The organism is Aeromonas bestiarum (assembly GCF_028751155.1).
GTDB classification, from domain to species: Bacteria; Pseudomonadota; Gammaproteobacteria; order Enterobacterales; family Aeromonadaceae; genus Aeromonas; species Aeromonas bestiarum.
The window spans coordinates 1-85,000 of the sequence record NZ_CP064746.1 but is presented as its reverse complement, the minus strand read 5'-3'; the positions used below and the strand labels follow the sequence as shown (position 1 = coordinate 85,000).

The 85,000-nt window shown below is 60.2% G+C and carries 69 protein-coding genes, 4 tRNA genes and 1 riboswitch (1 of these 74 cut by a window edge); of the genes, 41 read left to right on the top strand and 32 right to left on the bottom strand.

The genetic code is table 11. The features are described from left to right. The 5 genes from murI to IU367_RS00345 all read right to left on the bottom strand — a co-directional run. Positions 1 to 635, bottom strand: the 5' portion of a protein-coding gene (murI, locus tag IU367_RS00365) for a glutamate racemase (RefSeq protein ID WP_274453152.1). It extends 157 nt beyond the left edge of the window; 635 of the gene's 792 nt are visible here — the first part of the coding sequence; its start codon is at positions 633 to 635; its stop codon lies beyond the left edge, outside the window. A gap of 115 nt (positions 636 to 750) precedes the next feature. Further along, positions 751 to 2,586 carry a TonB-dependent receptor domain-containing protein gene (locus IU367_RS00360; RefSeq protein ID WP_274453151.1) on the bottom strand — a complete coding sequence of 612 codons (1,836 nt, stop codon included), beginning with the start codon at positions 2,584 to 2,586 and terminating at the stop codon, positions 751 to 753. A gap of 52 nt (positions 2,587 to 2,638) precedes the next feature. Beyond that, positions 2,639 to 2,816: riboswitch (cobalamin riboswitch) on the bottom strand. Positions 2,817 to 2,928: 112 nt separating this feature from the next. Further along, entirely contained in the window at positions 2,929 to 4,119 is a 1,191-nt protein-coding gene (locus tag IU367_RS00355) for an L-lactate MFS transporter (protein WP_043557384.1), read from the bottom strand. 109 nt (positions 4,120 to 4,228) lie between these two features. Beyond that, positions 4,229 to 4,972 carry a LytR/AlgR family response regulator transcription factor gene (locus IU367_RS00350; protein ID WP_043557383.1) on the bottom strand — a complete coding sequence of 248 codons (744 nt, stop codon included), beginning with the start codon at positions 4,970 to 4,972 and terminating at the stop codon, positions 4,229 to 4,231. A 76-nt stretch (positions 4,973 to 5,048) separates the two neighbouring features. After that, positions 5,049 to 6,722: a sensor histidine kinase gene (locus IU367_RS00345; protein WP_274453150.1), complete on the bottom strand. Its 1,674-nt coding sequence runs from the start codon at positions 6,720 to 6,722 to the stop codon at positions 5,049 to 5,051. Between the two features lie 172 nt (positions 6,723 to 6,894). On the opposite strand from IU367_RS00345, the gene IU367_RS00340 reads away from it, so the two are divergent. Beyond that, on the top strand, positions 6,895 to 7,335 hold the full coding sequence (locus tag IU367_RS00340) for a hypothetical protein (RefSeq protein WP_241280457.1): 441 nt from the start codon (positions 6,895 to 6,897) through the stop codon (positions 7,333 to 7,335). Between the two features lie 34 nt (positions 7,336 to 7,369). Here the strand turns inward: IU367_RS00340 and IU367_RS00335 are convergent, their stop codons facing one another. After that, entirely contained in the window at positions 7,370 to 10,966 is a 3,597-nt protein-coding gene (locus tag IU367_RS00335; RefSeq protein ID WP_274453149.1) for a transporter substrate-binding domain-containing protein, read from the bottom strand. A gap of 5 nt (positions 10,967 to 10,971) precedes the next feature. Continuing rightward, a complete protein-coding gene (locus tag IU367_RS00330; RefSeq protein WP_098981124.1) occupies positions 10,972 to 11,595 on the bottom strand; it encodes a response regulator transcription factor in 624 nt (207 codons plus the stop codon). 601 nt (positions 11,596 to 12,196) lie between these two features. Here IU367_RS00330 and ecpA point away from each other — a divergent pair. The 5 genes from ecpA to IU367_RS00305 all read left to right on the top strand — a co-directional run bounded on the left by ecpA (position 12,197) and on the right by IU367_RS00305 (position 18,359). After that, complete coding sequence (ecpA, locus tag IU367_RS00325; protein WP_274453148.1) at positions 12,197 to 12,769, top strand: common pilus major fimbrillin subunit EcpA; 573 nt, start codon at positions 12,197 to 12,199, stop codon at positions 12,767 to 12,769. Between the two features lie 59 nt (positions 12,770 to 12,828). Further along, positions 12,829 to 13,491, top strand: a complete 663-nt coding sequence (locus IU367_RS00320; RefSeq protein ID WP_098981129.1) for an EcpB family pilus assembly chaperone — start codon at positions 12,829 to 12,831, stop codon at positions 13,489 to 13,491. A gap of 80 nt (positions 13,492 to 13,571) precedes the next feature. Then, positions 13,572 to 16,016 carry a fimbrial biogenesis outer membrane usher protein gene (locus IU367_RS00315; protein ID WP_274453147.1) on the top strand — a complete coding sequence of 815 codons (2,445 nt, stop codon included), beginning with the start codon at positions 13,572 to 13,574 and terminating at the stop codon, positions 16,014 to 16,016. Between the two features lie 4 nt (positions 16,017 to 16,020). Next, complete coding sequence (locus tag IU367_RS00310; RefSeq protein WP_274453146.1) at positions 16,021 to 17,646, top strand: hypothetical protein; 1,626 nt, start codon at positions 16,021 to 16,023, stop codon at positions 17,644 to 17,646. Positions 17,647 to 17,672: 26 nt separating this feature from the next. Beyond that, positions 17,673 to 18,359 carry a fimbria/pilus periplasmic chaperone gene (locus tag IU367_RS00305; protein ID WP_274454408.1) on the top strand — a complete coding sequence of 229 codons (687 nt, stop codon included), beginning with the start codon at positions 17,673 to 17,675 and terminating at the stop codon, positions 18,357 to 18,359. Positions 18,360 to 18,402: 43 nt separating this feature from the next. Here IU367_RS00305 and leuE read toward each other — a convergent pair whose 3' ends face one another. Beyond that, the gene (gene leuE, locus IU367_RS00300; protein WP_098981134.1) at positions 18,403 to 19,041 is read right to left on the bottom strand and encodes a leucine efflux protein LeuE; all 639 of its coding nucleotides are present in this window, start codon (positions 19,039 to 19,041) and stop codon (positions 18,403 to 18,405) included. Positions 19,042 to 19,405: 364 nt separating this feature from the next. On the opposite strand from leuE, the gene IU367_RS00295 reads away from it, so the two are divergent. Next, on the top strand, positions 19,406 to 20,626 hold the full coding sequence (locus IU367_RS00295; protein WP_274453145.1) for an MFS transporter: 1,221 nt from the start codon (positions 19,406 to 19,408) through the stop codon (positions 20,624 to 20,626). Between the two features lie 117 nt (positions 20,627 to 20,743). Here the strand turns inward: IU367_RS00295 and IU367_RS00290 are convergent, their stop codons facing one another. Both IU367_RS00290 and ftnA read right to left on the bottom strand, forming a co-directional pair. Then, positions 20,744 to 21,928 carry a BaiN/RdsA family NAD(P)/FAD-dependent oxidoreductase gene (locus IU367_RS00290; RefSeq protein WP_274454407.1) on the bottom strand — a complete coding sequence of 395 codons (1,185 nt, stop codon included), beginning with the start codon at positions 21,926 to 21,928 and terminating at the stop codon, positions 20,744 to 20,746. A gap of 161 nt (positions 21,929 to 22,089) precedes the next feature. Beyond that, positions 22,090 to 22,614 (bottom strand): non-heme ferritin, encoded by a 525-nt coding sequence (gene ftnA / locus IU367_RS00285; RefSeq protein ID WP_043140307.1) that lies wholly within the window; start codon positions 22,612 to 22,614, stop codon positions 22,090 to 22,092. Between the two features lie 209 nt (positions 22,615 to 22,823). Here ftnA and IU367_RS00280 point away from each other — a divergent pair, with 209 nt between their 5' ends. After that, the gene (locus tag IU367_RS00280) at positions 22,824 to 24,611 is read left to right on the top strand and encodes a GGDEF domain-containing protein (protein WP_337999353.1); all 1,788 of its coding nucleotides are present in this window, start codon (positions 22,824 to 22,826) and stop codon (positions 24,609 to 24,611) included. A gap of 61 nt (positions 24,612 to 24,672) precedes the next feature. On the opposite strand, the gene fabV is transcribed toward IU367_RS00280, so the two are convergent. Beyond that, complete coding sequence (gene fabV, locus IU367_RS00275; protein ID WP_274453143.1) at positions 24,673 to 25,860, bottom strand: enoyl-ACP reductase FabV; 1,188 nt, start codon at positions 25,858 to 25,860, stop codon at positions 24,673 to 24,675. Between the two features lie 377 nt (positions 25,861 to 26,237). On the opposite strand from fabV, the gene IU367_RS00270 reads away from it, so the two are divergent. Next, the gene (locus IU367_RS00270; RefSeq protein ID WP_042873586.1) at positions 26,238 to 26,672 is read left to right on the top strand and encodes a universal stress protein; all 435 of its coding nucleotides are present in this window, start codon (positions 26,238 to 26,240) and stop codon (positions 26,670 to 26,672) included. Positions 26,673 to 26,863: 191 nt separating this feature from the next. Further along, entirely contained in the window at positions 26,864 to 27,877 is a 1,014-nt protein-coding gene (gene trpS, locus IU367_RS00265; RefSeq protein ID WP_103472802.1) for a tryptophan--tRNA ligase, read from the top strand. Here trpS and IU367_RS00260 read toward each other — a convergent pair. Next, the gene (locus tag IU367_RS00260; RefSeq protein WP_274453140.1) at positions 27,856 to 28,830 is read right to left on the bottom strand and encodes a LysR family transcriptional regulator; all 975 of its coding nucleotides are present in this window, start codon (positions 28,828 to 28,830) and stop codon (positions 27,856 to 27,858) included. The genes trpS and IU367_RS00260 overlap by 22 nt on opposite strands. Positions 28,831 to 28,921: 91 nt before the next feature. On the opposite strand from IU367_RS00260, the gene IU367_RS00255 reads away from it, so the two are divergent. Both IU367_RS00255 and IU367_RS00250 read left to right on the top strand, forming a co-directional pair. After that, entirely contained in the window at positions 28,922 to 29,821 is a 900-nt protein-coding gene (locus tag IU367_RS00255; protein WP_241280447.1) for a DMT family transporter, read from the top strand. Next, positions 29,806 to 29,967, top strand: coding sequence for a hypothetical protein (locus IU367_RS00250; RefSeq protein ID WP_098981153.1), 162 nt, complete (start codon positions 29,806 to 29,808; stop codon positions 29,965 to 29,967). Before IU367_RS00255 ends, IU367_RS00250 begins: the two co-directional genes overlap by 16 nt. A 154-nt stretch (positions 29,968 to 30,121) precedes the next feature. Here the strand turns inward: IU367_RS00250 and IU367_RS00245 are convergent, their stop codons facing one another. Continuing rightward, complete coding sequence (locus IU367_RS00245) at positions 30,122 to 30,580, bottom strand: DUF6314 family protein (RefSeq protein ID WP_274453139.1); 459 nt, start codon at positions 30,578 to 30,580, stop codon at positions 30,122 to 30,124. A 42-nt stretch (positions 30,581 to 30,622) separates the two neighbouring features. Between IU367_RS00245 and IU367_RS00240 the strand changes: the two genes are divergently transcribed. Further along, complete coding sequence (locus IU367_RS00240) at positions 30,623 to 31,477, top strand: carboxylate/amino acid/amine transporter (RefSeq protein WP_274453137.1); 855 nt, start codon at positions 30,623 to 30,625, stop codon at positions 31,475 to 31,477. On the opposite strand, the gene IU367_RS00235 is transcribed toward IU367_RS00240, so the two are convergent. Both IU367_RS00235 and IU367_RS00230 read right to left on the bottom strand, forming a co-directional pair. Continuing rightward, positions 31,474 to 32,337 (bottom strand): GGDEF domain-containing protein, encoded by an 864-nt coding sequence (locus tag IU367_RS00235; RefSeq protein ID WP_274453136.1) that lies wholly within the window; start codon positions 32,335 to 32,337, stop codon positions 31,474 to 31,476. The two genes, IU367_RS00240 and IU367_RS00235, sit on opposite strands and share 4 nt — an antisense overlap. A 70-nt stretch (positions 32,338 to 32,407) precedes the next feature. Beyond that, the gene (locus IU367_RS00230) at positions 32,408 to 33,121 is read right to left on the bottom strand and encodes a 3-deoxy-D-manno-octulosonic acid kinase (protein ID WP_043140289.1); all 714 of its coding nucleotides are present in this window, start codon (positions 33,119 to 33,121) and stop codon (positions 32,408 to 32,410) included. A gap of 173 nt (positions 33,122 to 33,294) precedes the next feature. On the opposite strand from IU367_RS00230, the gene IU367_RS00225 reads away from it, so the two are divergent. The 8 genes from IU367_RS00225 to IU367_RS00190 all read left to right on the top strand — a co-directional run bounded on the left by IU367_RS00225 (position 33,295) and on the right by IU367_RS00190 (position 41,380). Then, positions 33,295 to 34,362 carry a glycosyltransferase family 9 protein gene (locus tag IU367_RS00225; RefSeq protein WP_241280461.1) on the top strand — a complete coding sequence of 356 codons (1,068 nt, stop codon included), beginning with the start codon at positions 33,295 to 33,297 and terminating at the stop codon, positions 34,360 to 34,362. Between the two features lie 299 nt (positions 34,363 to 34,661). Then, positions 34,662 to 35,288 (top strand): guanylate kinase, encoded by a 627-nt coding sequence (gene gmk, locus IU367_RS00220; RefSeq protein ID WP_043557360.1) that lies wholly within the window; start codon positions 34,662 to 34,664, stop codon positions 35,286 to 35,288. Positions 35,289 to 35,367: 79 nt separating this feature from the next. Then, positions 35,368 to 35,643, top strand: coding sequence for a DNA-directed RNA polymerase subunit omega (gene rpoZ, locus IU367_RS00215; protein WP_005307060.1), 276 nt, complete (start codon positions 35,368 to 35,370; stop codon positions 35,641 to 35,643). A gap of 135 nt (positions 35,644 to 35,778) precedes the next feature. Further along, entirely contained in the window at positions 35,779 to 37,896 is a 2,118-nt protein-coding gene (spoT, locus tag IU367_RS00210) for a bifunctional GTP diphosphokinase/guanosine-3',5'-bis pyrophosphate 3'-pyrophosphohydrolase (RefSeq protein WP_043140283.1), read from the top strand. 147 nt (positions 37,897 to 38,043) lie between these two features. Continuing rightward, positions 38,044 to 38,775, top strand: coding sequence for a tRNA (guanosine(18)-2'-O)-methyltransferase TrmH (gene trmH / locus IU367_RS00205; RefSeq protein WP_274453135.1), 732 nt, complete (start codon positions 38,044 to 38,046; stop codon positions 38,773 to 38,775). Beyond that, positions 38,775 to 39,440 carry a CatB-related O-acetyltransferase gene (locus IU367_RS00200; RefSeq protein WP_274453134.1) on the top strand — a complete coding sequence of 222 codons (666 nt, stop codon included), beginning with the start codon at positions 38,775 to 38,777 and terminating at the stop codon, positions 39,438 to 39,440. Before trmH ends, IU367_RS00200 begins: the two co-directional genes overlap by 1 nt. Then, on the top strand, positions 39,437 to 40,477 hold the full coding sequence (locus IU367_RS00195) for an alpha/beta fold hydrolase (protein ID WP_274453133.1): 1,041 nt from the start codon (positions 39,437 to 39,439) through the stop codon (positions 40,475 to 40,477). The genes IU367_RS00200 and IU367_RS00195 overlap by 4 nt, the downstream gene beginning before the upstream one ends. Positions 40,478 to 40,567: 90 nt before the next feature. Next, the gene (locus IU367_RS00190) at positions 40,568 to 41,380 is read left to right on the top strand and encodes a Cof-type HAD-IIB family hydrolase (protein WP_274453132.1); all 813 of its coding nucleotides are present in this window, start codon (positions 40,568 to 40,570) and stop codon (positions 41,378 to 41,380) included. A 59-nt stretch (positions 41,381 to 41,439) separates the two neighbouring features. Here the strand turns inward: IU367_RS00190 and IU367_RS00185 are convergent, their stop codons facing one another. After that, positions 41,440 to 41,754, bottom strand: a complete 315-nt coding sequence (locus IU367_RS00185; protein WP_274453131.1) for a hypothetical protein — start codon at positions 41,752 to 41,754, stop codon at positions 41,440 to 41,442. A 209-nt stretch (positions 41,755 to 41,963) separates the two neighbouring features. Between IU367_RS00185 and IU367_RS00180 the strand changes: the two genes are divergently transcribed. Then, a complete protein-coding gene (locus IU367_RS00180; protein WP_274453130.1) occupies positions 41,964 to 43,607 on the top strand; it encodes a methyl-accepting chemotaxis protein in 1,644 nt (547 codons plus the stop codon). A gap of 4 nt (positions 43,608 to 43,611) precedes the next feature. Here the strand turns inward: IU367_RS00180 and IU367_RS00175 are convergent, their stop codons facing one another. Genes IU367_RS00175 through IU367_RS00165 form a run of 3 tightly spaced genes read right to left on the bottom strand, consistent with a single transcriptional unit; the run spans position 43,612 to position 48,537 of the window. Next, a complete protein-coding gene (locus IU367_RS00175; RefSeq protein ID WP_274453129.1) occupies positions 43,612 to 44,889 on the bottom strand; it encodes a sigma-54-dependent transcriptional regulator in 1,278 nt (425 codons plus the stop codon). Next, entirely contained in the window at positions 44,873 to 47,326 is a 2,454-nt protein-coding gene (locus IU367_RS00170; RefSeq protein ID WP_274453128.1) for an ATP-binding protein, read from the bottom strand. Before IU367_RS00170 ends, IU367_RS00175 begins: the two co-directional genes overlap by 17 nt. After that, a complete protein-coding gene (locus IU367_RS00165) occupies positions 47,323 to 48,537 on the bottom strand; it encodes an ABC transporter substrate-binding protein (RefSeq protein WP_274453127.1) in 1,215 nt (404 codons plus the stop codon). The genes IU367_RS00170 and IU367_RS00165 overlap by 4 nt, the downstream gene beginning before the upstream one ends. A 359-nt stretch (positions 48,538 to 48,896) precedes the next feature. On the opposite strand from IU367_RS00165, the gene IU367_RS00160 reads away from it, so the two are divergent. Both IU367_RS00160 and pyk read left to right on the top strand, forming a co-directional pair. After that, on the top strand, positions 48,897 to 50,234 hold the full coding sequence (locus IU367_RS00160) for an MFS transporter (RefSeq protein WP_098981175.1): 1,338 nt from the start codon (positions 48,897 to 48,899) through the stop codon (positions 50,232 to 50,234). Positions 50,235 to 50,301: 67 nt separating this feature from the next. After that, positions 50,302 to 51,780, top strand: a complete 1,479-nt coding sequence (gene pyk / locus IU367_RS00155) for a pyruvate kinase (RefSeq protein WP_274453126.1) — start codon at positions 50,302 to 50,304, stop codon at positions 51,778 to 51,780. A gap of 28 nt (positions 51,781 to 51,808) precedes the next feature. Here the strand turns inward: pyk and IU367_RS00150 are convergent, their stop codons facing one another. The 5 genes from IU367_RS00150 to IU367_RS00130 form a co-directional block, all read right to left on the bottom strand. Then, a complete protein-coding gene (locus IU367_RS00150; RefSeq protein WP_274453125.1) occupies positions 51,809 to 52,321 on the bottom strand; it encodes an RICIN domain-containing protein in 513 nt (170 codons plus the stop codon). 186 nt (positions 52,322 to 52,507) lie between these two features. Further along, positions 52,508 to 52,584 (bottom strand) — tRNA-Pro (locus IU367_RS00145). A gap of 74 nt (positions 52,585 to 52,658) precedes the next feature. After that, positions 52,659 to 52,744, bottom strand: a tRNA-Leu gene (locus IU367_RS00140). A gap of 20 nt (positions 52,745 to 52,764) precedes the next feature. Then, positions 52,765 to 52,840: transfer RNA gene (locus IU367_RS00135), tRNA-His, on the bottom strand. Between the two features lie 51 nt (positions 52,841 to 52,891). Continuing rightward, a tRNA-Arg gene (locus IU367_RS00130) sits at positions 52,892 to 52,968 on the bottom strand. 257 nt (positions 52,969 to 53,225) lie between these two features. Between IU367_RS00130 and IU367_RS00125 the strand changes: the two genes are divergently transcribed. The 10 genes from IU367_RS00125 (at position 53,226) to IU367_RS00080 (ending at position 69,742) form a co-directional block, all read left to right on the top strand. Continuing rightward, the gene (locus IU367_RS00125) at positions 53,226 to 53,816 is read left to right on the top strand and encodes a TetR/AcrR family transcriptional regulator (protein ID WP_274453123.1); all 591 of its coding nucleotides are present in this window, start codon (positions 53,226 to 53,228) and stop codon (positions 53,814 to 53,816) included. After that, positions 53,813 to 54,919, top strand: coding sequence for an efflux RND transporter periplasmic adaptor subunit (locus IU367_RS00120; protein ID WP_098981179.1), 1,107 nt, complete (start codon positions 53,813 to 53,815; stop codon positions 54,917 to 54,919). The genes IU367_RS00125 and IU367_RS00120 overlap by 4 nt, the downstream gene beginning before the upstream one ends. Positions 54,920 to 54,934: 15 nt before the next feature. After that, positions 54,935 to 58,015: a multidrug efflux RND transporter permease subunit gene (locus tag IU367_RS00115; protein ID WP_098981181.1), complete on the top strand. Its 3,081-nt coding sequence runs from the start codon at positions 54,935 to 54,937 to the stop codon at positions 58,013 to 58,015. Positions 58,016 to 58,136: 121 nt separating this feature from the next. Next, the gene (locus IU367_RS00110) at positions 58,137 to 60,104 is read left to right on the top strand and encodes an ATP-binding protein (RefSeq protein WP_181003715.1); all 1,968 of its coding nucleotides are present in this window, start codon (positions 58,137 to 58,139) and stop codon (positions 60,102 to 60,104) included. 76 nt (positions 60,105 to 60,180) lie between these two features. After that, a complete protein-coding gene (gorA, locus tag IU367_RS00105; RefSeq protein ID WP_274453122.1) occupies positions 60,181 to 61,530 on the top strand; it encodes a glutathione-disulfide reductase in 1,350 nt (449 codons plus the stop codon). A 348-nt stretch (positions 61,531 to 61,878) separates the two neighbouring features. Further along, positions 61,879 to 63,561, top strand: coding sequence for a potassium-transporting ATPase subunit KdpA (kdpA, locus tag IU367_RS00100; protein WP_274453121.1), 1,683 nt, complete (start codon positions 61,879 to 61,881; stop codon positions 63,559 to 63,561). Next, a complete protein-coding gene (kdpB, locus tag IU367_RS00095; RefSeq protein ID WP_241280434.1) occupies positions 63,561 to 65,618 on the top strand; it encodes a potassium-transporting ATPase subunit KdpB in 2,058 nt (685 codons plus the stop codon). The genes kdpA and kdpB overlap by 1 nt, the downstream gene beginning before the upstream one ends. Before the next feature lie 60 nt (positions 65,619 to 65,678). After that, complete coding sequence (locus IU367_RS00090; RefSeq protein ID WP_274453120.1) at positions 65,679 to 66,200, top strand: potassium-transporting ATPase subunit C; 522 nt, start codon at positions 65,679 to 65,681, stop codon at positions 66,198 to 66,200. A gap of 183 nt (positions 66,201 to 66,383) precedes the next feature. After that, positions 66,384 to 68,972, top strand: coding sequence for a sensor histidine kinase (locus IU367_RS00085; protein WP_103472789.1), 2,589 nt, complete (start codon positions 66,384 to 66,386; stop codon positions 68,970 to 68,972). 86 nt (positions 68,973 to 69,058) lie between these two features. Beyond that, positions 69,059 to 69,742 (top strand): response regulator, encoded by a 684-nt coding sequence (locus tag IU367_RS00080; RefSeq protein WP_043557347.1) that lies wholly within the window; start codon positions 69,059 to 69,061, stop codon positions 69,740 to 69,742. Positions 69,743 to 69,746: 4 nt separating this feature from the next. On the opposite strand, the gene IU367_RS00075 is transcribed toward IU367_RS00080, so the two are convergent. Then, positions 69,747 to 70,874 carry a multidrug effflux MFS transporter gene (locus tag IU367_RS00075; protein WP_274453118.1) on the bottom strand — a complete coding sequence of 376 codons (1,128 nt, stop codon included), beginning with the start codon at positions 70,872 to 70,874 and terminating at the stop codon, positions 69,747 to 69,749. Between the two features lie 92 nt (positions 70,875 to 70,966). Between IU367_RS00075 and IU367_RS00070 the strand changes: the two genes are divergently transcribed. Beyond that, positions 70,967 to 71,791 (top strand): AraC family transcriptional regulator, encoded by an 825-nt coding sequence (locus IU367_RS00070; RefSeq protein ID WP_274453117.1) that lies wholly within the window; start codon positions 70,967 to 70,969, stop codon positions 71,789 to 71,791. Here IU367_RS00070 and IU367_RS00065 read toward each other — a convergent pair. Further along, positions 71,721 to 71,954, bottom strand: a complete 234-nt coding sequence (locus IU367_RS00065) for a hypothetical protein (RefSeq protein ID WP_084214192.1) — start codon at positions 71,952 to 71,954, stop codon at positions 71,721 to 71,723. The two genes, IU367_RS00070 and IU367_RS00065, sit on opposite strands and share 71 nt — an antisense overlap. A gap of 282 nt (positions 71,955 to 72,236) precedes the next feature. Here IU367_RS00065 and IU367_RS00060 point away from each other — a divergent pair, with 282 nt between their 5' ends. Then, positions 72,237 to 73,490 carry a valine--pyruvate transaminase gene (locus IU367_RS00060; RefSeq protein ID WP_042873536.1) on the top strand — a complete coding sequence of 418 codons (1,254 nt, stop codon included), beginning with the start codon at positions 72,237 to 72,239 and terminating at the stop codon, positions 73,488 to 73,490. Between the two features lie 57 nt (positions 73,491 to 73,547). Here the strand turns inward: IU367_RS00060 and IU367_RS00055 are convergent, their stop codons facing one another. Next, positions 73,548 to 73,985 carry an Hsp20 family protein gene (locus tag IU367_RS00055; RefSeq protein WP_043557342.1) on the bottom strand — a complete coding sequence of 146 codons (438 nt, stop codon included), beginning with the start codon at positions 73,983 to 73,985 and terminating at the stop codon, positions 73,548 to 73,550. A 94-nt stretch (positions 73,986 to 74,079) separates the two neighbouring features. After that, a complete protein-coding gene (locus IU367_RS00050; protein WP_042873533.1) occupies positions 74,080 to 74,493 on the bottom strand; it encodes an Hsp20 family protein in 414 nt (137 codons plus the stop codon). A gap of 280 nt (positions 74,494 to 74,773) precedes the next feature. Here IU367_RS00050 and IU367_RS00045 point away from each other — a divergent pair, with 280 nt between their 5' ends. The 5 genes from IU367_RS00045 to IU367_RS00025 all read left to right on the top strand — a co-directional run bounded on the left by IU367_RS00045 (position 74,774) and on the right by IU367_RS00025 (position 78,754). After that, positions 74,774 to 75,544, top strand: coding sequence for an MBL fold metallo-hydrolase (locus tag IU367_RS00045; RefSeq protein WP_274453115.1), 771 nt, complete (start codon positions 74,774 to 74,776; stop codon positions 75,542 to 75,544). Between the two features lie 77 nt (positions 75,545 to 75,621). Then, a complete protein-coding gene (locus IU367_RS00040) occupies positions 75,622 to 76,581 on the top strand; it encodes a helix-turn-helix domain-containing protein (RefSeq protein WP_274453114.1) in 960 nt (319 codons plus the stop codon). Between the two features lie 71 nt (positions 76,582 to 76,652). Next, a complete protein-coding gene (locus tag IU367_RS00035; protein WP_274453113.1) occupies positions 76,653 to 77,357 on the top strand; it encodes a helix-turn-helix transcriptional regulator in 705 nt (234 codons plus the stop codon). Positions 77,358 to 77,423: 66 nt separating this feature from the next. After that, complete coding sequence (locus IU367_RS00030; protein ID WP_274453112.1) at positions 77,424 to 77,801, top strand: VOC family protein; 378 nt, start codon at positions 77,424 to 77,426, stop codon at positions 77,799 to 77,801. 188 nt (positions 77,802 to 77,989) lie between these two features. Next, the gene (locus IU367_RS00025; RefSeq protein WP_274453111.1) at positions 77,990 to 78,754 is read left to right on the top strand and encodes a GNAT family N-acetyltransferase; all 765 of its coding nucleotides are present in this window, start codon (positions 77,990 to 77,992) and stop codon (positions 78,752 to 78,754) included. Positions 78,755 to 78,825: 71 nt separating this feature from the next. Here IU367_RS00025 and gyrB read toward each other — a convergent pair whose 3' ends face one another. The 4 genes from gyrB to dnaA form a co-directional block, all read right to left on the bottom strand. Then, entirely contained in the window at positions 78,826 to 81,240 is a 2,415-nt protein-coding gene (gyrB, locus tag IU367_RS00020; protein WP_043135282.1) for a DNA topoisomerase (ATP-hydrolyzing) subunit B, read from the bottom strand. Beyond that, positions 81,237 to 82,340, bottom strand: a complete 1,104-nt coding sequence (recF, locus tag IU367_RS00015; RefSeq protein ID WP_103472781.1) for a DNA replication/repair protein RecF — start codon at positions 82,338 to 82,340, stop codon at positions 81,237 to 81,239. Before recF ends, gyrB begins: the two co-directional genes overlap by 4 nt. A 2-nt stretch (positions 82,341 to 82,342) precedes the next feature. Further along, complete coding sequence (dnaN, locus tag IU367_RS00010) at positions 82,343 to 83,446, bottom strand: DNA polymerase III subunit beta (protein WP_005319542.1); 1,104 nt, start codon at positions 83,444 to 83,446, stop codon at positions 82,343 to 82,345. 83 nt (positions 83,447 to 83,529) lie between these two features. Further along, the gene (dnaA, locus tag IU367_RS00005; protein WP_043135284.1) at positions 83,530 to 84,900 is read right to left on the bottom strand and encodes a chromosomal replication initiator protein DnaA; all 1,371 of its coding nucleotides are present in this window, start codon (positions 84,898 to 84,900) and stop codon (positions 83,530 to 83,532) included. Positions 84,901 to 85,000 lie beyond the last annotated feature (100 nt).

The window sequence follows — 85,000 nt, the reverse complement described above, 5'->3', positions numbered from 1 at the left end:
CTTGCCACCGCGTCCCCTGAATCCACCAGCTGACATCCTGGCATCAGTTGCCGGATCTCGTCATTGAACAACGGGAAATGGGTGCAGCCCAGCACCAGGGTATCCGGCCTTTCCTCTCCTTCCATCCAGTCCGCCAGTACCTCCTGCAGCAACGCCATGTTTACCGGTCGTCCCGCCAGCTTGTGCTCGGCTTCGATGACCAGCTCGGTCGCGCCCTTGAGCAACACCCGCTTGCCTGGCGCAAACTGGGCGATGAGCTCGTGAGTATATTCACGACTGACGGTACCCGGGGTTGCCAGCAAGCCGATGCAACCATTGCGGGTCAGGGCGGCCGCGGGCTTGATGGCGGGAACCACGCCGACTACGGGTATGGTCAGGGCGTCACGCAAGGATGGCAGGGCTATGGTGCTGGCCGTGTTGCAGGCAATCACCACCAGATCGATGGCATGCTCGGCCACCATATGGCTGACCAACCTAGTGCAGGCTTCGGTGAGAGCGGCTTCGCTCAGCTCACCATAGGGGAAGTTGGCATTGTCGAAACAATAGAAGTAGTTGTGTGCCGGCAGCGCACGGCGGATCTCGCGATAGATGGTCAAGCCACCCATACCGGAGTCGAACACTAGAATATTGGCCACCTGACCTCCCCTTTGGTGCAAGACGGCGATCATACTCCCGCCGACCGCCAATAGAAAAGGCCCTGCACATGGCAGGGCCTCGCTTTTTCTCTTCTATATATAGCAGCACTGGCGATCAGAGGCGGTAGTCCGCCGTCAGCTTGAACTCGGTCCCTGCCGACGCATAGCCATAGGCCGGGGCATAGTCGCGATCAAACAGGTTGTCGATGCGGCCACCCAGCGTGAACTGAGGCGTCACCCCGTAGCTGGCCCCCAGATTGATCAGGGTGTAGGAACCCAGCTCTACCCGCTCAGCCGGGAAGCTGCTGAAGTTCTTGTCATCCCGCTTGCCCACATAGAGCAGTTCGGTTGAGAGATCGACCGGGCCCAGCTGTACCTGGGTCAGCCAGCTGGCCTTCTGCTTGGCACGACGCAGCAGTTGCTGGTCACCATCGTTCTTGTCTTCGGCCTTGGTGTAATCGAAGCTCAGATCATGATGGAGCGGTCCGGTTTCCAGACCCAACGCCACTTCCACGCCGCGGATCTCTGCATCCGTGTTGTCCGGCTTGCAGGTGGAAAACGCACTCTGGCAGGCGATCAGGTTCTGGATCTGGTTGCGATACAGGTTCAGCGACCAGTCCCAACCGGTATAACGGCCGGTGAAGCCCAGCTCCAGGTTCTTGCTCTCTTCCGGTTTCAGATCCGGATTCTCATAACCGGGATAGTAGAGGTCGAGGAAGGTCGGCGCCTTGAAGCCGGTGCCATAACTCAACCGCACATTGTGGTTGTCATCTATGTCCAGCCCGCTGGCGGCGGACCAGGTGTTGTGACGGCCATACTGCTCGTTGTCATCGGTGCGGCCAGAAAGCTCCCACAGCAGGGCCTGCCAGCGGTAGCTGCCCACCGCGAACAGGCCCGTGTTGTCGCGATCGGGGGCATTGAACGCCTGACCAGAGCTGCGCGAGTCGGATTTCAACTGCTCCTGCTGCCAGTCAGCGCCACCGGTCAGGTTGAGCCCCTCGACGCCGCTCCAGCTGTTGATCCAGGAGAAACGGGTCAAGCCGGTGTGGATCGGCTGGGCGCTGGATTCTCCCTTGCTCTCCCACCAGCTCTTCAGCTTGTTCTCGCCATAACTGGCCTCCAGCCGGCTGGTCAGCGTCTCGCTCTGGAACTTGAGACCGCCATCATACTGGAAGGCCTGTACCCGACTCTGATCGGCCGACTGATAGGCATCATCCATCTCGGTCTGGTTGTCATAACCCTGGGCGTTGAAGTCCGCACTCCAGGCATCATTGAAGGCATGGTTCAGCCCGATCTGGCCGTTCAGACTGTCGAAGCCATCCCGATCCGGCTGCTGGGCATTGGCCACCACATCGAAACCATCGGTGCGCTCGTAGCCGATCATCATATTCATGTCGGTCTGTTGACCCAGGGCCTGCACGGTACGCACCTGACCCTGGCCGTAACCATTGCTGCCCACGCCACCCTTCAGATGAGTCTCGCTGCCATTCTTGGCGGATGTCTTGGTGATGAGGTTGATGACGCCACCGATGGCATCCGCGCCATAGACAGCAGCACGCGGGCCCCGGATGTACTCTATGCGCTCGATATTGCCCAGCGGGATCTGGCTGAGGTCTGGCGTGCCAGCCACCATGGCGGCGATGGGGCGCCCGTTCATCAGCACCAGCGAATGGTTGGAGTTGGTACCGCGAATGAACAGGCTGCTCATGTGCCCTCGCCCACCCAGTGTGGTGATCTGCACACCCGGCAGCGTCTTCAACAGCGCTGGCAGGCTCTGCACCTGACGGGATTCGATCTCGGCGCGATCGATCACCACAACAGGTGCCAGAACCGTGCTGATGGGTTGTTCCACCCGGTTGGCGGTGATCACCAGGGTAGGATTGACGGGGATGGTCGTCTGGGCGAAGGCCGCCGTTGGCAACAGGGCAGCCACCAATAATTTCTTGGACATGAGAGATCCTTAAGTTCGCGTAAGCATCTACTTCGTGGCCGGTTTCTCTCGGCCCGAAATACGAACTTTGGCAGGTCTTCGGGCTGGGGGGCTGATGGCCTACGGCGACGGCTTCCCACCTGACGGCAGTGCCCTGATGTCGCTTCGTTCCCCCTTACCGCTGCGCGCCAGCTCCGGATTTTCACCGGATTCCCTATTAAGCATGATGCGCCAAAGCGGGGGGATTATAGGAAAGGGCGGCACAAGAGTATAGATATTTAGCCATCTATACGTCTTTTGATGAAAGAAAAACCTGAGCCCATCGGGCTCAGGTTTCATGTCGTCATCGAGCGAGGCGAACCCTCAATCGGTGCAGAGCGGCTTGGGAGCCGGCAGACGTATGGTGAGAGAGAGCACCAGAGCCACCACCATCAGCACCAGGATCAGGTTGAAGGTCGCCATGAAGCCGCCGAACAGGGAGGCCACTATGGAGCCTATGATGCTGCCCAGACCAAAGCCCAGATAGATGACGCCGTAGTTCTTGGTCAGGTTGTTGAGACCGAAGAAGTCGCTCACCAGCGAGGGATAGACTGTGATGGTGCCACCGAAGCTGAAGGCCACGCAGGCTACCGCCACGAAGAAGAGGTTGGCATTGAGCGGCACGAACAGCAGCAACGCCATGCCACACAGGGTGATCAGCTGGGCTATGGTGATGACCCGGATGCGGGACATCTTGTCAGACAGTATGCCCAGCACCAGCCGACCACCCAGGTTGGCCATGGCGATGATGGCGACCGCATTGGCGGCAACCGCAGTCGACAGACCCACCATGTTCTCGCCGATGTCCTTGGCCACGCCGATGACATAAAGGCCGCTCATGCAGGCGGTGAGGAACATCAGCGCCAGCATCCAGTACTGCGGCTTGCGCATCGCCTCGGCCAGGGTGAAGTCACGGCTTTCGGTCTGCTGCACTGAGGCGGCCTGCTTGGGCGCATCCTTCATCAGCATGCCGCCCACCAGCACCATGGACATGGCGATCAGCCCCCACAGCTGGAAAGTCGCTTCCAGACCATTGTTGGAGAGCAGCAGCAGGTTGATGTATTTGAAGCCGAGGCTACCGAGACCATAGGCACCGATGGAGCAGGCGGAGATGAGCCCCTTGCGCTCCGGGAACCACTTCACGCAGTTGGAGAGGGTCATCAGGTAACCGGTCCCGTCGGCAAAGCCCACCAGTATCCCCGCGCAGAGGTAGAGCATGGCCAGGTTACTGGCGTGGGCGGTGAGGAAGAAGCCGATGCCGAGCAGCACGCCGGCCCCCAGGGTGACGTTGCGCACCCCGAACCGTTCCTGCAGCTTGCCCGCCATGGAAGAGGCCACCGCCAGCGACAGGCTGAGCAGACCGAAGGCAAACGCCACCTGACTGACCGGCTCGTCCAGCTTGTCGGAGAGCTGGGCGTTGAACAGGCTCCAGGTGTAGACGGAACCCAGCGCAAACTGGGTGATGATGGTACCTATCAGGGTCAGATAGCGGGTGCGATTCATCTCTTTGGTCATGATGCGTCTCGGTCGATGGCCTTAAGGAAATTGAGGCCACTATAGGCAAGACGCAGCTCGCGCCGACCGATTAAGGCATGAAATGCAGATCGGCGGGAATGAATGACAATCAGAGCCGCATCAGCTGACGGAACGCCTTGATGTTGCTGCGGCTGACCGGCACCTCGAACGGCAGGTCATGGAGCCGGATGAGATAGGTGCTGTTGAACCAGGGCACTATCTCGCGGATCTTGTTGATGTTGACGCAGTAGGAGCGATGGCAGCGGAAGAAGCCCTCCGCCGGCAGCCGGCTGACAAACTCGCTGATGGTCATGGTCATCACGTAGCGATCGGTGCGGGTATAGACATAGGTCAGCTTCTCGTCCGCTTCCGCGTAATAGATCTGCTCGCAGGGGGTGACTATGATGCGCTCCCCCTTCACCAGATTGACGGTGCGATTCTGCGGGCTGATCACGTCGCCGCTCGCCTCCCCCGTGCCGGCTGGCTGAGACTTGCCCGCATGCTCGAGCTTTTGCAGCAGATTGATGATGCGCGGCTCGTTGTAGGGCTTGAGGATATAGTCGAACGCCTCCAGCTCGAACGCCTCCACCGCAAACTCCTTGTAGGCGGTGACGAAGACGATGTGAGGCGGATGGCTCGACTTGTGCAGGTTCTTGGCCAGCAGCAGGCCATCGATGGAGGGGATCTGGATATCCAGAAACACCACGTCCACCTCGTGATCCTGCAGGTATTTGAAGGCCTCCAGCCCGTCCTCGAAGCTCGCCACTATCTCGATCTGGCTGTGCTGGCTCACCAGATAGATGAGTTCCTCACGGGCCAGATATTCATCTTCGACAATAATGGCTTTCAGCATTGCGTTGCCCCTAGCTGGGAAGAAGAGCAGGCCAGCACCTCTCGAGTCAGAAACTCGTCCTCAACAGTGATGTCTCTCAGCATGGCATGGCCTCCTGATCCGGCAGATAGAAACAGACTTCGGTACCCGGTTCCAGCCGCTTGAGCTGCAGGCCGTCACCGTACAACAGCTTGACCCGCTGATGAACGTTCATCAGGCCTATGCTGCGGCTCTCCACCCGACCGGCGGCCACGCCATCGATCACCGCCTGACTGATGCCGTAGCCAGTGTCGCGCACCGCCACCCGGATGCCACCCGCCAATTGCTTCACCTCGATAGTGACCCGGCCCGGCGCGCTGCGGGGCTGGATGCCGTGCAGGATGGCGTTTTCCACCAGCGGCTGCAACAGCAGGCTCGGCACCTGGATGTGGACGTCGTCCACTTCGAACACCACCTCCAGCTTGTCACCGAAGCGGGCCTGCTCGATGGCCACGTAGTCGCGCACCTGCTGCAGCTCCTCCTGAATGTCGATCAGCTCATCCCCCTTGTTGAGGTTGTAGCGCAGGTAGTCCGCCAGATTGGCAATGAGCTGGCGTGCCTGCTGGGGACGAATGCGGATCAGGGATGAGATGGCGTTGAGGGCATTGAACAGGAAGTGCGGGTTGATCTTGCTCTGCAGAGCGGTGAACTCCGCCTTGCGGGTCATCTCTTTCAACTGCTCGATGCGCGACACCTCCATCTGGGTGGAGATGAGTTGGGAGAGGCCCACCGCCATCTCCCGCAGCGAGCTGGTGATGCTGTGGGTGCGGCGGTAATAAATCTTGAGAGTGCCGCTGACGGCGCCGTTTTCCCGCAGCGGAATGATGATGACAGAGTGAAAATCTGACAGATGATACTGGCGCAGATCGTTGTTGATGATGATCTGGTCCAGCAGCACGGCCCGCTGGGTCATGTCGCTGATGGCGTGGTGTTCGTCCAGCTCGTAGTAATCCTTGCCTACCCCCACGTAGGCCAGCACGTCGCGGGTATCTGTGATGGCCACCGCATCGGCATGGATCTCGTTGCAGATGACGCCGCACACCTGGCCGAGGGAGTGGCGATCGACCTTCTGGAAGAAGGGCAGCGTCTTGTTGGCGATATCCAGCGCCAGCTTGGCCTGCTTGGCGGCAATCAGCTCTTTCTCGTCATCCAGATCCTGCACCAGCTTGATGATGAGCCCGATGCAGAGCGCGCCGGCGATCATCGGATAGGCGATGTGGCTGACGATCTCCACCCCCACCTCATGGGGTTCGGTCAGCAGCCAGATCAGCAACATGGTCAGCCCCTCGCACAACATGCCCGCCAGTATGCCGTAGAGCCAGAGTCGCGACTTGCGGCAGCGCAGGTGCAACCAGGTAGCGAGCAGACCGGCGATGATACTGGCGATGAGGCAAGGTATCGAGGTGTGGCCATCCATGTCGATGAGGTAACGGTGCAGGCCCGAGATGACCCCGGCCGGGATGCCAACCCAGGGGCCGAACAGGATGCCGCCCGAGATGATGGCGATGATCCGCACGTTGATCAGCGCCCCTTCCACCGGAATGCCGGTATAGGTACTGAAGACGGCGAATAGGCCGAAGATGGCCGCGACCAGCACCAGCTCGGCCGGGGTGTGATCCCGCTTCTGGAACAGCCGCTGGAACGGCCTGGTGCGGGTCAGGAAGAACAGGGTCATCAGCATCAGCGCCGCCCGTTCGAATACCGCCAACAACATCATCTGATTTTCGAGCAAGACAGGGATCCCGTATCAATGAAGAAGATATATACCAAGGCGCGGGATCATACCCCGTATTCCGTGTCAGCTCATTCCGAATCACGAGCGTCAAACTAAGCTTTCTGGCAGGTGAGTCGATAAACGGATGACCCCGACAACGGGGTAACCTCTAGATCCAGGAGATGACCATATGTCTCAGAAAGGAATGCTGGTGGCGTTACTGCTTGGGTGCTGTGGTGCAACCGCCCAGGCCGACACCCTGACCCGTCAACTCAATTGGCCAGCCACCGCCAGTAAAGACACCAGGATGGAAATAGCACTGACCCATCCCGGCCTCCAACCCGTCAATTCAAACCAGACGCAGTATCCCATTCACACCCTGGCGGCCAATATCAGCAGCCCGGATTTCAATACCACCTATCAACTGCAAGCCCGCAAACTGTATGGCACCCTGACACAACAGGCCGGCACTCCCATCAGTCTCACGCTCAATGGTCAACGGATCCCCTCCACACATCCTCTGACCCTGGCACAAGCCACCCGCTATTACCTCAGCTATCAGGCCCCTTCGAGCCGGCCCCACCAGACAGGTGAGGCCGCCTATGAGTTGATGGTGTATTGGCACGGTTGAGCAGTCATGAAGGCATGTCACCATGCCTTCATTCTCATCCAGGTTCTGCGCTCTGCAACCGCACTATGGCCAGCCTGGCAATGTGATAGACACGTTGCAGGCGCTGCAACGCCATGGGCAGGGTTTGTGCGTTCAGTTCCCCGGACTCTATCTCGCTGCAGGTGGCAACCAGCTGCATGGCCCCCATGATCCTGGCTCCGCCTTTCAGCCGATGAACATAATCCAGAAAGCGGGCCAGCTCCCCGGCAGTCGCCGCCTGTTGCAACGCCTGCAAGTCGTCGTCACTGGCACGAACAAATTCGACCAGCAGGGGCAACATCAGGGCTGACTGGTGGCCGGTCAGCGGCCCGAGACACTGCCTGATCTCCTGCATGCAAGCGGCGACATCGGCTTGCTCCTCACGCTGCATATGCCGACGCAGGCAATGATCGAGCGCCTCCAGCCCTACCGGCTTGAACAGACAATCATCCATGCCAGCCGCATGACCCTCGTTCACCTGCTCCTGACGCGCATCGGCCGTCAGGCCCAGGATCACACAACGGTGCCTGCCATTGAGGTGTTCCCGCACACGGCACTGCCGGGTCAGCTCGAACCCGTTCATGCCGGGCATGTTGAAGTCGGTGATGACGACATCGAAGGAGTATTCGGCGAAGAGCGCCAGCGCCTGCTCACCCGACTCGGCCGCCATGGCCTCATGCCCCAGATAGGCCAGTTGCTGACTGATAAGCAGCCGATTGGTGGGGTGATCATCCACTATCATCACTCGCAGCCTATCCCCGCGCGCCATCACTGAGTCAAGTTCGCCTGACAGGGGTTTCTCCACGGCCGTGGCAAGGGGCAGTTTCATCTCGACGCACACCCGGGTGCCACGACCCAACTCGCTCTCCAGCACCAGGGATCCCCCCATTGACTCGCAGAGGGAACGAGAGATCATCAGGCCGAGGCCCGTACCGGATTGCTGTATATGCTCGGGTTGGCTGGCCTGGCTGAAGGGCTGAAACAGCCTCGCCAGTTCCGCCGGGGCTATCCCTATCCCGGTATCCCTGACCACCAGTTGCAAGGTACACCAGCCGTCACTGCTCCATAGCTGCAGCTCGACCCGTACCGAGCCCAGCTCAGTGTATTTGATGGCATTGCTGATCAGGTTGGACAGGATCTGTTTGTAACAGAGGCCGTCTACCTGCACCCAATGGGTCGCTCCGATAACCAGTTCCAGTTGCAGATTCTTCTGTCTGGCCAGGGCATTGAACACCGTGACGACAGACTCAGTCAAGGCCGCTATGTCATGGGGTTCGGGGACCAGCTCGAGCCGCCCCGACTCTATCTTGGAGATATCCAGGATATCGCCGATCAGGGTCAGCAGATCCGTCGCCGAGCCATGGGCGATGGAGAGCGAGGCTTTATCCTCCTCATGTAGACGATCTCGTCGCAGGGTCAGCTCCAGCAGGCCTATGATGGCATTCATGGGGGTACGAATTTCGTGGCTCATGGTGGCCAGAAACGTCGATTTGGCGCGATTGGCCTCTTGTGCCTCCTGGCTGACCACCGCCAGATCATCCAGCAGGCGCAGGCGCTCGCTCACATCGATCCAACCGCCAATGCCCCCCTGCACCTTGCCATCCAGATCGTAATAGGGCTGGACCCAGTGATAGACATCCACAGCCCCGTTCACCATGACCAGACGATGATCCCCCTCCTGCGCCTGTCGCTCCTCGCGGGCAGCGGCAAGATCGGCAAACAAGGGGGCGAGAAAAGGCCAACGCTCACCATCAGCGACCAGGCCTGCGCCCAGCAAGCCGGCTTTCGGCTCACCAAAGAAGGCCGCATAGCTGCTGTTGCAGAGGATAAGCCGCCCATCCTGGTCTCTGGCGTAGATGGGATGGGGCGTGCCGTCCACCAGATCTTCAATGAACTTGAGCTGGGCACTCAGCGCCACTTCGGCAACCCGACGTTCGCGCATCTGTTTGCGCAGGGAGAGACTCCACAGGCTGACCAGGAGAGTCAACAGCAGGATCAGTGAAATAAAGATGCCAAACTCGCGTACCAGTTCCTGCCAGGTGATCGCCTCCTGCTGGGTACTGACCCGCCAGCGATTGGAGAGCCCTTCCAGCTCGTCCGGCGGCATGGTTGCGATCACCTTGTCCAGAATATTGCGCAGTACTGTGTTCTCTTGGGATACCGCGAACGCGGCACCAATCGGAATCGAATCGAATAATTCGCCCGTAATAAGCAAGCTGTCGGGAAATTTGCTGTTGACGTAATACTTGGCTACCCGCAGCGGCAGTACAGTCACATCACATACCTCGGTCGCGACACAACGCAGTGCATCTTCAATCTTGTCAAACGGGCGAGTCCTCAACCTGCCGTATACCTCCTCTATGGCCTGCGCCGAAATGAAATCCTTGACCACGGCCACAGTCCCGAATTTGAGCAGGGTGTCCGGTTCACTCGCTTCATGTTTCACACCAACCACGTAAGACAAGGGATCCAGCACGAAGGCCCGGCTGAACAGAAAACGACGCCTGCGCTCCACCGATGGGCTCATTACCACAGCATCCACTCTCCCCTCATTCAGCAGCTGGATCATGCGCTTGATCGTCTTGACCGGGACCGCCTCGATCTCCACTCCCAGCTTCGCCCTCAGCACCTGCAACAGATCGGCAGTCACGCCATGCAAGGTACCGTTCACGTCGAGGAAGCTCAGCGGCGGAATACCGCTGTTGACCGCAATCCGGAGCTTTCTCTGCTGGCCAAGCCATGCCCATTGACCACTGGTCAGCCCTATCCTCTTGGCATCGATGGAGAGTCCACCACCGCTCCAACGTTTGGCAATTTCCTCGCGCTTGCCTTCCAATACCTCATGCAATGCAATATCAATTATTTTCTTGAGGCGCCGATTCTGTTTTTCCAGCGCGAATGAGAAACCATGAGTATCCACATACAAGGGCCTTAGTAATTGAATGCTGTCCTGGTAAAATTTATTGACGATAAAATTACCAGAAATCATATCTACCATGACAGCGTCGACCTGACCATAAGCGACAGCCGACAAGGCACTATAGCGGGAGGAATATAACTTTACTTGAACGCCAGGCAGGTAACGCATCACATCAAGAGTTGGCAGATAATACTCTGGGACGGCCACCGTTTTTATATCACGCTCCTTTACGTGTATGCTTTTATATATGGCGGGGTCATCTTCCATATATTTATCAGTTAATAGCAACTGTTGTTCTTCCTCATAGGCATTTGAGGTACTCAACAGATCGATCTCTCCCTGCTTGAGCGCGGCTATAGCCGCCGCCCGCGACGGAAGCTTCTTCACCACTATCTCGACGTGCAACAAATAACTCAACATGCCGGCAATGTCGGCGGTAACCCCTTCATAGGCACCGGAACGCAGAGTAATGTCCATAGGGGGATTGTCCGGCATCGGCACCCCCAGGATCAGCCGTTCACGATTGCGCAACCATAGCCAGTCATCGGCACGCAGAGGCAGTGCCTGCTTGCCGAGATACTCGTTGTCATCCCGCGCATAGACATGCAGCAGGCTATCTTCCAGTTCATGGGCAGGGGCAAGAAACGAACTGAGCGAACTGAGGCTGACGAACAAGATCAGAAGTAATTTCATCTTGCTCACATCAATTCTTGCCGCTTGGCCAAACTGATCAGGTCAACCATGTTGGTTACATTGAGCTTTTGCATCAGGCGGGTCTTGTAGGTGCTGACCGTCTTCTCGCTGAGCAACATGCTTTCCGCTATCTGCTTGTTTGCATGGCCCTGGCATATCTGCAGCAGCACACTCATTTCACGATCCGAGAGTGCTGACAATAGATCTTCCCTGTCTACTGAATGAGCATTTTTGGCGCCTGCGATAATATCTCTTGGAAAATAGAGCTGATCTTTCTCTATTTTTACGATCGCACTTCTCAATAGCGACAGCTCATCCAGCTTGGACATGAATCCATCAGCCCCGGCCTGCAGACAACGCACCATGACATGATGAGTTGATTGTGCTGATAAAATAATCACCTTGATGCTGGCATCCAGATCTTTCAGTCTTTTGATAACTTCAATACCATCCAGTCTGGGAATGCCAATATCGAGCACCACAATATCAGGCTGATGTTTCCTAGCCGAAGAGATAGCATCAACACCATTATCAACCTCTGCCAGAATATGGTGCCCGTCCTGTTTGAGCAGCATATTCACTGCCATTCTTATTGCGGGGTGATCATCGACTATCAATATCCTTGCCATATACCTACCTACCGTTGACTCATTTGATTTAGCGTATACTAACTACAAAATCAGCACCTGTACCATACGGCTCTTTGATATTAATAATATGTTACACAATTCAAATAAAACGCTAATGAAGTGACCTGAACGCTATTTGAACGATTTGTTTTATATCTATTTATCAATTAGTTATAAGTACAAATATTCTTTTGAATCTTATGGTTCATTTGTACCGCATCGCCGACTCAAACATCATTCGCAACCGCTCGCCAGACGCCCGATTCATCTTGATAAGAAAAGCATCAAAATGCTTAAAAATCAAAGTTATAACTTTAAATGACCCATGACAGAGCCGCAGGGATATACATGCATCTGAAGTTGTACGTAACAACTACCTTTTAGGACTTTTCCTACACACCATTAGATCGATCCAAGCAGGTCTGGCGGTTATCTTGGTCGGCGAAAAGATGAGCTGGGTGACGGAACATTATGTTTCGGGGCCCGGCAACACCCCTTGGTCAAATATACCCCGGGGATGAAGAACGAATGCACCTCGGGTGCAGTGAATCAAACGGGTGGCTCAAGGCTACTCATCGGGAAACCTGTAGGAAACATCAAGATGAAAAAGACTCTGATTGCGCTGACAGTTGTAGGTTTGGGTTTTACCGCTGCCACCCAGGCAGCCGTAGAAGCCTCGGCAGTCGCAACATGGCAGGCAACCGCCAAGAAAGACACTACCTCCGAGCTGGTTGTCACCCCGCTCTCCAGCCTCTCCTTCCAGTACGCCGAAGGGATCAAGGGTTTCAATACCGTCAACGGCCTGTTCGATGTCGCCATCAAGGGGGATGCCAGCGCGACTTCCTTCATTCTGAAAGCCAAGAAGCTGAACGGCACCCTGAACCATCTGGGTGGCAACTCCACCGTCGACGTGGGCGTGTTGTGGGGCGGTGCACCGGTCAGCACCACGGCCTACACCACCCTGATCGATACGGCGGCGGGCATCACAGGCGGCAACCTCTCCCCCATAGCCCAGGGTTTCAAGGAGGACACCCAACGTACCACGGCGCAGGGTTCCTTCAGCTTCAACATTGAAAGCGCCACTGCCAACGGCAGCACGGCCACCTTTGAAGCCCTGCCAGACGGTCTGTGGAGCGGCGAAGTCAACGTCGAGTTCGTGGCCAACTGGGCCTGATTGCCTCAACGCATATCATTCGGGGCCCTGCGGGGCCCTTTGTATTCACAGGAGATCACATGAACCTGAAAATGCTGGGGGTATGGATGCTGTTTATTCCCGGAATAAGCCAGGCGATCAACGTCGGCTCGGTTACCACCTTTATTGATGCGGGCAGTCAGGATGTCGCCAAAGAGATCGAGAACGCCAGCGACCAGGCCAGACTGGTCACTGTCACAGTGACACGCATCTCCTCCCCGGAAGAGGGCGGACAGGAGATGCCGATGGAAGTGGACGGCGAACTCATGCTGTCGCCGAGCCGGCTGATGCTCCCCGCCAACGCCAAGAACAACGTGCGCTTCTTTTACAAGGGCCCGCAGGATGGCAAGGAGCGTTACTACCGCATCCGCTGGCTGGATACCGCCCTGTCGATGGACGACCAGCGCAACGAACGCCGCCAGGCGGTCGCCACCACCTCAGCCCAGATAGGCACCATCCTGGTGGTCACACCGCGCCAGCAGAAGTTCGATTACCTTCTGCAGGGCGACACCCTGACCAATAAAGGAAACGCCTCATACCGCACAGTGGCGTATGGCACTTGCCTGAAACAGCGCAAGGAACAGTGCAAGGAGACCTATTACGACCTGCCGGGCAAGCAACGCCAATTCCGCCAGGTTGATCTCCGGGATCCGAAGAGCCATGTCGGCCTCTGGCTGGGCCAGGAATTCGTCGTCATCAAATAATCCTTTGTACTGGTACTGCCTCCACCACCCGGTCGAGTGGCTGTGTTGTTTTGCCGAAATTTGGAACCATGGTGCGTGATATGTTGAACAAAGCCTGCCTGTTGCCAGTCTCATTGCTGATCATGATGTCAGCCTCGGCCAGCGCCTCAGCGCCACTCAAAATCGCCAATATCATCATTCCTGCCAGCTTTGCCAGTGCACTGGCAGAGGGCATTGCCGTACCGGTCAGGCTGCAGTATCAAGATCAGGCGCTGGCACTCGACACCACCACCGAAGAGTCCGTTGGCAACGCCACGCTGATCCTGCGGGACGGCGCGCTGCATCTGCTCAACCTGGACTTCAACCAGGGCCAGAGCGATGTGGCCCTGCGCCAGGAGCTGGTGGACCTGCTGCAACAGAATCAGCTGCGCACCTTTTCCAGCGACGGACGGCTGGTCATCAACGACAGCGCCACCCTGCAGCTGGATCTGATCGCCATGCTGCTGACCATACAAGTCACCAAGGCTGCCTTTGGCGAGAAGCAAGCCAACACAAAAAAAACTAGCCTGACGCCCTCCGTTGAGGCGTTGACCAGCGTCAATCGCTACAACCTGGGCTACTCCTTTGCCAACAGTCGTCAGGCGGGCAGCACCAGCACCAACTTCGCCCAGTTGAACAGCTTGGTGGGGTACAGTGAACACCATCTGGACCTTGATGGTTCTCTCTACAATCTGGGGGAAACGAACCAGAACGGCTCCCTCTATCGCGCCATGTATGAGCGGGATATCGAAGATCGCCGTTTTGCGACCGGCATGGTGTCGACCTGGGACCTCCAGACCCTGGGGGGCGTATCCGCCCTGAACGCAGGCCGGATCTACGGGCTCTCTTACGGCAATCAGGCCCGCTCACGTACCATCAACGAGAGTGAATCCACCACCCCGATCCAGGTCTTCATGCCCTCGGCGGGTGAGGTTCGGGTCTATCGGGATGGCAAGCTGATCGGCCTGCAGAATTTCTCGATCGGCAACCACCGCATCGATACCAGCCGCTTCCCCCACGGCTCCTACAGCGTCACGGTCGAGATCCATATCGACGGGCGCCTGACGGAATCCAGCAATCAGCGAGTCACCAAACTCAACAACAGCCTGGGCTTCGATCAGGAGTGGGGCTGGCAATCCTGGGGCGGCCTGATGGAGGCCAGTCAGGATGGTGCCCGCTCCCCCCTGCTGGGGCTGTCGCTGGCACGTACCTTCGAGACCACCAACCTGACCCTGACCGGCTATGGCTTCAAGGATGCCCTGGTCAGCGAGAGCCAGGCCAGCTGGCAGCTGACCGACAGAGTCAGTACCCAGCTGCAGGGCATGCTGGCCTCGGACGCCTCCTGGCGGATCTCGTCCGGCGTGACGGCACAAATACACGACAACGTCTCGCTCTGGCTCAGTCAGGAGAAACTCGACACGGGCAGCAAGCTGACCACGGCCCCCCTGGATCTTTATACCGCCGGCATCAGCATCAACCTGGGCGGCTGGCATGACAGGCTGGGCAGCCTCTCGTTCAACACCACGCACGACAGTGAGCAGGGGAGCGATCGCAGCTATATCGACTATTACCAGAGCCTCTATTCCGGTCGCTATGGCCAGTTGTCGCTGCGTACCAGCCTGCAGAGCAGCAGCGCAACCCTGAGCGGGTTCAACAACAAGAGCCTGACCCTGGACTACTCGATCCCGTTCGACAACCTGTTCAGTCTGGGCATGAGCAGCAACGAAGAGGGCCACACCACGGCCAACCTCAGCTATCAGAAACGCATGGAGGGCTTCATCAACACGGCGACACTCAACGGTGCCAAAGTCATCAGTGGCGCAGAGCACAATGACTTGGCCCTCTCGGGGACCCTGGGTTTTGAAAACAGCATGACGGGCGGCACCCTGACCCTGGGTCGCAGTCAGGGTGGCGATGTGAACGGCAACCTGATTGCACGTGGTGCTGTCATCACCACGGGGGATGAGATCCTGGCCTCCAGCCAGAACCGATCCGGTTCCGGCTTGCTGATCGATACCGGCATTGGCAAGGAAGGCAAGATGCTCGCCAAGATCAATGGCCAGGAGTACTCGCTCGAAGGCAGCAAGACCTTTGTCGCTCTCTCCCCCTTTCAGGAGTACGAAGTGGAACTGCTCAACAGCAAGACGACCAAGGACAGCTATGACATCAACACCGGCAAGCAGCGCTACACCCTGTTCCCCGGCAACGTGGCCAAACTGGATGCCACCCGCTCGGTCAAGGAGATGGTCACCGTCTTTGGCATCATACGTGCCGAGGATGGCAGCGTGATCGCCAACGCCAGGATCGACAACCACATCGGCACCACTGTGACCAATGAGACAGGCGAGTTTTCACTGGATGTGGACAAGGCCAATCCGGTATTGAGCTTCAAGCACGGCAACGAATTCTGTGAGGCAGAGCTTGATCTGGCGCAGCAGAGCGGCGCCGCCTGGGTAGGTGATGTGATCTGTCGCGGCCTGCCGACTTACGCCATGGTGAGAGGTTGATGGCATGAAAATGACGAAAATAGTTATCGCGGCCTGCTTCATCGGTAGCATGCTCGCCAGTGTCGGCACTCAGGCCGCCGTCTCCAAGACCATCTTGGGCGATGCCCCCCTGCGCAATTTTCTGTTCATTGAAAACCAGGAAGACAGCAACCTGTTTGTCGCCCCGACCGATGCCCTGGAGCCACGTCTGACTGGCGCCAACGCCTGGACCTCTCTCAAGGGCACCCGCCAGATGAGCCTGGCCTATGTCGACAACGGCCATAACACGGTGATCAGTAACTGGAACGTCGACATGTGGGAGGAGGGTCCCATCAACCAGCCCTACATCAATCAGCGCTGCATCATGAGCTACGCCCGTTGCGATCCCAACACGGCCGAGGCAGTCAACAAGCCTGCCGTCGTCGATGGCAAGGGCTTCTACGGCCTGCTGGGCGCGGCGGATGGTTGGGGCCATGCCAAGCTGAGTGCCAGCTTCTTCGACTACCTGAGGAGCATGCCGGTCGGCAGCAGGCTGCTGCGTGAAATGAACCTGTGCGCCACCCTGGTCAGCTTCAACGCAGCCACGGGGGCACGCTGCAAGGATCAGGCAAGTGGTTACTGGTATGTTCGCAAGCTCGAACACAAGAAGGCGGGTCATATCAAGTTCACCCAGACCAACGCCATCAGCGAGGTGACCGTCGACAGCAACGGCAATCCCTATGTATTGCCGGGATCCCGCGGCTGCGAGAACTATGTGCTCAACAATGTCAGCGGTGTGTTGTGCCGCTTCCTCGATTACTCCTTCATCGAAGATGGCAGCCAGACCTTCGAGCCCATCTACCTGTTTACCAATATCAAGGATGCGAGACTCAAATCAGCCATCTCGGTCACCGATGTGCAAGTCACCGCCAACATGACCAACTGGGCCTGGAATGGCTATGACTACACGGCTCGCTACCTGAAGAACCAGCAATCAGTCTCTCTGTTTCTCTCGGGCAACTTCTTCAAGCAGGTCGTACGACTGGGCTTGCAGGATCGGCTGACCCGGGACCTGATCAACTTCAATATGCGCAATGCCCATGCCCCTGAAAGCGGCTATTACGAGTTCAGCGGCACCACGGAAATCATCATCAAGCCACGCCACTTCAGCGTTTCCATTCTCTCGTCCGAAGGGATCACCAATCCCTATCGTGAGGGACAGATCGGCAAGGATGTGTTGTCGTTTCAATACAATATCTCGGACAGCGGCCCCGTCTCGGCCGACGTGCTGGAGATGATCCTGGCCCAGGACAAGGGAAGCCCTTATCAGGGAAACTGTACCTTCTACCCGGCCGATAGCCAGGAACCCGAGAGTGCCGTGCCCATTCCCGCCAGGCTGGTGTTCGACTCCACCCGCTATGGCGCCAATTACCGCCATCCGATCGGCTGTGACCGGGTGCCGGTCAATATCAGGACACTCGCCATCAAAGACAGTCAACCGGCTCACAATTGGATAGATCCCAACGGGAACCCGGGTATTACCCGCTTCTATCTGCTCAAGCTGGACTTTGATCTGACCGATCCAAGGGCGGCACAAACCACGGAGGGCAGCATGTGGGAAGGAGAACGGCACCAGAGTGGCACCCTGACCATCAAGGGCAGCTGGCGTTAGCAATCAACATGGATCTCAGGACAATGATGAAAAACCTGGCGCGCAGTTTGACTCTGCTGACGACTCTGCTGCTTGCCGGCCCCCAGGCATGGGCCATCGACATAGGCCCCATGACAGCCATCATGGAGCACGATGAAGAGTTCATCTCCCGCACCGTCACCAACAACGCCAGCACACCCAAGCTCTACGAGCTGGCGGCGTATCGCATCACCAGTCCGACAGCGGACGAGGCCATTCTACCCATGGCCCCTGGCGAACTGCTGTTCGCCCCCAAGCGGTTTGTGCTGCATCCGGACCAGCGGCAGCACGTCAAACTCTATTACAAGGGGCCCGGCGATCGGCAGGAGCGCTACTACAGGGTCGTTTTCACCGAAGTTCCGGTGGCGCAGGCCGGCACACCCGATAACGCAGGCAAGCGCAGTTCGGTCGAGATGACCATAGCGCTGCAATCCATTCTGGTGGTGAGACCCCGCCAGGAGCGGTTCGAATATCGTCTCGATCAAGCGGCGGGCAGCATCACCAATACCGGCAACAGCTTCTTTGAGTTCATGGTGAAACAGGGGTGTGACCAGCCGGACAGCATGGCAGACAGCAAATATCTGCTGCCCGGCGAGACCTATCGCAATCCCAAGATCAGCCAGTCTGGCAATCAGAAGCTGATCGTGCATCAATCCCGTTTTGTACGGGTTGGCAAGGATTGCTGGCCGGACTAGCCGTTCGCGACCGGACGCCCGGGATTGGGCAATGCCCTGGCCATCAGGATGATAACGTGGCCAGCCTGGCTGCGAAGCCCATAAAGAAGAGGCCGATGAGACCGTTGCCGAGTTTGGCGAGGCGTACCTTGCGCGCAAAGAAGCGGGCCATCAGGGTGCCGCCGAAGATCAGCAGGGTGAGATAGACGAAGCTCATGGCCTCCAGCATGCTCGCCAGCACCAGGTAGGAGACCCAGGTGTGGGCATAGTTGAAGTCGACGAACTGCACGAAGAAGGAGACGTAGAACAGGATCGCCTTGGGATTGGTGAGGCTCAGGGTCAGCGCCTTGGAGAAGTAACGCTCGCCGTGCTCGACCACAGACGCCTGCCCTTCCCGCCTGGCGATGAAGTTGGCGTGGAGGATCTTCACCCCCAGATAGAGCAGGTAGAGGGCACCCAGGTAGCGCACCAGGGTAAACAGCAAGGGGGTGGTGCGGATGAGGGAGGCGATGCCCAGATAGGCGCAGAAGATCAGGATGGCGTCGCCGACGAAGACCCCGAGGGCCGCCTTGTAGCCGGGGCCAACGCCGCGGCTCGCCCCGGTGCGCAGCACATAAATCGAGTTGGGCCCCGGCGCTATGATGATGAAGAAGAGCCCGACCAGATAGGTCCAGACATTGATGACTCCCAGGCTCTCAAACATGGCGCGCCCCCCAGAACTTGGAAAAGAGCCCGCTCAGGCAGGTCCAGACATTGATGACTCCCAGGCTCTCAAACATGGCGCGCCCCCCTGGACTTGGAAAAGAGCCCGACCAGATAGGTCCAAACGTTGATGACTCCCAGGCTCTCAAACATGATCCCTCCATGGCGGGTGGCGACCCGCATAATGCGACGACGAGGTTTCTATACTAATCCGCCGCCCGCCGAGCACAAGTGCCGATCCGTGATCCGTTCGCCCCACCCTCTCACCGCCATAACCGGCAACCCCGATCCCCCCACTTTGTGGTGTCCAGACGCGCCGGGATCAGGCATGTTAAGCCATACCCAGGATCACAGAACCCACCCTCATGGAAAAGAGCCTCAGTACCGATCAGCCACTCGCCGCCTCTGCCATGCACGACGCCTTGAATCGCACCACCTATCCGGTGATCGCCGCCATCAGCTTCTCGCACCTGTTGAACGACATGATGCAGTCTGTGCTGCTGGCCATCTATCCGCTGCTCAAGCTCGGCCTCAACCTGTCGTTCGCCCAGATCGGCCTCATCACCCTCACCTACCAGTTCACGGGCTCGCTGTTGCAGCCGCTGATCGGCCTCTACACCGACCGCAGGCCCATGCCCTATTCATTGCCGTTCGGCATGGGCTTTACGATGATCGGCTTGCTGTCGTTGTCGCAGGCGGCCAGCTTCGGCGCCGTGCTGCTGTCGGCCATGCTGATCGGCATAGGCTCGTCTGTGTTCCACCCGGAATCTTCCCGGGTCGCCCGCATGGCGGCCGGCAACCAGCCTGGCTTGGCGCAATCGCTGTTCCAGATCGGCGGCAACCTGGGGTCGGCCATAGGGCCGCTGCTCGCCGCGCTGATCATAGTGCCGCAGGGTCAGGGCAGCGCGGCCTGGTTCTCGCTGTTCGCATTGGTCGGCGTCATAGTGCTCAGCCTGGTCGGGCGCTGGTCCAGCCACCACGCCGCCAACTTCCATAAACGGATGAAGGCTCACCTCGGCCACGGTCTGAGTCGCCGCCAGATCGGCTGGTCCCTGGCCATCCTCGGCCTGCTGATGTTCTCCAAGTTCTTCTACATGGCCAGCCTGAGCAGCTATTACACCTTCTACCTGATGGACAAGTTCAGCCTGCCGCTGGAAAGCGCCCAGCTCTATCTGTTCGCCTTCCTGTTTGCCGTCGCGGCGGGGACTGTGCTCGGCGGGCCGATCGGCGACCGCATCGGCCGCAAGCGGGTAATCTGGATCTCCATCCTCGGCGTCGCCCCCTTCACCCTGCTGCTGCCCCACGTCGACCTGTTCTGGACCTCGGTACTCTCGGTCATCATAGGCCTGATCCTGGCCTCGGCCTTCTCCGCCATCCTGGTCTACGCCCAGGAACTGGTCCCCGGCAAGGTCGGCACCATCTCCGGCCTGTTCTTCGGCTTCGCCTTCGGCATGGGGGGCATAGGGGCCGCCCTGCTGGGCCAGCTGGCCGATGCCACCAGCATAGAGACCGTGTACCAGGTCTGCGCCTACCTGCCGCTCATCGGCTTGCTGACCGCGTTCTTGCCGACCCTTAGAAAGGGATAGCGGGCCATCGATAGCCAACGCCGCTAGGAATACCGACCATAAAAAACGCGGCCTGAGCCGGACAAGGGAGCCACCGAGGCGGCTCCCTTGTCCGGGATGAATGAGTGCGAAGGATTGTCAGCAGTATTGGCCCGCCACCCAGCCCGATGACCAGGCCCACTGGAAGTTGTAGCCGCCGAGCCAGCCGGTCACATCCACCACCTCGCCGATGAAGTAGAGACCGGCCACCTTGCGCGCCTCCATGGTCTTGGAGGAGAGCTCGTTGGTATCCACGCCCCCCAGGGTCACCTCGGCGGTGCGATAGCCTTCGGTACCGTTCGGCAGGATCTGCCAATCACCCAGCAGGGTGGCGATGGCCTCCAGCTCCTTCTCGTTGTACTGACGCATGGGCTTGTTGACGAGCTGACCCAGCTCCACCAGCTTGTCGACGAAACGCTTGGGCAGCTCGCGTCCCAGCACGGTTTTCAGCTCCTGGGCGGGATGGGCCTGCGCCCATGCCTTGAGGGCCGCCGGAATATCCAGCTCGGGCAGCAGGTTGAGGTGGATCTTCTCCCCCGCCAGCCAAAACGAAGAGATCTGCAGTATGGCGGGGCCCGAGAGGCCACGGTGGGTGAACAGCATGGCCTCCTTGAAGCGGGTGCCATCCTCGGCGGTCACGGCCACCGGCAGGCTGACCCCCGCCAGATCGGCGAAGGCCTCCTTGTCGGCCTGATGCAGGGTGAAGGGCACCAGACCGGCGCGGGTGGGCAGCACAGCAAGGCCGAACTGCTCCGCCAGCTTGAAGCCGTAGGGGGTGGCGCCGAGCTTGGGCATGGAGAGACCGCCGGTGGCCACCACCAGCGAGTGGCAGCTTATCTCCCCCTGGCTGGTGGTCAGCACGAAGCCCTCTTCCGTCTTGCTGACGCTCAGGATCTCGGTCTGGAACTGCAGTGTGACGCCGGCCCAGTCACACTCGGTGAGCAGCACATCGACTATCTCCTTGGCGCTCTCGTCGCAGAACAGCTGGCCCAGGGTCTTCTCGTGGTAGTTGACCCCGTGCCTGTCCACCAGATCGATGAAGTCCTGCTGGGTGTAGCGCGCCAGCGCCGACTTGCAGAAGTGGGGATTGCCAGAGAGAAAGGCGTGGGGCCCGGTCTGATGGTTGGTGAAGTTGCAACGACCGCCGCCGCTGATGAGGATCTTGCGGCCCGGCTTCTTGGCGTTGTCGAGCAACAACACGGATCGGCCCCGATAGCCCGCCTGCTGGGCACACATCAAACCGGCCGCACCGGCCCCGATCACCACCACATCAACCTGCTTCATCATCACTCACTCATCCAAAGAAAAACGGCCCCTTTATGCGAAAGACCGTCATTGTATCCAGCAGAAGCCACCACAGCGGTTTCTATGGCGTCTGCAATAGAAACCGGCCCCTATACGAGGGGCCGTTATTGTACTGGCTGAACACTAAGTGTCCACGACTATCAGGCGTTGCCATCCATGACGCTGGCAGGGGCACCCTTGGCCAGCTCGGCCAGCTCCTTGTCGATGAAGTAGAGGCCCTTGCCATCCTCGCCCACCAGCGACAGACGGTCGACGATGCTCTTGAACAGCTTCTCCTCTTCATGCTGCTCGGCCACGTACCACTGCAAGAAGTTGAAGGTGGAGTAGTCCTGGGTGGTGAAGGCCACATGGGCCAAACCGTTGATGCACTTGGTGATGTGGTACTCGTGCTCCAGGGTGGTGCGGAAGATGTCACCCAGAGAGTTGAACTCGTGGGGAGGTGCATCTATGGCGCCCAGCATCGGCATGGCGCCGGTCTCGCTCACGTAGGTGAACAGGCGCTCCATGTGCTGGCGCTCCTCGACCGCGTGCTGGCGCAGGAAATTGGCCGCCCCTTCGAAGCCCTTGTCCTCGCACCAGGCGCTCATCTGCAGGTAGAGATTGGAGGAATAGAATTCAAGATTAATCTGCTCGTTCAACTTCTCGATCATGGCTTTGGCCAACATGCTGATTCTCCACTGTGATTTGGTCACGATTGTCGCCACTGTTTCATCACGAATCAACCAGATACGGTGGCCCCAGCTCTCAGTTGTGACAGCTTTTCACCTCATCCTATCCCCCATACGGTTATAGAGAAGCAAAGAAACATGGTGTAGGTGGATTCAGCCATTATGATGGCGCCAGTGGTCGGGGAAAGGATTCAATGAGATTCATTATGGCACTGGCACTGCTCTGGATAACCCAGTTGCAGGCCGCTCCCTCCTTGCTGGAAGAGGCTGAATTGCAGGCGGCGCGCGATCCCGTCGGCTATCTGCGGCGCCTCGATGCCCACCCGCAGCAGGATATGGAGCTGTTTCATGCCAGAGCCCTGGCCCAGGCCCAGGCCGCGCTGGGGCGCTATCCACAAGCCCTGCTCGACAACGCCCGAGCGCGCGGGCTGGCCAGCGCCCAGCAGGAAACCCAGCGCCTGCTCGACTTCAGGTTGCAGCAGATAGCCCTCACCCTGGATACCGAAGCGCCGGATCAGGCCCTCGCCCTGCTGGCCCAGCTCAGGCCAGCCGTCGCCAACCACCCTATGCAGGAATCCGAGTGGCACGCCCTGAACGGGCTCGCCCTCTATCGCACCCAGCAGTTGAAAGAGGCGATCGCCGAACTCAAGACCGCCTTCCAGCTCAAGCGATCCGCCCCGGACAACCCCATCTCCAGCCTGCAGTGCGCCCGCCTGCTGATGACACTCGGCAACCTCTATGCCGACCTGAGCCTGGCCAAGGAGGCTGAAACCTATTATCAGGAAGCCTTGCAGCTGATGGTGAAACTGGACGAGCCCAACAGCCAGAGCATCATCCGGGCCAACATGGCGAGGCTCTACATAGATACGGATCGCCCCGTCCAGGCCCGGCAACTGCTCGACGGCCTGCTGGCCACCCCGGATCTGGCGCCGGATTACCGCGCCATCATGCTCGGCTATCAGGCCATGGCGTTCAATGCAGAGGGCAACTGGGCGGGCGCTCTGCGCAGTCTGGACGAGGCACAGGCACTCTATCAGCAACTGGGTTACCCGGAGGCGGGGGTGCGTCTGCTGGAGACCCGGGCCAGGGCGCTGCAAGGCCGCGGCGAGAAGCAGCTCGCGCTGCAGCTGCTGACTTCCCAGGGGCAAGTCAGTGTCAGCAGCAAGGCGCTGCAAGCCAGCCTGCTGGCCGATCAGGGCCGCTATCCCGAGGCCTATCAGGCGCTGACCGACTACATGAGCGACTACAAGCAGCACTTCAACCAGACCCTGAGCCAGCATGCCACCGCCTTCCAGGCCGAGATGGATCTGGCCCGCAGCGAAGCCAGCAACCGGGCGCTGCAACAGGAGAACGAGCGCAAGCGTCAGCAGTTGCTGCATCAACAGAGTGCCCGCAACTACCAGCTGGTGCTGGTCGGCCTGCTGGCCGGTGCCCTGCTGCTGCTGGGGATCACCACCCACAGGCTGCACCGCAGTTCACGCCACCTCTACAAGCTCGCCACCTTCGATCAGCTGACCGAGCTGCCAAACCGCCGCGCCCTGCTGGAACGGCTGGCCACCCAGTGGCAGCAGGAGGGCCCGCTCACCCTGCTCATCATCGACATAGATCACTTCAAGCAGATCAACGACCGCCATGGTCATCAGGCGGGGGACAGGGCGATCCAGCGGCTGGCGCGGGAGCTGAGATCCTGGGCGCCCGACCTGCAACTAGTCGGGCGCTGGGGAGGAGAGGAGTTTCTGGTGGCGGTGCCGCTGCCGGCGGAGGATTGCTGGCATCTGGCCGAGCGGCTGCGCCAGCGGATTGCCCAGCTGGACAACCCCCGCATGACCATCAGCATAGGTGTCGCCGGGCGCTCACCGGTCGACGAGGGGTTGGGCCAGCTCATTCACCGGGCCGACATGGCCATGTATCAAGCCAAGCGCCAGGGCCGCAACCAGACCATATTGGCGACGACCCCTTCGGCGCAGGATGAACTGGCCAGCAGCGTGGCCTGATGATCTACCCAGCCATCGGCTCTGAATAAATGGGAGGAATGGATCAACAGCCCAATCTGGCTCAGGGCAGCAGCTCGGTCAGCGAGGCCAGATCCACAGGCGCGCCGTAATCCACGCCCGGCAGCTCGAAGCCGTTGAGCTGCATGAAATCCTGCCGCAGCCCGGCGAAATCCCCCAGGGTATGGAAGTTGTCCGGCGTCACCTTGGACCAGAGGGTTGAGACCGCAGCCTGAACGGCCGGGTCCAGCTCGTGGTCATCCATCCGGATCAGCCGGTTGCCGTCGGCCACCACCCCATGGGGCCCGTACATCTTGGCGGCAAACAACCGCTGCATCTGCTCGATGCAACCCTCGTGCACGCCGCGCTCCTTCATCACCCCCATCAGCAAACCCAGATAGACCGGCAGCACAGGGATATAGGCGCTCGCCTTGGTCACCAGCGCCTTGCAGACCGACACCCAGGCGTGGCCGCCGATGTCGGCCATCTGCAGGTTGATGGTCTCTGCGGTGGCGTGCAGATGCTCCTTGGCGTAGCCGATGGTGCCGTCCCGGTAGAGGGGATAGGTGGATTCGGGGCCTATGTAGGAGTAGGCCACAGTCCGGGCACCGGGCGCCAGGCAATCGGCCTGCTGCAACGCCTGCAGCCAGAGCTGCCAATCCTCGCCGCCCATTACCGTGACGGTATCGCGGATCTCCTCCGGGGTGGCGGGCGCCAGCGATTGCTGCACCAGGGCGTCGTGCTCCAGATCCAGACCCCAGCCACTGAACGGCTGGCCCGTGGTCTTGAGCACCGAGCGCACCTGAGTGCCATCCGGCAGCACCCGAATGCCGCTCGCCAGCGAGTAGATCACCAGATCCACCTGACCCAGCTGCTGGCGTATGCTGTCGATGGCCTGCTGGCGCATGAGATCCGAGAAGGCATCGCCGATCAGGTTGACGGCGATGTGCCCCTCCTGCTCCGCCGCCTTGCGAAACCAGATGTTGTTGTACCAGCCCGCACTGCCGAGCCCCTTGTCGGAGGGGCCCCGCTCGAATGAGACGCCGACGGTATCGGCCCCAGCGCCGAAGGTGAGCGCGATGCGCGACGCCAGCCCGAATCCGGAGGAGGCCCCCAATACCAGCACCCGCTTGGGCCCGTCGAACGGGCCCGCCGCCCTGACGCTGGCGATCTGTTGCAACACGGCGGCGCGGCAGCCGATGGGGTGACAGTTGCGGGCGACGCAACCCTGGATCTGCGGGTGAATGATCATGAAGGGATCTCCAAAGGAACTGGCTACAGCATAACCAAGAAGTCGAGGATTACCTTGATGTCGGGCGGGATATCGGCAGTCAGGAGGCAGAAAAACAAGAGGGAGCGCTAGGCTCCCCAAAGCGGTATTCAGATGCTTTTTGTTGTTTTGTGTTCATTGCGAAGCACGGACACATCCTATGCCCGTCACCCCTTGCGGGCAAGCCGGCGGGTGTGACCGGCTTCAAACTCCTGTTCGATTTATAGCCGATTTTTTGCCTGCGGCCGAAAGAGAGCCCCATAAGAAACTCGTTTAAATCCCAAAACTGTGCCGGATACACCATTTTAGTTTCATCAGACATTGGTATAGTGGACTCAGGATCAGTGAGGAGAACTCCCATGAATGGAACCTATTACAAACACATACTGGCCGCGATCGACCTGTCGGAGGACAACCGCAAGGTGATCGAGAAGGCGGTCGACCGGGCCCGCTCCAACGGCGCCAAGCTGTCGGTGATCCATGTGGACGTGGACCTCAAGGATCTCTACACCGAGATGATCGATATCGATATCGACAACGTGCAGGATCAGGTGATCGCCGAAGCGAAAGAGAAGCTGGAGACCTTCCTGGCCTCGGTGGACTACCCCATCGAGAAGAAGCTGGTGATCTGCGGCGATCTGAGCGAACGGGTCAACCAGGCGGTCAAGGATTACCAGATCGATCTGCTGGTGTGCGGTCATCGCCAGAGCTTCTGGAGCCTGCTTACCTCCAGCGCCCGCCAGCTGATGAATACAGTGCCGTGCGATCTGCTGGTGGTGCCCTTGCAGAAGTGATCAAACAGGCGTAGCTTGATTTGCCATGAATATGACCATCTTCAATCACAACTACTGGTGGTGCTGCTTATAAACAGGCGGCACTGCTTTCTATGTAAAATTTTCCAAAGAAAACACCGTGACCGCCGAGAGGCGGTCATTGTTTTTATCCCTTTGTCGCCTCCCGGCCCACCCCAACTGGAGAGAGTGACATGCACAACCCCATCATACTGACCGGCGACCGTCCCACCGGCAAACTGCACATAGGCCACTACGTCGGTTCCCTGCGCCAGCGCGTCGAGGCCCAGCACCATTACCGCCAATTCGTGATGATCGCCGATCTGCAGGCGCTGACCGACAACGGCCACAACCCGGCCAAGGTGACCGACAACGTGCTGGAGGTGATGGCCGACTATCTGGCGGTCGGTCTCGACCCGGCCAAGACCACCTTCTGCCTGCAGAGTGCCCTGCCCGCCCTCGCCGAGCTCACCACCTATTACCTCAATCTGGTCAGCGTCGCCCGACTGGAGCGCAACCCCACCGTCAAGGCGGAGATCCAGCAGAAAGGGTTCGAACGCAGCCTGCCAGCGGGTTTTCTGGTCTACCCGGTCAGCCAGGCCGCCGACATCACCGCCTTTCGCGCCACTCATGTGCCGGTGGGCGAGGATCAGCTGCCCATGCTGGAGCAGACCAACGAGATAGTGCGCCGCTTCAACGCCCTGGTAGGCAAGGAAGTGCTGACCGAGTGCCAGCCGATCCTGAGCGACACCGGCCGCCTGCCCGGCATAGACGGCAAGGCCAAGATGTCCAAGTCCCTCGGCAACACCATAGAACTCGGCATGTCGAGCGATGAGGTGAAACAGGCGGTATTCGCCATGTACACGGATCCCAATCACCTCAAGGTGAGCGATCCGGGTCAGGTGGAGGGCAATACTGTGTTCGCCTATCTGGATGCCTTCCACCCGGACAAGGCGCTGGTGGCCGAGATGAAGGCCCATTACCAGCGCGGCGGGCTGGGCGACATGCGTTGCAAGCAGGTGTTGAATGACTGCCTGCAGACCCTGCTCGCCCCCATGCGGGAGCGGCGCCAGGCGGCGATTGCCGACAAGCGTCAGCTGCTGCAGCTGTTGCAGCAAGGCACGCTGCAGGCCCGTGCGCTCACCGACGAGGTGCTGGCTGAGGTAAAAAGCGCCATGGGACTGGATTACTTCGCCGCATTGACCTGATCCGCCCCGCGCTGCGCCGGGCTGCCCAGCGCATCCGCGCCGTAACGCTCGAAGGCGAGCCTGTGCAAGAGCCCCTTGAACCAGCCGATGGCCTCGTCATGGGCGGTGAGCGGGTGGCCCGCCATCAGGTAAACGATGGGGATGTCGGGATCCAGCTGATGCAGCCGCAGCGGGTAATAGCGGCAGAAGTGGCGCCCTATCATCTCGGGCACCACCACCAGATAGCGGCCGGTCGCCATCAGGGGCGGCACCGCCATGAAGCTTGGCAGCCGCACCCCCAGCTCACGCTCGACCCCGAAACGGGCCAGCCAGAGATCCACCATGGCCTGGCTGTGGCCCCAGCTGGAGGTATGAATGTGGGGGCGGCTGACCAGCTCGGCCGGCCCCAGCACGTCCGGCAACTCGCTGCCGAGCGGTGACAAACAAACCAGCGGGTTGTTGAACCAGGGTTCGCGCCACAGCCGGGGCGAGAAGTGGTTGGCATCGGCGAACCCTATCACCAGATCCAGCTCTCCCTTCTCCAGCTCCCGCTCATAGTCGCTGTCCGCCAGCTCGCACACCTCCAGCCGGCAGTGGGGCGCCTGCCGGTGCAGCCGCTCCACCAGCACAGGCACCAGGCCATGTTCCACCGAGCCCGGGGTAGCGATGCGAAAGATCCGCCGTGCGCTGGCGGGATCGAATCCCTTCGCCTGGCGCAACCCTTGTTCCAGCATGGCCAGCGCCTGGCGCACCGGCCCGGCCAGCGCCTTGGCCCGCTCGGTCGGCATCATCTCGCGTCGGCTCATGACGAACAAGGGATCATCCAGCGCCTGGCGCAACCGCCCCAGCGCATGGCTGACGGTGGACTGGGAGAGGTGCAGCCGCTCGGCGGCGCGGGTGACGTTGCGCTCCTGCATCAGCATGTCGAACACGGTCAGCAGGTTGAGATCGAGGCGGGAAAGAGGGAGTTCCATCGATAATGGCCATAGTTGAATGACGACAATTCATTTTTGGCATAGTAGCAGATTGCATAGAATGCGCTGGCGAATTACATCGGAGATTAAAATGCGTAGCTATCTGTTGTTGCTGGCGATTGGCCTGTTGTGGGGATCCCAGTTCATTTTCATGCATCAGGCCGTGACCGAATTGCCCCCCATCATGGTGGCAGCCGGTCGTGCCTTGTGCGGTAGCCTGACCCTGGGTCTGCTCTGCCTGTTCATGCGTCTCAAGAGCGAGCACACCCCCTGGCGTACCTACATGCTGATCGCCCTGCTCGATGCCACCCTGCCCTTCATCATGGTGGCCTGGGGTCAACAGTATGTGGATAGCGCCATCGCCGCCGTGGTAATGGGTTGTATCCCCTTTGTGACCATTCTGGCTGCACCCCTGTTTATTTCTGGTGAAAGAATCACCAAGGGCGGGTTGATCTCGGTGATCATAGGTTTCGTCGGCGTGCTGGTGCTGTTCTGGCCGAAACTGGCCAGCGGCATGAACGCCGGTCTGCTCGGTGCCATGGCGATCCTGTTCGGCGCCAGCTGCTTTGCCATCGGCCTGCTGATGATCAAGCGCTTCGCCAAAGACCACCCTGTGGTGGTGGCGCGCAACATACTGATCTCGTCCGCCATCCAGCTGATGCTGGCCGCCCCCTTCGTCACCGATCTGAGCGCCCTCACCATGCCGAGCCAGCAGGTCATAGGCGCAGTGGCCGTGCTGGGTGTCTTCTGTACCGGTCTGGTCTACTTCCTCTACATGGCGCTGATCCAGAAGGCGGGCCCGACCTTTGCCTCCTTCAGCAACTACCTGGTGCCGCTGTTTGGCGTCATGCTGGGTGCCCTGTTCCTCGGCGAACAGATCCAGTCCACCACGGGTGTGGCGCTGGCCCTGATCCTGGGCTCGGTCGCCCTGAACCAGTGGGCACAGCAACGTCGCGCCCAGCGGGAGGCCACCCTATGTCAGGCATCCTGACCACCCTCTGCGGCGGCCTGGTGCTGATTGCCGGCTGGCAATACCGCCAGCGGCTGGCCGGCGTGCTCGGCCTGCTGATGGTACTGCTGCCCTGGTTCTTCGACAGCAAGCTGCAAGCCATGCTGAGCTATGCGTTGAGTGCCTGAAGTCCATCTCTGAATGTGTGACGAGAGTGTATCTCTCCTGTTTTTGGGACCGTTTTTTAAAAAACCTCCGATTTGTCCCCTCTACCGGCGCACTGCGCCGGTTTTTTTATGCCTGCCTTTCCCTGCCAGCACAGACGCCAAGCGCCCTTGCACATCACTCCCGGTAGCGATAGCTGAGCCGCTCGTTCTTGCGCGGACCCGTGATCTGCCAACCGAGCAGAAAGCCGCTCGTGGTCTGCGTCAGCTCGGCACTGTAGTGATCCTGGCCACACAGGTGGGGCTCTGCCGTCAACCAGCGGCCATCTCCTTGCGGCAGCAACTCGAACAACTCGACCGGCTGCTCGTAACGCAGGTGGGAAAGCAGGATCCCCCGCGCGCCGCGCCGCCACCAGAAACGGTTGTGCATGGTGAGCACCCGGCCATGGGGCGTGGTGTAACGGCCTGTCTCGGCAAACAGCCAGCCCCCCTGATGATCGGTCACCTGGACGTCACCCTCACCACGACCGCACCAGTCAGTCGCGGACCCCTCCCCGTTGCTCGCCTCGAAGGCAAATGCTCCGATCTGTGGCAACTGCCCCCATAAACGCTGGATCGCGCTTTCCAACTCGGCCATCATAGCGCCCTCCAAATTGACAACTGACGACAATTCAATCACATGAACTACTTGATAGGGGTAACCCTGCTCTGGTCATTCTCCTTCAGCCTGATCGGGGTCTATCTCGCCGGCCAGGTGGATGCCTACTTCTCCGTGCTGACCCGCATCGTCCTCGCCAGCCTGGTGTTCCTGCCCTTCCTCCGGCGCCGCTGGCTGCGGCCCGATCTGGTGCTCAAGCTGATGAGTCTGGGCGCCATCCAGCTCGGCATCATGTATATGTTCTATTACCAGTCCTTCCTGCTGCTGACGGTGCCGGAAGTGCTGGTGTTCACCATCTTCACCCCCATCTATGTCACCCTGATCCACGATCTGCTGGAGCGGCGCTTCAAACCCGTCTATCTGTGGGGCGCCCTGCTGGCGGTGCTGGGAGCGGCCGTCATCCGCTTCGATGGTCTGACCGAGAGCTATGTGCTGGGATTCCTGGTGGTACAAGGTGCCAACATTTGCTTCGCCATCGGCCAGGTCGGCTACAAGGTATTGCTGGCACGGGAGAAGGAACAGCCCCCCCAGCTCGCGGTGTTCGGCTGCTTCTATCTGGGAGCCCTGGCTGTCGCCCTGCCCGCCTGGCTGCTGCTGGGCACGCCGCAATACCCGACCAGCGGTTTGCAATGGGGCATTCTGCTCTGGCTGGGGATAGGCGCTTCCGGGCTGGGTTACTTCCTGTGGAACAAGGGCGCCACCAAGGTCAGCAGCGGAGTGCTGGCCATCATGAACAACGCCCTGATCCCGGCGGGGTTGCTGGTCAACCTGCTGCTATGGGGACGGGAAACCGACCTGCTCCGCCTCGCGCTCGGCGGCCTGTTGATGCTGGCCTCCCTCTGGATTTGCCAGCGCGCCAACGTGAGCAAGCATTAACCAACGACGGTATTGTGCTCCCGTCTGGCCTGACCGTGACAGGTGGCCAGACGGGCCAGCAGGTGATCGATATGTTCGCCGCTTTGGCTCTGCACCAGCCCTATGCTGACGGTCACCGGCCGCTGCGGCAGCAGGCTGGCATCGGCGATCTCCAGGCGCAACCGCTCGGCAATCTCCAGGCCGCTCAGCCGATCGGTCTGGGAGAGCATCAGGATGAAGCCATCCTGGTCCCAGCGGGCGAAGGGATCTTCCCGCCGCAGTTCGTGGCGCACTATGCGCGCCAGCTTGGCCAGCATGGCATCGCAGGCCGCCTCGCCAAACAGCTGCAGTATCTTGGCACTGTGGTCCACGGTGAACTGCAGCAGGCTGAAGCTGCCGCTCTCGGTCGCCAGCCGTTCGTCGAGCAGTTGTTCGAAGTGGCCGCGGCTCTCCAGCCCGGTGAGGGGATCCATGCCGTGGCGCTCTTCCACTATCACGGCCAGCGGGTCGAGCTGGCGTACCACCCCCAGCACCTGGCCGTGCACATCGCGCCGGGCCCGCTCTTCCAGCCGCACGTAGTGACCATCGTGATGCAGGATGCGGTATTCGAGCCGGATCTGGGCCACTCGCCCGCTCTGGCAGGCACCGAGCGCATCCTGCAGTGCGGCCACATCGTCGGGATGTACCCGCTCCAGCCAGCCGAGATCGTCCAGCCCAGTCTCATCCAATCCCAGCAGGCGCAGGCAGGAGAGATCCCGCTGCACCCCCTGCTGCGGGCTCCAGCTCCAGAGTCCCGCCGCCAGCAGAGCCATGGCATCCGCCATCAGCGCCAGATCAAACCGGGTGATTGCTTCCCTCAGGGGAGCCTTGAGCATGTCCATCAAGCGCCTCGAAACCGAATCTGAATACCTGCTCAATAAGTAACATTGGCTCTCGCGGCGAGCAACAGGGTCAGCTCGCTTTTCCTTGATAACCCTGCATCAAGGCCTGCCAGTTGTCCGGCACGAAATGGAAACTGGTATGCAATTGGGACTCTTTGGTGAAGGAGCGCAGCAATCGCTCCAGGTTGGCCTGCTGCCAGCTGCCGGGGGAACGTATGGCCCCCTTGTCGAAGTCGATTACCCACACCTTGCCCTCCTTGTCGAGCAGCAGGTTGTGGCTGTTGAGATCCGCATGATAGACACCGGCATCGTGCAGCTGGCGCACCGTCTGGCCGACCTTGTGCCACACCTCGCCGGCGATCGGCCCCTGCTTGAGCAACGCCACCAGATCCTTGGCGCCGCGAATGCGCTCGATCAGGATGTCGGCCCGATAGAAGGGGCCCTGCTTGGCCATGCGGGCCGCAAACGGACGCGGCACCGGCAGGCCCTGCTCGCTCAGCTTGGCCAGCAGGCTGTATTCGGCCATGGCCCGGCTGCTCTCCACCCCCTCGAACCAGAAGCGATCCCGCACCACCTTGCCCACCATGCCCCCGCGATAGTAATGGCGCAGCACCAGATGGCGGGATTCATCCTTCACGAACCAGGTCACCCCGCGACCTATGGAGGAACCCACCACCTGGCGATGGGTCTGCCACCAGGCCGGATCAAACAGCTCGGGGGAAGGGTCATGAAAAATCCCTTCGGCGTACCAGCAGATCTGGTTGTGTTCGGTCTGAATTCGCATCTTGGTGATTCCGGTCGGTCAGTAATCGCAATGGTTCGATTCACGATAAGGCGGCTTGTCGGCACGGACCCGTGCTCCTTGTGAGGATCAGGGCCAGTACCGGCTGCCAGTTGCGCGCAATTTTACAATCCACAGGGGAGTTTGCATAATGCCATCCATCCATTTTGCCACCATTGCGCCACATCATGCCGCTGTTCCAAACGCCGCCCTCTTCCATCTGCATCCTGCGGCTCTCCGCCATCGGGGATTGCTGCCACGCGCTGGCGCTGGTGCGCGTCATCCAGCGGGAGTGGCCAGAGACCCGCATCACCTGGATCACCGGCAAGATAGAGGCGACACTTTTCGCCGATCTGCCCGGGGTCGAGGTCATCGCCTTTGACAAGAGCAAGGGCTGGCGCGGCTACCGTGACCTCTGGCAGACCCTCAAGGGGCGCAGGTTCGATGCCCTGCTCCATCTGCAGGCGGCCATGCGCGCCAGCATTGCCACCCTCGGCATCCGGGCGAACATCAAACTCGGTTTCGACAAGGCACGCGCCAACGACGGTCAGTGGCTGTTCACCAACCACAGGGTGCCGTCCCCCTCATCTCCTCATGTGCTGGATGGCTTTCTCGCCTTCGCCAAAGAGCTGGGCATCCAGGATCTGACCCCGGACTGGCAACTGCCCATCAGCGCCGAGCATCAGGCCTGGGCCCGGGAGAAGATTGGCGGCAAACCGACCCTGCTCATCTGCGCCGCCGCAAGCAAGGCGTTCAAGAACTGGACCGCCGCGGGTTATGCCGCTCTGGCGGATCACGCGGCCAACAAGGGCTTTCAGGTCTATCTGTGCGGCGGCCCGGCCAAGCTGGAACGGGATCTGGCCGCCGACATACAGCGGCTGAGCCAGAGTAAACCGGTGGATCTGGTGGGGCAGACCAACCTCAAGCAGCTGCTGGCCCTGATTGATGAAGCGAGCCTGGTGCTGGCCCCGGATACGGGCCCTACCCACATGGCAACCCTGGTCGGCACGCCGGTGATCGGCCTCTACGCCCATCACAATCCGGCCCGCACCGGCCCCTATCTGTGCCGCGACTACGCGGTCAGCGTCTATCAGGAACTGATCGAACAGGAAACCGGCAAACCGCTGGCCGAGCTGAGCTGGCGCACCCGCCTCAAGGATCCGGATGCCATGAGCAAGATCACGAGTGAACGTGTCATCGCCACCTTTGACCGGCTCTGCGCCGATCGCCATCTGCCAGGCTGAGAGGCAACTCGGAAATTCCGAGCCCTGAGGCAGGGATAACCTGCTGGCTCCAGCCCCACCCACAGTGCAGAATAGCGGCCGATGTGGGTTACGCTCCCGCAGCAAGCTATGAATACTTTGATCGGCTGGAATATGATTCCGGCCGTTTTTTTATCCGCCGCCTTCTGTTAAAATTCGCCGCCTTTACATCCCCCTGATCCAAGAATTTTCCGCGTTTTGCGTTTGGCTGTCTCCCTTTCGGGCACAAGACGGCGGCCTCTGCTACAACCAAAACACGGGTTTCGATTAAAGGTAATGACATGGCGCAACAAGGCACTCTCTATATCATCTCCTCCCCGAGCGGGGCGGGTAAATCCAGCCTGCTCAATGCCTTGCTGACCAAACACAACGCAGCAGGCAAGATGCAACTGTCGGTCTCCCACACGACTCGTGCCATGCGCCCGGGCGAAGAGCACGGGGTGCATTACCACTTCGTGCCGGTGGAGACATTCAAGGCGCTGATCGCCCGCGGTGATTTTCTGGAGTGGGCCGAAGTGTTCGGCAATTACTACGGCACCTCACGCGCCGCCATCGAAGCCTGCCTGGCCAAGGGGATCGATGTCTTCCTCGACATCGACTGGCAGGGCGCCCGCCAGATCCGCGAGCAGATGCCGACCAAGTCCATCTTCATCCTGCCCCCAAGCCGTGCCGAGCTGGAACAGCGCCTGATCGGGCGCGGTCAGGACAGCAGCGAGGTGATCGCCGGCCGGATGGCGAAAGCCATTGCCGAAATGGTGCACTACGACGAGTATGACTATGTCATTATCAACGAAGACTTTGAGCTGGCGCTGTTCCAGCTCAGGGCCATTATTGAGTGCCAACGGCTGGAAATGCATCAGCAACAGCAGGCACAACAAAACTTGCTGCAACAGCTACTGGCAGAATAGGCCAAAAACAAGTAAACTTTTGCGTCATTTTTAAACACCGCTTTTCTAAACACAGAAAGCCCAAACACTGGAGTCCTGCATGGCACGCGTTACTGTAGAAGATGCTGTAAAACAGGTAGGTAACCGTTTTGACCTGGTGCTGGTCGCCGCCCGCCGCGCCCGCCAAATCGCGGTTCAAGGCAAAGATCCCCTGGTTGACGAAGAGAACGACAAGCCGACCGTGATCGCCCTGCGCGAGATCGAGCTGGGTCTGGTGAACAACCAGGTGATGGACACCCAGGACCGCTACGAGCAGCAAGAACAGGAAGCCGCCGAGCTGGCTGCCGTTGCTGCCATCGCCGAAGGCCGCGGTTAAGTCAGTTATTTCTCATAGTCGGCGCCCGCCCGGGTGCCGACTGTTCTTCCCATTTACAACCGCTCGAAAACCTCGCAAACTCAGGACTATACCCTCTATTCCACGGATTGCCGTTTCACCGCTGCGGGGACTGTCTTGTATTTATTTGAAAATCTTAAAGAAATAGCCAGTTCCTACCTGCCATCAGAGCAGGTTGAGAAGCTCAGGCAAGCCTATGTGGTGGCCCGTGATGCCCACCAGGGACAGATGCGTTCCAGTGGCGAGCCCTATATCACCCACCCGGTTGCCGTTGCCCGGATTCTCGGCGACATGCGACTCGATCACGAAACCCTGATGGCCGCCGTGCTGCACGACGTCATCGAAGATACCCCGGTCACCAAGGCCGATCTGGCCGAACTGTTTGGCGATGCCGTCGCCGAGCTGGTAGCGGGCGTCTCCAAACTCGACAAGCTGAAATTCCGCGATCGCAAAGAGGCCCAGGCCGAAAACTTCCGCAAGATGGTGATGGCCATGACCCAGGATATCCGGGTCATCCTGATCAAGCTGGCCGACCGCACCCACAACATGCGCACGCTCGGCTCATTGCGGCCGGACAAGCGCCGCCGCATCGCCCGTGAAACCCTCGAGATCTTCGCCCCCATCGCCAACCGCCTCGGTATTCATACCATGAAGAACGAGCTGGAAGAGCTGGGCTTCGAGGCGCTCTACCCCATGCGCTCCCGCGTGTTGCGAGAGTCGGTGCGCCGCGCCCGCGGCAACCGCCGCGAAATCATCGACTCCATCCAGAGCGAGATCGAGGGCCGTCTGCGGGATGCCGGTATCGACTCCCAGGTCAGCGGCCGCGAGAAGAACCTCTTCTCCATCTACAACAAGATGGAGAAAAAAGAGCTGCAATTTCATGAGGTAATGGATATCTACGCCTTTCGCGTCAGGGTGAAGGACATAGATACCTGTTACCGGGTGCTGGGGCAGATGCACAGCCTCTACAAGCCGCGCCCCGGTCGCTTCAAGGATTACATCGCCATCCCCAAGACCAACGGCTACCAGTCGCTGCACACCTCGCTGGTGGGGCCGCACGGGGTACCGGTCGAGGTGCAGATCCGCACCGAGTTCATGGATCAGATGGCCGACAAGGGGGTTGCCGCCCACTGGGCCTACAAGCAGGATGGCGACAGCTCGGGCACCACGGCCCAGATCCGTGCCCAGCGCTGGATGCAGAGCCTGCTGGAGCTGCAACAGAGCGCCGGCAGCTCGTTTGAATTCATCGAAGGGGTCAAGACCGACCTGTTCCCGGACGAGATCTACGTCTTCACCCCGGAAGGCCGCATCATGGAGCTGCCCACGGGCGCCACGCCGGTGGACTTCGCCTACACAGTGCACACCGACATAGGCCACGCCTGCGTCGGCTCACGGGTCGATCGCCACCCCTATCCGCTGAGCAGCCCGCTGCATTCGGGTCAGACGGTGGAGATCATCACGGCGCCGGGCGCCCGTCCCAACGCGGCCTGGCTCAATTTCGTGGTGACCACCAAGGCCCGCTCCAAGATCCGCCAGTTCCTCAAGAACCTGCGCACCGAAGAGTCAGTGGTGCTGGGTCGCCGCCTGCTCAACCATGCGCTCGGCGCCAAGAACATCGAAGACATTCCAGAGCCGCGCATCAAACAGGTGCTGGCCGACACCAAGCACGAGAACCTGCAGGGCCTGCTGGCCGACGTGGGTCTGGGCAACGCCATGAGCGTCATGGTGGCGCGCCGCATGCTGGGGGATGAACTGCCGCCGGAAGAGCAGCCCAAGTCCAGCAGCAAGAAGATGCCGATCAAGGGTGCCGACGGCATGCTGGTCACCTTCGCCAACTGCTGCCGCCCGATCCCGGGGGATGCCATCATTGCTCACATCAGCCCGGGCAAGGGGCTGGTGATCCACCAGGAAGCCTGCCGCAACATCAAGGGCTACAGCCGCGAACCGGACAAATACCTGCCGGTACAGTGGGAGGTGGACAAGGATCAGGAGCAGGAATTCCGCACCGGCATCAGCATAGAGATAGTCAACCATCAGGGTGCGCTGGCCGAGCTGGCCAACGTGATTGCCGCCACCGGCGCCAACATTCACGCCATCAGCACCGAAGAGAAGGATGGCCGTGTCTATCTGGTCACCCTGCTCATCACCACCAAGAGCCGTATCCACCTGGCCAACATCATGCGCAAGATCCGCGTGATGCCGAACGTGCTCAAGGTGAGCCGACAAAAGAACTGAATACAGGCGGCGCAAGCCGCCTGCTGCTTTTATAGAGACACGCCATGAGCCCCGAACGCCTCGAGCCAATCTGCACCATACTGACCCAGCGTCAGCCCGACTCGACCCGCTTGCCTGGCACACCCGCCTCACCCGATAGAAACTGATATGACTCCTGAACGCTTTAAACGGATTTCTGACATGCTGGCCCAGCGCCAGCTCGACTTGACCGTCTGTATGGAAGAGGTCCACAAGCCTCACAACCTGGCCGCCATAGTGCGCACCGCCGATGCCATCGGCATCCACAGGGTGCATGCCGTCTGGCCCAAGAGCTGGATCCACAAGCGCAAGGGCACGGCCCGCGGCAGCCAGAACTGGGTGGACGTGAAACTGCACCCGGATATAGGCACTGCAGTGGCCGAATTGAAAGCCGCCGGCATGCAGATCCTGGCGACCCATCTCTCGGAGAGCTCGGTGGACTTTCGCACCATAGACTACACCCGACCCACCGCCATCCTGGTGGGCCAGGAGAAGCACGGCATAGGCGAAGAGGCGCTGGCCTTGGCCGATCACCATATCGTCATCCCCATGGTGGGCATGGTGCAGTCCCTCAACGTCTCTGTGGCCGCCGCCGCCATCCTCTATGAGGCCCAGCGCCAGCGCGAGCTGGCCGGCTGCTACCAGCGCGGCTGCCCACTCGACCTGGAGGAGCAGAACAGCATATTGTTCGAGGGGGGTTACCCCATCTATGCCCAGCTCTGCAAAGAAAAAGAGATGCCCTATCCCCAGCTCGGTCCGGCCGGCGAAATCCTGGCGGACGAGACCTGGTGGCAACAGATGCAACTGACCCGCAAAGGCTGGGCCGCACAGCAGGAAGAGCACGAGTGGCGGGAGGAGTGATGGAGAATCCCTTTGGCAGTTGGCTGGAATCCCAAGTCATACGGGATCACCTGACCAACCCCAATATCGAGGCTGGCGACTACAGCTACTACTCCGGCTACTACCACGGCAAGCCGTTCGAAGATCACTGCGTACGCTATTTGCTGGGTGATGGCTCAACCCGTACCAGCTGGGATAACGGCCAGTGGGGTGAGGTTGTAGACCGCCTAATCATAGGCAAGTTCTGCTCCATCGCCTCGGGTGCCACCTTCATGCTGGCAGGCAACCAGGGCCACCGGCTGGATTGGGCCTCTACCTTCCCCTTCGACGCCACCCGTTTCGGTGATGGCGTACACGACGGCTTCCAGCGCAAGGGAGATACCCGGGTTGGCAACGACGTCTGGATAGGCTCGGAAGCCATGATCATGCCCGGCATCACCATAGGTGATGGCGCCGTCATCGCCACCCGGGCAGTTGTTACCAAAGACGTTGCCCCCTACACCATTGTTGGTGGCAATCCAGCCAAACCGATCCGTCGCCGCTTCAGCGATGAGCAGATCTCCATGCTGCAGGCCATGCAGTGGTGGAACTGGCCCCTGCCCCGCCTGAAGGCGGCCATGCCCCTGCTCTGCTCGGGAGATATCCCAGCCCTCTACCAGCATTGGCAACAGGAGTACGCATCATGAACCGGTTATCTTCTGCCCTGTTGGCCCTGACCCTGTTTTCTGCCGGAGCCCTTGCCGTGACCAATCCCTATCCGCTGACATCCGAAGCCGAGGTTGCCACCCTCCATCAGCAGACCCTGCCCGACTTCTGGCGCGAGCACGCCGTCGAGGGGGAATTCAAGGGCAAGGACGGCGTCACCATCCGCTACGCCGCCCTGCGCCAGGCCAAGGTGGATCGCGCCATTCTCATCGTCAACGGCCGGGTCGAGAGCTATCTCAAGTATCAGGAGCTGGCCTGGGATCTGTGGCGTCAGGGCTACAACCTCTATCTTATCGATCACCGGGGACAGGGCCTGTCCGAGCGTCTGCTGGACGACCAGGAGAAAGGATATGTCGACCAGTTCGACGATTATGTGCTGGATCTGAAGCAGTTTCACGACCAGGTCATAGTGGCGGACCAGCCCGCCAAGCTGTTCCTGCTGGCCCACTCCATGGGCGGCGCCATCTCGGCGCTCTATCTGGATCGCTGGCCGGATGACATCAAGGCGGCCGTGCTCTCCTCCCCCATGATGGGCATCAACCTCGGCGGCCTGCCCAAGTGGCTGGCACAGGGGCTGGCAGCCAGCATAGACACGGTCGGCAGCTGGCTGGGCGAACCGCCCTATGGTCCGGGTCAGGGTAGCTACCAGTCCCACGAATTTGCCGATAATGGCCTGAGCCACAGCGAGCCACGCTATCAGGCGTTTCGCGAGCTCTACGAGCAGCGCCCGCAGATCAAGCTGGGCGGGGTGACGGCCCACTGGATCCGCGAGGGGATAGCCGCCGGAGACAGCGCCATCGCCGCCGCCGATCGCATCAAGACACCGCTGCTGCTACTGCAGGCGGGGGAAGACAGTGTGGTGGACAATGCCGCGCAGGATGCCTTCTGCGCCCGGGCTCGGTGTGAAGGGGGCAAGCCGTTGCGGGTAGAGGGAGCCTGGCACGAGCTGTTCATGGAAGCCGATCCCCAGCGTCAGGTGGCGCTCAATGCCACCCTGGCCTTCTTCGATCGCTTCTGACACTGGTTATTTTTTGGATCCCTAAATAAATGGGGTGACGCAAAACGCTGGGGTACACTGCCCCGGCGTTCAATTGATGCCGAGGTAATGATGTTCAAGGTAGTTGTATCCGATCTCGATGGCACCCTGCTCAACAAGCAGCACCAGATCTCCCCCCGCACCCGTGACACCCTGCACCGTCTGGTGGAACAGGGGATCAAGTTCGTGGTGGCCACAGGCCGGCACCATGTGGACGTGCGCAGCATTCGCGACACGCTCGGGCTGGACATCTACCTCATCACCTCCAACGGTGCCGTGGTGCACGACAAGCAAGATCAACTCATCTTCAATCAGGCGCTGCCAGCCGCCGTGGCCGCCGAACTGATCGCGCTGGAGCGCGACCCCTCCATTCACCTCAACGTCTACTATGGCGACGAGTGGCTGGTGGAAGAGGAACTGCCCTGGTTGCTGCAATTCCATGACGAATCCGGCTTCACCTACCGCCTGACCGACCTCGCCACCCATCCGATGGACAAGGTCAACAAGGTGTTTTACATCGGCGACCACGAGAAACTGCTGCAGATCGAGGCCCAGCTCAATCAGCATTATGGTGATCGACTCAACGTCACCTTCTCCCTGCCGGACTGTCTCGAGGTGATGCACGCCGGGGTGCACAAGGGCAATGCCGTGCGCGCCGTGCTGGAGCAGCACGGGCTGGAGATGTCCCAGGCCGTTGCCTTCGGGGATGGCATGAATGACTTCGAGATGCTGAACATGGTGGGTCGCGGCGTGGTGATGGGCAATGCCCACGATCGCCTCAAGCTGGCCCTGGCAGACCACGAACAGACTCTGAGCTCGGATGAAGATGGCGTCGCCGTCTATCTGGAGCGGCTGTTCGCCATCAGCACCGCCGGCGCAGCCTGATCCCTGCCGTTATGGATACCGCCCGTGCGTGGTATCCATGACGCTCCGGCCTTGCGCCCCTAGCGTTTGAAGCTGTGGTCACACACCCTGCACCTATATTGCCGCGAAATCTGGCGATCTATGGTGCGGCCAAGCCATAACCCCAGCCCTCCTCCGGTTGCGCCCCCCAACAGGGCACCACCCAGAGCCCCGGCGACGGCACCGATGGGCACGCCTATCCCTCCCAACGCAGCCCCCATGCCGGCACCGACCTTGGCGAACGTGGCTGCGCAGGCATAACCGCCGGCGGCACCACATCCCATGGCGCAGGCCCGTCCCACCCGCTCATCCAATGCTTTATCAACCTCTTCTTTCAGACACCTCGGACATCTCATGATGTACCCCTTAGCCGACAGAATAGAATCCGCTGTTCACGCCCTGAACAAGTTTCGCTCTTATCTGCATCGGCTGCACTCGATTATGTACCGGTAATAACTCAAATTTTTACGGTTCCTGTTCGATAGCGTGACCCTCGCCTGAATCCCTTCAAAGCCTCAAACCCGATAATGGAACGTCATTTATCGCCTCAGCGAGACTCACCATCATGAAACTTCTGAATCGCTTGTCCCTCACGACCAAAACCCGTCTTCCCGTGGTGATGGTGTTGATCATCATGTCCAGCGTCGTTGCCGTCGCCTACACCAGTTTCACCGAGCAGCAGCGGGTCAATCGCACCGTTGTCGAGCAGATACTGCCGGTACAAAACTCCCTTGAAGATGCCTATCGCGATTTCTATCAGGTCATTGCCGCAGGCCAGGGGCTGATCGTGGGTGGCCTCACCACCGAAAATGTGGCACATCAGAAAGCGGAATTTCTTGATAATGGCAACAAGGCGAGGGACAGGCTGAGTCAGGTGCAGACCCTGATCGATGCAGGCCTCCTCGGCAAGCAGTACCAGAGCAATCTTGACCTCATGTTGGCGGAGTTTGATCGCTGGCTCGCACACTATCAGGCCGTTTTTGCCGATCCCCATGAGAGCAGCCAGCTGCTCACCAATCACTTCCAGGCGTCACAGCAGCAGTTCACCAGCATCCGCCAGCAGCTCAACCTGCTCAAGGACGCCATCGAGCTATCTCAGCAGGCTCTCAGACAAGAGGTTCAGGCATCAAGCCAGCATGCGCAGCAGGTCTTGAGCATGGGCACGCTGAGCGCCATTCTGCTGGCCCTGACACTCACCTGGTCGGTCACCCGGCTCACGCTCAGGCCCCTCAACCAGATGCAGCGGGCGCTTGAGGATATAGCTCAGGGCGAGGGCGATCTCACCCGGCGCCTCACCATCACCTCGCACGACGAGATCGGCGCCCTCGGTTCCGCCTTCAACCGCTTCATCGACCAGGTGCACAAGATCGTCAGCGATGTCAGCCAGACCGCCTGCACTGTGCAATCGGCATCACGGCAGCTGCACTCCCTGATGGAGCAGATGCTCACCAATGCCGAGGAGCAGCAGCGCCAGAGCGATCAAATTGCCGCTGCCGTGGAGGAGCAGAGTGCCACCAGCACCCTCATGGTGGAACACGCCAGCCAGACCGAACATGCCTCGACCAAAGCAGCCGGTCAGGTGCACAGCGCCACGGCGGACCTGATGAATACGGTCGCGGCGATGGAAGCACTGGCACGGGATATTCACAGCTCGGAACAGGGTATCCAACGGCTGGAACAGGATGTCGGGCACATTTCGTCAGTGCTGGATGTGATCCGCGGCATTGCCGAGCAGACCAATCTGTTGGCACTCAATGCTGCCATCGAAGCGGCACGGGCCGGGGAGCAGGGGCGCGGCTTCGCCGTGGTGGCCGACGAGGTCCGCACCCTGGCCAGCAAGACCCAGCACAGCACGGGTGAAATACAACAGATGATCGAGCGGCTGCAACAGGGCAGCCAACTGGCTGTGCAGAAGATGGAAGCCAGCAGCCACAGCGGCACCCAGGCCGTCGCCCAGGCGCACCAGACCCGGGAGAGCTTGAGTCAGATGACGCAAGCGATCACCATCATCAACGAGATGAACGGCCAGATCCGGGATGCAGCCCATGAACAGAGCGGCGTCAGCACCGAGATCAACCACAATCTGAGCGTCGTCGCGTGCAACGGCCGCGCCATGCTGGAGAACCTGGAGATCATTCGCCAGACCTGTGGCCAGCTGGGGGCCCAGAGCCAACAACTGGCCACCACCGTGCAGCAGTTCAAACTCTGACGGCTCAGCCGGCAGGCTTGAACTGCTCCTTGTCGAGATTGTGTTTCTTCATGCGCAGATAGAGCTTCTTGCGCGGGATCCCGAGGTAGTGGGCGGCCTCGGTCACCCGGCCGGAGAACAGGAACAGGGTATCTTCGATCACCCGCCGTTCGAACTCTTCCACCAGATCGTCCAACGGCGCCTTGGCGCTGGCCAGCGGCATGGCCCGCTCAACACCAGCCAGTTTGACAATGCCCACCGCATAGAGCTCGGCCACGTTCCTGAGCTCGCGCAGATTGCCAGGCCACTGATGCCGCTTGAGCGTTTCCAGATAGGCGCGGTCCACCGCCGGCACAGGCTGGCCAATCCGTTTGCAGCCCTGACGCAGAAAGGCGCGAAACAGGGGGATGATGTCGCAACTGCGTTCGACCAGCCGGGGCAACTTGAGCCGCACCTGAGAGAGGAAGTAGTACAGCTCCGGCATCAACTGTTGTCGCTCCACCAGCCCTTCCGGCGACTCGTCAAACAGCGCTATGGTGCGCAGGGACTTGTTCCCCTTGCGCTCCTGCTCCAGTAGATGGTTGCCCAGCCAGCGCTGGCACTCGGCCGTCAGTCTGGCGGGAGACTGCAACACCAGGGTGCCCTGTTCGGCGAGCGCCAGACTGGCCTGTATCTCGGCCAGCGAGCCTGCCGACACGCAGTCATGCAGATGGCAGGGCTGTGCTTTGCGCGCGCTGATCCTGTGCAGCAGCAGTGCTAGCGTGTGCCGGCCAGAGCCGGCAGGCCCCTCCAGCATCAGATCCTTGTCGGTCTGTGCCAGCTGGTTGATCTGGTTGCGAATGGCCACTATCTGCGGGCTGGTTCCAATCAGCTCGTCATCGACGGCCGCCTGGATCTCGCTGCGGCGCGCCAGAGTGACGCGGCGCTGATGGCAGGCTCGCTCCAGCAGGGCCAGCAAGGCATGCGGGTTGAGCGGTTTCTCCAGAAAGTCGAACGCGCCCTGTTTCACCGCCCGCACCGCCAGGGGAATATCGCCGTGACCCGTGATCATGATGACCGGGATCTCGACGTCTATCTCCTGTACCCGAGTCAGCAAATCCATGCCGTTCATGGCAGGCATGTAGATATCGGATACCACCACGCCAGGCCACTGGGCAGTGAGCTGGGTCAATGCCTCGTGGGCCGAGGTGGTAGCCTTGGGATGATAACCGGAGAGCCGCAACAGGTGGCAATAAGACTCCAACACGTCCTCATCGTCATCCACCAACAAGACGTTGGCCGGGCGGCTATGGGGTAACAACATTGACTGACCTCTCCTCGTTCATATGCTCATCGGATACTGGGCCCCCGGATGGGCAAAGTACACGGCCCCCGCCGAACTCCAGGATCACCATGGCGCCGCCTGTCAGGGCCGAGCCCAGCAAGATCCCGGCGTCACAACGGGCCAGCAGGGAGCGACTGATGGTCAACCCCAGTCCCAACCCCACCTCCTTGGAAGTAGTGAAGGGGGTAAACAATCTGGGCAGTATGGTCTCACCGAAGCCGGCACCGCTGTCGGCGATGGCAATCTTGAGCTGACTGCCATCCTGTTCCAGCAGCAACAGGCGGATCTCGCGGGTTGCCCGCCCGGCGATGGCATCCATCCCGTTCACCAGCAGATTGACCAGCACCTGCTCCACCAGCACGGGGTCGGCCTCGATCCAGAGCCCGGTGGGCAGCTCGTTCCTCAGGATGCAGCCATCCAGTCTGGCCCTCGTCTCCAGCAGCAACAGGGCCTGCTCGGCCACCTGGCCCAGCTCGAGCGGGATGCGGGTCTCTTCGGTCGGCGACTTGCGCGCAAAGTTTCGCAGCGCCGTGATGATGCGGCTCATGCGCTGGCTAAGCTTCTCGATCTTGCCAAGGTCATCGCCCAGTGTCTGGAGCTGTCCGGCATCGAGCGCGGCACGGCTGGTGTAGAGGTAGGTCATCATCGCCGACAGGGGTTGGTTGAGTTCATGGGCCAGACTGGTCATCGCCTGCCCCACCACCGCCATCTTGGCGGCCTGGATCAACTCATCCTGGGTCTGCAGCAGGTTGCGCTGGGCATGCTGACGCTGCACCACCTCTGCTGCCAGCAAATGGTTGTTCTCGGTCAGCTCCCGGGTACGCTCCTCCACTAGCTGAGCCAGATCCCTGGCGGTCAGCTCCTGACGGGTCACATCCGTGATGGTGATGATGAATCTGTGCCCCCGCCCCTGTTCAAAGCGACGCAGATTGAAATGCAGGAAACGGGGCTTGCCCTCCCGCTCGCTGGCAACCGTACATTCGCTGTAACCTAGCTGGTACAACGGCTGTCCCGGCAGGAACTGGCTGGCCAGCACTGTCCTGGCCTCTTCGGGAAAAGCCTGCCACAGCGGCTGATCCGGTTTGATGGTCGTCTGCTGGAACAGGGTCAACGCACTCGGGTTGACCGATTCTATGGTGCCATCCGGATGGCAGGTGATGAGACAGGCCTGGGTATTGTTGATGAGATTCAGGGCGTTGGCCCGTTCCATCTGCTGCAGTTGCTGACAGAAATGGCGCAGGCTCTCCCCCAGCTGGCCAATCTCGTCCCGCCCGCTGGTCCTGACCGGCAGATCCATCTTGCCCGCCGCAACCCGGGCCAGATCTTGCCCCAGTACATCGAGCCGCCCAATCAGCCGACGGCCGATCAGCACCACCAGCACAAAAATGCTGAGCAAGATGGCGAGCGCGAGTACCACCAGGATCACCAGCTTGCCGGTCGCCACCATCTGGCTGCTGTTGTGTCCCAGCGTACTCAGCGAACGGTTTGCCTCGCTCACCATCAAGCTCACTCGCTGGTGATAGCGCGAGACTGCATCATCCAGCAGGGGCCGCAGAGCAGCCAGCCGCTGGTGAGTCAAGGCATCCGCCAGCAGCAACTGGTGCAGCTGACCATCCGGCTTCACCAAGGTCACAATATCCTGCAGGATCTGGCGATAGCTGACGGTCGAGGGGTACTCCGCCAGGCGGGAGGTCAGCTCATCTATCTCGTCAATCTTGTAACCGATGAACAGAAATGCGCTTTCCAGATCCTGTTGATAACGCTGGGCAATGACCTCGTTGACCAGAGCCTGTAGCTCGTTTTCCTTGAACGTCAGATCCTGCAGGGCGGAAAACTCCTTGATGACACTGCCAAACTCGCCCATGTCATCCGAGCTGGCCACCATGCTGGTCAGATGCCATTCCACTTCCTGCAGCAGAGGGGCAACGTCGTCCACCAGATCCTGATGCAGCCAGTTGCTGCGCTTTTGTAGCTGCTGCAGGGTTTCGAAGTGATCGATCTGCTGCTTCAGATAGCGGGCGTGATCAGCTACCAGGGAGCTCAATTCATCGAACGCCTGCCGCTGCGACGGTGTCTCCTGATCTCCCGGCGTGCCCAGCAGGTATGCATTCTGGATGTCCAGCAGGGTGGAGGAAACCGAAATGGAGAGCCGCTGATACTGCACCGGATCCCGGGTGTCACGCAACTGAGCCAGCAACAGTAACAAGCGGGAACTGGCGCGTTCCAGCTGATAGGCGCTGCCGATCGCGGGCAGGCTCTCCTCGACAATCAGGTTGACCTGCTGTCCCAGCCGTTCCCATACCATATAAGCGGCCATCCCCATGATCCCGGTCAGGGCCGTGATGGCCACAAAGGCGAGGATGAGCCGACGTCCCAGGCTGCTCGGCATGCGCAAGCTGCGCCCCAGCCGACTCATGGCTTGACCGCCTGCTCGACCAGCCGCTGTGCTTCGTTCAGCCGCCCCTCCGTCACCTGACGCCACTGGTGCATCACCCGCTCTGCCTGTGGATTGCCCTGCTCTCGATCGTACATGCCATCGAACAACGCCAGCAACGCTGGATCCCTCGCCTGCTGCTCGCTCAGGGGGGGCGTGCTGGCCTTGCTACGCGCCTGCTCCAGCAGTTTGATCCGCCAGGGTTCCTGCTGGGTATCCGCTCCGTTAATCCCCTGCCAGGTCATTTTCAGCCTGGGCATCTGCTGGGTAATGGTCTGTTCGAATAGGGCTTTGAGCAGGCCAGCTCGCCGGTACAGCAGCGCCTTGTCGGTCACATAACGGGTCTGCCTGGCCAGCGCCGGCTGACTCAGTGTGGCCTTGGCCATGCCGGGAGTCCCTATGATGGCCTGCCCCCTGGCTGACAACAGATATTGGATGAACAGGGCCCCATTGGCCGGATTGGCACTGCTGCGGGTCACCCCCAGATAGGTCGGCAGGATCACTGAGTCCGGCATGATGTTGAAACCGACGTGCTCAAAGCGGGACTGGCTGTTGAGGGCATAACTGTCGATCACCAGACCGGCGCCGGCCAGCCCGCGAGTAATACCGTCGCTCACCCCAAAACTGCGCGCAGTAATGGCCGACAGGTTGCTACCGAGTCGCATCAACAGGGCCCATCCCTGCTCCCAGCCATACTGCTGCAGCACGCTCTCCACCATCATGTGGGTCGTGCCAGATTGGGAGGGGGAGCTCATCATGACATGCCCCATGAAAACAGGTGAAGCCAGCTGCTGCCAAGTGGTGGGAAGGGGTAACTGATATTTGGTCAAATAGTGGCGGTTATACATGATGCCGCTACTGGAATATCCGACGACCGCCACTTTATTGCTTAATCCCAGAGTATGCGGACTCAGCCAGTCCGGAGGAGTTGTGACGATCGACAAAGGCGCCAGTAAACCCGCCTTATCCAGCGTGTTAAAAAAAGTCGGCGACGATGACATGATAATATCAACCGGAGGCGCCTCCGCCTCCGTTAATAATCGCAAGGATGGAATGGTGCGCCGATAAATAACCTCTACCCGGATCTCCGGATATTGTTCGGCGAAACCGTCGATCACCGCCCTGACCGGTGTCTCCGAGAAGGAGGTAAGCACAGTCAATGACGCGGCCTGAATGGTGCTGAATGGCAACATTACCACGGCCAGACAGAGGGGTAGCAGTCGGCAAAATATTGGCATAGGGTGTCTGTCGGCTCGCTATCAATGTCAGATTATGTGCTGCACATCTAATATTCAGCACATGCCATTATTTTTATTAAATGGGGGATGAGCCAGTTCTGACTCATATCACCCCGTCGGGATCGCTATTGTTATTCATTGAATATCAATAGGACAGTCTGAATATGTCACTTTTGACTCATGACATCCCTATGATTGAGTCAGTGTTGACCCATATCTGTCATTTTGCCGCCTGAAATTTTCCCTTCATATGATGGCAACCGCTATCAGAGCTTCCTCTGAAACCATGCTGCCAAATATAAACGGAGAACGACATGTTCAACTTTTTCAAGACGCGAGCAGACCTGCCGGTCATGGATGCCTCGCCCGATAAAATCCGCTCCATTTACCGCAAGTACCAGTGGCAGGTTTTCCTGGGACTGGTGCTGGGGTATGCCATGTTTTACGTGGTTAGAATGAGCCTTAACGTTGTCAAGAAACCCCTGCTGGATGCCGGCATAGTGACGCTGGAGGAGCTGGGGGTCATAGGTTCCGCCTTCCTGTTCACCTACGCCGTCGGCAAGTTCTCCAACGGCTTCCTCTCCGATTACGCCAACATAGGCCGCTTCATGTCGGTCTCGCTGGGGCTGTCATCCATCTGTACCATCCTGATGGGCATGAACACAGCGACCTTCTTCCTGGTGCTGATGTGGGGCCTGAACGGCTGGTTCCAGTCCGTCGGCTCGGCGCCCTCCTGTGTCTCCATCTTCCAGTGGTTCTCACCCAAGCAACGGGGCTCCGTCTATTCGATCTGGGGTGGCTCACGCAACATAGGGGAAGGCATCTCCTGGATCCTGACAGCCACCATCGTCAGCTACTTCGGTTGGCAGGCTGGTTTTATCGGGGCGGGTATTGCCTCTCTGATTGCGGCTCTGTGCATGTTCCTGGTACTGAAGGATCGCCCGCAGACTTATGCTCTGCCGGAACCGGCCGTCGCCTTCGGTGAGCAGGCCGAAATCGCCAAGAAAGTGGAGCCGGCCGAGATCCGCCGCGCCCAGCTGTTCATCCTCAAGCAACCCACCGTCTGGCTCATCGCCGCAGCCTGCGCCTGCATGTACATGTCCCGCTACGCCATGAGCTCCTGGGCCGTGCTCTACCTGCAGGAACAGAAGGGTTACAGCCTGATCGATGCCGGTTTCGCCATGTCAGCCTACCCCATCGCCGGTTTCGTTGGCGCCATCCTGGCAGGGGTCATCTCCGACAAGCTGTTCAACGCCAACCGCCACATCCCGACTCTGCTGTACGGTCTGGCCAACATAGCCGGCATGTGCCTGATGTTCTGGGGTCCGCAGAGCCGCATGATGGACGCGGTCGCCCTCGCCCTGATCGGTTATGCCATCGGTGGTCTGGTGGTGTTCCTGGCCGGTCTGACCGCCTGTGACCTGATGCCCAAAACGGCGGTGGGTGCCGTGAAGGGATTCATCGGCCTCTGTTCCTACATCGCCGCCTCCGGCCAGGAACTGGTCTCCTCTGCGCTGATCAAGACCAGCGTGATCGATGGCGTGACTCACTATGACTTCAGCAGTGCCCAGTACTTCTGGCTGGGCGCCTCTGTGGTCTCCATGCTGCTCGCTCTGACGGTGTGGAACGCCAAGAAAGTCGTCAACTACTGATACATGCCCAAGAAAAGGGTGGTCTGGTGACCACCCTTTTGCATTGTTGTCGCAACCGGAGAATCCCATGCGCAAGACCAAAATCATCGCCACTCTTGGCCCTGCCAGCAGTTCCGCCACCATGGTGGAGAAGCTGATCCAGGCAGGAGCCAACGTCTTTCGGCTGAACTTTTCCCACGGCAGTCCGGCGCAGCACCTGGCACTGGCGGCACTGATCCGCACCACGGCGGCACGCCTCGATACCCACATCGGCATTCTGGTGGATCTGCAGGGCCCCAAGATCCGGATAGCCAGCTTCGCCGCGGGCAGCATACGGCTGCAGGCGGGAGAATCCTTCGTACTCGATGCCGGGCTCGATGACCGGCAGGGCGACCAATATCGGGTCGGGATCGACTACCCGGCACTGGTGAACGAGGTGTACGCGGGCAATATCCTGCTGTTGGACGATGGCCGTATCCAGCTCAGGGTGGAACAGATCGAGGGAACGCACATCGCGACCCGCGTGTTGGTGGGCGGCATATTGTCGAATCGCAAAGGCATCAATGTGCTGGGCGGCGGCCTCAGCGCCCCGGCGCTGACCGCCAAAGACAGGGAAGATATCCTGACCGCCCACCAGCTCGAGGCCGACTTCGTGGCCATCTCTTTCCCCCGTTGCGCCGCCGATCTCGACGAGGCCAGAGCACTCATTCGTGCCACCGGCAGCAAGGCAGCCATCGTCGCCAAGGTCGAGCGGGCAGAGGTTGTCGCCTCGGTCGAGGCCATGGACGAGATCATTCACGCCGCCGACATCGTCATGGTGGCCCGTGGCGATCTGGGGGTGGAGATCGGAGATGCCAGACTGCCCGGCGTACAGAAGAAGTTGATCAAGCGCTGCCGTGCTCTCGGTTGCCCCGTCATCACCGCGACCCAGATGCTGGAGTCGATGATCGGCAGCCCCATGCCTACCCGGGCCGAAGTACTGGATGTGGCCAACGCGGTCATGGATGGCACGGATGCGGTGATGCTGTCGGCCGAGTCAGCGGCTGGACTCTATCCGATAGAAGCGGTCGAAGCCATGGCCCGCATCGCACTGGGAGCCGAACAAGAGATGGAGCCCATGCCACCACGCTGGCGCAGGGACACCAGCCAGACTGATCAGTCCGGCCACTGTATGGCGCTGGCCGCCATGACCTCCGCCTTCAGCCAAGACAGCGCCTGCGGCATTGCCGTGCTGACCCGCCAGGGAGATGCTGTCATCGCCATATCCCGGGGCGGTCTCAACAATCCGATCTGGGCACTGTCAGACAACCGCCAGCTGCTCAATCAAATGGCGATCTTGCGCGGCGTCAGGCCGATCCACTATCGGGATAGCGACCCCCAGCACCATCACAACCAGCTGATAGACACATTGCGACGGGCCGATCAGCTGAAGGGGGTCCACTCCCTGCTGATCAGTCGCCTCGACTCGCTCGAGGGGTCTGGTCATGAGGATGTCTGTCGCCTGGTGCCATTGCCCGTTACGATACCCCAGCCAGAACGTCCGATAAATGCCGCGCATTCACACTGAGGGGAGCCACTCGTCTATCTGAAAAGCCTCACCAGATGAGGCTTTTCAGGTTCAGCTGGTCCAGCACGCTCGTTTCATTCTTCCACTCGAAGCTCTGGTTGGCGCCGCCGTAGCAATCCGCCAGCCGCAGCGGGGTGCCGGGTTTGTGACGGCGCCCGGCGACATCCAGGCATAGCTCGACCTTGCGGTTGAACAGGCGATCCGCCTGCCACTGCCATTGACGACTCTCATCCTGACACTCCGTCATGGCGATCTCACTCCCTCCCTTCGCCACCAGACAGCGCTGCTGGAGCTGCAAGGCACCGGCATCCCAGCTGAACTGCTGACCGGCCGTCTGGTCGCAAGGCTGGGTGATCAGCTGCTCCTGGGCATTCAATGCCACGCAGAAGCCACCGCTGGTCATCAGGGTGGAGGGGGTATCAGCGGCCTGCCTGGGCGCGGCGCCCATCAGGATCTCATCCGGCTTGGGTTTGAACGAGCAGCCGCTGAGGGCCACGACAACAAGCGCCAGCGTGCTGACGCGAACGATATTAGGGTGCATATGACATGTTGGCCTGAAATGTGTTCAATGATGCCCACTTGCTGTGGGTCTGTGGCCCAGCATACCCGAAGCGGTGGTGAGAAAGTGCCAACAGAAGTGTAAACAGACGTGACAAGGTGTGACGACAGGAGAGATGGCAAACGCCAGAAAGCGAAAAACCCCGCCTAAGCGAGGTTTTTCTGAATATGGTCGGTGATAAAGGATTCGAACCTTTGACCCTCTGGTCCCAAACCAGATGCGCTACCGGGCTGCGCTAATCACCGAGACAATTTTCTTTACTAAGTACTCTAAAGCACAAAGACGACCACTTGTGATCATCCTCGTCATACAGCAAGTATGGTGCGAAGAGAGGGACTCGAACCCTCACACCCGGGGGGCACTAACACCTGAAGCTAGCGCGTCTACCAATTCCGCCACCTTCGCATACCTGACAAGCTGTAAAATGGGGTGGCTGATGGGGCTCGAACCCACGACAACCGGAATCACAATCCGGGACTCTACCAACTGAGCTACAGCCACCACAGCTGTTTTCGTTCCACAACAACGCCCGTTTAACTGGCGCACGTTTGATGGTGCGCCCGACAGGATTCGAACCTGTGACCTCTGCCTCCGGAGGGCAGCGCTCTATCCAGCTGAGCTACGGGCGCTACGCTGTCGAACGGGGCGCATTATTGATGATGGGAGCATGCTTGTCTACACTTTTTTGCCTGCGCTGAATCAACCGATTGTTTTTCCATCATTTATGGCTGTTTTATGCCATTTTCCCTTCATTCAGGCTGGATCCAGTCCTCCCTCGTTACTTTGTCCCCCCACTATGGTGGTCAAGAGCGCAGCAGAACTTGACTTGCCTCAAGGCCCCCCTAAAATGAATGAACGTTCATTCAGCCGTTGTGATAATCGAGTCATGAACAAGAAAGAACGCATTTTCAATGCGGCGCATGAAGTACTCGGCGAGCAGGGTTTCCACGGGCTATCCATTGCCGTGGTGGCCAAGAGAGCCAAGGTCGCGGCGGGCACCATCTATCGCTACTTCAGTGACAAAGATGATCTGATCCGCCAGCTCTATCAGCACACCATACTCCAGTGTCATCCCCTGGTCATGGAAGGGGTGCAGATAGAGGAGGTGTCGTTTCAGCAATTTCGGCGCTTGTGGCTCAACATCCACGCCATTTTTGCCGACGAGCCCAACGCGCTCAAATGCAAGTTGCAGTATGAGAGCTCTCCGCTGGGAGCCGAACTGGAGAAAAACCCAGTCATCATAGCCGCCTGGGCACCTCTGGATCGCTTCTTCGAACGGGGACGTGAACAAGGTCTGTTTATCGATCTACCAGTCCGGGCACTGCAGGTGCTGAGCCTGGATTGCGTGGGAAGTCTGGCGTTGCAACGCCAGGTTCACCACTTTGAACTGACGCAAGAACAGCTGGAAGCCGTGATCCGGGCCAGCTGGAATGCCATTTTAAACCCCAATTTTTCCACCTCAGGAGCCTGTTCATGAAAAAGTGGATGGCCATCATGTTGCTGATAGCGCTTGCCCTGTTTGGCAGCGTCATCGGCTTCAATATGTTCAAGCAGAAGAAGATTGCAGAGTTCATGGCCAACCGGCCTGAACCCGAGTTCCCGGTGACCGCCATGGTGACCAAGGCGCAGGACTGGGTACCGACCATAGAAGCGATCGGCTTCATCGAACCGAACCAGGGGGTGACGCTGTCCACCGAACTGGCGGGCACCATCGATGCCATCACCTTCGAATCCGGCAAGCCGGTCAAGGCGGAGCAGCTGCTGCTGAGCCTGGACTCCAGCGTGGAGAAGGCCAATCTGCAAGCCTCCCTGGCCAAGCTGCCGGCGGCGCGCGCCAAGTACGAGCGCTTCCAGAACCTCTTCAAGAAGAGCTCCATCTCCAAGGATCAGCTGGATGATGCCGAAGCCAGCTACCGCTCGCTGGAGGCCGACATCGAGAGTCTGAAGGCGACCATAGCCCGCCGTGAAGTCCGCGCCCCCTTCGGCGGTGTGGTCGGCCTGCGCAACGTCTTCCTCGGCCAGTACCTGCAACCGGGTACCGACATAGTGCGGCTGGAAGACACCAGCGTGATGCGCCTGCGCTTCACCGTGCCCCAGACCGACATCTCGAAAATCACTCTGGGCCAGATCATCAAGATCAACGTGGATGCCTATCCCCAGACCCAGTTTGATGGCCACATCACCGCCATCGAGCCGGCCGTCAACTACCAGAGCGGCCTGATCCAGGTACAGGCTGACATCCCGAACAACGACGGCCAGCTCCGTTCAGGCATGTTTGCCCGTGCCAGCATCATACTGCCCACGGTCAAAGAGCAGATGGTGATCCCGCAATCGGCCATCTCCTTCACCCTGTATGGCGAAAACGTCTATGTCATCCACGAGGTGGACGGCATGAAACGGGCCAAGCAGGTCGTGGTCAAGGCGGGCGAGCGTCGCGGCAATGACGTACATGTGCTGTCCGGCATCAAGGCCGGGGACGAGATAGTGTTGTCGGGCCAGGTTCGCCTGAGCAACGACACCAAGGTGCGCGTGGTCGAAAACGATGCCCTGGCCGTTCCGGCACAAACCCCGATGCTGTAAGCGCGGAGATCTGCAATGCGATTTACTGACATATTCATAAAACGGCCTGTGCTGGCGATCTCGCTCAGCTTCCTGATCGCCCTGCTGGGCTTTCAGGCCATCTTCAAGATGCAGGTGCGGGAATACCCCGAGGTGACCAATACGGTGATCACGGTCAGCACCAGCTACTACGGTGCCAGTGCCGACCTGATCCAGGGCTTCATCACCCAGCCGCTGGAACAGGCGGTGGCGCAAGCCGACAACATCGACTTCATGACCTCCTCCAGCCAGCTGGGCAGCTCCACCGTCACGGCCTTCATGAAGCTCAACACCGACCCGAACGCCGCGCTGTCTGACATACTGGCCAAGGTCAACTCGGTGCGATCCCAGTTGCCGAAAGAGGCGGAAGACCCCTCGGTCACCTCCTCCACCGGCTCCACCACGGCGGTGCTCTACCTCGGCTTCACCAGCCCGGAGCTGAACTCCAGCCAGATCACCGACTATCTGGAGCGGGTCATCAAGCCACAGCTGTTTACCGTGGGCGGCGTGTCCAAGGTAGATCTCTACGGCGGTGTCGAGTTTGCCCTGCGGGTATGGCTGGATCCGGCCAAGATGGCGGCCTTCAACCTGACCTCAAGCGACGTGATGACTGTGCTCAACAGCAACAACTATCAGTCGGCCACCGGTCAGGCGACGGGTTACTTCACCCTGTTCAACGGCAATGCCAAGACCCAGGTCAGCAATACCGAGGAGCTCAAGCGACTGGTGGTGGCCACCCGTGACGGCAAGGTGATCCGCCTCTCCGACATCGCCAAGGTGACGCTGGAGAAGAGCCACGACATCTACCGGGCCAGTGCCAACGGCCGCGAAGCCGTGGTCATGGCGGTCAACGCGGCGCCGACCGCCAACCCCATCAACATTGCCCACGACGTGCTGGAGTTGCTGCCGAGCCTGAAGAGCAACATGCCGAGCACCATGCAGGCCAACGTGCTGTATGACTCCACCATCGCCATCAACGAGTCCATCCACGAGGTCATCAAGACCATACTGGAGGCGGCCGCCATCGTACTGGTGGTGATCACCCTGTTCCTCGGCTCGTTCCGGGCCGTCATCATCCCCATCATCACGATTCCGCTCAGCCTGATCGGCGTGGTGATGATGATGGATCTGTTCGGCTTCTCGATAAACCTGATGACACTGCTGGCCATGGTGCTGGCGATCGGTCTGGTGGTAGATGACGCCATAGTGGTGCTGGAGAACGTCGACCGCCACATCAAGCAAGGGGAGGAGCCCTTCCGGGCCGCCATCATAGGGACTCGCGAAATAGCCGTGCCGGTTATCGCCATGACGGTCACCCTGGCCGCCGTGTATGCGCCGATCGCTTTGATGGGAGGCATCACCGGCTCCCTGTTCAAGGAGTTCGCGCTGACCCTGGCGGGGGCGGTATTCGTCTCCGGCATCATAGCGCTGACCCTGTCACCCATGATGTGCGCCAAGATGCTCAAGGCCAACGAGCAGCCGGGCAAGTTCGAGAGCACTGTGCACCACCTGCTGGATCGGATGACGGAACGCTACGACAGCATGCTGCACGCTGTGATGCAGAAGCGCATCGTGGTCGTGGTATTCGCCGTCATCGTATTCGGCAGCCTGCCGTTGCTGTTCAAGTTCATCCCGAGCGAGCTGGCGCCGTCGGAAGACAAGGGCGTCATGGCGGTGCTGGGCACGGCGCCCTCCAACGCCAACCTGGACTACATCGAAAACACCATGGCGGACGTGAACAAGATCCTGGATGAGCAGCCGGAAATCGCCTACTCCCAGGTCTTCTCCGGGGTATTCAACGCCAATCAGGCGTTTGGTATCGCCTCCATGGTGCCATGGAGCCAGCGTGAAGCGAGCCAGAAAGAGGTGCTGGATCGGGTCGCCGGACTGGTGAAGGACATCCCAGGGATGGCCATCACCACCTTCCAGTTCCCTGAACTGCCGGGTGCATCGAGCGGCTTGCCGATCCAGTTCGTCATCACCACCCCGAACAGCTTCGAGAGCCTGTTCCTGATCGCCAGCGAGATGCTGACGGCCACCCAGGCCAATGGCCAGTTCGTCTATTCGGATCTCGATCTGAACTACGACTCCGCCACCATGAAGATCAAGATCGACAAGGACAAGGCGGGTGCCTACGGCATCACCATGCAGGACATAGGCATCACCATGGGCACCATGATGGCGGACGGTTACGTCAACCGCATCGACCTGGATGGCCGCTCCTACGAGGTGATCCCCCAGGTCGAGCGCAAATACCGTATGAACCCGGAATCCATGAAGGGTTACTACGTGCGTGCGGCCGACGGCAAATCCATCCCGCTGGGCAGCCTGATCAACATCGAAGTCGTGGGCGAGCCCCGTGCCCTGCCCCACTTCAACCAGCTGAACTCCGCTACCATAGGCGCCGTACCGGCACCGGGTGTGGCCATGGGGGACGCGATCAACTGGTTCAAGACCACAGCCGAAGAGAAGCTGCCGCAAGGCTATCGCTACGACTTCATGGGTGAGGCTCGCCAGTTCGTGACCGAAGGCAACGCCCTCTATGCCACCTTCGCACTGGCGCTGGCCATCATCTTCCTGGTGCTGGCCATCCAGTTCGAATCGGTACGTGACCCCCTGGTGATCATGGTGTCGGTCCCGCTCGCCATCAGTGGTGCCTTGATTGCACTGGCGTGGGGCATGGCCACCATGAACATCTACTCCCAGGTGGGCCTGATCACGCTCGTCGGCCTGATCACCAAGCACGGGATCCTGATCTGCGAGGTGGCGAAGGAGGAGCAGCTGCTGCACGGTCTGAACCGGACCCAGGCGGTGATGCAGGCGGCCAAGGTGCGGCTGCGCCCCATCCTGATGACCACGGCGGCCATGATCGCGGGTCTGATCCCGCTGCTGTACGCGGCCGGCGCCGGTGCAGCCCAGCGCTTCAGCATCGGCATAGTGATAGTGGCCGGTCTGGCGATCGGTACCATCTTCACCCTGTTCGTGCTGCCGGTGATTTACACCTACCTGGCCTCCGAGCACAAACCCTTGCCCGTGTTTGATGAATCCATCCCGCCCAAGGCGAAAGGGAGTCATTGATCACCGATTTGAATGCAAAAGGCCCCGATTCGGGGCCTTTTTTTATCCCGCTAACGAAACACGACATAAGTGCATGAAGCAGTTAAACTAAATGGCAATATATCCAGACCGCAAGGACGCCATGTCAGGACTCTTCTCCAAGACCGCGAGGGCCGTCGGCCGTAACGGGCTCTCATACCGCCTGCTCTCCTACATTCTGGTGTGCAGTACCGTATTGGCGATGATCATTACGGTGTTGCAGCTTGCCTGGGATTACCGCAAGGATGTCGCCGTCATCGAGGACAGCATCGGCCAGATCGAGGCCTCCTTCCTGCAGCCCATCGCCGCCAGCCTGTGGAACCTGGATGAAGAGCAGGTCAAGGTACAGATAGAAGGCATCATGAACCTGCCCAACATGCAGTTCGTGATGGTCAAGGAGATGCTCGGCAACTCGGAAGTGCCGCTGCTGACCCAGGGGGTGGAGCGTGAAAGCTACGACATCTCCCGCGAGTTCAATCTCACCTATCAGGGTGAAGTGGTCGGCAAGCTGTTCGTCGCCGCCTCCCTCGAACAGATCTACCAGCGCCTGATCGAAAAATCCGTGCTCATCATGGTCAGCCAGACCATCAAGACGCTGGTGGTCTCATTCTGCATCCTGATCATCATTTACTATCTGGTGGTCCGTCACCTCAACCGCATCGCCAACTATGCCCAGAAATTCAATCTGGATAGGCTGGCCATAGAGCTGACGCTGGAGGGGCGCCCCCTGCCCCGCAAGAAACCCGATGAGCTGGATACCCTGGTCGCCACCCTCAACCAGATGCGAACACGGCTGAACGACGAGTTTGCGGCGCGCCATCAGGCGGCGGAACAGTTGCAACAGGAGCGGGACTTCTCCGCCACCCTGATCAACTCGGCCAACATGCTCATCTGCTGCATGGAACCCAACCTCACCATCGCCAGCATCAACCCGGCCGCCATACTGCTGACCGGCTACCACCAGCAGGAGATCTTGCAGCACAGCTGGCTGGATCTGTTCGTCAGCCAGGCACAGCGTGAAGAGCTGGCGCTGATCCTGGCCGATCACGGTTCCATCGAGGACAAAGAGGTCATCATGCATGACCAGCAGGGCCATGAGCTGGTGCTGCAGTGGACTTTCGCCCCCTTCTACGAGGGCCTCAACCTCAAGTATCTCATCGGGTTCGGCTACGACATCACCCGCCTCAAGAAGGTGGAGCGGGAGATCATCCAGCTCAACGAACAGCTGGAAGGCAAGGTGGTGGAGCGAACCCGCAGCCTGAGCGACGCCAACGATCAGCTGGGCAAGGCCTACGACGACCTGAAACAGGCCCAGCAGACCCTGGTGGAATCGGAGAAGATGGCTTCCCTCGGCTCGCTGGTGGCCGGGGTGGCGCACGAGATCAACACCCCCATCGGCATCAGCGTGACCGCCTCCTCCTATCTGCAGGAGCGGGTGGCCGACTTCAAGCTGCACATCGACTCCAAACAGCTCTCGCGTTCCTATCTCAACGAGTTCACCGTCAACCTCGACGAGTCCATGCAACTGCTGCAGGGCAACCTGAGACGCGCCTCGGAGCTGATTGCCAGCTTCAAGCAGGTGGCGGTCGATCAGTCGTCCGAGGCGCGTTACAACTTCAGCCTCGCCGACAACCTGCATCAGGTGGTGGTCTCCCTCGGCCACAAGCTGAAGAAGGCCCAGTGCGAGGTGGACATACAGTGCGATCCCAAGCTGTCGATCTTCTCCTTCCCCGGCAGTTTCACCCAGATCTATTCCAACCTGATCCTCAACTCCATCAACCATGGCTTCGACAACTGGGACAAGCCGAAGAAGATCACCATCAAGGTGGAACAACAGGGTGAGGAGCTGATGATCGACTACAGCGACAACGGCCGCGGTATCCCGCCCGAGATACTGCCACGCATCTTCGACCCCTTCGTCACCTCCAAGCGGGGCCAGGGCGGCAGCGGGCTCGGCACCCACATCATCTACAACCTGGTGGTGCAGCTGCTGCGTGGCCGCATCAACTGCGTCAGTGAACCGGGCAACGGCGCCCAGTTCCATATTCGTCTGCCGATCCAACATAACTGAGCGCTGGCTCTTGTGAGCCAGCCGCTTTATCCCCATCATGCTGTGATTGCATTCTTAATGAGCGGAGAACCTCGCAATGGCACAGCATTTTGACTATATCGCCATCGGTGGCGGCAGCGGCGGCATCGCCTCGGCCAACCGGGCTGCCATGTACGGCAAGAAAGTCGCCCTGATTGAAGCCAAAGAGTTGGGTGGAACCTGCGTCAACGTCGGCTGCGTGCCGAAGAAGGCCATGTGGTATGCGGGCCAGATCGCCGATGCCCTGAAATATGGCGCCGACTACGGCTTCGACACCACACTCAACCACTTCAGCTGGGCCAAGCTGGTCGAGTCCCGCCAGGCCTACATCGGCCGCATTCACAAGTCCTACGAGAACGTGCTGGGCAAGAACCAGATCACCGTCGTCAAGGGCTTCGCCCGCTTCGTCAATAGCAACACGATCGAGGTCAACGGCGAGCAGTACAGCGCCGATCATATACTGATCGCCACAGGTGGCCGTCCAGAAGTACCCGCCATTCCGGGTGCCGAGCTGGGTATAGATTCCGATGGTTTCTTCGATCTGCAGGCGCAGCCCAAGCGGGTTGCCGTGGTCGGTGCCGGCTACATAGCCGTGGAGATCGCCGGCGTGATGCAGGCGCTCGGCTCCGAGACCCACCTGGTGGTGCGCAAGCACGCGCCGCTGCGCAACTTCGACCCCATGATCCACGAGACTCTGGTTGAGATCATGGCGCAGGAAGGGCCCAAGCTGCACACCCACGCCATCCCCAAGGCTGTGCTCAAGAACGCCGATGACAGCCTGACCCTGCAACTGGAAGATGGTCGCCACCTGACCGTCGATTGCCTGATCTGGGCCATAGGCCGCACTCCGGCCACCGACAACCTCAACCTGGCCGCCACCGGTGTCGAGCTGGACGAGAAGGGCTTCATCCCGACCGACAAGTTCCAGAACACGACCGTCGCCAACCTCTATGCCGTCGGTGACAACACGGGCCGCATCCAGCTCACTCCGGTGGCCGTCGCGGCGGGCCGTCGTCTCTCCGAGCGGCTGTTCAACAACAAGCCGAACGAGCACCTCAACTACGATCTGGTGCCGACCGTGGTGTTCAGCCACCCGCCCATCGGCACCATAGGGCTGACTGAACCGGAAGCCATCGCCGAATATGGCGAGAGCCAGGTGAAGGTCTACCGCAGCCAGTTCACCGCCATGTATTCGGCCCTGACCCAGCATCGTCAGCCTACCCGCATGAAGCTGGTCTGCGTCGGACCGGAAGAAAAAGTGGTCGGCCTGCACGGCATCGGCTTTGCCATGGACGAGATACTGCAGGGCTTTGGCGTCGCCATGAAGATGGGCGCCACCAAGGCCGACTTCGACAACTGCGTGGCCATTCATCCGACCAGCGCGGAAGAGTTTGTGACAATGCGATAAGCACGTTTGAAGCTGGCCTCATCACCATCAGGCTAGCTTCAGCAACTTGCTACCAAACCCGGCCCAGGCCGGGTTTTTTCATATCTGCCCTTCGACAACCCCGACAAACCTGCGCTTTTTACGCCGATTTTACGCCACCTCCATGCCGCTTTATGGCGCCTTTACGCCGGTTTTACATACCCTTTCAACGTCAATGACACCAACGGAGTCGATAGGGTTTTACGTCGACTCTCGCAGCTAATTATCTCAATGGAGTCGATATGAATTGGCTATATCTGCTGCTGGTCCTCGCCCTGATGGGCTATCTGTTGCGTGCGTTAACGCGCAGCCACGAGTGAGGAACTGACTATGTGGCAAGAAGTGATCTATCCGGTGGCCTTTGTGCTGCTGATCCTGCTGCCGGCCCCCCTGCTTGGCGGCTACCTGTATCGGGTATTCGAGGGGCAGAGCCGCTGGCTGTCGCCCATAGAGCGCGCCACCCTGGCCTGCTGTGGCACGGACGGACGGGAGCAGGACTGGAAGTCCTACGCCCTCAGCCTGCTGGCATTCAACGGCGCCGGTTTCGGCCTGCTGTTCCTGATCCTGATGGCGCAAGGCCTGCTGCCCCTCAACCCGCAGCAACTGCCCGGCCTGAGCTGGCAAATGGCCTTCAACACGGCCGTCAGCTTCATGACCAACACCAACTGGCAAGCCTATTCCGGTGAGGCCAGCCTCTCCTACTTCAGTCAGATGGTGGGGCTCACCACCCAGAACTTCGTCTCCGCCGGGACGGGCGCAGCCGTCGCCATCGCCCTGTTCCGCGGCATATCCCGCCAGCAAACTACTCACATCGGCAACTTCTGGCAGGATCTGGTGCGTTTCTGCCTCTACGTGCTGCTGCCAATGGCGCTGATCATGGCGCTGCTGCTGGTATGGCAGGGCGTGCCCCAGACGCTGTCGGCCTATCTGCCGTTCCACAGCCTGGAAGGTCAGGAACAGCTGCTGCCGCTCGGCCCTGCCGCGTCCCAGATCGCCATCAAGCAGCTCGGTTCCAACGGCGGTGGCTTCTTCGGCATCAACTCGGCTCACCCGTTCGAGAATCCGACCGCCCTCTCCAACTGGCTGGAAATGGTCGCCCTGCTCACCATAGCCGCCGCCATGGTCTGCACCCTGGGCCGCTACGTGAAGGATGTGGCCCACAGTCGCGCCATCCTCATCGCCATGACCATCATGCTGGTGCTGGGGCTCTGCCTCTCCCTCACCCAGGAGATGAAGCAGGATCCCAACCTCGCTCACCTCACCACTCAGATGGGCAACTGGGAAGGCAAGGAGAGCCGCTTCGGCCCAGTGCTCTCCAGCATCTGGGAAGTGGCGACCACGGCCGCCTCCAACGGCTCGGTCAACGCCATGCACGACAGCTTTGCCCCCCTCGCCGGCATGGTCGCCATGATCAACATGCTGCTGGGTGAAGTGGTGTTCGGCGGCGTGGGTGCCGGCATCTACGGCATGATGCTGTTCGTGCTGCTGACCGTGTTCCTGTGTGGCCTCATGGTGGGTCGCACCCCGACCTATCTGGGCAAACGCCTCGGTATCACAGAGATGAAGTGGGTGGTCGCCAGCATGCTGGTGATGCCGGTCGGGGTATTGGTGATCGGTGGCGTGACCCTGCTGATGCCGGATGCCGCCACCGTCATAGGTCATGAAGGCCCGCACGGCCTGTCACGGCTGATCTATGCCTACGCCTCGGCTGCCGGCAACAACGGTTCCGCCTTCGCGGGCTTTGCCGCCGCCGATAGCTGGCAGTGCATCGCCATCGCGCTGGCCATGCTGCTCGGACGCTTCGGTTACATCATCCCCGTGCTGGCCATCGCCGGCCAGCTCGCCCGCGCTCCGCGCCAGGAGACGGGTGAAGGTGACTTCCCGATCCGGGGGCCACTGTTTATTACCTTGCTGATCATCACAGTACTGCTGATTGGCGGCCTCTCCTTCCTGCCACTGCTGGCACTGGGACCCGTGGCCGAACATCTGAGCCTGATACAGGGAGCTTTCTAATGAGCAAGTCCATCTCAATGACGGCCAGCACCGAGAAGGTGAAGGCCAAGAAACAGAGCTCGCAGATTGTGCAAGCCATGGTCGAAGCCCTCTATCGCTTCAACCCCAAGGCACTGTTTGGCAGCCCCATACTGTTCACCCTCTGGCTGGCCGCCGTGATGGCGACCGTGGAATCCCTGCTGGGCCAACCCCTGTCGGGCGTGGCTCCCAGCCTGGCCTGGCAGCTGACAGCCTGGCTCTGGCTGACCCTCTGGTTTGCCAACTTCGCCGAGACCCTGGCCGAAGGACGCGGCAAGGCGAGAGCCGACAGCCTGAAGGCCGGCATGAGCCAGCTCAAGGCGCGCCGGGTCACGGATGCCAAGGATGGACAGGGTGAATGGGTGCCCGCCACCAGCCTGCTGAAAGGCGATCTGGTGCTGGTGCGCAGCGGCGAGATGATCCCGGCCGATGGTGAAGTGGTGGCCGGCATCGCCTCGGTCAACGAGGCGGCCATCACGGGTGAATCCGCCCCCGTCATCCGCGAATCCGGCACCGACCGCAGCGGCGTGACCGGCAACACCACTGTGGTTTCGGACGAGATCTGGGTACGAGTGAGCAACAATCCGGGTGAGAGCACGCTGGACCGGATGATCTCGCTGGTGGAAGGGGCCAAGCGCCAGAAGACCCCGAACGAGATGGCACTCGATGCCCTGCTGGTGGGTCTGACCCTGATCTTCCTGCTGGTGGTGGCTACCCTGCCCTGGTTCCTCAACTACAACGGCACCCAGGTGCCCAGGCTCTACCTGCTGGCCCTCTTCATCACCCTGATCCCGACCACCATAGGCGGCCTGCTCTCCGCCATCGGCATCGCCGGCATGGATCGGCTGGTGAAGCTGAACGTGATTGCCAAGTCGGGCCGCGCCGTGGAGGCCGCCGGTGATGTGCGTACCCTGCTGCTGGACAAGACGGGCACCATCACCTTCGGCAACCGCATGGCCGACGAGCTGATCCCGGCACCCGGTGTGGATCCCTCCCTGCTGGCCCAGGCAGCCATGCTGGCCTCCCTCGGCGACAATACGCCGGAAGGCAAGTCCATCCTGACCCTGGCAGGCAAGAGCATGGCCAAGCCGAGCCAGCTGGAGAGTGACAAGCTGATCCCGTTCAGCGCCGAGACCCGGTTGAGCGGACTGGATCGCAACGGTCATCAATATCGCAAGGGGGCTGTGGATGCTGTGCTCAACTACCTCTCCCTCGAGCGCAAGGCGGTGCCCGAGCTGATCCTCAAGTCGGTCGACAACATAGCCCGCCAGGGCGGCACCCCGCTGCTGGTCTGTACCCACGAGAAGTTGCTGGGGGTAGTGTTCCTCAAGGACATCATCAAGCCCGGCATCAAGGCCCGCTTCCAGATCCTGCGTCACATGGGGATACGGACAGTGATGATCACCGGCGACAACCCGCTGACCGCCGCCGCCATCGCCGCCGAGGCAGGGGTGGATGACTTCATCGCCGAAGCCACCCCCGAGAAGAAACTGGCCTATATCCGCCAGGAGCAGGCCGATGGCCGCCTGGTCGCCATGTGCGGTGACGGTGCCAACGACGCCCCTGCGCTGGCCCAGGCCGACGTGGGTCTGGCCATGAACGAAGGCACTCAGGCCGCCAAGGAGGCGGGCAACCTGGTGGATCTGGACTCCAACCCCACCAAGCTGCTGGACGTGGTGCTGGTCGGCAAACAGCTGTTGGTGACCCGCGGCGCCCTGACCACCTTCTCCATCGCCAACGACGTGGCCAAGTACTTCGCCATACTGCCGGCCCTGTTCATCGCCGCCTATCCGCAGCTGGGGGCACTGAACCTGATGCAGTTGGGCAGCCCGCAGAGCGCCATTCTGTCGGCCATCATCTTCAACGCCCTCATCATAGTGGCGCTGGTGCCGCTGGCCCTGCGCGGGGTCAGCCTGAAGGGATCCGCCGCCAGCCTGCTGCGCCGCAACCTGCTGATCTACGGCGTCGGTGGTCTGATAGTGCCATTCATTGGAATCAAGCTGATCGACCTGGTCATCACTGGCCTGGGTCTGGTGTAACGACATAGCGGGGTGCAAGCCTGGCCTGCACCCCATCAATCTGTTTGGAGCAAGAGAATCATGATAGCAATCAGAACCCTGCTGACCCTGACCCTGCTGCTGGGTGTCGGCTACCCGCTGGCGGTGACAGGGCTGGCCCAGCTGATGTTCCCCTGGCAGGCCAACGGCAGCCAGCTGACCAACGGCAAACAGCAGCTGATCGGCAGTGCCCTGCTGGCGCAGAAATTCGAGCGAACCGAGTACTTCCACTCCCGCCCCTCCGCCAGCGACTTCGCCACCATAGGCGGTGGTGCATCCAATCTGGGCATGAGCTCACCGCTGCGGGCCCAGTTTGCCAACACCGAAGTCCAGGCGCCAACCGGTGACGCATCACCCGCCATGCTGACCCGATCCGCCTCCGGCCTGGACCCCCATCTGCCGGTGGATGCCGTACTGGCTCAGGTGGAAAGAGTGGCCAAACAGCGAGGGCTTGATCCCGCCTTGCTGACGGAGCAGGTCAAGTCCAGTGCACAAGCTGGTATCCTTGGCCCGCAAGTGGTCAACATACTCCAGCTGAACCTGCAGCTCGACAAGGACGCTTGATAGAGAGGACCGGTATCCCACATTTTCGAACTGAGCCAGCGGTTGCTCGATAAGGATAGTAATGCGTGATGAGGTAATGGCTGATGCCGGTGCCCTGCTGGCAAGCCTGGAGCAGGAGTACGGAAATGCATGACGAGGTAACGGCTGGCGCCTTGTTGGCAAGCCTGAAGCAGGAGTACGGAAATGCGTGACGAGGTGCGGGCCGATGCCTTGTTGGCGAGCCTGGAGCAGGAACACAAGGGCAAGCTGAAGGTCTTTCTCGGCGCCGCCCCCGGCGTAGGCAAGACCTACGCCATGCTGCAAGCCGTGCGGGAACAGGCACGGGAAGGGGTCGACATCCTGATCGGCGTGGTAGAAACCCATGGCCGTCAGGAGACCCTGGCCCTGCTCGACAAGCTCGCCATCCAGCCGCGCCAGATCCATCTCCACCGCCAGCAACGGCTGGAGGAGATGGATCTGGATGCGCTGCTCGAACGCAAACCCGCCATAGTGGTGGTGGATGAGCTGGCCCACAGCAACGCGCCGGGCAGCCGTCACGAGAAACGCTGGCAGGATGTGGAGGAGCTGCTCGGTGCCGGCATCGACGTCTACTCCACCCTCAACGTGCAGCACCTGGAGAGCCTCAACGATCTGGTGTGGCAACTGACAGGGGTCAGGGTCAAGGAGACACTGCCGGATCAGGTGCTGCTGGAGGCGGACAGCATCATACTGATAGACCTGCCCCCCAAGGAGCTGCTCGGCCGGCTCAAGGAGGGCAAGGTCTATGTGCCCCATCAGGCCAAGGCCGCCCTGCAATCCTTCTTCTCCCTCAACAACCTGACCGCCCTGCGCGAGCTGGCGATGCAGACCGCCGCCAGCCACGTGGAGGGGGATCTGCAACTGCAGTGGCAGGCTGCGGGCAAGGCCACGCTGCCGCTGCGGGGCAAGCTGATGGTCTGCCTCGGCGATCAGCACGGCTCGGCGCTGGTGCGCTACGGCCACCGCTTCGCCCAGCGCCGCCAGCTGCCCTGGCTGGTGGTGCACATCGACAGCAAGGGGCAACGCTCCGCCGAGCTGGAGCAGGCGCTGGCGCTGGCCTCCCACCTAGGTGCCAAGGTGCTGACCCTCTCCAGCCCGGCGGTGGCCAGCACCCTGCTGGAAACCGCCGAACAGCAACAGGTCTCGCAGCTGCTGCTCGGCAAACCCCACAAGGCCCCCTGGCGCCGCTCCCTGGTGCAACACCTGCTCAAGCAGGCGCAGGGGCTCGAAATCACCTTGGTGGACACGGAGAAACGCAAGCCAGGCCTGGGGTTGCAACCACTCCACCCCAAGGATATTCGCCAGAGCCTGCTGGCCATCACCATAATGGCGGTGACCTCGGCCACCGCCTGGGGGCTCTCCCACTGGCTGCCGCCCGCCTCCCTGCCACTGCTGTTCGTGCTGGGGGTGCTGGCCACGGCGCTCACCACCAGTCTGGTGCCCGCCATACTGGCGGCCGTGCTGGGCTTCGTCGCTCACAATCTGCTGTTCACCGCCCCCTACTTCTCCCTGAACGTGGCCAGCCACAGCGACCTGCTCACCCTGTTCGTGCTGCTCATCGTCGGCATGACGGCGGGACGACTCGCCTCCCGCCAGCGGCAACAGCTGATCGGCCTGCGCGAGACCCAGCAGCTCGGCAATGCCCTGCTGTCGCTGAGCCAGGGGCTGGCCACCGCCAGCAGCCCGGAAGAGGTGCTCAGGCAAGGCACCCAGGCCATCTCTCTGGCCCTGACCCAGCCCGTCTTTGCCCTCGACCAGGATTATCAGCACAGGGCGGGATCGGCGCAGCACAGACCCGGGCAGACCGACAAGGCGGCCATCGACTGGTGCCTGGCCCAGAAGCAGAGCGCGGGGGCCCACACGGCTACCCTCAATGCCGCCGAGGCGCAATATCACCATCTCACCGATGATCTGGTGCTCGGCATTCGATTGTCCAACCCGCTCGCCTCCTCGGCCGAACATCAGCTGCAGGCCCTGCTCACCGATATCCGCGCCGCCCTGGCCAGGATCGATCTCAACGAGCGGCTGGCCGACAGCCAGCTGCAGGCGGAGACGGATCGGATGCGCGCCGCCCTGCTCTCGTCGGTTTCCCACGATCTGAAGACGCCGCTGGCGACCATAATGGGGGCCGGCAGCACCTTGCTGGAATACGGTGATCGGATCAGCGCAGAGGATCGCAACGAACTGCTCCATTCGGTACAGGACGAGGCGCGCCGCCTGCACAGCTATGTGCAGAACCTGCTGGACATGACCCGCATAGGCTCGCCGGACTTCCAGTTGAAGCGGGACTGGGTCGACCTGGCGGATCTGGTGGAGAGCGCCCGCAAGCGGCTGGAATCCTCCTGGCGCCAGCACAAGCTGCTGGTGCACTTCGATCAGCAGATCCCCCAGCTCTACGTGCACGGCGCCCTGATCGAGCAGGTGCTGGTCAATATCCTCGACAACGCCTCCCGCTACTCGCCGGCCGGCACCCCCATAGAGTTCAAGGTGATGCTGGCGGATCCGGATCTCATCATCGACATCATCGACATCGGGGTCGGCATCGCCGAGTCGGATCGGGACAAGATCTTCAATCTGTTCTACACCCAGCCGGTCGGTGATTGCGGCAGTCGCGGCACCGGGCTTGGCCTCGCCATTTCCCGCGCTATGATAGAGGCTCATGGCGGCCGCATCTGGGCATTTTCCGGCCCCAACGGCAACGGCACCTGCATGCGCATCTCACTGCCGCTCACCCTCAACTCACCGGAGGTATGATGGATCCCATCCTTTGTCATGGGGGCTACAGAGAGTGCATGCTGCCATCGCCAGTTCCCTCCCCAACATTCGCCACTGGAGGCTAGATGGCTCATATCCTGGTCATTGATGATGAAGCGGCGATCCGCCGCTTTCTGCGGATCAGCCTGATCGCCGAGGGCCATCAGGTCAGCGAGGCGGTGGGCGTCAATGAGGGATTGGAGCAGTATCGCCACCTCAATCCCGATCTGGTGATCCTGGATCTCGGCCTGCCGGACGGAGACGGCATCCAGATACTGCAGACGATTCGTGAGCACCACCAGCACCCGGTACTGGTGCTGTCGGCGCGGGATTCGGAGCAGGAGAAGGTGCGGTTGCTGGACGCGGGCGCCAACGACTACATGAGCAAGCCGTTCGGCATTGGGGAGATGATGGCCCGCATCCGCGTCTTGCTGCGCCAGCGAGCCGGGGTCAGCAGCGGCGAATGCCGCCACTTCCCGCAATGCGGCCTGACCCTGGACGCCAGCAGCCACAAGGTGACCATGAAGGAGGAAGAGATCCCCCTGTCTCGCAAGGAGTTCGCCCTGCTGCAGGCGCTGGTGTGCCACCCCGGCAAGCTGGTGATGCAGACCCAGCTGCTCAACGACATCTGGGGCCCGAGCCACAAGGAAGATACCCACTACCTGCGCATCGTCATCGCCAGCCTGCGCAAGAAGTTGGGAGATAACCCCCAGCAACCCAGTCTGATCGAAACCGAATCCGGCATCGGCTACCGTTTTATCGGCAGCTGATGTTTCACGTGGAACGCCGGCCGCTGCACAGTACGGCCAGCAGGCCGCAGCCAAGGAGCAGCAGACCCAGATCCTGCAAAGCGGCCGCCAGCGCCAATCCCAGGCTGAGCAGCAGGTAGTAGGCCAGTCCGAACAGGGCACCGGCACTGCCTGCTACCTCCCGATAAGACAGCAAGGCCTGACTCAACACATTGGGAATGGCGATGCCAAAGGCCACCACGACTCCCATCATGGGCAGCAGGAACCAGAGCGAATCCTGGCTCGCCCACACGGCAACCCCAGCCCCCAGCGCCAGCACAGAGGCCAGCCGGATCAGTGCTGATGGCAACCAGCCCGCCCCCAGCAAACGCCGGTTCAGCAGGCTACCGATCAGGGTCGCCAGCGCCAACGCCAGGCCGGAATAGCCAAACTCGCTGGCATTCAATCCCAATCCGGCAAACAGAAACGGCGCTAGGCTGTAGTAGCCAAACAGCATGGTATTGAACAGGGCGACCAGCAGGGCGCTGCGCCAGAGTCCGCCATCCCGCACCATGCGGCATGCCAATGGCCAGAGGGCAACCCGACTGGTCATCACGGGACGGGTTTCCGGCAGCCGCCAGCCGGCGATCCCCCCCAGCATCAGGGCCAGCACCAGCAAGCCGCTGAAGACACCGAGATAGCCAAACTGCTCGGCCAGCAGGCCGCCGCTCACCAGCCCCAGCACGGGGCTGAGTGATAGCGCGACCCCCATGACCGAGAAGACGCGAGCCAGATCGCTGCCCTGATAGCTGTCGCGCAGCATGGTCTGGGTCACCACGGATCCCACGGCGGCCCCAAAGGCCGAGATGACCCGGGCCAGCAGCAACACCTCGAACTGGTTGGCCAGCAGTGCCAGCAAGGTGCCGAGCCCGTAAGTGAACAGACCCGCCAGCATGGCGGGGCGTCGCCCGATCAGATCGCAGAGCCGCCCCCAACAGACCACGCCCACCGCAAACGCCAGAAAATAGACCGACAGGGTCTGGGATGCCTGCCCGTCGCTTACCCTGAACTGGCTGGCGATATGCGTCAGCACAGGGCTGTAGATGGTCTCCACTATCTGGGGAAACATCATCAATCCGACCACCAGCCAGAGCGGTGGCAACTTGTTGTTCATGACAAACCTCCTTCACAAGAGGTCGTTATTCTAGAGAGATGCCGACTGTCCGATTACAATAAGCAGGACTATAAACATCAATAATCGGACACATGGCCTTTATTCTCCCCGATCACCCTTTTGACCCGGACAGCCTGGCTGGCAGCGTGATCGGCATTGCCTCCGCACTCGGCTGGCATGACTCGGGCCTGCATCAGCATCAGCGCCATCAGCTGCTGTTTGCCCAGGCGGGCTGCATGAGCATAGAGCTGGCGAACCAGGTCTGTCTGCTGCCACCCAGCCGGGCAGCCTGGCTGCCGGCGGGCACTCCTCACAGAGTACTGATGCGCGGTGTGGTGGCCTATCGCTCCCTCTACTTCCGGCCACAACCCGAGCTGCCAGCCAGTGTGCAGGTGATGGCGGTCAACCCGTTGCTGCGGGAGATCATAGAACGAATGGCACTCTGGCCATGGGAGAAACCGGAGGTGGAGCAGAGCCGGATGCTGGCGCTGTTCATGGAGGAGCTGGCGCAAGCGCCGCGGGAATCCTGGCAACTGCCGCTACCGGCAGACCCGCGCCTGACGGCCTGGTTGCAGGAGGTAGAACGGGGTGACACCCTGCCCGATCGGCTCAACCGGCTGGCCGGACGGGTGGGTGCCAGTGACAAGACCATAGGCCGTATCTTCATGCGAGACACAGGCATGAGCTATCAGGCCTGGCGCCAGCAGTGGCGTCTGTTGCGCGCCATGGAACTGCTGGCCGAAGACGTGCCCATCAGCCGGGTGGCCGCTTCGCTGGAGTTCTCCAGCGACAGCGCCTTCATCAGCTTCTTCAGACAGCATACGGGGCAGACTCCCCTGCGCCATCTCAACTCCCGGGGTGAGTCGCATCGGCCGAACTCACCTCCACCACCAGGGTATCCAGTGCCAGTGGCTTGAGGTTGCTGATGGCATCCAGTACCACGGCATGGGATGCCTCCTGCTGCTGAGCCAGGATAGCCTGATCCAGCTGGGCGGTATCCAGCTCGGGTCTGGGGTTTTCAGTTGCCATCACATTCAGGCTCAGTGTGCTCATTATCAGGGTGGCGATCAGGGTTTTCATCTGGTGTGCTCCGGTATGGTTGAGATGACCTGATAGCTATTCCAATACTTGTGCCATATTTATAACTAGATGATTTTGCTTGAATTAATCAGTTAAAAGCCCCCATTTTTGTCTTATCTGGGTAGCAATGTGGTCATTTTTAAACCCATAAATGGTATTTTTTACCACGGCGTATTCCCGGGTCATGTTCCACGTGGAACGTCCCGTTATTTTGATCGACACCCGCTTTTAAACTGAGCTATGGTGCTACATCCCCGTAACTGACTCTGGATCCGTCACCGAATGGAATTTTCCTTGTTCGGCGAGAAGTTCACTCGCCACGCCGGCATTACCCAACTCATGGATGACCTTAATCAGGGGCTGACCAATCCGGACGCCATCATGCTGGGTGGCGGCAATCCGGCCCCCATCCCCGCCATGCTGGAGCGTTTTCAAACCGAAGCCAAAAACCTGCTCGACAATGGCGAACTGGTCAAAGCCATGGCCAACTACGACGGCCCCCAAGGCAAGGACAGGTTCACCAAGGCGCTGGCCGCCCTGCTCAGCAAGGAGCTCGGCTGGGATATCACCTCTCGCAATATCGCCCTGACCAACGGCAGCCAGAATGCCTTCTTCTACCTGTTCAACCTGCTGGCCGGCGAGTTCGCCGATGGCCGCAAGAAGAAGGTGCTGTTCCCGCTGGCCCCCGAATATATCGGCTACGCCGACTCTGCCCTCACCGATGACTACTTCGTGGCGTACAAACCCACCATGGAGAAGCTGCCCGATGGCCAGTTCAAATACCACGTGGATTTCGAGAGCCTGCAGGTGGGCGACGATATAGGGGTGATCTGCGTCTCCCGTCCGACCAACCCGACTGGCAACGTGCTGACCGATGACGAGATAGAGCATCTGGATCAGATAGCCCGCGACAAGGGCATTCCGCTGTTGATCGACAACGCCTACGGCGTGCCCTTCCCTGGCATCATCTTCAGCGAGGCCAAGCCGTTCTGGAACGCCAACACCATCCTCTGCATGAGCCTCTCCAAGCTGGGACTGCCGGGCACCCGCTGCGGCATCGTCATCGCCGACGAGAAGATCATTCAGGCCATCACCAACCTGAGCGGCATCATCAACCTGGCGCCGGGCAGCCTGGGACCCGCCATCACCATCCCAATGATCGAAAGTGGCGAGATCATCACCCTGAGCGAGCAGGTGGTGAAACCCTTCTACCGGCAGAAGGCCGAGCTGGCGGTACGGCTGCTGCGTGAGGCGATCCCGGATCCGCGCTTCCACATCCACAAGCCGGAAGGCGCCCTCTTCCTCTGGCTCTGGTTCGAAGATCTGCCCATTCACTGCCAGGAACTTTATGAGCGGTTGAAGGCGAAGAACCTGCTGATAGTGCCGGGGCACTACTTCTTCCCCGGCATCGACGACCCCAAGTGGCGCCACAGCCAGGAGTGCATCCGCCTCAACTACTCCCAGAGCGAGGAGCTGGTGCGCCGTGGCATCGCCATACTGGCGGACGAGATCAACGACCTCTACGGCAGCAACTGACCTGCGAACCAAAAACAAAAAGGCCTGCAATCGCAGGCCTTTTTGATTTCTCATGGCTTAGTTGGGCAGCGCCAGCGGCTCGGCTTTGCCGATGGGGATGGCGCGAGGCTTGAGTGCCTCCGGCAGTTCGCGAGCCAGATCTATGGTCAGCAGACCATGCTCTAGCCTGGCGCCCTGCACCTCCACGTGCTGGCTCAACTTGAAGGCCAGCTCGAAGTCACGCTCGGCAATGCCCTGATGGAGGAACTGGCGTTCATCAGAGGCTGCCTTGCGCCCCTTCACCTTGAGGGTGCCGTTTTCGGTCTCCAGTTCCAGCTCTTCGCGCTCGAAACCGGCCACCGCGACCGTGATGCGATAGCCGTCGTGATCGCGCTTTTCGATGTTGTAAGGGGGATAGGCCACCGCCTTCTGGTCAAACAGGCCTTCCAGCTCACGGGCCATCCGCTCGAAGCCGACGGCATTGGAATGGAGATGAGAAAAATCGAGGTTACGCATAATCCTATCCTTCTAATAAGCAACAGGTTTCAATTTCCACGGGCCCGCCATCGGCACCCGGGAAGCTTGGTAAAATGTGTGGCGAGGTCTGGCGTCAGCCGTTGATCTCGATCTTGCGCGGCTTCATCGCCTCGGGCACTTCACGCACCAGCTCGACGTGCAGCAGGCCGTTCTTCAGGTCGGCGCCCTTCACCCGCACATAATCGGCCAACTGGAAGCGACGCTCGAAACCCCGCTCGGCTATGCCCTGATACAGGTAGTTGCGGTCGGTCTCGGCCTGCTTGCTGCCTTTCACCGTCAGCAGGTTTTCCTGAAAGCTCAACTCCAGCTCTTCCTGGGTAAAGCCCGCCACCGCCATGCTGATACGGTAGTCGTTGTCACCCAGCTGCTCTATGTTGTAGGGGGGATATCCGGCATTGCCATTGCTGGCCGCAGATTCGATAAGATTGGCCAGACGATCGAAACCGATGGCAGAACGATAGAGCGGAGAAAAGTCGATAGAACGCATAGTATTACCCTCTTGTGAGCGATAACGGATGGTTTGCCCTCCTGTCGGACGGGCGTCTGGTCGAAACCTCTGCCGAGCGTTCCGGCCTTGTTACCTATATAGGGCCCGGCTTTTTGCTTTCAAGGGCGAGAATCAAAGAAATTTTTCGAGTTTGTCCGACGCACAACTGTATCGTTCAGCTGGCCCGATAGGATCGATAATCGACCCGCGGGCCACTCATGGCTCCCCGCATCCCCCGTCATACTGGTTGCACACCTCGCCACTATCACGGAGCTACACAATGCAGATTACCCAGGTTCGCAACGCCACCCTGCTGATCGACTACGCCGGCACCCGCTTTCTGATCGACCCCATGCTGGCAGCAAAGGGCACGCTGCCCGCCTTCGCCGGAACAGCCAACAGCCACCTGCGCAACCCGCTGGTCGAGCTGCCTCTGCCCCTGGCGGAGATACTCGATGTGGATGCGGTGATCGTCACCCACGATCACCTGGACCACTGGGACCCGGTCGCTCAGCAGCAGATCCCCAAGCATCTCCCGCTGTTTGTGCAACATCAGAAAGATGCCGACACCATCTGCGCCAGTGGCTTCAAGGATGTGCGCCTGCTGAGCGAGCAGGCCGAATTTGCCGGCATCCGCCTGCAGCAGACCGAGGGGCAACACGGCAACGATCAGGTCATGGCGGTGTTGGCCGAGCGGCTGGGTGAGGTGTGCGGTGTGGTCTTCTCCCACCCGCAAGAGAAAACCCTCTATCTGGCGGGTGATACCGTCTGGAACGAAATGGTCGCACAGAGCCTGCGACAACACGGGCCTGAGGTGATCATCCTCAACTGTGGCGATGCCCAGGTGCCGGGGCTGGGCTCCATCATCATGGGCAAGGAGGATGTGCGGGCCGTCTATCAGGCCGCGCCACAGGCCACCCTGATTGCCAGCCACATGGAGGCGGTCAATCATGCCGTGCTGTCACGCAAGGAGTTGCACGACTATCTGGCCGAGCACGGCATGGCGGATCAGGTGCGGGTGCCGGAAGATGGCGACATGATCTCGCTGTGATAACTGGGGCCATCCTTCGGCTTTCAGCTGCCAGCGCATATCATGGTTGCTCATCGCGCAAAGAAGAGGCCAGCGTCATGCCCATCCCGATAGTTGCCGTCGTGGCCTTCGACCACTTCAGCCCCTTTCACTGCTCAGTGCCCTGCCTCATCTTCGGCGACATACTGCCGGGTCAGCCCCTGTTCGAACTCAGACTCTGTGCCGGGGATGGCAAGGCCAGCTCGCACTCGTCACAGGGATTCAGCATCCTGGCACCTTATGGGCTGGAGGCCCTGGCCGAGGCGGACATCATAGTCATTCCCTTCTGGCGCGACCCGGCCGAGCGCCCGGCCCAGCCACTGCTGGATGCCCTGATGGCGGCTCATGCCAGAGGGGCCCAGGTGGTGGGACTCTGCCTCGGCACCTATGTGCTCGCCTATGCCGGCTTGCTCAATGGACGCAAGGCCTCGACCCATTGGGAGTACGAGCAGGATTTCCTCCGCCGCTTTCCCTGCGTGCGACTCGATACCAACGCCCTCTATGTGGATGATGAGGGGCTGGTCACCTCGGCTGGCACAGCTGCCGGACTGGATTGTTGCCTCTATCTGGTACGCCAGCACCACGGCAGTGCCATCGCCAACCAGGTGGCACGACGGCTGGTGATCCCGCCCCACCGGGAAGGTGGCCAGGCCCAGTTCATCCAGCAGCCGGTCTCCGCCTCCACCCGGGATGCCAGGATGAACCAGCTGCTCGATCACCTGCGAGCCCACTTGCCGGAGCCGCATACCCTCGACAGCCTGGCGGCCCACAGCCTGATGAGTCGGCGCACCTTTACCCGCCGCTTTCATCAGGCCACCGGCCTCTCCGTCGGAGAGTGGCTGCTGATCGAGCGGCTCAGGCGCTGCCAGGAGCTGCTGGAAGCCAGCACCCACCCCATGGAACGCATCGCCGAACTGGTGGGTTTCAAGACAGCCACCTCACTGCGCCAGCACTTTCGGGCCCGCTTCGAGGTTTCGCCGAGCGAATGGCGGCGGTCTTTTCGTGGCAGCCGGGAGTAAGCCCCTCACCTCACCCTGTTCCGGCTCGCCCAAACATGGCACCCTAACCGCAGATCCCAAGGAGCCATGCCATGTCCCGTTCCGAACGTCTGCTGGCCCTGCTCCAGCTGTTGCGCGGTCACCGTTACGCCATCACAGGCACAGAGCTGGCCAGCCGGCTCGGCATCAGCCTGCGCACCCTCTACCGGGACATAGCGACCCTGCAATCCCAGGGGGCGCATATCGAGGGTGAGCCCGGTATCGGCTATGTGCTGCGCCCCGGCTTCATGCTGCCACCGCTGATGTTCAGCGAAGAGGAGCTGGAAGCCCTAGTGCTGGGCTCCCGCTGGGTGGCCGAACATGCCGACAGCGCCCTGAGTGCCGGTGCCCGCAGTGCGCTGGCCAAGATAGAGGCAGTGCTGCCCACCGAGTACCGCCAGCAGCTCCACGCCAACACCCTGCTGATCGGTTCATCCCGCAGTGACGCCTGCACCGATGAGGCCCCCCTGCGCAGTGCCATCCGTCAACAGCGCAAGGTAACCCTGAGCTATCGCGATCTGAGGGAAGCGAGTTCCGAGCGCACCGTCTGGCCATTTGCCCTCGGCTATTTCGAGCAGGTGCGGGTCCTGGTGGCCTGGTGCGAGCTGCGGCAGGACTTTCGCCACTTCCGGGTGGATCGTATCAGCCGGCTGAAGCTGGAGGAGATAGGCTATCCCAGGAGCCGGGCTATCCTGCTCAAGGAGTGGCGCGCTACCCAGCAGATCCCGCAGCCACAATTCATTGCTGACAGAAACTGACAGCAGGCAGCGCCATGCTGACGAGGTCGGCGCAGATGCGCCATCCCCGAAACAAGGAGTGTCACCATGCTTGTCCCCCAGTTCACCATCCTCTATGTCGCCAATCCGGCTCGCAGCGCCCGCTTCTATCGCGAGCTGTTTGGCCGCTCGCCGGTGGAGGAATCCCCCACCTTCGCCATGTTCGTGTTCGAGTCGGGCGCCAGGCTGGCGCTCTGGTCCAGCGCCACGGTTGAGCCCAAGGTCACGCAAGGAGCCGGAGCCATGGAGCTGGCCTTCCCTCTGCCAGATGATGCCAGCGTCGATGCCGAGTTTGCGAAATGGCAGGCTCGCGGCCTCACCATCACCCAGTCGCCGATCCGACTGGAATTTGGTTACACCGGCATGGCGCTCGATCCGGATGGCCATCGTCTGCGCCTCTACTGCCCGGCCCCCGAGCCAATCTAAGCCTCCAGGTATCCATCCGCTCATCATGCAAAATGCCGAACCGCTAAGTTCGGCATTTTCTTTATCTCAGCCCGATCGCCCATCCTTTCAACTGCCAGTGTTTCACGTGGAACGTCGGGCGGCATCCGGGCAACCGACAGCGTTGTTGTCTGTGTTATCATCCTCGGGCCTTATTATCTGGAGAAACAATGACCAATCGACATAGCTCGCTCGAACTGTACCAACCAGGCAACAGCACCCCTGATGAACTGAGCGAGAAACAGTTGGCGCTATTCGCCCTGCTGCAACTGCGCGAGCAGGAGTTTGGCTTCAACCCAGACGTGATCGTCCACTACCCGGAAGCAAGCTTTCTCACCGCACCGCTCGATTATCTGGATCAGCTGATCCTGGAACAGCAGCAACAGGGTCACCTCATCAATGAGGTGGTGATACTCACCACTTACCTGCAAGTACAGGCCCCGCTGGTCGAGCGCGGTTATCGGCATGAAGCTGTCCACATGCCTGCAGGCCCCGACCATACCGCGATTTTCAGGGTGCAATGCGGCACTCATGTGGCTGGCAAGACGCTCTATGTCGAGGCCGTCAATGAGCAAGATCTCAAGATCCGACCGACCTTTGTGTTGATGCTGCGCGATGAGCATGGCGAGCCGCAGGGTGGAATGTCCGGGTCTATCTGGACTAAAGAAGAGCGGCGTTATGCCTATATTGGCACTGTGGCCGTGCAACCGGGGCAACCCGCCGGCACCGGCACTCTCCTGGCCAGTACAGTGCTTGAGTACCTGATGCAGCAAGGGGTTTGCGAGGTTAATCTCGGTACCCAGACAGCCGAGCCTTTCTATACCAAACTCGGCTTCCAGACCATTCACCACATAGTGCCGGCGTTGCGTCATCGCATCGCTGAGGATGGAACTGAACTTCCTCACAATCTGGTCATCATGAGTAAATTGCTCTGATTTCGCTGACGACAGATGTAAAAAAGCCGCTCACAAGGAGCGGCTTTTTGCTGTCTGACTGACTAGGTCGATTAGACGTCGAGGTTGGCGACCCGCAGGGCGTTGGTCTCGATGAAGTCACGACGAGGCTCGACCGCATCACCCATCAGGGTGGAGAAGAGCTGGTCGGCACCAACGGCGTCGTCTATGGTGACGCGCAGCATGCGACGCGCTTCCGGATCCATGGTGGTTTCCCACAGCTGGTCCGGGTTCATCTCGCCCAGCCCTTTATAGCGCTGGATGTAGATGCCGCGCTTGCCTTCGCTCATCAGCCAGTCGACCGCTTCCACGAAGTTGGCAATCGGCTTGACCTTCTCGCCACGCTTGATGAAACCGCCTTCCTCGATCAGGTTGGCGATCTCCTTGCCGAGAGAAACCAGCTGACGGTACTCACCGGACTGCAGGAAGTCGTAGCTGATCGCGTATTCACGGTCGACCCCGTGCTGACGTACCACGGCGTGCGGCACGAACAGGCGGCGCTCTTCATCACGACGCACCTGGATCTGGTACTGGATACCGTGGTTGCTCTCGTTGAGCACGGCTTCCATTGCCTGACACCAGGCCAGCAGGTCGCTCTCGCTGGCCAGCAGGGTTTCGTTCAACTCAGGCTGATAGATCAGCTGGGTCAATACGGCATCCGGCGCCCGGCGGGACATGCGGGTGATCAGGTGAGACACGGCACGGTGCTGGTTGACCAGACGCTCCAGCGCCTCGCCACCTATGGCCGGGGCAGATTCGTTGACGTGCAGGGTAGCACCATCCAGCGCCATGGCGGTCTGGTACTGCAGCAGCGCATCTTCGTCTTTCAGATACTGCTCCTGCTTGCCCTTCTTGACCTTGTACAAGGGCGGCTGGGCTATGTAGATGTAGCCACGCTCGATGATCTCCGGCATCTGACGATAGAAGAAGGTCAGCAACAGGGTACGGATGTGCGCACCATCGACGTCCGCATCCGTCATGATGATGATGTTGTGGTAACGCAGCTTGTCCGGGTTGTACTCGTCACGACCTATGCCGCAGCCCAGGGCCGTGATCAGGGTGCCCACCTCTTGCGAGGAGATCATCTTGTCGAAACGGGCCTTCTCCACGTTCAGGATCTTGCCCTTGAGCGGCAGGATAGCCTGGTTCTTGCGGTTGCGACCCTGCTTGGCGGAGCCGCCAGCAGAGTCCCCTTCCACTATGTAGAGTTCGGAGAGGGCCGGGTCTTTCTCCTGGCAGTCTGCCAGCTTGCCGGGCAGGCCGGCGATGTCCAGCGCACCCTTGCGACGGGTCAGTTCGCGCGCCTTGCGCGCCGCTTCACGGGCACGGGCCGCATCGATGATCTTGTTGACCACTATCTTGGCATCGCCCGGGTTTTCCAGCAGGAACTCGCCGAGCTTCTCACCCATCGCCTGTTCAACGGCGGTCTTCACTTCGGAAGAGACCAGCTTGTCCTTGGTCTGGGAAGAGAACTTGGGATCCGGCACCTTGACCGAGATGACCGCAATCAGACCTTCACGCACGTCGTCGCCACTGGCGGCCGACTTGGCCTTCTTGCTGTAATCCTCTTTGTCCATATAGGTGTTGAGGGTACGGGTCAGCGCGGTGCGGAAACCCACCAGGTGAGTACCACCATCCCGCTGCGGGATGTTGTTGGTGAAGCAGTAAACCCCTTCCTGATAGGCATCGTTCCACTGCATGGCGACTTCGACACCGATGCCGTCCTGCTCGGTGGAGAAGTGGAACACCTTGGGATGGATCGGGGTCTTGTTCTGGTTCAGATATTCAACGAACGCCTTGATACCGCCCTCGTAGCAGAAATGCACCTCACGGCCATCCCGCTCGTCCTGCAGACGAATGGAGACACCGGAGTTGAGGAAGGAGAGCTCGCGCAGGCGCTTGGCCAGGATCTCGTAGTGATACAGGGTATCGGTAAAGATGGTCGGGCTCGGCCAGAAGCGCACCTCGGTACCCGTGCCGCTGCTGCTGTCGCCGATCTGCTTGAGCGGCGCCTGCGGCTCACCCAGGTGATAGGTCTGCTCGTAGACATGGCCGTTGCGACGTATGGTCAGCAACAGCTTGTCAGAAAGGGCGTTAACCACTGAGACGCCCACGCCGTGCAGGCCGCCGGACACCTTGTAGGAGTTGTCATCGAACTTACCGCCGGCGTGCAGTACGGTCATGATGACCTCTGCGGCGGAGCGGCCCTCCTCCTCGTGCATGTCTACCGGGATACCCCGGCCATTGTCACGCACGGAGACGGAACCGTCGGAATGGATCTTGACCAGAATATCGGAGCAGTAGCCAGCAAGAGCCTCGTCAATGGAGTTATCGACGACCTCAAACACCATGTGGTGCAGACCTGAGCCATCATCCGTATCGCCGATGTACATCCCCGGGCGCTTGCGGACCGCATCCAGGCCCTTAAGTACCTTGATATTCGAGGAGTCGTAAGTATTTTCACTCATAGCTTACTCTCTGCCTTCTCTAACGTTTCGGAGATCTTGCCTTGTTCCACGTGGAACAACTTGCAGTCATTCGCATCCATCATGTCTGCGAGCTGACCGGTATCGATGGCGGTGATAAACACCTGGGACGCACACTGCTTCAGCCTTGCGGCCAGCAAGCGGCGCTTGTCGACATCCAGTTCAGAGGCAAAATCGTCAATTAAAAAAATACAGCCACGGCTGCTATGTTGATTCAAATAGAGCCCTTGGGCCAGTCGCATGGCACAGACCAACAACTTCAGCTGACCCCTGGACAAAATATCCTGAGCAGGCACACCGTTCGCCTTGAGTCGCACATCGGCCTTCTGTGGGCCTACCCCTGTGTAACCCAGCGAACGATCCCGCTCAAACCCCGCCTCCAGCAAGTCGCCGAGGGGAGTCTCTTTCTCCCAGCCCCGATAGAAACCGAGACTGATGTCGAATTCCGGCAGAAAATCTGCCGTCATCTCCTTGATCAGGGGCGTAATGGCCTGACAATAACTGGCGCGAAACTCGGCCAGTTCACCCCCGAGCCGCACCAGCTCCTGATCCCAGAACGCCAGCTGGCGATACTGGGTGCTCTGGCGCAGCAGCGCATTGCGCTGTTTCAGCAGACGCCGCACTCGTCCCCACAGGGAGAAAAAGGTCGGTTCCTGATGGAAGACGCCCCAATCCAGCCAGGCCCGGCGAGCCTGGGGCCCGCCCGTCAGCAGGTTGAAGCCATCGGGATGGATCAACTGCACCGGCAACAGCTCGGCCAGATCGGCCAGTCGCTGGGCCTGGGCCCCGGCGATCTTGAGCTGGGTCTCGCCACTCTTGTCCTTGGCGAGACCGATGGGCACCTGACGCCCCTCCAGTTCGCACTGGGCAAACAGGGTAAAGGCCCGCTCCCCCTGGCGGATGACCCGCCCGGTCAGGTGAGTGCGAAAGGAGCGACCGAGACCAAGGTAGTGAATGGCTTCCAGCACGCTGGTCTTGCCGCTGCCATTGCACCCGACCAGGATGTTGAGGCCGGGGGACAGCTTGAGACTGGCCTGCTGGATATTGCGAAAGTCGCTGAGCTGGAGTTTGACCAGGGCCACGACTAGATCCGCATCGGCATCACCACGTACTGAGCATCCTGATGATCAAAATCCTCAATAATGGCACTGCTGATGGAATCGCTCAGGCTAATCCGAATTTGGTCACATTTTAACGTATTCAGCACGTCCAGCACATAAGAGACGTTGAAACCTATCTCCATCTCGCTGGCCTCGTATTGTACGTCAAGCAGCTCTTCGGCTTCTTCCTGTTCCGGGTTGTTGGCGGTAATGCGCAGCAGGTTTTCCTGCAGATTGAGACGCACCCCACGGAATTTCTCGTTGGAGAGGATGGCCGCGCGGGCAAACGCCTGGCGCAGATCCTCACGACCGGCGATCAGGGCCTTGTCGCTGTTGCGCGGGATAACCCGACGCCAATCCGGGAAGCGGCCATCCACCAGCTTGGAGGTGAAGATGAAGCCGTCCAGCGCCGCGCGCAGGTTGCTGCGACCGATCTGCAGCCGTACCGGCTTGTCTTCCGCTTCCAGCAGGCGCACCAGCTCAAGCACACCTTTACGGGGCAGGATGACCTGATGATCGGGCAGCGATTCTTCCACTACCTCGCGACGGCAGGTGGCCAGACGGTGACCGTCGGTCGCCACGGTACGCAGGCCGTGGCCCTCGCTCTCGAACAGCATGCCGTTCAGGTAGTAACGCACGTCCTGGCTGGCCATGGAGAACTGGGTGGCATCGATCAGCTTCTTCAGCTCCAACTGGCCTATGTCGAATTCGAGCACGGATTCCCAATCCTCGATATTCGGGTATTCACTGGCCGGCAGGGTCGACAGGTTGAAGCGGGAACGACCGGAGCGGATGATCAGGCGCTCGCCTTCGGTGTTGAGGCGGATGTCCGCCCCTTCCGGCAGGCCGCGGCAGATATCCAGCAGCTTGCGCGCTGGCACTGTGGTGCGGCCATCCTGGCTCTCATTATTGAGATAGACCTGACCTATCATCTCAACTTCCAGGTCGGTACCGGTCAGCGACAGCAGACCCTGGCTGACATCAAGCAGGACATTGCCGAGGATCGGCAGGGTCGGCCGGCCACCCAGGGCACCGGACACCAGTTGCAGAGGACGTAACAGGGCCTCACGGCTAATTTCGAGCTGCATCTGTGCTCTCCGTTGTTATCGGGACGAAAGGATTCGAATCAGGTTGGAATATTCGCGCTGCATCTGTCCACTCACCGTTGTTATCAGGAGGAAAGGGTTCGGATCAGGTTGGAATAATCTTCCTTGATGTCGTGGCTCTCCTCCTTCAGCTGCTCTATCTTGCGGCAGGCATGAAGAACGGTAGTGTGGTCACGGCCACCAAAGGCATCCCCGATTTCCGGCAAACTGTGGTTGGTCAGCTCCTTGGCCAGTGCCATCGCCAGCTGGCGTGGACGGGCAACGGAGCGTGAGCGGCGTTTGGACAGCAGATCCGCCAGCTTGATCTTGTAGTACTCCGCCACCGTCTTCTGGATGTTGTCTATGGTGACCAGCTTCTCCTGCAGCGCCAGTAGATCGCGCAGCGCTTCGCGCACGAAATCTATGTTGATGGCACGACCGGTGAAGTTGGCGTTGGCGATCACCCGGTTGAGGGCGCCTTCCAGTTCACGGACGTTGGATCGCAGACGCTTGGCGATGAAGAAGGCCACTTCGTCCGGCAGGTGGATCTGGTTCTCATCTGCCTTGCGCATCAGGATGGCGACGCGGGTCTCCAGCTCCGGCGGCTCGATCGCCACCGTCAGGCCCCAGCCGAAGCGGGACTTGAGGCGATCCTCGACACCATTGATCTCCTTCGGATAGCGATCCGAGGTCAGGATGATCTGCTGGTTGCCTTCGAGCAGCGCGTTGAAGGTGTGGAAGAACTCCTCCTGGGAGCGCTCCTTGTTGGCGAAAAACTGGATGTCATCGATGAGCAGGGCATCGACGCTACGGTAATAACGCTTGAACTCTTCAATGGCGTTATTCTGCAGCGCCTTCACCATGTCCTGCACAAACCGCTCGGAGTGCATATAGATGACTTTGGCGTCCTTCTTGCGCTCCTTGATGGCGTTGCCAACGGCGTGCAGCAGGTGGGTCTTGCCCAGGCCGGTGCCGCCATAGAGGAACAGCGGATTGTAAGCGCCACCCGGGTTGTCGGCTACCTGACGGGCAGCCGCGCGGGCCAACTGGTTGGACTTGCCCTCGACGAAGTTCTCGAAGGTATAGTTCACGTTGGTGTTGCTCTTGTGGTTTGGCTCAGGCTTGGCTTCAGCCTTGCTTTCCCAGCTCTTCTGCAAGTTATTCACAGGCGCAGCACCACGCGCCGGCGCTCTTGCGACCGCGACGGGATGAGGACGATTACCTATATCAAAACGCAGGGTGGGGCCATCGACCCCACAGAGTTCATTGATGATGCCGTTAACCCGGATGAGATACTTGTCTCGTACCCAGTCCAGAACAAAGCGATTCGGTGCATACAGGGTCAGAGTATTGTCACTCAACTCCGCTTGAAGCGGCCGGATCCACATGCTGAATTCTGCCGAGGGCAACTCATCTTGCAGCCGGTTAAGGCACTGCTGCCATAGCGAAGCAGTCACTCTAAACTCCCGTCAATTGATTAACTAAAGACCGGCTATTCTACGTTTTTAGCGGCTGGATCTCTAGCCGCCACCTCGCGGATCCGGCAAATAAGATCCT

Coding starts and splice junctions, on each gene's coding strand:
- IU367_RS00360 (WP_274453151.1), bottom strand. CDS start 2,586: ATGTCCAAGAAATTATTGGTGGCTGCCCTGTTGCCAACGGCGGCCTTC.
- IU367_RS00355 (WP_043557384.1), bottom strand. CDS start 4,119: ATGACCAAAGAGATGAATCGCACCCGCTATCTGACCCTGATAGGTACC.
- IU367_RS00350 (WP_043557383.1), bottom strand. CDS start 4,972: ATGCTGAAAGCCATTATTGTCGAAGATGAATATCTGGCCCGTGAGGAA.
- IU367_RS00340 (WP_241280457.1), top strand. CDS start 6,895: ATGTCTCAGAAAGGAATGCTGGTGGCGTTACTGCTTGGGTGCTGTGGT.
- IU367_RS00335 (WP_274453149.1), bottom strand. CDS start 10,966: ATGAAATTACTTCTGATCTTGTTCGTCAGCCTCAGTTCGCTCAGTTCG.
- IU367_RS00330 (WP_098981124.1), bottom strand. CDS start 11,595: ATGGCAAGGATATTGATAGTCGATGATCACCCCGCAATAAGAATGGCA.
- ecpA (WP_274453148.1), top strand. CDS start 12,197: ATGAAAAAGACTCTGATTGCGCTGACAGTTGTAGGTTTGGGTTTTACC.
- IU367_RS00320 (WP_098981129.1), top strand. CDS start 12,829: ATGAACCTGAAAATGCTGGGGGTATGGATGCTGTTTATTCCCGGAATA.
- IU367_RS00315 (WP_274453147.1), top strand. CDS start 13,572: ATGTTGAACAAAGCCTGCCTGTTGCCAGTCTCATTGCTGATCATGATG.
- IU367_RS00310 (WP_274453146.1), top strand. CDS start 16,021: ATGAAAATGACGAAAATAGTTATCGCGGCCTGCTTCATCGGTAGCATG.
- IU367_RS00305 (WP_274454408.1), top strand. CDS start 17,673: ATGAAAAACCTGGCGCGCAGTTTGACTCTGCTGACGACTCTGCTGCTT.
- leuE (WP_098981134.1), bottom strand. CDS start 19,041: ATGTTTGAGAGCCTGGGAGTCATCAATGTCTGGACCTATCTGGTCGGG.
- IU367_RS00295 (WP_274453145.1), top strand. CDS start 19,406: ATGGAAAAGAGCCTCAGTACCGATCAGCCACTCGCCGCCTCTGCCATG.
- IU367_RS00290 (WP_274454407.1), bottom strand. CDS start 21,928: ATGAAGCAGGTTGATGTGGTGGTGATCGGGGCCGGTGCGGCCGGTTTG.
- ftnA (WP_043140307.1), bottom strand. CDS start 22,614: ATGTTGGCCAAAGCCATGATCGAGAAGTTGAACGAGCAGATTAATCTT.
- IU367_RS00280 (WP_337999353.1), top strand. CDS start 22,824: ATGGCACTGGCACTGCTCTGGATAACCCAGTTGCAGGCCGCTCCCTCC.
- fabV (WP_274453143.1), bottom strand. CDS start 25,860: ATGATCATTCACCCGCAGATCCAGGGTTGCGTCGCCCGCAACTGTCAC.
- IU367_RS00270 (WP_042873586.1), top strand. CDS start 26,238: ATGAATGGAACCTATTACAAACACATACTGGCCGCGATCGACCTGTCG.
- trpS (WP_103472802.1), top strand. CDS start 26,864: ATGCACAACCCCATCATACTGACCGGCGACCGTCCCACCGGCAAACTG.
- IU367_RS00260 (WP_274453140.1), bottom strand. CDS start 28,830: ATGGAACTCCCTCTTTCCCGCCTCGATCTCAACCTGCTGACCGTGTTC.
- IU367_RS00255 (WP_241280447.1), top strand. CDS start 28,922: ATGCGTAGCTATCTGTTGTTGCTGGCGATTGGCCTGTTGTGGGGATCC.
- IU367_RS00250 (WP_098981153.1), top strand. CDS start 29,806: ATGTCAGGCATCCTGACCACCCTCTGCGGCGGCCTGGTGCTGATTGCC.
- IU367_RS00245 (WP_274453139.1), bottom strand. CDS start 30,580: ATGGCCGAGTTGGAAAGCGCGATCCAGCGTTTATGGGGGCAGTTGCCA.
- IU367_RS00240 (WP_274453137.1), top strand. CDS start 30,623: ATGAACTACTTGATAGGGGTAACCCTGCTCTGGTCATTCTCCTTCAGC.
- IU367_RS00235 (WP_274453136.1), bottom strand. CDS start 32,337: ATGGACATGCTCAAGGCTCCCCTGAGGGAAGCAATCACCCGGTTTGAT.
- IU367_RS00230 (WP_043140289.1), bottom strand. CDS start 33,121: ATGCGAATTCAGACCGAACACAACCAGATCTGCTGGTACGCCGAAGGG.
- gmk (WP_043557360.1), top strand. CDS start 34,662: ATGGCGCAACAAGGCACTCTCTATATCATCTCCTCCCCGAGCGGGGCG.
- rpoZ (WP_005307060.1), top strand. CDS start 35,368: ATGGCACGCGTTACTGTAGAAGATGCTGTAAAACAGGTAGGTAACCGT.
- trmH (WP_274453135.1), top strand. CDS start 38,044: ATGACTCCTGAACGCTTTAAACGGATTTCTGACATGCTGGCCCAGCGC.
- IU367_RS00200 (WP_274453134.1), top strand. CDS start 38,775: ATGGAGAATCCCTTTGGCAGTTGGCTGGAATCCCAAGTCATACGGGAT.
- IU367_RS00195 (WP_274453133.1), top strand. CDS start 39,437: ATGAACCGGTTATCTTCTGCCCTGTTGGCCCTGACCCTGTTTTCTGCC.
- IU367_RS00190 (WP_274453132.1), top strand. CDS start 40,568: ATGTTCAAGGTAGTTGTATCCGATCTCGATGGCACCCTGCTCAACAAG.
- IU367_RS00185 (WP_274453131.1), bottom strand. CDS start 41,754: ATGAGATGTCCGAGGTGTCTGAAAGAAGAGGTTGATAAAGCATTGGAT.
- IU367_RS00180 (WP_274453130.1), top strand. CDS start 41,964: ATGAAACTTCTGAATCGCTTGTCCCTCACGACCAAAACCCGTCTTCCC.
- IU367_RS00175 (WP_274453129.1), bottom strand. CDS start 44,889: ATGTTGTTACCCCATAGCCGCCCGGCCAACGTCTTGTTGGTGGATGAC.
- IU367_RS00170 (WP_274453128.1), bottom strand. CDS start 47,326: ATGAGTCGGCTGGGGCGCAGCTTGCGCATGCCGAGCAGCCTGGGACGT.
- IU367_RS00165 (WP_274453127.1), bottom strand. CDS start 48,537: ATGTTGCCATTCAGCACCATTCAGGCCGCGTCATTGACTGTGCTTACC.
- IU367_RS00160 (WP_098981175.1), top strand. CDS start 48,897: ATGTTCAACTTTTTCAAGACGCGAGCAGACCTGCCGGTCATGGATGCC.
- pyk (WP_274453126.1), top strand. CDS start 50,302: ATGCGCAAGACCAAAATCATCGCCACTCTTGGCCCTGCCAGCAGTTCC.
- IU367_RS00150 (WP_274453125.1), bottom strand. CDS start 52,321: ATGCACCCTAATATCGTTCGCGTCAGCACGCTGGCGCTTGTTGTCGTG.
- IU367_RS00125 (WP_274453123.1), top strand. CDS start 53,226: ATGAACAAGAAAGAACGCATTTTCAATGCGGCGCATGAAGTACTCGGC.
- IU367_RS00120 (WP_098981179.1), top strand. CDS start 53,813: ATGAAAAAGTGGATGGCCATCATGTTGCTGATAGCGCTTGCCCTGTTT.
- IU367_RS00115 (WP_098981181.1), top strand. CDS start 54,935: ATGCGATTTACTGACATATTCATAAAACGGCCTGTGCTGGCGATCTCG.
- IU367_RS00110 (WP_181003715.1), top strand. CDS start 58,137: ATGTCAGGACTCTTCTCCAAGACCGCGAGGGCCGTCGGCCGTAACGGG.
- gorA (WP_274453122.1), top strand. CDS start 60,181: ATGGCACAGCATTTTGACTATATCGCCATCGGTGGCGGCAGCGGCGGC.
- kdpA (WP_274453121.1), top strand. CDS start 61,879: ATGTGGCAAGAAGTGATCTATCCGGTGGCCTTTGTGCTGCTGATCCTG.
- kdpB (WP_241280434.1), top strand. CDS start 63,561: ATGAGCAAGTCCATCTCAATGACGGCCAGCACCGAGAAGGTGAAGGCC.
- IU367_RS00090 (WP_274453120.1), top strand. CDS start 65,679: ATGATAGCAATCAGAACCCTGCTGACCCTGACCCTGCTGCTGGGTGTC.
- IU367_RS00085 (WP_103472789.1), top strand. CDS start 66,384: ATGCGTGACGAGGTGCGGGCCGATGCCTTGTTGGCGAGCCTGGAGCAG.
- IU367_RS00080 (WP_043557347.1), top strand. CDS start 69,059: ATGGCTCATATCCTGGTCATTGATGATGAAGCGGCGATCCGCCGCTTT.
- IU367_RS00075 (WP_274453118.1), bottom strand. CDS start 70,874: ATGAACAACAAGTTGCCACCGCTCTGGCTGGTGGTCGGATTGATGATG.
- IU367_RS00070 (WP_274453117.1), top strand. CDS start 70,967: ATGGCCTTTATTCTCCCCGATCACCCTTTTGACCCGGACAGCCTGGCT.
- IU367_RS00065 (WP_084214192.1), bottom strand. CDS start 71,954: ATGAAAACCCTGATCGCCACCCTGATAATGAGCACACTGAGCCTGAAT.
- IU367_RS00060 (WP_042873536.1), top strand. CDS start 72,237: ATGGAATTTTCCTTGTTCGGCGAGAAGTTCACTCGCCACGCCGGCATT.
- IU367_RS00055 (WP_043557342.1), bottom strand. CDS start 73,985: ATGCGTAACCTCGATTTTTCTCATCTCCATTCCAATGCCGTCGGCTTC.
- IU367_RS00050 (WP_042873533.1), bottom strand. CDS start 74,493: ATGCGTTCTATCGACTTTTCTCCGCTCTATCGTTCTGCCATCGGTTTC.
- IU367_RS00045 (WP_274453115.1), top strand. CDS start 74,774: ATGCAGATTACCCAGGTTCGCAACGCCACCCTGCTGATCGACTACGCC.
- IU367_RS00040 (WP_274453114.1), top strand. CDS start 75,622: ATGCCCATCCCGATAGTTGCCGTCGTGGCCTTCGACCACTTCAGCCCC.
- IU367_RS00035 (WP_274453113.1), top strand. CDS start 76,653: ATGTCCCGTTCCGAACGTCTGCTGGCCCTGCTCCAGCTGTTGCGCGGT.
- IU367_RS00030 (WP_274453112.1), top strand. CDS start 77,424: ATGCTTGTCCCCCAGTTCACCATCCTCTATGTCGCCAATCCGGCTCGC.
- IU367_RS00025 (WP_274453111.1), top strand. CDS start 77,990: ATGACCAATCGACATAGCTCGCTCGAACTGTACCAACCAGGCAACAGC.
- gyrB (WP_043135282.1), bottom strand. CDS start 81,240: ATGAGTGAAAATACTTACGACTCCTCGAATATCAAGGTACTTAAGGGC.
- dnaN (WP_005319542.1), bottom strand. CDS start 83,446: ATGCAGCTCGAAATTAGCCGTGAGGCCCTGTTACGTCCTCTGCAACTG.